Origin of the sequence: Virgibacillus necropolis (assembly GCF_044793635.1) — a bacterium.
Lineage (GTDB): Bacteria > Bacillota > Bacilli > Bacillales > Amphibacillaceae > Virgibacillus_F > Virgibacillus_F necropolis_A.
In genome coordinates, this window is the sequence record NZ_CP084992.1 from 3,572,104 (window position 1) to 3,687,446 (window position 115,343).

At 38.5% G+C, this 115,343-nt stretch carries 107 protein-coding genes, 1 pseudogene, 3 riboswitches and 3 other annotated features (2 of these 114 only partly in view); of the genes and pseudogenes, 74 read left to right on the plus strand and 34 right to left on the minus strand.

The genetic code is table 11. The features are described 5' to 3' along the window. Positions 1-1,567, plus strand: partial view of a peptide ABC transporter substrate-binding protein gene (locus LG329_RS17720; protein WP_404452162.1) — the 3' portion only. 104 nt of this gene lie to the left of the window's left edge; 1,567 of the gene's 1,671 nt are visible here — the last part of the coding sequence; its start codon lies beyond the left edge, outside the window; it ends in the stop codon at positions 1,565-1,567. Between the two features lie 650 nt (positions 1,568-2,217). Beyond that, a riboswitch (purine riboswitch) is annotated at positions 2,218-2,321 on the plus strand. A gap of 200 nt (positions 2,322-2,521) precedes the next feature. Further along, positions 2,522-3,400, plus strand: coding sequence for a 5'-methylthioadenosine/S-adenosylhomocysteine nucleosidase (locus tag LG329_RS17725; RefSeq protein ID WP_404456758.1), 879 nt, complete (start codon positions 2,522-2,524; stop codon positions 3,398-3,400). A gap of 113 nt (positions 3,401-3,513) precedes the next feature. On the opposite strand, the gene LG329_RS17730 is transcribed toward LG329_RS17725, so the two are convergent. Beyond that, entirely contained in the window at positions 3,514-3,747 is a 234-nt protein-coding gene (locus LG329_RS17730; RefSeq protein ID WP_404452163.1) for an SPOR domain-containing protein, read from the minus strand. Positions 3,748-4,057: 310 nt separating this feature from the next. On the opposite strand from LG329_RS17730, the gene LG329_RS17735 reads away from it, so the two are divergent. From LG329_RS17735 to LG329_RS17760, 6 genes are all read left to right on the plus strand, one after another. After that, positions 4,058-4,579 (plus strand): RDD family protein, encoded by a 522-nt coding sequence (locus tag LG329_RS17735; RefSeq protein ID WP_404452164.1) that lies wholly within the window; start codon positions 4,058-4,060, stop codon positions 4,577-4,579. 476 nt (positions 4,580-5,055) lie between these two features. Beyond that, the gene (locus LG329_RS17740) at positions 5,056-5,967 is read left to right on the plus strand and encodes a hypothetical protein (RefSeq protein ID WP_404452165.1); all 912 of its coding nucleotides are present in this window, start codon (positions 5,056-5,058) and stop codon (positions 5,965-5,967) included. 117 nt (positions 5,968-6,084) lie between these two features. Then, positions 6,085-6,726: a DUF4129 domain-containing protein gene (locus LG329_RS17745; RefSeq protein WP_404452166.1), complete on the plus strand. Its 642-nt coding sequence runs from the start codon at positions 6,085-6,087 to the stop codon at positions 6,724-6,726. Between the two features lie 24 nt (positions 6,727-6,750). Continuing rightward, on the plus strand, positions 6,751-7,902 hold the full coding sequence (locus LG329_RS17750; RefSeq protein ID WP_404452167.1) for a DUF4350 domain-containing protein: 1,152 nt from the start codon (positions 6,751-6,753) through the stop codon (positions 7,900-7,902). Continuing rightward, a complete protein-coding gene (locus LG329_RS17755) occupies positions 7,871-8,800 on the plus strand; it encodes an AAA family ATPase (protein ID WP_404452168.1) in 930 nt (309 codons plus the stop codon). Before LG329_RS17750 ends, LG329_RS17755 begins: the two co-directional genes overlap by 32 nt. After that, positions 8,751-10,109, plus strand: coding sequence for a DUF58 domain-containing protein (locus LG329_RS17760; RefSeq protein ID WP_404452169.1), 1,359 nt, complete (start codon positions 8,751-8,753; stop codon positions 10,107-10,109). Before LG329_RS17755 ends, LG329_RS17760 begins: the two co-directional genes overlap by 50 nt. Here LG329_RS17760 and LG329_RS17765 read toward each other — a convergent pair. Further along, complete coding sequence (locus tag LG329_RS17765; protein ID WP_404452170.1) at positions 10,087-11,067, minus strand: stage II sporulation protein M; 981 nt, start codon at positions 11,065-11,067, stop codon at positions 10,087-10,089. The genes LG329_RS17760 and LG329_RS17765 overlap by 23 nt on opposite strands. A gap of 98 nt (positions 11,068-11,165) precedes the next feature. On the opposite strand from LG329_RS17765, the gene LG329_RS17770 reads away from it, so the two are divergent. The 3 genes from LG329_RS17770 to LG329_RS17780 all read left to right on the plus strand — a co-directional run bounded on the left by LG329_RS17770 (position 11,166) and on the right by LG329_RS17780 (position 15,311). Continuing rightward, the gene (locus LG329_RS17770; RefSeq protein WP_404456760.1) at positions 11,166-11,969 is read left to right on the plus strand and encodes an RDD family protein; all 804 of its coding nucleotides are present in this window, start codon (positions 11,166-11,168) and stop codon (positions 11,967-11,969) included. 252 nt (positions 11,970-12,221) lie between these two features. Then, a complete protein-coding gene (locus LG329_RS17775; RefSeq protein WP_404452171.1) occupies positions 12,222-13,853 on the plus strand; it encodes an acetolactate synthase large subunit in 1,632 nt (543 codons plus the stop codon). A gap of 15 nt (positions 13,854-13,868) precedes the next feature. Beyond that, positions 13,869-15,311 (plus strand): aldehyde dehydrogenase family protein, encoded by a 1,443-nt coding sequence (locus LG329_RS17780; RefSeq protein ID WP_404452172.1) that lies wholly within the window; start codon positions 13,869-13,871, stop codon positions 15,309-15,311. A 90-nt stretch (positions 15,312-15,401) separates the two neighbouring features. Here LG329_RS17780 and LG329_RS17785 read toward each other — a convergent pair whose 3' ends face one another. Beyond that, complete coding sequence (locus LG329_RS17785; protein WP_404452173.1) at positions 15,402-16,058, minus strand: pyridoxal 5'-phosphate synthase; 657 nt, start codon at positions 16,056-16,058, stop codon at positions 15,402-15,404. Between the two features lie 211 nt (positions 16,059-16,269). On the opposite strand from LG329_RS17785, the gene LG329_RS17790 reads away from it, so the two are divergent. The 3 genes from LG329_RS17790 to LG329_RS17800 all read left to right on the plus strand — a co-directional run bounded on the left by LG329_RS17790 (position 16,270) and on the right by LG329_RS17800 (position 18,057). Beyond that, entirely contained in the window at positions 16,270-16,890 is a 621-nt protein-coding gene (locus LG329_RS17790; protein WP_404452174.1) for a DedA family protein, read from the plus strand. Between the two features lie 165 nt (positions 16,891-17,055). Next, complete coding sequence (locus tag LG329_RS17795) at positions 17,056-17,544, plus strand: GNAT family N-acetyltransferase (protein WP_404452175.1); 489 nt, start codon at positions 17,056-17,058, stop codon at positions 17,542-17,544. Positions 17,545-17,562: 18 nt separating this feature from the next. Further along, positions 17,563-18,057 (plus strand): dihydrofolate reductase, encoded by a 495-nt coding sequence (locus tag LG329_RS17800; protein ID WP_404452176.1) that lies wholly within the window; start codon positions 17,563-17,565, stop codon positions 18,055-18,057. Between the two features lie 42 nt (positions 18,058-18,099). Here the strand turns inward: LG329_RS17800 and LG329_RS17805 are convergent, their stop codons facing one another. Then, positions 18,100-19,275: a site-2 protease family protein gene (locus LG329_RS17805; RefSeq protein WP_404452177.1), complete on the minus strand. Its 1,176-nt coding sequence runs from the start codon at positions 19,273-19,275 to the stop codon at positions 18,100-18,102. A gap of 122 nt (positions 19,276-19,397) precedes the next feature. Between LG329_RS17805 and LG329_RS17810 the strand changes: the two genes are divergently transcribed. Together LG329_RS17810 and LG329_RS17815 are read left to right on the plus strand one after the other, a co-directional pair. Further along, entirely contained in the window at positions 19,398-20,129 is a 732-nt protein-coding gene (locus LG329_RS17810; RefSeq protein ID WP_404452178.1) for a class I SAM-dependent methyltransferase, read from the plus strand. A gap of 95 nt (positions 20,130-20,224) precedes the next feature. After that, entirely contained in the window at positions 20,225-20,764 is a 540-nt protein-coding gene (locus LG329_RS17815; RefSeq protein WP_404452179.1) for a GNAT family N-acetyltransferase, read from the plus strand. A 47-nt stretch (positions 20,765-20,811) separates the two neighbouring features. Here LG329_RS17815 and LG329_RS17820 read toward each other — a convergent pair whose 3' ends face one another. Both LG329_RS17820 and LG329_RS17825 read right to left on the minus strand, forming a co-directional pair. Beyond that, on the minus strand, positions 20,812-21,324 hold the full coding sequence (locus LG329_RS17820; RefSeq protein ID WP_404452180.1) for a MerR family transcriptional regulator: 513 nt from the start codon (positions 21,322-21,324) through the stop codon (positions 20,812-20,814). A 218-nt stretch (positions 21,325-21,542) separates the two neighbouring features. Further along, entirely contained in the window at positions 21,543-21,920 is a 378-nt protein-coding gene (locus tag LG329_RS17825) for an SLAP domain-containing protein (protein ID WP_404452181.1), read from the minus strand. 164 nt (positions 21,921-22,084) lie between these two features. Here LG329_RS17825 and LG329_RS17830 point away from each other — a divergent pair, with 164 nt between their 5' ends. From LG329_RS17830 to LG329_RS17875, 10 genes and pseudogenes are all read left to right on the plus strand, one after another. Beyond that, a complete protein-coding gene (locus LG329_RS17830; protein ID WP_404452182.1) occupies positions 22,085-22,870 on the plus strand; it encodes a hypothetical protein in 786 nt (261 codons plus the stop codon). A gap of 97 nt (positions 22,871-22,967) precedes the next feature. Next, positions 22,968-23,159 (plus strand): hypothetical protein, encoded by a 192-nt coding sequence (locus tag LG329_RS17835; protein WP_404452183.1) that lies wholly within the window; start codon positions 22,968-22,970, stop codon positions 23,157-23,159. Between the two features lie 45 nt (positions 23,160-23,204). Further along, positions 23,205-23,405 carry an acetyltransferase gene (locus tag LG329_RS17840; RefSeq protein ID WP_404452185.1) on the plus strand — a complete coding sequence of 67 codons (201 nt, stop codon included), beginning with the start codon at positions 23,205-23,207 and terminating at the stop codon, positions 23,403-23,405. Positions 23,406-23,567: 162 nt separating this feature from the next. Continuing rightward, the gene (locus LG329_RS17845) at positions 23,568-25,013 is read left to right on the plus strand and encodes a DEAD/DEAH box helicase (protein ID WP_404452186.1); all 1,446 of its coding nucleotides are present in this window, start codon (positions 23,568-23,570) and stop codon (positions 25,011-25,013) included. 371 nt (positions 25,014-25,384) lie between these two features. Continuing rightward, positions 25,385-25,885, plus strand: a pseudogene (locus LG329_RS17850) (DinB family protein). A gap of 35 nt (positions 25,886-25,920) precedes the next feature. Continuing rightward, the gene (locus tag LG329_RS17855) at positions 25,921-26,430 is read left to right on the plus strand and encodes a YfiT family bacillithiol transferase (protein WP_404452187.1); all 510 of its coding nucleotides are present in this window, start codon (positions 25,921-25,923) and stop codon (positions 26,428-26,430) included. Positions 26,431-26,513: 83 nt separating this feature from the next. Further along, positions 26,514-27,071: an isochorismatase family protein gene (locus LG329_RS17860; protein ID WP_404452188.1), complete on the plus strand. Its 558-nt coding sequence runs from the start codon at positions 26,514-26,516 to the stop codon at positions 27,069-27,071. Between the two features lie 404 nt (positions 27,072-27,475). Continuing rightward, on the plus strand, positions 27,476-28,732 hold the full coding sequence (locus LG329_RS17865; protein WP_404452189.1) for a nitrate/nitrite transporter: 1,257 nt from the start codon (positions 27,476-27,478) through the stop codon (positions 28,730-28,732). 482 nt (positions 28,733-29,214) lie between these two features. Beyond that, positions 29,215-30,621 carry a VWA domain-containing protein gene (locus LG329_RS17870; RefSeq protein WP_404452190.1) on the plus strand — a complete coding sequence of 469 codons (1,407 nt, stop codon included), beginning with the start codon at positions 29,215-29,217 and terminating at the stop codon, positions 30,619-30,621. A gap of 118 nt (positions 30,622-30,739) precedes the next feature. Next, positions 30,740-31,015 carry a hypothetical protein gene (locus LG329_RS17875; protein ID WP_404452191.1) on the plus strand — a complete coding sequence of 92 codons (276 nt, stop codon included), beginning with the start codon at positions 30,740-30,742 and terminating at the stop codon, positions 31,013-31,015. An 835-nt stretch (positions 31,016-31,850) separates the two neighbouring features. Here the strand turns inward: LG329_RS17875 and LG329_RS17880 are convergent. From LG329_RS17880 to qoxA, 5 genes are read right to left on the minus strand one after another with little or no spacing between them, the layout of a single operon-like run. After that, entirely contained in the window at positions 31,851-32,066 is a 216-nt protein-coding gene (locus LG329_RS17880; protein WP_404452192.1) for a hypothetical protein, read from the minus strand. A 21-nt stretch (positions 32,067-32,087) separates the two neighbouring features. Continuing rightward, positions 32,088-32,453, minus strand: coding sequence for a cytochrome aa3 quinol oxidase subunit IV (qoxD, locus tag LG329_RS17885; RefSeq protein ID WP_404452193.1), 366 nt, complete (start codon positions 32,451-32,453; stop codon positions 32,088-32,090). 1 nt (position 32,454) lies between these two features. Next, on the minus strand, positions 32,455-33,060 hold the full coding sequence (qoxC, locus tag LG329_RS17890) for a cytochrome aa3 quinol oxidase subunit III (RefSeq protein ID WP_404452194.1): 606 nt from the start codon (positions 33,058-33,060) through the stop codon (positions 32,455-32,457). After that, complete coding sequence (qoxB, locus tag LG329_RS17895) at positions 33,053-35,002, minus strand: cytochrome aa3 quinol oxidase subunit I (RefSeq protein WP_404452195.1); 1,950 nt, start codon at positions 35,000-35,002, stop codon at positions 33,053-33,055. The genes qoxC and qoxB overlap by 8 nt, the downstream gene beginning before the upstream one ends. A gap of 20 nt (positions 35,003-35,022) precedes the next feature. Beyond that, complete coding sequence (qoxA, locus tag LG329_RS17900; RefSeq protein WP_404452196.1) at positions 35,023-35,958, minus strand: cytochrome aa3 quinol oxidase subunit II; 936 nt, start codon at positions 35,956-35,958, stop codon at positions 35,023-35,025. Between the two features lie 461 nt (positions 35,959-36,419). Here qoxA and LG329_RS17905 point away from each other — a divergent pair, with 461 nt between their 5' ends. From LG329_RS17905 to LG329_RS17960, 12 genes are all read left to right on the plus strand, one after another. Further along, entirely contained in the window at positions 36,420-37,808 is a 1,389-nt protein-coding gene (locus LG329_RS17905) for a bifunctional metallophosphatase/5'-nucleotidase (protein ID WP_404452197.1), read from the plus strand. Between the two features lie 37 nt (positions 37,809-37,845). Continuing rightward, the gene (locus LG329_RS17910; protein ID WP_404452198.1) at positions 37,846-38,241 is read left to right on the plus strand and encodes a nuclear transport factor 2 family protein; all 396 of its coding nucleotides are present in this window, start codon (positions 37,846-37,848) and stop codon (positions 38,239-38,241) included. Positions 38,242-38,438: 197 nt separating this feature from the next. After that, positions 38,439-38,894 carry a GNAT family N-acetyltransferase gene (locus tag LG329_RS17915; protein ID WP_404452199.1) on the plus strand — a complete coding sequence of 152 codons (456 nt, stop codon included), beginning with the start codon at positions 38,439-38,441 and terminating at the stop codon, positions 38,892-38,894. Between the two features lie 57 nt (positions 38,895-38,951). Beyond that, positions 38,952-39,419 carry an 8-oxo-dGTP diphosphatase gene (locus LG329_RS17920; protein WP_404452200.1) on the plus strand — a complete coding sequence of 156 codons (468 nt, stop codon included), beginning with the start codon at positions 38,952-38,954 and terminating at the stop codon, positions 39,417-39,419. Between the two features lie 134 nt (positions 39,420-39,553). Further along, the gene (locus LG329_RS17925) at positions 39,554-40,288 is read left to right on the plus strand and encodes a class I SAM-dependent methyltransferase (protein ID WP_404456762.1); all 735 of its coding nucleotides are present in this window, start codon (positions 39,554-39,556) and stop codon (positions 40,286-40,288) included. A 235-nt stretch (positions 40,289-40,523) separates the two neighbouring features. Beyond that, complete coding sequence (locus LG329_RS17930) at positions 40,524-40,916, plus strand: DoxX family protein (protein WP_404452201.1); 393 nt, start codon at positions 40,524-40,526, stop codon at positions 40,914-40,916. 24 nt (positions 40,917-40,940) lie between these two features. After that, positions 40,941-41,795, plus strand: coding sequence for a VOC family protein (locus LG329_RS17935; protein ID WP_404452203.1), 855 nt, complete (start codon positions 40,941-40,943; stop codon positions 41,793-41,795). 198 nt (positions 41,796-41,993) lie between these two features. Beyond that, the gene (locus tag LG329_RS17940; protein ID WP_404452204.1) at positions 41,994-42,629 is read left to right on the plus strand and encodes a hypothetical protein; all 636 of its coding nucleotides are present in this window, start codon (positions 41,994-41,996) and stop codon (positions 42,627-42,629) included. 276 nt (positions 42,630-42,905) lie between these two features. Next, entirely contained in the window at positions 42,906-43,298 is a 393-nt protein-coding gene (locus tag LG329_RS17945) for a thiol-disulfide oxidoreductase DCC family protein (RefSeq protein WP_404452205.1), read from the plus strand. Between the two features lie 15 nt (positions 43,299-43,313). Next, a complete protein-coding gene (locus tag LG329_RS17950; RefSeq protein ID WP_404452206.1) occupies positions 43,314-44,198 on the plus strand; it encodes a TIGR01777 family oxidoreductase in 885 nt (294 codons plus the stop codon). Positions 44,199-44,447: 249 nt separating this feature from the next. Further along, positions 44,448-45,002 carry a GNAT family N-acetyltransferase gene (locus tag LG329_RS17955; protein WP_404456765.1) on the plus strand — a complete coding sequence of 185 codons (555 nt, stop codon included), beginning with the start codon at positions 44,448-44,450 and terminating at the stop codon, positions 45,000-45,002. A 35-nt stretch (positions 45,003-45,037) separates the two neighbouring features. Continuing rightward, a complete protein-coding gene (locus LG329_RS17960) occupies positions 45,038-45,484 on the plus strand; it encodes a hypothetical protein (protein WP_404452207.1) in 447 nt (148 codons plus the stop codon). Between the two features lie 25 nt (positions 45,485-45,509). On the opposite strand, the gene LG329_RS17965 is transcribed toward LG329_RS17960, so the two are convergent. Both LG329_RS17965 and LG329_RS17970 read right to left on the minus strand, forming a co-directional pair. Continuing rightward, positions 45,510-46,724 carry an MFS transporter gene (locus LG329_RS17965; RefSeq protein WP_404452208.1) on the minus strand — a complete coding sequence of 405 codons (1,215 nt, stop codon included), beginning with the start codon at positions 46,722-46,724 and terminating at the stop codon, positions 45,510-45,512. Continuing rightward, the gene (locus tag LG329_RS17970; RefSeq protein ID WP_404452209.1) at positions 46,724-47,152 is read right to left on the minus strand and encodes a MarR family winged helix-turn-helix transcriptional regulator; all 429 of its coding nucleotides are present in this window, start codon (positions 47,150-47,152) and stop codon (positions 46,724-46,726) included. The genes LG329_RS17965 and LG329_RS17970 overlap by 1 nt, the downstream gene beginning before the upstream one ends. A 222-nt stretch (positions 47,153-47,374) precedes the next feature. Here LG329_RS17970 and LG329_RS17975 point away from each other — a divergent pair, with 222 nt between their 5' ends. From LG329_RS17975 to LG329_RS18010, 8 genes are all read left to right on the plus strand, one after another. Then, a complete protein-coding gene (locus LG329_RS17975; protein WP_404452212.1) occupies positions 47,375-48,139 on the plus strand; it encodes an alpha/beta fold hydrolase in 765 nt (254 codons plus the stop codon). 472 nt (positions 48,140-48,611) lie between these two features. Next, entirely contained in the window at positions 48,612-49,187 is a 576-nt protein-coding gene (locus tag LG329_RS17980) for a class I SAM-dependent methyltransferase (protein WP_404452213.1), read from the plus strand. A 126-nt stretch (positions 49,188-49,313) separates the two neighbouring features. Further along, a complete protein-coding gene (locus LG329_RS17985) occupies positions 49,314-50,366 on the plus strand; it encodes a serine hydrolase domain-containing protein (RefSeq protein ID WP_404452214.1) in 1,053 nt (350 codons plus the stop codon). Positions 50,367-50,464: 98 nt separating this feature from the next. Next, the gene (locus LG329_RS17990) at positions 50,465-52,492 is read left to right on the plus strand and encodes an ABC transporter permease subunit (RefSeq protein ID WP_404452215.1); all 2,028 of its coding nucleotides are present in this window, start codon (positions 50,465-50,467) and stop codon (positions 52,490-52,492) included. Positions 52,493-52,530: 38 nt separating this feature from the next. After that, positions 52,531-53,277 carry a class I SAM-dependent methyltransferase gene (locus LG329_RS17995; protein ID WP_404452217.1) on the plus strand — a complete coding sequence of 249 codons (747 nt, stop codon included), beginning with the start codon at positions 52,531-52,533 and terminating at the stop codon, positions 53,275-53,277. Between the two features lie 202 nt (positions 53,278-53,479). Further along, positions 53,480-53,815 (plus strand): YfzA family protein, encoded by a 336-nt coding sequence (locus LG329_RS18000; protein ID WP_404452218.1) that lies wholly within the window; start codon positions 53,480-53,482, stop codon positions 53,813-53,815. 79 nt (positions 53,816-53,894) lie between these two features. Further along, positions 53,895-54,128, plus strand: coding sequence for a hypothetical protein (locus LG329_RS18005; protein WP_404452219.1), 234 nt, complete (start codon positions 53,895-53,897; stop codon positions 54,126-54,128). Positions 54,129-54,259: 131 nt separating this feature from the next. Then, positions 54,260-54,931: a hypothetical protein gene (locus tag LG329_RS18010; RefSeq protein ID WP_404452220.1), complete on the plus strand. Its 672-nt coding sequence runs from the start codon at positions 54,260-54,262 to the stop codon at positions 54,929-54,931. 127 nt (positions 54,932-55,058) lie between these two features. Here LG329_RS18010 and LG329_RS18015 read toward each other — a convergent pair whose 3' ends face one another. After that, on the minus strand, positions 55,059-56,237 hold the full coding sequence (locus LG329_RS18015) for a M20 family metallopeptidase (protein WP_404456768.1): 1,179 nt from the start codon (positions 56,235-56,237) through the stop codon (positions 55,059-55,061). 288 nt (positions 56,238-56,525) lie between these two features. Here LG329_RS18015 and LG329_RS18020 point away from each other — a divergent pair, with 288 nt between their 5' ends. Together LG329_RS18020 and LG329_RS18025 are read left to right on the plus strand one after the other, a co-directional pair. Further along, positions 56,526-56,885 (plus strand): VOC family protein, encoded by a 360-nt coding sequence (locus tag LG329_RS18020; RefSeq protein ID WP_404452222.1) that lies wholly within the window; start codon positions 56,526-56,528, stop codon positions 56,883-56,885. 20 nt (positions 56,886-56,905) lie between these two features. Then, positions 56,906-57,283, plus strand: coding sequence for a VOC family protein (locus LG329_RS18025; protein ID WP_404452224.1), 378 nt, complete (start codon positions 56,906-56,908; stop codon positions 57,281-57,283). Between the two features lie 130 nt (positions 57,284-57,413). Here the strand turns inward: LG329_RS18025 and LG329_RS18030 are convergent, their stop codons facing one another. From LG329_RS18030 to LG329_RS18060, 7 genes are all read right to left on the minus strand, one after another. After that, on the minus strand, positions 57,414-58,463 hold the full coding sequence (locus LG329_RS18030) for an alanine racemase (RefSeq protein WP_404452225.1): 1,050 nt from the start codon (positions 58,461-58,463) through the stop codon (positions 57,414-57,416). Then, positions 58,460-59,605 (minus strand): M20 family metallopeptidase, encoded by a 1,146-nt coding sequence (locus LG329_RS18035; protein ID WP_404452227.1) that lies wholly within the window; start codon positions 59,603-59,605, stop codon positions 58,460-58,462. The genes LG329_RS18030 and LG329_RS18035 overlap by 4 nt, the downstream gene beginning before the upstream one ends. Before the next feature lie 240 nt (positions 59,606-59,845). Next, positions 59,846-60,562, minus strand: coding sequence for a 2,3,4,5-tetrahydropyridine-2,6-dicarboxylate N-acetyltransferase (dapD, locus tag LG329_RS18040; protein ID WP_404452228.1), 717 nt, complete (start codon positions 60,560-60,562; stop codon positions 59,846-59,848). A 3-nt stretch (positions 60,563-60,565) separates the two neighbouring features. Further along, positions 60,566-61,297, minus strand: coding sequence for a 4-hydroxy-tetrahydrodipicolinate reductase (gene dapB / locus LG329_RS18045; protein ID WP_404452229.1), 732 nt, complete (start codon positions 61,295-61,297; stop codon positions 60,566-60,568). Between the two features lies 1 nt (position 61,298). Further along, positions 61,299-62,180: a 4-hydroxy-tetrahydrodipicolinate synthase gene (gene dapA / locus LG329_RS18050; protein ID WP_404452230.1), complete on the minus strand. Its 882-nt coding sequence runs from the start codon at positions 62,178-62,180 to the stop codon at positions 61,299-61,301. 3 nt (positions 62,181-62,183) lie between these two features. After that, on the minus strand, positions 62,184-63,170 hold the full coding sequence (locus LG329_RS18055; RefSeq protein WP_404452231.1) for an aspartate-semialdehyde dehydrogenase: 987 nt from the start codon (positions 63,168-63,170) through the stop codon (positions 62,184-62,186). A 17-nt stretch (positions 63,171-63,187) separates the two neighbouring features. Beyond that, positions 63,188-64,390 (minus strand): aspartate kinase, encoded by a 1,203-nt coding sequence (locus tag LG329_RS18060; RefSeq protein WP_404452232.1) that lies wholly within the window; start codon positions 64,388-64,390, stop codon positions 63,188-63,190. A 272-nt stretch (positions 64,391-64,662) separates the two neighbouring features. Then, positions 64,663-64,844, minus strand: a riboswitch (Lysine riboswitch). Positions 64,845-65,045: 201 nt separating this feature from the next. On the opposite strand from LG329_RS18060, the gene LG329_RS18065 reads away from it, so the two are divergent. Continuing rightward, the gene (locus tag LG329_RS18065) at positions 65,046-66,212 is read left to right on the plus strand and encodes an LL-diaminopimelate aminotransferase (RefSeq protein ID WP_404452233.1); all 1,167 of its coding nucleotides are present in this window, start codon (positions 65,046-65,048) and stop codon (positions 66,210-66,212) included. A 228-nt stretch (positions 66,213-66,440) separates the two neighbouring features. Continuing rightward, on the plus strand, positions 66,441-68,486 hold the full coding sequence (locus tag LG329_RS18070; RefSeq protein ID WP_404452234.1) for a LuxR C-terminal-related transcriptional regulator: 2,046 nt from the start codon (positions 66,441-66,443) through the stop codon (positions 68,484-68,486). A gap of 41 nt (positions 68,487-68,527) precedes the next feature. On the opposite strand, the gene LG329_RS18075 is transcribed toward LG329_RS18070, so the two are convergent. Further along, complete coding sequence (locus LG329_RS18075; protein WP_404452235.1) at positions 68,528-68,881, minus strand: DUF4870 domain-containing protein; 354 nt, start codon at positions 68,879-68,881, stop codon at positions 68,528-68,530. Positions 68,882-69,172: 291 nt separating this feature from the next. On the opposite strand from LG329_RS18075, the gene pheA reads away from it, so the two are divergent. The 8 genes from pheA (at position 69,173) to LG329_RS18115 (ending at position 77,692) form a co-directional block, all read left to right on the plus strand. Further along, positions 69,173-70,063, plus strand: coding sequence for a prephenate dehydratase (gene pheA / locus LG329_RS18080; RefSeq protein WP_404452236.1), 891 nt, complete (start codon positions 69,173-69,175; stop codon positions 70,061-70,063). Positions 70,064-70,108: 45 nt separating this feature from the next. After that, positions 70,109-70,325 (plus strand) — a binding site (T-box leader). Positions 70,326-70,371: 46 nt separating this feature from the next. Next, positions 70,372-70,588, plus strand: a binding site (T-box leader). A gap of 45 nt (positions 70,589-70,633) precedes the next feature. After that, positions 70,634-70,853, plus strand: a binding site (T-box leader). Positions 70,854-70,960: 107 nt separating this feature from the next. After that, a complete protein-coding gene (locus tag LG329_RS18085) occupies positions 70,961-72,070 on the plus strand; it encodes a bifunctional 3-deoxy-7-phosphoheptulonate synthase/chorismate mutase (protein ID WP_404452237.1) in 1,110 nt (369 codons plus the stop codon). 29 nt (positions 72,071-72,099) lie between these two features. Next, a complete protein-coding gene (gene hisC / locus LG329_RS18090) occupies positions 72,100-73,215 on the plus strand; it encodes a histidinol-phosphate transaminase (protein WP_404452238.1) in 1,116 nt (371 codons plus the stop codon). Between the two features lie 22 nt (positions 73,216-73,237). Next, the gene (locus LG329_RS18095; RefSeq protein ID WP_404452239.1) at positions 73,238-74,341 is read left to right on the plus strand and encodes a prephenate dehydrogenase; all 1,104 of its coding nucleotides are present in this window, start codon (positions 73,238-73,240) and stop codon (positions 74,339-74,341) included. 75 nt (positions 74,342-74,416) lie between these two features. Then, positions 74,417-74,524, plus strand: a riboswitch (SAM riboswitch). A gap of 134 nt (positions 74,525-74,658) precedes the next feature. Continuing rightward, entirely contained in the window at positions 74,659-75,207 is a 549-nt protein-coding gene (gene ssuE, locus LG329_RS18100) for an NADPH-dependent FMN reductase (protein WP_404452240.1), read from the plus strand. A gap of 35 nt (positions 75,208-75,242) precedes the next feature. After that, positions 75,243-76,619 (plus strand): LLM class flavin-dependent oxidoreductase, encoded by a 1,377-nt coding sequence (locus LG329_RS18105; protein WP_404452241.1) that lies wholly within the window; start codon positions 75,243-75,245, stop codon positions 76,617-76,619. Positions 76,620-76,809: 190 nt separating this feature from the next. Next, positions 76,810-77,499, plus strand: a complete 690-nt coding sequence (locus tag LG329_RS18110) for an Rpn family recombination-promoting nuclease/putative transposase (protein WP_404452243.1) — start codon at positions 76,810-76,812, stop codon at positions 77,497-77,499. After that, a complete protein-coding gene (locus LG329_RS18115) occupies positions 77,486-77,692 on the plus strand; it encodes a hypothetical protein (protein WP_404452244.1) in 207 nt (68 codons plus the stop codon). The genes LG329_RS18110 and LG329_RS18115 overlap by 14 nt, the downstream gene beginning before the upstream one ends. A 79-nt stretch (positions 77,693-77,771) precedes the next feature. Here the strand turns inward: LG329_RS18115 and LG329_RS18120 are convergent, their stop codons facing one another. Then, complete coding sequence (locus tag LG329_RS18120) at positions 77,772-78,674, minus strand: LysR family transcriptional regulator (protein WP_404452246.1); 903 nt, start codon at positions 78,672-78,674, stop codon at positions 77,772-77,774. Positions 78,675-78,795: 121 nt separating this feature from the next. On the opposite strand from LG329_RS18120, the gene gltB reads away from it, so the two are divergent. The 6 genes from gltB to LG329_RS18150 all read left to right on the plus strand — a co-directional run bounded on the left by gltB (position 78,796) and on the right by LG329_RS18150 (position 89,706). After that, positions 78,796-83,355 carry a glutamate synthase large subunit gene (gene gltB / locus LG329_RS18125; protein ID WP_404452247.1) on the plus strand — a complete coding sequence of 1,520 codons (4,560 nt, stop codon included), beginning with the start codon at positions 78,796-78,798 and terminating at the stop codon, positions 83,353-83,355. 181 nt (positions 83,356-83,536) lie between these two features. Then, positions 83,537-85,030, plus strand: a complete 1,494-nt coding sequence (gltD, locus tag LG329_RS18130) for a glutamate synthase small subunit (protein WP_404452249.1) — start codon at positions 83,537-83,539, stop codon at positions 85,028-85,030. A gap of 416 nt (positions 85,031-85,446) precedes the next feature. Continuing rightward, a complete protein-coding gene (gene argC / locus LG329_RS18135) occupies positions 85,447-86,484 on the plus strand; it encodes an N-acetyl-gamma-glutamyl-phosphate reductase (RefSeq protein WP_404452250.1) in 1,038 nt (345 codons plus the stop codon). 32 nt (positions 86,485-86,516) lie between these two features. Continuing rightward, entirely contained in the window at positions 86,517-87,743 is a 1,227-nt protein-coding gene (gene argJ, locus LG329_RS18140) for a bifunctional glutamate N-acetyltransferase/amino-acid acetyltransferase ArgJ (RefSeq protein ID WP_404452251.1), read from the plus strand. A 12-nt stretch (positions 87,744-87,755) separates the two neighbouring features. Further along, entirely contained in the window at positions 87,756-88,532 is a 777-nt protein-coding gene (gene argB, locus LG329_RS18145) for an acetylglutamate kinase (protein ID WP_404452252.1), read from the plus strand. A 1-nt stretch (position 88,533) separates the two neighbouring features. Beyond that, positions 88,534-89,706, plus strand: coding sequence for an acetylornithine transaminase (locus LG329_RS18150; protein WP_404452253.1), 1,173 nt, complete (start codon positions 88,534-88,536; stop codon positions 89,704-89,706). A gap of 234 nt (positions 89,707-89,940) precedes the next feature. Here LG329_RS18150 and thrB read toward each other — a convergent pair whose 3' ends face one another. The 3 genes from thrB to LG329_RS18165 are packed head-to-tail and all read right to left on the minus strand — an operon-like array spanning position 89,941 to position 93,220. Beyond that, positions 89,941-90,864: a homoserine kinase gene (gene thrB / locus LG329_RS18155; protein WP_404452254.1), complete on the minus strand. Its 924-nt coding sequence runs from the start codon at positions 90,862-90,864 to the stop codon at positions 89,941-89,943. After that, on the minus strand, positions 90,861-91,922 hold the full coding sequence (gene thrC / locus LG329_RS18160; protein ID WP_404452255.1) for a threonine synthase: 1,062 nt from the start codon (positions 91,920-91,922) through the stop codon (positions 90,861-90,863). Before thrC ends, thrB begins: the two co-directional genes overlap by 4 nt. After that, on the minus strand, positions 91,919-93,220 hold the full coding sequence (locus tag LG329_RS18165; RefSeq protein ID WP_404452256.1) for a homoserine dehydrogenase: 1,302 nt from the start codon (positions 93,218-93,220) through the stop codon (positions 91,919-91,921). The genes thrC and LG329_RS18165 overlap by 4 nt, the downstream gene beginning before the upstream one ends. Before the next feature lie 268 nt (positions 93,221-93,488). Between LG329_RS18165 and LG329_RS18170 the strand changes: the two genes are divergently transcribed. Together LG329_RS18170 and dapG are read left to right on the plus strand one after the other, a co-directional pair. After that, a complete protein-coding gene (locus tag LG329_RS18170; protein WP_404452257.1) occupies positions 93,489-94,535 on the plus strand; it encodes an aspartate-semialdehyde dehydrogenase in 1,047 nt (348 codons plus the stop codon). 16 nt (positions 94,536-94,551) lie between these two features. Next, positions 94,552-95,775 (plus strand): aspartate kinase, encoded by a 1,224-nt coding sequence (gene dapG, locus LG329_RS18175; protein WP_404452258.1) that lies wholly within the window; start codon positions 94,552-94,554, stop codon positions 95,773-95,775. A gap of 538 nt (positions 95,776-96,313) precedes the next feature. On the opposite strand, the gene LG329_RS18180 is transcribed toward dapG, so the two are convergent. Then, on the minus strand, positions 96,314-97,543 hold the full coding sequence (locus LG329_RS18180; RefSeq protein WP_404452259.1) for a dicarboxylate/amino acid:cation symporter: 1,230 nt from the start codon (positions 97,541-97,543) through the stop codon (positions 96,314-96,316). A gap of 279 nt (positions 97,544-97,822) precedes the next feature. Further along, entirely contained in the window at positions 97,823-98,926 is a 1,104-nt protein-coding gene (locus LG329_RS18185) for a M24 family metallopeptidase (RefSeq protein ID WP_404452260.1), read from the minus strand. 162 nt (positions 98,927-99,088) lie between these two features. On the opposite strand from LG329_RS18185, the gene eutH reads away from it, so the two are divergent. Next, positions 99,089-100,174 carry an ethanolamine utilization protein EutH gene (gene eutH, locus LG329_RS18190; RefSeq protein WP_404452261.1) on the plus strand — a complete coding sequence of 362 codons (1,086 nt, stop codon included), beginning with the start codon at positions 99,089-99,091 and terminating at the stop codon, positions 100,172-100,174. A gap of 69 nt (positions 100,175-100,243) precedes the next feature. Here eutH and gntK read toward each other — a convergent pair whose 3' ends face one another. After that, entirely contained in the window at positions 100,244-101,797 is a 1,554-nt protein-coding gene (gene gntK / locus LG329_RS18195) for a gluconokinase (protein ID WP_404452262.1), read from the minus strand. Positions 101,798-101,870: 73 nt separating this feature from the next. Continuing rightward, a complete protein-coding gene (gnd, locus tag LG329_RS18200; RefSeq protein ID WP_404452264.1) occupies positions 101,871-102,758 on the minus strand; it encodes a phosphogluconate dehydrogenase (NAD(+)-dependent, decarboxylating) in 888 nt (295 codons plus the stop codon). A gap of 285 nt (positions 102,759-103,043) precedes the next feature. Between gnd and LG329_RS18205 the strand changes: the two genes are divergently transcribed. From LG329_RS18205 to LG329_RS18225, 5 genes are all read left to right on the plus strand, one after another. Beyond that, entirely contained in the window at positions 103,044-103,901 is an 858-nt protein-coding gene (locus LG329_RS18205) for a MurR/RpiR family transcriptional regulator (protein ID WP_404452265.1), read from the plus strand. 76 nt (positions 103,902-103,977) lie between these two features. Then, positions 103,978-104,931: a sugar kinase gene (locus tag LG329_RS18210; protein WP_404452266.1), complete on the plus strand. Its 954-nt coding sequence runs from the start codon at positions 103,978-103,980 to the stop codon at positions 104,929-104,931. 14 nt (positions 104,932-104,945) lie between these two features. Continuing rightward, positions 104,946-105,581, plus strand: coding sequence for a bifunctional 4-hydroxy-2-oxoglutarate aldolase/2-dehydro-3-deoxy-phosphogluconate aldolase (locus tag LG329_RS18215; protein ID WP_404452267.1), 636 nt, complete (start codon positions 104,946-104,948; stop codon positions 105,579-105,581). Between the two features lie 4 nt (positions 105,582-105,585). Then, entirely contained in the window at positions 105,586-106,734 is a 1,149-nt protein-coding gene (gene dgoD, locus LG329_RS18220; RefSeq protein WP_404452268.1) for a galactonate dehydratase, read from the plus strand. 64 nt (positions 106,735-106,798) lie between these two features. After that, positions 106,799-108,157 carry a GntP family permease gene (locus tag LG329_RS18225; RefSeq protein ID WP_404452269.1) on the plus strand — a complete coding sequence of 453 codons (1,359 nt, stop codon included), beginning with the start codon at positions 106,799-106,801 and terminating at the stop codon, positions 108,155-108,157. A gap of 64 nt (positions 108,158-108,221) precedes the next feature. Here the strand turns inward: LG329_RS18225 and LG329_RS18230 are convergent, their stop codons facing one another. After that, the gene (locus LG329_RS18230) at positions 108,222-110,597 is read right to left on the minus strand and encodes a penicillin acylase family protein (protein ID WP_404452270.1); all 2,376 of its coding nucleotides are present in this window, start codon (positions 110,595-110,597) and stop codon (positions 108,222-108,224) included. A gap of 486 nt (positions 110,598-111,083) precedes the next feature. On the opposite strand from LG329_RS18230, the gene LG329_RS18235 reads away from it, so the two are divergent. After that, positions 111,084-111,260: a sporulation histidine kinase inhibitor Sda gene (locus LG329_RS18235; RefSeq protein WP_404452271.1), complete on the plus strand. Its 177-nt coding sequence runs from the start codon at positions 111,084-111,086 to the stop codon at positions 111,258-111,260. Between the two features lie 203 nt (positions 111,261-111,463). Here the strand turns inward: LG329_RS18235 and LG329_RS18240 are convergent, their stop codons facing one another. Continuing rightward, a complete protein-coding gene (locus LG329_RS18240) occupies positions 111,464-113,143 on the minus strand; it encodes a M4 family metallopeptidase (RefSeq protein ID WP_404452272.1) in 1,680 nt (559 codons plus the stop codon). 328 nt (positions 113,144-113,471) lie between these two features. On the opposite strand from LG329_RS18240, the gene LG329_RS18245 reads away from it, so the two are divergent. After that, complete coding sequence (locus tag LG329_RS18245) at positions 113,472-114,239, plus strand: cytochrome c oxidase assembly protein (RefSeq protein WP_404452273.1); 768 nt, start codon at positions 113,472-113,474, stop codon at positions 114,237-114,239. A gap of 243 nt (positions 114,240-114,482) precedes the next feature. Here LG329_RS18245 and LG329_RS18250 read toward each other — a convergent pair whose 3' ends face one another. Both LG329_RS18250 and LG329_RS18255 read right to left on the minus strand, forming a co-directional pair. Next, a complete protein-coding gene (locus LG329_RS18250; RefSeq protein ID WP_404452274.1) occupies positions 114,483-114,605 on the minus strand; it encodes a hypothetical protein in 123 nt (40 codons plus the stop codon). A 46-nt stretch (positions 114,606-114,651) separates the two neighbouring features. After that, positions 114,652-115,343: the 3' portion of an AimR family lysis-lysogeny pheromone receptor gene (locus LG329_RS18255; RefSeq protein ID WP_404452275.1), read on the minus strand. 337 nt of this gene lie beyond the right edge of the window; 692 of the gene's 1,029 nt are visible here — the last part of the coding sequence; its start codon lies off the right edge, out of view; it ends in the stop codon at positions 114,652-114,654.

A 115,343-nucleotide genomic window follows, 5' to 3' on the forward strand; every position in this document is an offset into this window, starting at 1 on the left:
ATCATCAGCATCATCTGAAGAAGATGGAAAAGTACTTAATTTTACAAGCCCTGTGGCAATCCCATCGATGGATCCTTCTATTGCAACAGATGAAGCTTCATTTATTTATCTGGCGGCAACAACGGAAGGTCTTTACCGATTGGATGAGAACGCACAGACTGTTCCTGGAATTGCAAAAGAACACACAGTAAGTGAAGATGGACTTACATGGACATTTACTTTACGTGAAGATGCAGTTTGGGAAAATGGTGATCCTGTAACCGCTCATGATTTTGTTTATTCATGGCGCCGTGCTGTTAATCCAGAAACAGGTTCTGAATATGGACCGTATATGATGAATGGCGTTATTAAAAATGCTACTGCTGTAAGCGCAGGGGAAGCTCCAGTTGAAGACCTTGGTGTTCGTGCAGAGGGTGATTATACATTTGTTGTGGAGCTTGAAAATCCAACACCATATTTTGAGTCGCTAACTACTTTTGGTACATTCTTTCCATTGAATCAGAAGTTTGTTGAAGAACAAGGAGAAAAATTTGCTACAAGTTCTGATACGTTATTGTCAAATGGACCATATACAATAGAGAATTGGAAAAGTACAAGCAGCTCATGGGATATCGTGAAAAATGAAGACTATTGGGATGCAGACGCGGTGAAAATGGATAAATTGACTTTTGAAGTTGTAAAAGATCCGCAAACTGCAGTCAGTTTATATACATCAGGTGCAGTTGACCGTGTAGATTTAACTGCAGACCTTGTTGATAAATATAAGTCTCATGATGATTACGCCGTTTCAGCAGACACATTTGTTTACTTCATAAAATTCAATCAAAAAGCTAACGAAGCTCTTGCAAACACAAATATACGTGCTGCAATTAGTAGAGCTTTTGACAAACAAGCTTTAGTTGACGAAATCCTTAATAATGGATCCATTGTCGCAAATGGTCTTGTACCAGCTGACTTTACTCCAATGCCTGAATCTGGAAAAGACTTCAGAGAAGTTAGTGGAGATCTTGTAACATACGATTTAGAGGCAGCTAAAGAATACTGGAAAAAAGGGTTAGAAGAAATTGGAAAAGAGTCATTGGAACTTGAGTTACTAACAGGTGATGATGAAACGACTAAAACAATGGTTGAATATATTGCAAATCAACTTACAACAAATCTACCTGGGTTAACGGTTAATTTAAAACAAGTACCAAAAGAACAACGTCTTGATTTGGACACAAGCATGGATTATGAAATGCAAGTTTCCAGATGGGGTCCAGACTTCCTTGATCCATTCACATTTATGAATCTTTGGACAACGAAAAGCGGGAACAACGCGATGGGCTATTCAAATCCTAAATATGATAAGTTAGTTAAAGAAACTGCAACTAAACTAGCTCAAGATAATGTAGCACGCTATCAAAATTTCTTAAAGGCTGAGAAAATTCTATTTGAAGACGCAGCTATCGCGCCTATTTATCAGAGTTCAAGAGCTCAACTGGTTTCTCCAAAAATTGAAGGTGTCCATGTGAACCCGTTTGGAGCAACATATGAATATAAATGGGCAGATGTTAATTCGAAATAATCGAGTATGATGGAAACTATATAACTAGCGATTATATCGCTACATTTGATGAAGGCTCTTGGTAAACAAGGGCCTTCATTTTTGTATTAAAAAAATAAGGCTCTTTTCATAAGCTTTGTTGCGTCACGAAATCAATAAACTACGACATAACTGCTGGTTGATTTCCGCTGCAGACCGTTGCTTTCCGCGGGCACGGCTTCAGCCTCCTCGGACTGCCGTCCTGCGGGGTCTCGCCAATCTCTTGCTTCCCGCAGGAGTCTCCGTATATTCGAAATGCTAAGTTAAGGTGTAAAGTTAAATTTTTAAAATCCACCACTTTTTCAGTGGCCTTCTCCGCACTCCGGGGTCTCACCTATGCCTTTCCTCCCGCAGAAGTCGACTACCCGCAGCTCCAATCACTGAAGTTATGAGCTGACCTAGCGAAGGAAAAACACGGAGACTCCTGCGGGAAAGCGAAGTGATGAGACCCCGCAGTGAGCGTTCTTTGCGATCGAGGAGGCTCAGCGCAAGCCCTAAGGTGCGCGTAGTGATTTTTTCGAAGCGGTCTTTCTTGATTATAACCGCAAAACACGAACGTTAAAATAGTTATTAAAATTAATGTTCAGGTTTTCGTTGATTTTCTATTATAAATTTGCTATATTATCAAGGTAACAATCTAAAATAGCATTACTCGTATATACTCGGTAATATGGTCCGAGTGTTTCTACCAGGTTCCCAATGAAAGAACTGGACTACGAGTTAAAGTATCTGGCCGTTCGGCTTCTTAGCCGCTGCCGTTTAATGATTTAGCATTATCTTATTTTGCTTAATTATCTATACTTTGACTTTCGTAGGTCTGGAAGGTAGAAAACATTCTACATTTTCCGGACCTCTTTCTTTTGACCAAAACTACGAGTATATCAAACAACAAGGAGGAACAACATAGTGGAAGAAACGAAGAAGCAAAGAAAAGGACTGTCAAAAAGGAACGTTTTATTAGCCGTTATTACTGTACTTTTATTATCGGTAGTTGCAGGATGCAGTTCTAATGAACAGCCTCAGTCTGAAACTGTAAAAGAAAATTCTCAAAGGCCTATTATCGTTCAAGGTCCAATGCCAATAGAAGCCGAAGAATTTGCACAAAGGTTAGAGAATGTTGAAAAGGTGAAATCAGGAACAACTTTTGAATTTTATATCGGTACTGTAGACGATTATCCTGTAATAGTTTCAAAAACAGGTAAAGGAATGGAAAATTCGGCAGCTGCTACAGCTATAGCTATTGAAAAATATAACCCTATAGCAATAATCAACCAGGGAACATCAGGCGGCCATGATCCTAATTTACACGTATTCGATATTGTTTTAGGAAAAAGATCTGTAAATATAGGTTCATTAAAAACAGCAGAAAGAGGGGAAAACGAAGGAATTGACCCAACTGAATGGAAACCTATGGACCTAATGGCTTCTGAAGGAAGTGCAGGAGAAGATCCTAATGCTGAAAAAATCCGTTACTACAAGGGAGATAAGGATTTACTTGTAGCTGCTAATGCAGTAAAAGATAAATATACGAAAGGTAAGATTGTCGAGGGTACTATAGGCTCTGCAGATGTATGGAATAATGAAATTGATAGAATAAAATGGTTCCATAATAAGTATGGAACATCTGTAGAGGAAATGGAAACTGCCTCCGCAGCTCAAATTGCTAAAGCTTATGATATACCATTCCTAGGAATTAGAATACTATCTAATAATAAAGTTAATGGTGGGAAGTACAATCCAAACACAGCAGCTGCAAATCAAGAATATGTCTATGAAGTAGTGAAGAAATATATATCTACTTTGCCAAGCGAATAATGCATAGTGAAAATTACTGAATAACAAAAAATCCTAATTGCCCTTTATGAATTAAAGGCGGTTAGGATTTTTTGGTTGAACAACAATAGTGAATTTTAAATGTATAAAGTTCCTTATGCACTTGTAATAAAGGCATTTGTTATTCCCAGGCCTTTAATTTTATCTACGTCTTGAAGAACTTGCTTTCTCCCTGAGTATGGACCAACTTCTACACTATAGAGTTCCCCGTTATCAGTTTTGTAGGTTCTAATGTCAGCATTAATTTTATTTCTAGTTATTAAATTATATTTCTGTTGGGCACTTTTCTTCCTATTAGTAGTTTCAACAACTATTTTATAATTCCCCATAAAAATCCTCCCTAGCTTGTTTATAAGTAGTATATTCGACAGTAAAGCTAAGGATTGGTCATTGAACACGGCTTTTGGCAAATTGATTAAATAATCTAGTCTATTTAGGTAGAAGGTAGTGAAATAGTCTAATATCTTATAAATTTAAAGACAGTAAAACACCATTTCTGATTCATTTCAAACGCGAAGTCCGATATAAATTAAGCAGATTGTGTAACAATTAGTATTCTTGAAGAATAGGAGGCTTATTTAAAGTGTAAGTCGAATAATAATGTATATGTGTGAAATCTAAAATGGGAGAGGTTAACAGATGAACGCTACATTATTGCTCCGTCTCAAAGCTTTTATGATTGATTACGTACTGATTTTTGCTTATTTAGTTGTAATTGTTGTACCGAGTGGATTTCTATTTCCATCTATACAGGAATTGTTTAATGGATCAGTAGTGGTGGCTCAGTTTACAGGGCTTTTGTTGGTGACTTTGCCGGTTTCGCTTTATTTTATCATCAGCGATTCGGTGATTGGTGGACAGTCATTTGGGAAAAAGAAAACGGGAATCCAAGTAGTTGATAAAAATTTAAATGCTTTATCTTTGCGAAGCTCGATTTTTCGAACGGTCCTGAAGTTTTTACCTTGGGAGCTGTCGCATTATCTGATTTTCCGTTTGATTCATGTAGGTGATGGGGAAGTACCGTTCAATTACTATCTTATTGGTGCCTTAATTTATGCGCTAATATTCACTTATATTCTGACTGGGGTTTTCACAAAAAAGAAACGGTCTCTGTACGACATATTAGCAAACACGGTGGTGGTCAAAATATCTTCTAAATAATAAACCGATACTTTTCCAATAATTTTCAATATTTTCCACTATAATACACTAGATTAATGATAGAATTAATTTATGGTAGTTTTCTAAAAAGATTGTTGTTTTTCCACGAAATCAACTGCGACATGCGACAATGTTGATTTCCGCTTCGGGTAGTCGCTTTCCGCCGGCAACACTTCAGCTTCCTGTGGGATCTTCAGCTGTTACTTTTCCCACAGAAGTCGACTGCCCTACGCTCCAATCAAACGCCGTGCTAGCGAAGGAAATATACGAAGACTCCAGCGGGAAAAGCGAAGACGATGAGACCCCACAGTGAGCGTTTTTTGCGAGCGAGGAGGCTCAGCGCAAGCCCGCGGAAAGCGTAGTATATTTCCGGAGCGGTATGTTATGACAAAATTTTTAACAAGGATAAAATAGCAACAAAGCTTACGAAAAGAGCCTAATTTATTGAAACAAAATTAGTACAGGGGGATATTGTAATGAATGAGCAGTTTAGTAAACCAAAAGGGTTTGGAGAGATCCTCGATCATACATTTCGTTTAGTTAAAAACCGATTCTCGGATTTTTTCTTGATCTTGTTGATTCTAATTGGACCGATTTATCTATTGCAGGCACTGACCCAATTAGTATCTGGAAAGAACCTTTTTAGGGAAGTAGGTGCTGGGGGCAATTGGCTAGATCAATTTGTAGCTAGTTTTGACCAAGGGGCAGCTACTACAAGTAGTGTAGGTGCTGATTTAGCATTTATCTTGCTAGGGTTGCCGCACATTATTTTGTTAGCTGTTGCACAGGTAGCTATTTTATATATGGTTAATCATATTAGGAAAAACGAAGATTATACAGTTGGTTCTGTAATTAAAAAGGCCTTCTCCAGATTTTGGGCAATTTTAGGTAGTACTCTCTTAAATTTATTAATCTGGATTAGTATAATTGTTGTACCTCTTATTATATTGATATTTATAGGTGTAGCTGGTTCATTCGTCGATCCAATTGCAGGCATAGGAATTTCTATTATCCTGTTTATAGCTTTAGGATTAGTTATTGCGCTTTTGTTAATCAGATGGAGTTTTTATCTTGGTGTTGTAGCATTTGGAGGAGACGCTCCTGGTTTATCGAGAAGTTGGAATCTTACAAGAAAAAGATCATGGTTTTTATTAGGGCTATATATTATCTTGGGCCTTATTACCGCCATTATTGGTTCAGCTGTGGAAATACCGGTCACACTCCTATTAGGTAATAGCGTGTTATACGGTGTGATTATTAACATTGTTTCCATATTTACCACAATCATCTTTTCTGTAGGGTATGCCATCATGTATTTCGATTTGAGAATAAGGGTGAATGCAGATGATATAAAGGATATGATTGATGACTACACGGAGCACAAGTAGAGAGTTTATCCAGCAGAAAATCGGTTTACCATACCGGATCATGAAAATACCAATAGGTTAATTTATTTGCAATTCAGAAGAAGTTAACTTCTTCCAACGATAGTAGGTGATACTTAGATGTTTGATGAGAGTCGGGCAAAAGAAGAGCTTGGGAATATTTTGAGTCAAAAAGAATATCAGGTTTATTACGAGGACAATAGAAATTTTCTTGAAGTTTGGTGGGATCGTGCGAAAAGTTGGTTAGCAGATTTACTATCTAACATGTTTTCATCATTTGAGCCATCAAGTGGTGCGGCTGAAGGAATATTGATATTGATTATTATCGTGTTAGTTGTATTATTATTAGTGTTTTTGGCTCGACACAATTACCATCGCAAGCAGGCATTACGCGACAACAAACCACTTCAATCCATCAATGAAATGAATTGGTCCTTCCGCAATCATCTGTCAGAAGCTCGAAAACAAGAGGATTTATACCAGTATTCCATTTCTACACGCCATCTTTTTTTAGCGTTGCTTCTTTATTTTCATGAGAAGGAATGGCTGGAGGCTAGAATATGGAAAACAAATTGGGAGTATTATGATGAACTTCGTAACGTTAATCAAGACGGGGCAGAACAATTTTATAATCTGGCCCTGGTATTTGATGAGGTTGCTTATGGAGAACGAACAATTAATCAAACAGAATTTATCCAATATAAAAACAAGGTAATGAACTGGCTGGAGGAGAAAGACAGTAGTAAGCCCTTGGAGGGATAGACAGGAAGGTGGAATGAGCGAGCATTGCAAAAATCAATTTCGAATGGAAAAACATGGCTTTGGCTTGTAAGTATGCTTCTCGTGTTTATAGTCATTAGTTACTTGGTCACTTCACCTGAGCCTAAGGATTATCCGAATTATGTTACAGGTTCTCCTTCTCCAACAGGTGTTAAGGGTCTCTATACTTATTTAGAAGATGCTGACAAGTGGTCTCATCGGCCACAGCTATTGCCAAAGCAGGAAGATAATCAATTACTTATTATGGTAGAACCTTTATTTATACCTAGCGCAAATGAGATGGAAGCCTATAAGGCGTTTATGGAATCAGGTAATACCATTCTCTTATTGCAATCGAATCCTAATGGAATGTTTGATTTGAAAACGACGTACATAAAAGAGGAAGCTCCTAAACATGTTTATGACCAGGCAGGAGAGAAACATCGTGCCAAGGCCCTTTCTTCTGTAAGGTTAAAAACAACTGAACAGGACACGATTTTGCTTTATGATGACTTAGGGACAATTGCTTTCAAACGTGCTTATGGAAAAGGGCAATTAATTGTTGGTAATACACCTGGGTGGATGACCAATGGGACTTTACTAAAGAAAGATCATTTACCCCTTGTCTTGTCACTCATTAATGAAGGAAGTCAGGCGCGGACCAGCATCGTATTTGATGAATATATTCACGGTGAGGAAAATACCGCAACTATTTTAACGGTGTACCCGAAATGGTTGTTAGTTTTTTCGGTTCAATTAATCCTTCTTACAGTTGTTTGGCTATGGTATCAAGGTAAACGATTTGGTCCAATTTTGACTGTAAGAGAAGAAACAGTCAGATTTAGCGATGAACGAATTAAAGCATTAGCAGCCTGGAACCTTAGAAGTCGAAACTATCATGATTCAATCGTTATCCAGGCGGATTATTTAAAGCTTCTCATACAAGAATGCTTAGGAATTCCTTATCATAAAGAATGGCGGGACATAACTGAACAAATGGAGAAGAAACTGCCTCATATACCCAGTAGTGAAATTCGAACGTTTTTAGCTGGATTAACCAGTATTTTAGAGAAAGAAAAAATTAGTAAACAGGAATACATAGTGTGGGCGGAAAAAATAGATAGAATGAGGAAAGAGGTGGATAGGGATGAGGAACGAACTAACATCCTTACTAAATAAGTATGAAGAACGCATTATAGGTCAAAACACGAATCTGAAACTCTTGCTATCTGCTATTTTAGCTGGTGGCCATGTATTAATCGAAGGGGTGCCAGGTACCGGTAAAACACAGATGATACGGACATTGTCAAATTTACTTGGTGGTTCATTTAATCGAATTCAATTCACACCAGATCTACTTCCAAGCGACATTACTGGTAGTACCATTTTCAATATGAAAGATAGTTCATTTCAAATGTTAAAGGGACCTATTTTTACCAATATATTGTTAGCAGATGAGATTAACCGTACTCCTGCCAAGACACAAGCTGCACTACTGGAAGCGATGGAAGAAAAGCAGGTAACTATCCAAGGTGAAACATACCCTTTATCCGAAGTCTTCTTTGTAGTAGCAACTCAAAATCCAATAGAGTTTGAAGGTACCTATCCGTTACCAGAAGCACAACAGGATCGGTTCTTATTCAAACTTCAAATGGATTTCCCGACATTTGATGAAGAAACAATGGTGTTGAAACAGGTATTGGATAAAAGCTATGAAACTACGAATGAAGAGAAAGTTATGGATATCGAACAATTTGTAGCAATTAGAAATGAAATAGAACAAATAACCTTAAACGACGACATTATGGACTACATTATGAAAATAGTTAGGAAAACAAGAGAATCAGAATCGATACGGTTTGGGGCTAGCACGAGAGCCGCGATTTCTATTGGTAAAGCAGCACGAGCTTGGGCATATATTACCGGTAGAGACTATGTAACACCTGATGATATCAAAATGGTAGCACGACCGGGGTTAAGACATCGTATTCAATTATCCCCACATGTAGAATTGGAGGGAGCGACCGTTGACCAAATTATTCAAGAGCTTGTGGGGTCGATTCCTGTTCCAAGGTAGGGGAATTCTGCCAACAAAGCGTTTACTCGTTTTATTTATCATTTTTTCAAGTGGAATTTCGTTGCTTTCGCTTTGGGGGATATCGTGGACTACTATCATTATTGCTAACATTGCTTTCTTTTTCATTAGTTTACTAGATTTAATGCAATCTCCTAGAAAGAATCAGCTGTCCTTCAAACGTTCTATTTCTGATGAGATGGAACGGGGGATTTCCTATCCAGTCACAATTGAAATAAATAACTCTTCTATTCATACAATTAGGGTTCGTTTCGTTGATGACATGCTGCAATCATTTCACAAGGAATTTCCTGTTGATGGAAGGGTTGAAACCCAAGCCATTTCCAACATTACATATCAAACGAAGGCAACTGTACGAGGCAAATATGGGCTTGAGAAACTTTATGTACGCTATAGTAGCTTGATTGGTTTGTGGGAAAAACAAACGACTATTGTACTGAAGGATGTCGTCAAGGTCATTCCTGATTTAACAGATACCAAGTACTATTTAGAGAATGCACAACAATTTTTAACTGCCGACGGGTTAAAGATTCGCAAGCAACAAAGTGGTGCAGGGGAGTTCAACAAGGTAAGAAGCTATGTTGTTGGTGATGATCCTCGAAAAATCAACTGGCGTCAAACTGCTAAATTACAAGAGGTCATGACGAATGAATACGAACCAGAACATGGAAAATACATTACGATTTTAATTGATTGTGGGAGAATCATGGGCGCAGAAATGAAAAAAGGCAACCGTCTGGAAAGAGCGTTAGAAGCAGCGATTACCGTTGCTGCAGCCGCACTAAAAAAAGGGGATTATGTATCGATTATTGCTTTTTCTAAGGATGTAAAAGTATTTGTTCCTGCCGCAAAAGGAACCAATCATCTGCAGAGTATCCTACAATCGATTTATGATATAAAAGTGGATACGAGCGAGCCTGATTATGCAGCCGTTTTCAACTATTTACAAACAGTTCAGAAGAAAAGAAGTCTTTTATTATTATTTAGTGATGTAGGTACACTTCTCCTTGAAGAGAGTGCGCTTGTCCATGTGAAAAGGCTAAGGCAAAAGCATCTGTTTTTAACTATTGGAATAGAAGATGAGATGTTATTTTCCACTGCAAAAGCAGAACCTGTTACTAGACAAAAAGCAATAGTAAAAGGGATTGCTCAGCAGCAAATTAACACGAGAAAAAGAGAAAAAATTAAGTGGGAAAAACAAGGTTTGCAGCTGATAGAGGTAAGAGAGGAACGACTGGCAACTGCAGCCGTTTCCCATTACATTGATATTATGAATCGAGGCCTGCTATAGATTCGTTTTTTCTTAGCATCAAATTACCAACAATCAGGTAGAGAATCAAACCAATTACAGTTATGAAAGCAACGAGATATTTTATTTCCAGGCTCAGGGTTGTTGGAGTAATAAATCCCTCAATAATACCTGCTATGACAAACAATGGGATAGTTCCAAGTAATAGTTGAACAGAGCGCTTTGCTTGCACTTTTAACTGGTATCCTCTTGAAAATTGACCTGGAACAAATAGCTTATAGCCCATGAGTAATCCGGCACCACCTGCAATAAATATGGCTGTAAGCTCAATCATTCCATGTGGCACGATAAAAGCCCAAAATTCATAGGATTTCCCGGACTGCCAAAATAACGCTGCAAGTGCTCCAACCATGATTCCATTGTAGATCAACAAATAAACGGTCAGCAGCCCAAATGTAATTCCACCAGCAAAAGCCATGATAGCGACTTGGATATTATTTGTCATAATATACGCAGACATAAACGGGGAATCAACTGACTCTTGACCAGCACCCACTTTGTCTGGGTCAACTCCTTGAGCCATCTCAGTTGGAATGACAGAATAAAGATTACTAGGATCATTTAGGACAGCAATAAAGCTTGCCAAGCCACCAACTGTAAATAAAAGCATCGCAACAACGATAAACTTCCATTGTTCTAGAATCAATCCAATAAATGTAGTACTAAAGAAGTGTTGAAGTTGTTTCATACTGGAAACCTGATCTTTATACAATAGGTTGTGAGATTTGGAAACAATCCCATTCAAGTATGCTGTAACATCTTCATTTGGAAAATAAGTTTGACTGTAGGACAGATGTTGGGCTGCTTTTTGATAAAGTCGATTAAATTGCCCAATGTCAGCAGCTGTAAGGTTTCTTCTGTTTTTATGTAATTTTGTTACTAATTGTTCAAGCTGCTTCCAATCATCACGGTGCTGCTTAACAAATTGTTTGACATTCATTTTGACACCTCTTTTATATCACTTTATCAATTATAAATAAATTGCAAGAAAATAGAAACAGTTATCGTAATATTTAACAGAGAAAGAAGGTATTTGTTATTAATCAAGAACAAGTCGAAATTAAAACACCTGAATTTGTTTCCTTACAGTTTCAATTAGCAGGCTTAGGAAGTAGGGCTGCTGCACTGATTATTGATCAACTAATTTTAACAGTAGTTAGCGTCTTAGTTATTGTCGGTATGTCTTTTGTTGAATTCGACCAAATGTCTTTGTTGTCCTTGCCGGAATTGTCATCCTTACCCATTGCAATAGCAATAATTCTGATTTTTCTTATCAATTGGGGTTACTTTTTTGTTGTAGAGTACTTTTCAGGAGGAAGAACAATTGGCAAAAAAATGTTGGGAATAAGAGTCATTCAAGATAATGGACATAGTTTGACAGTACTTTCCAGCCTAATTCGAAATCTGCTTCGCATTATTGATTCGTTACCAGCAAGCTATTTGGTTGGGATGACGATGGTTTTCTTCCATCCTAAGCATAAGCGGTTAGGGGATCTTGTTGCTGGTACAATTGTTGTTCATGAAAGAAAGGGAAAACGGAATAAGAAGATGTCTTCCATTGAGAAGGAAATTGAATTTAGAGGGCTTCAGGCAAGTGATTTAAGTATTGATGAGTGGACATTGAAAACGCTTGGAACGAAAGAGTGGAATCTGTTAAAAACGTATAGCAACCGCTTATTACAATTACCATACTCAGAAAGAGGAGAGCTAACGAGAGAAATAGCAACGATTCTGTTTTCAAAAGTTGGATTGGAAACGGAATACAAGACTACTCGTGAATTAGAAAACACCCTTCTAATCCTTTATTTGTTATTAAAAGAAGAATGGGAATTTGAATTATAAGGTCTTTGCTAATCTACTAATAATCAAGAAAAGTCGGGTGCATTCTTTACGAAGAATGTACCTTTTTTTTATGGTATGAAAAAACTTCCCTAATTCAATCTAAGCAGGATAGTACAAAAGGTTCTGGGAACTATAATGATGACATGGACTCATAGAGGGCGTCAATTTTTAGAGGTTTTATAAATAATGTAAATAAAATTAGCTCTTTATACTAAAAATACATAGTACTTAATTTGTGAAGGATGTTGATTTATGAAAGTAGCTGAATTACTCGTCAAATGCTTGGAAAACGAGGGTGTTGAATATATCTTTGGTGTTCCAGGTGAAGAAAATATTGATGTCATGGATGCGCTTCATGGTTCGAGTATTAATTTTATCTTAACAAGACATGAAACAAGTGCGGCTTTTATGGCTGGTACGTATGGAAGATTAACAGGAAAACCAGGTGTGTGTTTAGCTACACTTGGACCTGGTGCAACGAACCTGTTAACTGGTGTTGCAAACGCCAATATGGATTTATGCCCAATTGTTGCCATTACGGGGCAAGCGGGACTTGAGCGTCAGCACAAAATTTCACATCAGTATTATGACATTGTTGACATTTATGAGCCAGTAACGAAGTGGAATGCGCAAGTCAAAAAGGCTGAGATTGTTCCGGAGGTAGTACGGAAAGCGTTTAGTGTTGCCACACATGATAAGCCTGGTGCGACGCACATTGATCTTCCAGAGGATATTGCGGGAATGGAAGTGGCAGAATCCCCGCTTCCTGTAGTTGATCACACGATGAATGAAGCAGATGATCCTGTTATTGAAAAAGCAGTAACATTAATTGATCAAGCCAAACAGCCATTGATTTTAGCTGGCAATGGCATTACAAGAGATCATGCTGCTGAACATTTTCGTTCACTCGTTCAAGAGACGAATATCCCTGTCGTCCATACTTTCATGGGGAAAGGAGCACTACCTTGGACAGATGAACGCAGTATGCTAACGGCTGGTATGGGTGGGAAAGACTATATCACTTGTGGGTTTAATGATGCTGATCTGATTATCGCGATTGGTTTTGATATCGCAGAATACCCACCGAAAAATTGGAACCCAAATGCTACGACACAAGTTTTACACATTGATACAAAGGAAGCGGAAACGGATGCTAACTATCCTGTTGCATTAAATGTGATTGGTGATATCAAAGAAAATATCAAGAAATTAATGCAAGCCATACCGAAAAAAGAAAGAAGCATTGAATGGATTCAATCAGTTCGCAAGCAGGCACTGGATGAACTGGAAAGTTTTCAAAATGACACAAGTTTCCCTGTAAAACCACAAAAAATCATTTCCGATTTACGTGAAGTTTTAGACGAAGAAAGTATTGTTATATCGGATGTGGGTGCGCATAAAATGTGGGTCGGAAGAATGTTTCATTGCTATCAACCCAATACATGCCTGATTTCTAATGGCTTGGCCTCAATGGGGGTTGCTGTTCCCGGTGCGATTGGGGCCAAAATGGTGTACCCTAACAGGAATGTAGTTGCTGTATGTGGTGATGGATCTTTCCAGATGACAAGTGCAGAACTAGAGACGGCGATGCGCCTGAACCTACCGATTGTAATTTTATTATGGAGAGATGAAGGCTATGGACTAATTGAATGGCATCAAATGAAGGCGTTCAAGCGGTCTTCACATATTAGTTTTGGAAATCCAGATTTTATACAATTTGCTAAATCGTATGGGTTTGAAGCGATGAAAGTGGAAAAAACCGAGGATTTAAAAACTACCCTGGAGCAAGCAATTAGCATGAATAAACCTGTACTAATTGATTGTCCTGTTGATTACAGCGAGAACATGAAGCTAACGGAAAAGCTTGATAATATCAATTGCTAAAAGGAGGTATGTAACATGCAGATTGGTTCGATTATAGACGGTAAAGAGCGAAAGGAAGAATCTCGAGAGTCGATGATGGTTGTGAACCCGTATAATCAGGAAAATGTTGCAGAGCTAAAGCTGGCAACGAAAAAAGATCTTGATGATGCTGTAGATTCTTCTTTTAACATTTTTCATTCTACTATGAAAGTCATGCCTGCACACGAACGTGCAGCTATTTTACAGAAAGCAGCTGATTTATTGGAAGAAAAAAAGGAGGACTTTGCGGTAACCATCTGTAAGGAAGCTGGGAAGCCAATCAAAGGTAGTCGCGGAGAGGTGGAACGCTCTGTTCAGGTCATGCGTTTTGCTGCTGAGCTTGCAAAGAACATTACTGGCGAAGTAATTCCAATGGATGCAGCGATTGGTGGTCAAAATCGATTGGGGTTAGTGAAACGAGTTCCTCTGGGCGTAGTTGGAGCTATTACGCCTTTCAATTTTCCTTTAAACTTATCGTTGCATAAACTAGCACCAGCATTAGCGGCTGGTAATACAGTGGTGTTTAAGCCGGCAGAAAAAACTCCTGTTACAGCCTATAAGCTCGTTCAATTATTTCAGGAAGCAGGATTACCTGATGGTGTCATCAATCTCCTTATTGGAACAGGTAAAGATGTTGGAGAACCACTTGTTACTCACGACAAAGTGCATAAAATTAGTTTTACAGGAAGCCTGAAGGTGGGAAAGAGTATTGCGGAATCTGCTGGCTTCAAAAAAGTTACACTTGAACTAGGCTCAAACTCACCAAATATATTGTTTAACGATGCAAACATTGATTATGCTGCTGAAGCATTAGTTAAAGGGGCGTTTGCATTTTCCGGGCAAGTCTGTATCTCCGCCCAACGTGTTTATGTACAGAAGGATATTTACGATACATTTCTTGAAAAGTACATTAAAAATACGGAAGCATTAAAGATTGGTGATCCATCAGACGACTCTACCGATATCGGCCCAATGATTGATGAAGAAGCTGCTAAACGATCAAAAGAATGGATTGATGATGCTGCGGGTAAAGGCGCAAAAATTGCTTCAGGCGGTGAACGAAATGGTACCGTCTTGTCTCCTACAATCATGACAAATGTTGATGAAAACATGAAAGTAATAGCGGATGAAGTGTTTGCACCTATTGTATCTGTCATCCCTTTTGATACTGAAGATGAGGTGGTCGGTTATTCAAACGACTCCGTCTATGGTCTTCAAGCCGGCGTTTTCACAAAAGATATTGACCGGGCATTACGTGTTGCAGATAAACTCGAAATGGGTGGTGTCTGGATTAACGAAATATCAACGTACAGGCAGGATAACCACCCATATGGCGGTGTCAAGCAGAGCGGAATGGGAAAAGAAGGCGTGAAATACGCGATAGAAGATATGACTGAGATGAAATTTATTGGAGTGAAATTGGAAGGTAAGGATAGGTAAAAATAAGGAATTTTGTACATGAAATAAGGAATTTGCAAAGTAAAAGCTATCTCAACTTTTTGAGATAGCTTTTACTAGTAAGTTCGAAAATCATGGCCATAACAAATAACTCTTCCAACTTTCACCATCTCGCTGATACTTTACCCTAGTATGTTTTCGCTCAGGGTCACCTTGCCAAAACTCGACTTCGTCTGCTAGTACTGCATACAATTTCCAGTTAGTACTAACAATTTGCTGATCCTGTTGTAACAGTTTGTTTGCTTCAACTAAAGCCTTATCTAATTCATCCCGCGTTTTCATTTCTTGACTTGGATTTCCAATTAAAGCTAGGGCACGTGAACTAATCGATCTTCCTAAAAAATCCTTTGCACTTGTCGATGGATCCATTTCACAAGCAGTTCCTCGGATGCGAACCTGTCGTCCAATTTCCTTCCAATAAAACGTCAATGCTACTTTTTGATTCGACTCCAATTGTTCTCCCTTTCTACTCGCAGACGACGTCGCAAAATACCAATGATTGGGAGTGACATCTTTAAGAATTAAAACTCTTGCGTCTGGTGCGCCATCATTATCAACAGTTGATAACGTCATCGCATGAGGCTCACGTACACTCTTTTCAATTGCAACCGTTAACCACTGCTGAAACAAATCAGCTGGGTTATTAGGTAAGTGGTTACTATCAAAATCCGGAAACGGTCCTTCTAGCGATTTTAAGTTTCTTAGTACTTTCCTAATTTGCGTCATCATTATTGCATTCCCTTCATTACGAAAAGTTACCTCTACTTACATTTTAACGAAAACAATAACTAAGTAAAGCCGATACTCATTTTTTAGTTATAGGTGGATGGTTAGTAGTTGAACTTTAAGGGAAGGTACGTATTACAGGATGCAACACATTTACATAAGAAAGTTAGAAAGATTAGCTGATGGTCCAAGTTAAAGAAGGTGGTTTTTATTAATGCTGCAGATTGTAGTAGATTTTATACAGGAATATGGGATATGGGGGTTGCTGGCATCTCTTGCCGTTGAAGCCTCATCTGTTCCTTTTCCAGGTGGGTTAGTAACACTGGTTTTCGGTTATATCTTACAACTCTCATTTATAGAAGTTGTATTGTATGGTCTACTAGCAAGTGCGGTATATACAGGTTTCAGCATCATTCCTTATCTAATCGGTTACAAACTTGAAGAGAAGCTAAAAGAAAAAACAAGCCGTAAAAAAATAGAAAAAGCGGAGCGATGGTTTAAGAAGTGTGGTATATGGAGCATAGCTTTTTCTAGGCCACTGGGGCTCGGCAATTATATATCCTACGTTTCCGGAACCCTGAAAGTAAACAAATGGACTTTTTTATCGTTAACATTATTAGGAATTCTCCCGTGGACAATTGGTGTATTGTGGTTAGGAAGTGTAGGTCATCTAAAATCGGTTAAATCGATTATGGAAGAGTTTCAGCTTTACGCCATATTAGTTCTTGTTGTACTAACCGCCATCTATATCTTTTATCGATTAAGAAAAAAGAAAAAAGGTAACAAAATCCCAAAAGACTCAAAAAGAAGTATAAATGATATTAGGTCCACTTAAATTGTGGGCTTTTATTTTACTCTGTTACAGTTTTCCCACTCCACAAACCTGGCATTGTATTGTGGTGGATATAATTCTTCCGGTGATTTTGCAGGGAATATGTATTATTTGTCGAATAATTAAAAGGGGAAATTTATTAGAAAAGAAATAAGGGAGTTTATCAAAATGAATTATATTATTCGGAAGATGAAAAAAGACGATATCCAGCAGGTTCAGGAGGTAGCGAAAATAACCTGGAATGCTACGTATGAAGGGATAATACCACTCGCAATTCAAGAAAACTTTTTGAATGCTTCTTATAATGAAGAAATGCTGAAGAACCGGCTTGAACGGTCATTTATTTTTGTTGCAGAAGAAAATAATCGGGTTTTAGGATATGCCAATTTTTCACCTGTGAAAGATGGAGGAGCAACTGAACTTGGAGCAATTTATTTGTTGCCGGAAACACAAGGAAACGGAATAGGAACAGCTTTGTTGAATGAAGGAATCAAAAACATACAAGATGTAAATGAGATTTATATAAACGTAGAGAAAGAAAATATTACCGGAAAAGGTTTCTATAAAGCGAAGGGATTCGAAACAGTTTCTGAGTTTGATGATAACCTATATGGTCACATTACCAAAATGGTGAGAATGCGCTTAAAAGTATCGTAATAAAGGATGTGTTTCATTATGAAGATTTCTTTGATTGTTGCAATGGACAAGAATAGAGTAATTGGAAAAGATAATGACATCCCTTGGAGCATACCGAATGATTGGCAGTATGTAAAAAATATTACGAGGGGACATGCGATTATTTTAGGTAGGAAAACACTTGATTCACTTGATGGTGCTCTGCCAGACAGAAGAAATATTGTCATAACACGGAATAGGGATTATAGCTGTGCAGATTGTGAGATTGTACATTCCGTTGAAGAGGCTCTTACATTATGTACAGATGAAGAGGAGATTTTCATTTTCGGTGGAGAACATATTTATAAGCTATTTCATCCATACGTAGAAAAGATGTATATTACCAAAGTTGACCACGAATTCAATGGAGACACTTTTTTTCCAGAGGTTGATTATAGTGAGTGGAAAGAAGTATCTGTTGAAAAAGGAATTAAAAATGACCAGAATCCATTTGACTATTATTTTCATGTTTATGAGAAGAAAAGCAAACAATAAAAAACGCGTTTCTACAATGAGTAGAGACGCAATTTTTATTGTTTAGAGGTTTGCTAATGGACTTGTTTCTAACAGATTCATCGCATAAACGAGGATGATTGCAAGTAAAATGGCTAACCCGAGATAGAGGAATAGCGATTTAATTTTTGTCTGTAAAGAAGTCCGATAATATGTTTTAATTCGTTTGACTTCATTATTAATCTTTTTACGTTTGGATTCATTTTTCTCTTGTGTATGCTCAATAATTACGTCAAATTGAGGATCTTCTTCCATATTATACTTTTCCCGGCCCATAATATTTAACGTATTTTTTAATGCTTTTTCTTCTGCATGATGTTTCTTGATCGATAGTCGCTGCTTTTCTTGGAATATAGGGAACTTGAACCCTGAATTGTTTGAAAGAAAACGACTGACCTTGTCCTTTTGTCCGTTGAGTTTGTTATAAAGGGTAGTGAATTCATTTCTTTTGCGTTCATCATCATACTCCTTATCGTAGCTATACATGAAACGTTCAAATTCGTTGTTTATGTTTGTTAAAACCATTGCTTCATGCTCCATAATTACTACGTTTTTACTTTCCTTATACTGTCCCCACCAAGTGAAAAAACCAAAAATAAAGATTAAGAAAAGAATTGGATCTGGTGAGAGAAAGATAATTGGAATCAACACAATCAATCCGATCAACCAAATTTTTGGTGATAAGACACTCACAATACGTCCACCATCAAGCGGTGACACAGGAAATAAATTAAATAGGTTAATTAAGGCCCCCAGTTGCATGACAAGTACCCAATAAGGATCATTGGTTACTGTGTATAAAACAAATGCTGGAATAATAGATAGTAAGCCAGCTAATGGCCCACCATACGCTACAAAAAATTCTGTTTTTGCATCTTTAATTTTTTTCGGATCAATTCCAATTGCCGCGCCTAAAAATGGAATAAAGACTGCAGGGCTAGTCGGGATTTTTTTCAGTTTAGCTGCCACAAGGTGTCCCATTTCATGGATGAAAATTAGGTAGATGATCGCAAATGCGAATTTCCACCCATAAAATAAAGCATATGCCCAAAGTGATACAAACATGGAAGCGAGCGTTGCGAACTTCCCGATCTTTAAGACAACCAATAGCCATTTTGCTTTTGACAATAGGAAGAGTCCAATTACAGCAATCCATCCCCAAGGACTTTTACTCTTTTTTTGTTCAGAAGTTGTTGCCATCAACCATTCTCCTATCAAACTGTTCTTTTAACTAATACTAACATAATTTCCCATAGATAATCAGGTAGTTGTGATAGACTAAAAAAAAGGAATTGTAGGTAAATGCGAGAGGATGTAAATATATGGTATTTAGAGGTTCAGGTGTTTACGATAATAAAGATTTTTTAGCAAACTATATGAGAAGAAGAGACAGGCCAGACAGTCCTAATAATGCTATTGAAGGTCCAATCATGTATGAACTTCTTGGAGATTTTGAAGGGAAAAGTATAGTAGACCTTGGCTGCGGGGATGCATCATTTGGTAAGGAATTGCTAAATCAGGGTGCGAAAGTTTTCACAGGTGTGGAAGGATCAGAACAAATGATTACACTTGCGAATTCTAATTTAGCTGGATTAAATGGATCGATTCATCACGAAACAATGGAGTCCTTTCATTTCCCTGCAAACGAATATGAAGTGGTAACTTCTCGTTTTGCGATACACTATGTTTCCGATATCCATCAGCTTTTTCAAAATGTATATAAATCCTTAACAGAAGATGGTAAATTCATATTCAGTGTCCAACATCCCTTAACTACTTCTTCCTTTATCAGTAAACAATCCGGTGAGAAACGTGAAAATTGGATCGTTGATGATTATTTTCATGAAGGGGAAAGAAAAGAACCATGGATTGATGAGGTAGTTGTAAAATATCATCGCACAATTGAACAGTATTTCAGAACGCTGACTAAAGTAGGGTTTTCTGTAAAAGATTTACGGGAAGGAAAGCCTGAACGGGAACATTTTACTAGTGATGAAGAGTACCAAAGAAGAAAAAGAATACCTGTTGTATTGGCATTTTCTTGTGTGAAATAATTACATCAATTTAAAACGATTTGGACATTCTGAAGATAAATGAGTTTTTATCAAAAAAATGGAGTTGCCGGGTGAAAAAAGTAAGGAGCTATAACATGATATTTCAAAATGATAAATTAGTCGTTCGAAAGCTTAAAGAAACTGATAAGATATTATTGGTTACTTGGTTATCGAATCCTGCAATTTTGGAGTACTATGAAGGACGCGATAAACCGCATGATATGGAGATGGTGACAGAGCATTTTTATAATCGAACTGATGATAGCGTGACTGGCTGTATTATGGAATACGACTCGAATCCGATAGGTTACATCCAATTTTATCAACTTGACGATGCGGAAAAAGAAGAGTATGGATATACCGATCTAACTGAAAAGATATATGGAACTGACCAATTCATTGGAGAAGTTGACTATTGGAATCAAGGTGTTGGAACGCTTCTTGTTCGTTCGATGGTAGATTTTTTGATCAATGAAAAAGGCGCCAACCGAGTTGTGATGGACCCACAAGCATGGAATGAACGCGCCATTTTTTGTTATGAAAAGTGCAACTTTCGTAAGGTGAAATTTTTACCTGAACACGAGCTGCATGAAGGAGAAATGCGGGATTGTTGGCTTGTAGAGTTTAGAAAATAGAGAAATACGAAACAAGACTGTCCAGAGTAAATGGACAGTCTCGTAGCTTAGCTTTGAAACAGTTTTGCAAAAGATTTCTTTTTCATTTCGTATTCTTTTTCTAAGGGAGGTTCTTGTTTTAGCGATTGGATTTCCAGTTTTAAAGCACTTATTTGTTTTTCAGTGGCCTTAATACGCTGTTTTTGTTTAGTTTGGTCTTCTTGTAAAATTTCTATGGATTCATCCTGGTCTGTGACTTTTTCTACTGTTTTTCCGATTGTCTGCATAACCGCTAGTATATTTTCATCGTAATTTTCTGGATCTGGTGACGATTGTATATCTTCTGTTGGAATTTCTACTGCGTTGGAAAAATTTTTATGTGCTAACATTTTCATGATCTGTGACTTATGATAGTTTTTAGCTTTGCATCTTTTGATGAAATTCAATACATTAATTGCTTCTAGATGATAATATTGATCAGTCTCTGGGATATAACAATTATAATCTTCTATCCAATTCTCTACAGTGTTTTGTGGAACACCTACACTATGGCATAAGCTAGTTATACTTATTAGTTCCATTGTTTTTCACCGTCTTTCCTGGTAGATAAGAAACTATAAACTTTCCTATCTGCATAAGTGCAACTTTAACATTCTTCAAAAAGGGCGAATGCCAAGTTTTCTAATCACAGCCAGCAATTAAATTACGATCAGGTACTATAATAAAGATTGAAATTGGAATGAGTATGTTAAAAATGTGGAAAAAGTAAGTAATGCAATTTATGATGTTTTTAATGATACTAAAGTTGCATAATCAGTACGCCATCCTGATACGGTTCGGTATCATTAAAAATACCCGCCGGAAAAATAAACGTCCAAGGTAAACTAGTTTCCTGCTTTAGGGTTACAGGCAAGGTGAAAGTATGCTCAGCTATTTGATTATCATTTATTTTATAAATTAGTGGTTGATTTTTAAATTCCAATTCTTGATGACTTGTATTATGGATCAATACCATAACCAATAAATCTCCACGATGATTTTTTGCTTGTGAAAGGGAAGTGAATTGAACGTTCTTGTCTGGATCTAGACTTGTTGTTTCAAATGACTTCTTAATACGTTCTCGATCCTGATTGGCAATTGTTTTATCCCAAGCAGGGTGAAAAATAAGTTTTTGCATTAGTTGACACCTCTTTAATCATTTTCTTTCATATAATTATAAAGCTTTAGGAATTAGGAATAAAGATGAAACATGGGCAAATACCTGTGATTTTTTTTATTATTACTTTGTTTGGGATTATTTGCTAAACTTAATTTAGCGAATTAAAAGGGAGTGTCATTCAAATGTTTTTTAAAGGGATAATGATGGTATTAGTTGTAATTCCATTAGTGTTATTGATTTGGTCGATGATTGATGTTAAGAAAGGTAAAAGAGAAAAGGTTAATTGGAAATTACCATCAATTATATTTATCGTATTGCTCTTAGGGACACTTATTGGTGATATTTATCTTAGTAATGAATACTCCTTACCAATATTTCCAAACATTCATGACAATATCATTGCTTTAATTGTTATTGGAATTCTGTTTGGGATTATGGCAATTATTAATATTTTTGTATCTATTTCCATGAAGGGAGCTCCTAAAACCGTACATGACGGTAAAAAGATGTGGAAGGTAATTGGGATTGGAGCTGCTTACTTTACAGTGATTTTTTTATGGTTTATTCCACTAGCGGGAAAGACAGCATATGTGGTTGATTTAAATACGGCTGTATCTGCAGAGGACAAAGAAGGAGATAGAGATTTTACGTTAGTATTGGTTAAATCAGAAGGTGATTGCTTAACTGTTCGAAACTGTTCAGATGAAAACTTTAATAACGTATTTTACTTAAAAAATAACACCGATAGTGAAAAAGAGGTTCAGGTAAAAGTCAGAGCTCTGAATGAAGAAAAGCAAGAAATTGAAATAATAGATTCATTAATAATGAAAATTGATAGTGGGAAAATGAAAATGGTGAAAACCGAAGAAACAGACGAGGATACGAGTATATGGGATAGGCATTCCTTTGAAACTGACGTACGAGTGGAATATTTTCAGTATAAAATTAGAATGAGAGAGATAGATTAGAAGAGTTTGTATGATTAATAAGAATTTTAAATAGCATGAAACCCAACTCCATATTCATACGTAAACTTAATATACAATAATACGAGGAGTTGATTTCATGGAAGACCAAGAGTTTATCGATATTGAATTAAATAATAATGAATCATTAGCTGGTATTTTGCAGGAAGTTGTTGAAAAGAAGAGGGAGGAAACGGGTTCCTACAATATTATTGTTCAAAATGTAATACCAGTGGGTGGGAATCAATTCACAATTATTCTACGAGAAGTTGTCTCAATTACTCCAATGTAAAAGATAGCAGAAGGACCAATTTTTTAGATAAGGAGATTGATACAAATGTCTCAGCAAGTTGATTGCCCAAAGTGTGGCAACAAGGAACTGAAGAAAGGTATTATTCGGGCAGCGCTTTCGGTGGTTCATATGTTTCCTGAAAATAATCCTCGAAGTAAATCCTCTCCAATCAGTTCGATATATTGTAAAAGTTGTGGTTACATACTGGAATCCTATATTGATCATCCGGAAAGATTGGAAGATTAATACTTATATGAATAATAAACATAAAAATAATTACTGATTAGACTGAATTCACTATTGTCTATCCAAATACGTTACAATGAACATAGTTAGATTTTGCATATGATATTTCATTTTGAGAATCCTATATACAAGTCGAATAATACAAAAAAACGAGGTTAATACATGATTGATAGTAATTTTGAGAATTATGGTATAAGCGATGAAATAAAAAGGGCGCTTGGTGTGTTGAAATACGAAACGCCAACTGAAGTTCAGCGCGAAGTAATACCAGGAGCAATGGAAAGTCAGGATCTTGTAGTAAAATCCCAAACAGGCAGCGGTAAGACTGCGGCCTTTGGTATACCTATTTGTGAAATGATGGAATGGGAGGAAAAAAAGCCACAAGCTTTGATTCTTACCCCAACCCGGGAGCTTGCTGTTCAAGTTCGGGATGATATAACGAATATCGGAAGGTTTAAACGAATCAAGGCGATGGCTGTTTATGGCAAAGAACCATTTGCTAAACAAAAAGAAGAACTGAAACAAAAAACGCATGTAGTCGTCGGTACACCTGGTCGTGTAATGGACCATATTGAAAGAGAAACCCTTGATTTAAGCCAAATAAAGTATCTGATTATCGATGAAGCGGATGAAATGCTTAATATGGGTTTCATCAATGAAGTAGAAGCAATCATAAAGGAACTTCCTACAGACAGAATAACGATGGTATTTTCTGCAACATTGCCTGATGATGTTGAGAAGCTCTGTCATAAGTATATGGTAGATCCTACTCATATCGAGATTGCTGATACAGGCGTAACAACTGGTACAATTGAACATCGTGTAATCGAAGTGAAGGACGATGAAAAAATATCTCTCCTTAAAGACGTAACGGTCGTTGAAAACCCAGACAGCTGCATCATTTTTTGCAGAACTAAAGAACATGTCGATACAGTGTATACTGAATTGAAAAAAGCGGATTACGCTTGTGAAAAACTTCATGGTGGATTAGAGCAGGAAGATCGTTTTGCAGTGATGGATGGTTTCAAGATGGGGAATTTCCGTTATCTTGTGGCAACCGATGTAGCTGCTAGAGGAATTGACATTGATAATGTGACCATTGTGATTAACTATGACGTTCCAATGGAAAAAGAGAGCTATGTTCACCGTACGGGAAGAACCGGTCGTGCAGGTAACAAAGGAAGAGCGATTACGTTTGCGACACCACATGAAGGTAAATTTCTGAAAGCAGTTGAAAGGTACATTGGCTTTGAGATACCTGCAATGGAAGCTCCTACTCGTCAGGAGGTTGCTGGTGGAAGAGCAGCTTTTGAAGAAAAAAGTAGTGGTCGTCGTATTGTGAAGAACAATAAAACGGCACGGATAAACAAAGATATCACGAAACTCCATTTCAGTGGGGGGAAAAAGAAGAAGATTCGAGCGGTAGATTTTGTTGGAACGATTGCGAAAATCCCTGGAGTTTCGGCAGATGATATTGGCATTATAACCATCCAGGATAATTTTTCCTATGTTGATATTCTTAATGGCAAAGGCTCATTAGTCATACAGGCTATGGAAAAGACACCAGTCAAAGGGAAGAAGCTGAAGGTTAGTAAGGCGATAAAGTAAATACATTAAAGAAGAGGATGGTTATGTTGAGTCATAATTGTCCTTTTTTAATTAGGCTCTTTTTGTTGCTATTTAAACCCTGTAAAAAATTGTGTCATAACAAAATCTAAAAAGTGATAGTTTTCGGAATCAAAAATGTTATTTTTGTTGTACAGATTTGAATAATTTTCAATAAGAGCAGTCTTCCGCAATACGGTAGGGCCATATTGTTTAATAACTTATTGTGTACTTGAGGGGGATATGTAAAAATACTCTATTTCAAAAATTGGGGAAGGTATTTTATTAACAATGTCGAATACTTATTTAGCACGAAGTTGTTTTATTATTAAGGTGTTAATTTTATTCGAAATGAAAAAAGGGAGAGAACTGGCATGATGCATCCTGCATTAAAAATGTACGACTACCACGTATGGGCAAATGGAGTCGTCATGGACCGTTTAAAAGAGCTGCCAGAGGACATTTATAGTAAGGATATTCAGAGTGGTTTTTTCTTCTGTATCAAAGGTATTATCCCACATTTACACCGTGGACTGCGGCTGGTTTGATGTGATCTCAGGTAAAAGCATGCAGGAGGCACTAGCGTCTGCGAATCAGTTAAGCGAACAAGTGGAAGTAGAAAATATTGACAAAATGGAGAAAAGATATTTAGATTTGTCGCAGCGATTTAAAGCACTTCTCAACAACCAGGAGTAAATTGACAAGTTGATAATCCGTATGCTGGGCCACTTGAAACTTCTGTTTCGGAAACGGTGATGCATGTTGTCACACAGTGGTCATACCATCGTGGGAATATAGCCACGATGCTGAGGCAGATGGGGCACAGTTCTGTTATGCAGGACTATGGACTATTTCTGTATTCTAATAAAACTTAGTAAAAATATAACGAATAGGGAAGAGGGGATTGAAAATGGATGTAAGATTTCCAATTGGGAAATTACAAGTTCCTAAAAAAGTAACTTTAGAAAATATTCAAGAATGGCTAAAGGAAATCGAAACTTACACGATTCAACTAAGAGAAACTGTGGACTCATTAAGTGATGAGGAATTAAGCAGAACATATCGTGATGGTAGCTGGACAGTTCGTCAACTTGTTCATCACATTGCAGATTCTCAGTTGAACATGTATCAACGTTTGAAGCTGGCTTTAACAGATGAGAATCCAACAGTACCAGATTTTGATCAAGAAAAGTGGGCTATTCAACCGGATACAAAGCTTCCTATAGAAAGTTCTATTAAAATGCTAGAAGGTATAAATGAGCGTATCGTATCTTTAGGATATAGTTTAACTGAAGAGCAATTAGATCGAGCTTTTACTCACCAGAAAAACGGTAAAATAACAGTTGCAACAAAAGTTGCAAAATTAGCTTGGCACGAAGAGCACCACTTAGCCCATATAAAAATCGCATTATCAAAATAATATATGCGTATTTTGATAAATTATATTCGAATTGAGAAATGGTTGGGAGACGCGGTAAATTAAAATGAAAAGGAGTTTTTTTATTGAATCAAGCTTTGCTAGTAATCGATGCACAACAGGAATTGATTGATGGTAGTGATAAAGAGAGAAGCGTTTTTAATAAGGCGACCTTGCTGGATAATATTAATTCAGTTGTAAAAAAGGCATTAGTCTCGGAAAGTTTAGTCGTTTTCATAAGAGATAAAGATGTGGCTGAAGGTAAAGGTCAAGGATTCGAAGTCCATCAAGATATCGATATCCCCCGGGAATCAAAGGTATTTGATAAACAGGCAACGAATTCGTTTTACGGGACGTCATTATTGGGCTTTTTACAAGATAACAAGGTGGAGCATGTTGTTATTATGGGATGCAAAACAGAGCAATGTGTTGATACAGCGGTCAAAACAGCAACCGTAAGTGGTTTTGATGTAACTCTGGTGGGAGACGGCCATTCAACAACAGATTCTGCAATTTTAACCGCTGAACAGATCATCAGCCATTATAATGACATCCTTCATGCGCATTACAATGTTGATCATTTTTCAATGGTTAGAAATGCAAATGAAGATCTATTTCAACCCATTCATAATGATTATCGTTAAATAAATACACTGGTTTGATCTACAACTATCGAGCGCTATTAGGTTGGTTTATATTGGTAGCAGGTATCATTAGTTTTATAATACCAAAAGAACGGAGTAAGAATTGCATCCTTTCTTGGCTAATAGGGAGAGATAATTGAAGAAGAAAGCAAATAAAGAGGCTAGGACATTAAGTTGAAAATTAATTGATTTTAGATTAAATCATAAAAATAGAACCGCATGAAATCAAGGTTTTTAAAATTGACTTCTTGCGGTTTATTCATTTTACCGATTGGTAATATACCGGGTGAGGACTTATTCCTTTGTCCAGCTCTGTCCTGTATAAAGAAATTTAAAAAACTGGTTTCACCATCATTTGAAATCCGTATATATATAGAAGTAAAAGCTAACAGGAGTAGAAATCATTGGATAAACAAAAAAGTAGATTTAGATGGATTGTACTTGCTTCTGTACTGTTTACTTATTTATTAATGTCGAGCCAACGGACCGCACCGGGATTGATTACTGACCAAGTGATGTTGGATTTAAATGTAACTGCATCGACGGTTGGGTTACTGATAGGCGTACAATTCTTTGTATACACTTGTTTGCAAATTCCGATGGGTATTTTAGCTGATCGTTTTGGACCCAATTTTTTTCTGATTATAGGTGCGATACTTACTGGTTTAGGCACAATCATATATAGTCTCAGTACACATGAATTTATACTATTTTTTTCAAGAATACTAACGGGAATCGGAGATGCGACCATCTGGGTTAATTTGGTGCTAATTTTGAGCCGATGGTTTAACGAGAAGGAATTCACTCGATTAATTGGTGTGGCGGGTATGACAGGAAGCTTTGGTTTCCTTTTAGCAACAGTTCCTTTCTCCGCATTAATTGCCTTACTTGGTTGGCGGGCAGCATTTTTTTCAGCGGGACTACTAATATGTCTATGTGGAATTCTCCTTTATTTTGTGCTCTTAAAAAGGCAAAAACAAATCTTACTTAATGAATCGGTATTCGAAAAAAAAGGGATTCAACATGAAAAAACATTGGTTTTACTACGTAGAATTTTTTCAAGTCGGCAAGCATGGGCCTTATTATTTTGTCACTTTGGGATTGTCGGTGGATATATAGGATTTATCGGTTCGTGGGCAGTTCCCTATGGGATGGATATGTATGGCATGACACGTATAAATGCAAGTCAGCTCATAATGATTAGTCTTATCGGAGCACTAATTGGTGCACCTCTAATTGGTTGGATTTCGAGTCGGTTGGGAGCAATTAAACTGCCCTATGTTTTTTTTCATATAATAATGTTATTGTGTTGGTCAATCTTTCTTATATTTAACGGGCACCCCCCATTTTATTTGCTTACAGTTCTTTTCTTTATCATTGGCTTTGCATTTGGATCAAATTCCTTAACTTTTGCTGTCGTTCGTCAATCTTTTCCTGCAAAAGAATCGGGCATTGTCTCTGGGTTTGCAAATACAGGTGGATTTCTAAGTGCCGTCTTGTTGCCAAGTATTTTTGGAAATGTGTTGGATCATTTTCTGTCTGCTTCAGGTAGTCTAGGTGATGGGTACTACTACGGTTTCATCACTCCAGTTATCTTCTCCATGATTGGCTTAATTGGGGTGATTTTTATTAAGGAAAAGCGTCTGAAAGGAAACCCTTAAAGATGCAGGTGGTGGATAAGAACTTTATTCATTTATGCCCTTTGTATTTAGTGCCTATTTTGTAACTGTGAGTTTGGTTTATTCTCCAACACTAAGATATACGGAATACTTTTTGGCCCTGTTTTGTACCTATGTTGTTCTTAATTTCTGGAATAGTCTGGTCTACTTATAATAATTGTATTAGGAAATAGTGAAAGGCTAGTTTCTCAGTAATACACTGATAAATTAGCCTCTTTTATCTTCCAAAGTCCTTGACGGTTGTGCAATTGGTAAATCGGTGTCAACGAGTGATAAGTGGCAATCGTCCGTAAAAAACATGATCGAAGTGGTACATTCTTATGGCCGTAATCTTTTATTGAATTTGTGGTAAAAACAACAATCTTTTAGAAAACAGCCTTTATTTAAATCTAATCGAGTAACTGGTTTTACAATTAGAAATAATTTGGTAATATTATACTTTAACAAGTTAGGATGGTGATTATTTGAGGAAAACCAGTTTATGTTTATTTGTACTAATTATACTTAGTGTATTGCTGGTGGCTTGTTCGAATGAAGAAGCAAAAGAAACTAATAAAAAAGATGACTCTGAAAGTGTGCAAAAACAGGAAACAAAAAGTCAATCCTCTGCAATACCAGAGGCTCCACGTGGCATAGAAGAAACACTTAAACAGGAACAAGGAATCATGGTAAAAGAACTTTTGCATGAAAAACAATCACTGGATAAGGAAGCCTTTGATAACTATTATGAGGAGACATTTAAACCGAAAATGGAGAAAAAGGTTGCAGCGTATGTGAAAGAACATCCTAAAGTAACAGCTGATGAACTTTATAATTATCTGGTTTATCTGTTGGGGAGTGATGGATATGGCGAGGGAGCAGAAGTTGCTAAAGCTTTCACCCCTAAATTTGAAGAACCTGAATTTCCTTCTGGATCTGATACAGTGACAACAAAGGAAGGAGAGTCGGTTGAGAAAAAGACCAACTCCATTCTGCTGATTGATGCTAGCGGCAGTATGAAAGCCAAAATAGGCGGGGAGACACAAATGGCGTTAGCGAAAGAAGCAATTGGGAGTTTTGCTGGTGGGTTATCTGATGAGGGAAAAGTTGCATTGCTTGTTTATGGACATATTGGTACGGGTAGTGATGCGGACAAAGAAAAGTCCTGCAGCGTAATTGAAACGAAATATGAACTTAATAGCTACAAGGAGAAGAAGTTTTCCAACGCACTGGACAGTTTTTCTGCGAGTGGATGGACACCATTAGCTGGTGCAATCACTAAAGCGAAAGATATGCTGCAGCCATACCTAGGAAAAGAATATAAAAATACCGTCTATATTGTAAGTGACGGGGTGGAAACTTGTGGTGGTAATCCAGTTAAGGCGGCCAAAGAACTAGCAGAATCTGACATTCAGGCAAAGGTAAACATTATTGGATTTGATGTGGATGATAAAGGTCAGCGTCAGTTGAAAGAAGTTGCTGAGGCCGGAAATGGCGCGTATGCTACAGTTCGTTCAAAGGAGGAACTTAACGAACAGATCACTGAAAAGTGGAGCCCTTCCATGATAGATGTAGCATGGATTCATAAGGAGAAGGTTGGCCCGTGGGAGCAAATGGATGAACAGGAACGTTTAGACGAAACTTTGGATGAATTCAGGGATTCGAGTTCAGCAGAGTCGAAACGCATTTCAGATGCAACTCAATCGTTGGTGCTCGCAGAATTTTCCGACTCAGATAGACTTGATAAAGTGACGGAATTAAGTGACAAAATGTACGAAATGCGTCAAAAATACATCGATCAACTACACGAGAAAAAGCAGGCTGAAATCGAAGCAGAAATGGATAGAATAGGTAAAATTGTTGATGAGTGGAAGGCACAGTGGGAGGATTAATGTCCGGTGTAAAAATATAATTTGTGAATTTTTTGTGTCTATTTTAGTGATTATCTGTTATACTAAAGATATAGAAACCGTTTACATGAATTAATTTTACATTCGGAGATGATTGCAAATGGGTATTATAGTGATCTTTATGCTATTGGCAACACTAACCCCGTTCCTATTCATTCAATCGAACAAGAAAACGCTTGCGGTTGTACAGACAGTTTTGCTTGTAGGAATGTGGCTATACTATATTGAAGCGCAGTTTCAGACAGCTCCAGCAGCGTTCTCTGTTACGTGGTTTATGTTTTATTTAAGTCTCATTCTTTCTGAAGTAGCATGGATTATGTTTATTATAAACATGTTTACCAAGACAGAAACTAAAACGAAAACGAACTATCAATAATAAAACCCTCTTTTCCTTGCATTGGAAAAGGGGATTTTTTTACATAGAAGCCCATAAGGTTATGCTCGGGTTTCAATCGGTCGGTATATTTGCAAATTAACTGATATATTTTAATAATGGCGGTTACTTTTTAAGGCTCTTTTCGTACGCATTGTTGCTTTTTCATTTTCATAGTTGATATAAACTGCGAAGTAAATTTTATCCATGTTAAATCTGTAGTACTTATAATGGAAACAAGTTACTTAGGCAGCCACAGCCGGTATACACTTCGCGCAACTTAGGGCGGCTGGTGAGCCTCCTTGTGCTAACGTACTGCGTAGTCTCATCGATACCTTTCCTCCCGCAGGAGTCTACGTGTATACGGGCTGCTGGCATAATAGTTGCCAATAACTGAATTCATTAGTTGAAAGAAATGACAAGGAATTCCTTACGTAAATAGCTTACCAGTCCAGGTGAGTGGAGGGCGGTGACTCCTGCGGGAACAGCACGTGTCCGAAGACCCCGCAGAGTGGTCTTCTCGAGGAGGCCTGAGGCCGTGCCCGCGGAAAGCATCCGCCCGGAGCGATCCTGGACGGCAGCATTAGCACATGTCTTTGGAAATAAACTTAAAGTTACGTCGTAGAGTATATCTATTCACTCAAAAACAACAATCTTTACGAAAACAGCCTTTTTTAATATCGAATGAGATTTTTTAAAAACAGCTGATATCCTGGCAGATTGGCGGATATTCAGTTGCAACGGTGGTTAAACATTCAAGTTCCTGATTACCGTCATCCCGCGAGAATTGCAATCTAAAAAACACGCCCTTTTCCACGATTGGAAAAGGGCGCTTTTCTTAATTAACCTGCGTCTGGACTTGTAGTAACTGTTGTACCGCCTGTGTGAAGGAAAGCACGGAAACTGCCATAAAAAGTAATTTTGGCGAATAGCCGGAATAAAATGCTCCCCATAGCGAAACAGCTGTGATCATGATACAAAGGACAAACCCGATGATAGGTTTCCATTGTAATCCGATTTCTTGTTGATCGTTTTCGTGCTTGTTTAGTTCCAAAACGGACACCTACCTATCATTTTATTCGTGGTTCATATTCTCATGGTGTTGTTCCTGAGATTTCGGTTCATCATGATTGTCACCATGATAATGGCCAAATGACATCGTGAAAAGGGAACCTGCAACAACAATTGCAGCTATGACGAATCCATGAAACATCATATTCCAAGGTGCGTGGCCACCACCACTTGCTGCTTCTGTCATATGCATGAACATGAATAATTGGATTGCGGCTTGAATGACAGCTAGGACCATAATGCCAATGATAATCCATGTGACTGGCAAATCCGATTTTAATGCTGCCCAAGCGGCGATTACAGTCAGTGTAAGAGACAAAATAAAGCCTATTATATGCTGAAATGGAATTTTTTTAGATTGTTTTTGCATATTACATCACCATCCCGATTAAATAAACACCGGTAAAAATGAAAATCCAAACGACGTCTAAGAAGTGCCAGTACAGGCCGACGATAAATACTTTCCGGCTTGTGACTGGTGTAAGTCCGCGCTTCATAACTTGAATGAGCAAAAGAATTGCCCAACCGATGCCTAGTGTTACGTGTAATCCATGTGTTCCAGCAAGTACGAAGAAGGCTGACCAGTATGCACTAGACTGCATAGTAGCTCCCTCGTGGGCATAATGGATGAATTCATAAATCTCAAAGCCGAGGAATCCTAGGCCCAGCACCAGCGTGATAATAAGCCAGGTGATGAGGCCCTTTTTTGAACCACGGCGCATTTCATGAATGGCAATACCACAGGTAAAACTACTTGTTAGCAAAAGGAATGTCATGATAAGTGTACCTGTTGGTTCAAATAGTTCTCCCGGTAATGGTGCGTCAGCTGTGCGGCCATACAATACTGCATAAGTCGCAAACAGGGTAGAGAATAAAGCGATTTCTGCTGCTAGAAAAATCCAGAAGCCAAGAATTGATAATCGTCCATTTTCTGTTCGATATTCCAATGGGCCGGTCTTAATATCTTGTTCACTCATCATTTAACCCCCTTGCTGCACGTTCGGTACGTTTTATTTCATCTATTTCAACATAGTAACCATCATCATAATCGAAGGATCTGATGATCATCATGATAATTGTCCCAATCAGACCAATTGCAGCGAGTGTAACCCACTCGAATACAAGCGCAAAACTTGCGAAGGCCAGGATTCCCATCATGATTATCGGTTTTCCTGTATTGTTCGGCATATGGATTGGTTCAACCTTACTCTCATCAAAGGTTGTTTCTCCTTTTTCCTTCATATCTAGAAAGGCGTCATATCCAACGTTATCCGGAAGTGTTGCGAAATTGTAATGCGGTACCGGAGTAGCAGTTGCCCACTCAAGTGTTCTGCCATTGCCATTCCAAGCATCGCCAGTTGTTTCTCGCTCACTGTAACGGAAGCTGTAATAGATGTTATAAACAAAGATCGCAAATCCTACACCCATACCAAATGCACCAATTGTCGAGATGAAATTTAATGTAAACCATTCTGGTGCGATATAGAAGATTCTCCGTGGCATTCCATCTAACCCGATAAAGAATTGTGGGAAGAAACAAACATGGAATCCGATCAGGAAGAACCAGAAGCTCCATTTTCCAATTCGTTCATTCAATTTATGTCCAAACATTTTTGGATACCAGTAAATGAGTCCTGCGAAACAGGCAAATACGGTACCTGCTATTAATACGTAATGGAAGTGGGCAACTAAGAAATAGGAATTATGGAACTGGAAGTCGGCTGCCGCCATTCCTAACATAACTCCTGTCACACCACCGATTACAAAGCTTGGAATAAATGCAAGCGACCACAACATTGGCGTTGTGAACTCAATCCTCGATTTATACAGGGTTCCGAGCCAGTTGAATATTTTTACCCCGGTCGGAACAGCGATTAGCATTGTCGAAATAGAGAATACAGAATTGACAAATGCGCCTGCTCCCATCGTAAAGAAATGGTGTACCCAAACTAGGAAACTTAGTCCTGCAATTATGATAATGGACCACACCATTGCGTTGTATCCAAATAAACGCTTTTTCGCGAACGTAGCGATAATTTCTGAAAAGATACCAAACGCTGGGATAATAACAATGTATACCTCTGGATGTCCCCACATCCAAAATAGATTCGTCCACATCATTGGGAGACCTTCACCTGTGAGGGTAAAGAACTGCGAACCGAAGACCCGGTCAATCGTCATGAGTGCTAAAGCAACTGTTAAAATTGGAAAAGCAAAAATGATAATAAAACATGTTATGAAGCTAGACCAAGTGAAAATTGGCATGTGAAACATCTTCATGCCTGGTGCTCTCATTTTTAAAATAGTAACCATCAAGTTAATCCCCGTTGCTAGGGTACCAATACCTGCAAGCTGTAGACCGAGTAAGTAAAAGTTCTGTCCTGGTCCAGGGCTCATGGCAGCACCAGCGAGTGGAGTGTAACTAGTCCAGCCCGCATCTGGTGATCCACCAATAACAAATGAAATATTAAATAACATTGCTCCGAAGAAAAACGACCAGAAGCTAAGCGCGTTTACATATGGAAAAGCAAAATCTCGTGCTCCTATTTGTAATGGAACAATAATGTTCATCAGTCCGATTAAGAAAGGCATCGCCATAAAGATAATCATAACTGTACCATGTGTGGTGAAAACTTCATCATAGTGCTGTGCGCTCAGAAAATTCATACCTGGGAATGCTAATTGGATCCGCATCATCATGGCATCCATTCCGCCACGGAAGAGCATGGCAAGCGCGCTCAGGATATACATAATTCCAATTTTTTTATGATCAACGGTCGTTAGCCATTCACGCCATAACCAGTTCCATTTCTTGAAATAGGTAAGGATGAAGAGGATTGCTGATGTTACAAGAACGATAGCAACCATTCCACCGTATATCAGCGGTTCACCTGTGACAAAAAATTCATCCAGTTGCATAGTTCCACCTGCTTTCTTTGTTAATTTTCATTGTTGTTTTGTTCGCCGTCATTTTCTAGATGCATCTGTGTCTTATACTCTTCTCTGAAACGTTCGATGGCATAGTCCATATCATCCATTGTCCCATGCTTCACCCACTGGCGATGGGTTGATGAAAAGGTATATCTGTCAACTAGACCAGGCTCTAGAAGTTTATTGTACTGATCTTGGGTTAACTTAGGTGCATTTTTTTGTTGTTTATTTACCCATTCCTTAAATTTGTCTCCACTTTCGGCATATACCTCAAAAGTATGTTCTGTGAAGCCCTCTCCATTAAAGTTGGAGTTCATGCCATCATAAACACCAGGCTCATCAGCTTGTAAGTAAAGAATGGTTTGCATACCAGCCATGTTGTACTTTTGGCCACCAAGTGCCGGGATCCAAAGCGCTGCCATGGAACCAGCTGAAGCTAACCGAAATTCAATTGCCCGGTCTGTAGGAATATGCAAATAATTGACTGTTTCAATATCCTGCTCTGGATAGCTGAAGAACCATTTCCAGTTAGCTGCCGTTGCATAAACAACTAGCGGTTCTTTTTCACTGGAGGATTCAGGTGGTTTTTCCAAATCAAACAATGTATTAACCGTTGGGATTGATAATAATGTAACAATTATTATCGGGATAATTATCCAAACAGCTTCAATCGCCTTGTTACCATGTTGGTTAGGTTTGTAGCTGCTTTCCTTTCGTTTTGAGTGGTCACGGTATTTGATGACAATAACAGTAAACGCTACGTAAACAACTACGATTATCCCAGCCATGTACATAAGCGAATACAAAATCAGATCTTTTTGGCTCTCTGCTACCGGTCCTTTTGGGTCAAACACGACCATTTGTTCACAGCCGCTCAGCAGGAAAACCATGCTTAGTAGCAAAAATATAAAACCTTTTTTGCAATGAAGTTTTTTACAATTCATGAGGAAACACTCCCACCGATAGTTAAATAGATAAATCCTTATATTCACATTGTAGCAATTGAGCAGAACTTCTTATAGGCAATAAATGGTCATAAACCAAAAGTTCGTTTTTTTGTTGAAATTCTGCTACAAAATGTTCGAGGTTTTAAACAATTACAAATCCATCAGCTGGTTTTAGGTAGCCAATGTTGTCTACTTCTGTACTGTCGCCGGTGAATTTTCAGGATTCACCGGGGAAAATTCATGTTGCACCGGTTAAATTTGAGGTTTCATCGGCGAAAATTCATGTGACTCCGGCGAAATTTGGTATTCTACCGGCGAAGTTTAGTGTTTCACCGGTATTTCAAACTATTCAGTGGGGCATTCTTTTCACCCTCCCAAATGAAATCTCCTACTATATTAATAATTCAAACTTTTGTGTTACTATATTTAAAGATGTATTTATGTAAAAGGGGGATAACATGAAACTAAAACTTATACATACCAATGATGTACATAGTAATTTTGAAAATTTTTCAAAGGCAGCTTCACTGATTAGACAACATAAAGATGATGATACGCTTATATTTGATGGGGGAGACTTTGCTGATTTTAAAAGTATTGAACTCCAGGGGACGAAAGGAATGGCAGCAATCGAAATGCTGGAGTATGTTGGTTATGACGCTTTGACAATAGGTAATAATGAAATGTTTAATGGCGTTGATACACTTGAACACATGGCCAGCAACAGTTCCTTTCCTTTTATCAGCAACAACTTGCTTAAGAAGGGTAAAAGTAAAATAACCGGTGTTTTTTCCAGCACGATCATTGAAAAAAATGGGCTTCGAATCCTGATTACCGGATCGTCACCGGACTTAGAAGAATTCAATGATGGGCTTGGTGTACATATTAGCTCTTATAAAGAAGCGATTGCTGAAGAGATAAAACGGAATCAGGGTAAATACGATATATGTATCCTTCTGAATCACGTTGGGACATTTGTTGATGACGAGCTTGTCAAAGAAATGAATGGTATTGATGTCATTATTTCAGCACACGACCATAAGCTTTACTCTGAAGCGAAGATAGTTAATGGAACGGTTATGAACAGTGCTGGAAATTATGGTGAGCACATCGGTATCTTAGAGCTTGCAGTAACCGATGGAAAAGTGGAATTACTTCATTCTATGAACCTTTCCACTGTTTCTATTGAAATGGATCAAGAGATTGTAGCCATTTTAAAACGAAATAAAGAGAAAGCAATTGAAGTTTTAAGTCAGCCGCTTTACACTATTGGCCAGCCACTTTGGCATGACGTGATTGAGGAAAATCCAATTACTAACTTAATTGCTGATGGATTGAAGGATATGCTGAATTGTGACATAGGCTTAATCAACAGTGGGATTGTTAATGCAGGAGTTTTCAACTATTTATCTAATAAAAAATTAATTGAAATATGTCCTTCACCATTGAATCCTACTTCTTTTGAAGTGAAGGGAAAACACCTCATAAATGCAATAGAACAATCACTGGATGCACAGATTTGTATGGCAGATGGCAGAGGTCCAGGTTTTAGAGGGAAATATGCAGGCAGGTTGCATGTCTCAGGCGCGACAATTAAACATGATGGCAAAAAAGTCACTGAAATGATTATTGGGGATAACCCTGTAGAAAATGAAGCATGGTACACGGTAGCGAGCTCCGATTATTTACATCGCGGTTCTGGGTATGAATCACTCGCTAACAATAGAAACGAAAAATATCGAGCAGAGGAAATTCGTGACGTAATCAGACTATATGCGAATCGCCCTGAGTTTCTTGAAAAGGCATTTATCACTAGATGGAAAGAGAGCAGTGAGATTACTGTATAACCTATCAAGATTATAGTTCGGGGGAGTGATTAATAAATTGGAACATCAATTAAATAACTTTACCAAAATACACGATGAATTCATCGCTGATTGGAACGAAGCATTGAATTCAGGCGATACATCTTCATTAGAAAGAATGACTGAGGATTATTACGTTGTATTTTTTAAAGCTGTAAATAAAAAGCCGATTATATTTAACAGGCAAGAGGCACTAGCTGGAATGCAACAATCTGTTATGCAGTTTTTAGGGGCTAATAAAAAGTTTGAAAATAGGATCATTCGTCTAAAGGACGAGAAGAGTGCAGTGGTGTTTTACGAACAATTGATCGAAAGAAATGCAAAAGTTTTAGCAAGATTTTTTACCATTGAAAATTGGCAACTTACTAATGGAAAATGGATGATTGTGAGGGAAACGGAAGAACCGATTAATTAGTGTCGGTTTTTACAACTGCAATATGGTATAATTGGGTAGTCTGAAAATTCATTCAATAAAATTTGTAGGCAATATTTGTTAAAGGAGGTGTTCATTATGACAATCAAAATAATTTGTATCGTTAATGACTATAAGGGGATAACGCCTAAATAACAAAGTTGCTTAGCGTTTCCCCGAATTTTGAAAGGGGAAAATTTATGAGTACAGAAAATGTGAAACTTGTAGAAATAAATGCAGAAAACTGGTATGAATGCTGTGAATTAGAGGTATCAACAGAACAAGCAGAATACATTGAACCGAATGCTATATCAATAGCTCAATCAAAATTTAAACCTACATTAAAGCCATATGCTATTTATTTTGAAGAAAAGGTAGTTGGCTTTTTAATGTACAATTCGGTTCGAGAAGAACTTGATGGTTATTGGGTCTATAGAATAATGGTGGATAAGGAATTCCAAGGCAAGGGTATAGGTAAAGCGGCAACTAATTTAATGATTTCAGAAATGTCCAAACTGCCAAATGTGAAAAAAATTGTAGTAGGTTATCACCCGGAAAATTTGGGAGCACATAATTTATACTCAAGTTTAGGATTTATTTATAATGGTGATCGGTTTGGTAAGGAAATGGCAGTTATTAAATATATAAACGAGTGATTAGAGAAAAGGACCAATTTTTTGGTCCTCTTCTTATTAAAATCAGGGGGCTATAAAATGAGTGTCAATTATAAATTTTGGACTGTATGTATGATACAAGATAATGATAAAGTTCTATTATTAGATAGACAACACGATAATTTTAAAGGGTTTATCCCTCCTGGTGGAAAAGTAGAGTTCCCGGAAAGTTTTGTAGAGGGAGCCATTAGAGAAGTAAAGGAAGAAACGGGTCTTGAAGTTAGTAATCTTGTCTACAAAGGGATTTATGAGTATGTAAATCCTGACAAAAATGACAGATACATAATTTTCAATTATATAACCAAGGAGTTCAGTGGGACGTTACTTCAGAAACCTCATGAAGGAAAACCAGTCTGGGTGAACATTGGAGACGTAAAGGATTTGCCTATGCAAAAATCTATTCGTCGTAGGTTTCCACTGTTTTTTGATGAGGGTACGTTTGAAGTTCAGGTTAAATGGGACAACGAAAAAGATGCTGAAGGAGAAGTAATGATAAGAAAAACATAATTCTTATATAAAAATGACGAACGAGTTTAGGGATAGTGAGGTGAAAGTATGTTAAGGATCAGAGAAATAGCCTTCTAAGATAGGCATGGTAGTATTTTAGGAGGCTATTTTGATATATAGGAGATGTATGAATGATGAAACAAAACAAATATGATGATGCGGATTTCTTTTCTACGTATGAGCAAATGCCAAGATCAGTCAAAGGGCTTGAAGGTGCGGGAGAATGGCCAGTTTTAAAATCGTTAATGCCAGAGCTGCGAAATAAGGGTGTTCTTGACTTAGGATGCGGTTACGGTTGGCATTGCCGATTTGCTCGTGAGCAACATGCAAGTTCTGTAGTAGGCGTAGATATATCCGAAAAAATGCTTCAGAAAGCTCGTGAAAAAACAGATGATCCATTAATTTCGTATTTAAAAATGCCAATTGAAGACATCAATTTTTCAGATTCTCAATTTGATGTGGTTATCAGTTCATTGGCTTTTCACTATATAAAGTCGTTCGAAACAATCTGCAAAAAAGTCTATGCTAATCTAAAGCCTGGGGGTACTTTTGTTTTTTCAGTTGAACATCCAATCTTTACTTCTCGAAATGAACAAGATTGGTATTTCGATGACCAAGGCAATCGTTTGCATTGGCCAGTTGACAACTATCAATCAGAAGGAGTGCGTGAAACAACATTCTTAACCGAGAACGTTGTAAAATATCATCGTACGATTTCAACATATATAAATGACTTAATCGGTGCAGGTTTTAGCATAAGAGCAGTTAAGGAACCAACGCCTACTCATGAAATGTTAAAGAATCTACCTGAAATGAAGCATGAAAATAGAAGGCCAATGTTTTTAATACTTTCAGCAGAAAAACTCTAGTTGAAGTATGATCGTTAAATTACAGAATGAAAATAATCATCCTAAATTGCTTTTTAAAGCTTATAGGGTGGTTTTTTTATTCTTAAAAAGTTACTGCAATCAAACTTTTGAAGTTTTTATTCTAAACCTACTTGACACCACCTAATTACTAATGTATATTTACTTACATAAAGTAAGTACACTTTAAAAATAGTACTATTAACGAAATACATCATAGAAAAGGAGTGTCATGCAAATGATAAACAAAAATGAAATAGGTGCAATTATTCTAAGGATCTTTTTAGGTTTAACGTTTTTCATACATGGTCTAGATAAGTTTCAGGCAGGCATTGGGAATACAGTCGGTTTTTTTGAAAGCATAGGGATCCCAGGTTTTGCTGCTTATGTAGTAGCTTCCATCGAGTTGATCGGTGGTATTGCGATGGTATTAGGTATCGGAACAAGAATTATATCTACCTTATTTGTACTAATTATGGTTGGAGCAATCATTAAGGCGAAGTTTGCGGCAGGATTTTTGGGAGGATATGAACTTGACTTAGCTTTATTGGTTATTTCTATTTTCCTTGCTATTTCAAATCGAAACCTTTTTTCATTAGATAATGCGTTATCTTCCTCGAAACAGGGTTAATTTTACACAAAGGGGGCAATAAACGTGGAACAGAAATTTTTTCAGGAACCGAATTCGTTTGTAGGACATGTTAATTTAAAAGTACAAAATTTAGCACGCTCTGTTGAATTTTATCAAGAAATAATAGGCTTTCAAATACTCGAAAAGACAGAAAGAAAAGCTGTACTATCTGCGGATGGTAAAACAACGTTGTTAACAATTGAACAGCCTGATAATGTGAAACCGAAACAGGCCAATACATCGGGGTTATATCATTATGCGATATTGTTACCTAGCAGATTAGATTTGGCAAAAATCTTAAAGCACTTCATTCAACTTAACGTACGATTAGGATCATCTGACCATCTTGTGAGTGAGGCTCTTTATTTAAATGATCCCGACGGAAATGGAATTGAAATTTATATTGATCGACCATCTTCCACATGGGTTTGGGATAACGATGAGGTGGCAATGGCCGTAGATCCGTTAGACGCTCAGGGTATTCTTGCGGAACTTGATGATGAAAGTTGGGACGGTCTTCCGGCAGATACAGTTATGGGGCATATTCATTTGCATGTGTCAGAATTGCAAAAAACGGAAGAATTCTATAGCAAGGGGCTTGGTTTTAATGTTGTAAACCGATTTGGCTCGCAAGCACTATTTATTTCAACTGGTAGTTATCATCACCATATTGGTTTAAATACGTGGGCAGGGGTTGGTGCACCCGCAGCCTCAGAAGAAAGTGTTGGATTGAAATCATTCTCACTTGTATATCCAGGCGAACAAGCTAGAAAAAAAGTAGTGGAACAGTTACAGCATTTAGGCTATGAAGTACATCAAGAGAATGATGTTTTCGTTACGAAGGATCCTTCTGAGAATTGTATTGAACTAGCAATTTAATTATTCTATGAGCTGGGCGTAATCCGAATAAAGGATTACGTCCAGCTTTCGTTTTCGGTATTTTTGTTTAAAAATGAAGAATTATTTAGATTGATAACAAAATTGTTTGTCATGAATTTGTAAGCAATTTTTAATAAATTTCATATTCTTTTCCTACAATTGACCCTTATGATAAAAGGTGAAGGAGAGGAAAAAGTTATGAAAACACTCGTTTTAACTACAGCAGGGGCCTTTTTGGTAGCAGGTGGCGTAATCGGAACGAGCAACAATACGCAGGCAGATAGAACAAATCAGGTGACTGCAAAAGTGGAAATGACTCAGACATATCATAAATCTTCAGAGGATATTAGTAATCTCCCTGAATCTGACGCTTTAAATGACCAAGTAGAATTAGCTGATTATGAGACACAAGTTGTTGGAGATAACGCACATAATCGGGTTATTCTTTTAATAGATGAAAATGGACAGGCACAATATAAAAGTATTCTTGTAAAAGACGCGAATAGACTTAAAATAATAGACTTTGATAAGGGATTGGTTTTCAATCGTATTTTGATTGACGATCAGAAAGATGAAACTGAACAAGAGGAAGAAAATTACAGTGAAACAACTGAAACTGAGGGCGACTTTCTAGAATTTGATATTTTAGATGAACACGTAGGTGCTGATGGTTATCAAACAAAGATTGTAGTAAACAATTCCCAAAAACGTATTATCATTTTAAATGATGAAAATGGCCAGCCGCAATATAAAAGTATTTTTGTGAAAGAGACAAAATCACTTGAAATCATCGACCTTGATCAAGGGATGGTTTTCAAAGGGGCTATTGGATAGACAGGTTACTGAAGTACAATTCATACCTCTTTTATGGAAGAACAAAATCCGGTTGACCTTGAAAACGCTTCAAAATGAAGCGTTTTTTGGTTTGGTCTATATTTTTATAAAAAATCCATTGCTTTCGTTTTACACTATAACATTAAAAGTGAACCTAAAAGCTCGGGTTATCGGTTCACGTCCATTTTGTATTAATGAATAGTAATCTGAATATTTATGTTAAAATGTATGTAATCAACTGGCATGTTTATTAAGATGATGAGGAGGAATGCTGGCATGAATAACGTCATCTTATTTGATGGAGAATGTAATTTTTGTGACCATAGCGTCCAATTCATAATTAAAAGAGATAAGAAGGCTATATATAAATTTGCATCAATTCAGAGTGATATTGGGCAAAAGATATTAAAAAACTTTAATGTTCCTGAAAATATAGACAGCCTTATTCTTGTTGAAGGTAATAAATGTTACTTTAAATCTTCAGCGGCTCTACGGATTTGTAAGAACTTGAAAGGTGGATGGAAGTTACTCTATTGCTTCCTGAGTATACCAAAATTGGTACGCGATTATTTTTACGACATCATCGCAAAGAACAGGTATAAATGGTTCGGGAAGAAAGATGCTTGTATGCTACCATCTCCTGAAATGCGAAATAGATTTTTAAAATAGATTGGGGGTTCTACTATGAAAAAGGTAGTTTTAGCAGGGGGAACGGGCTTCATCGGTGAATATTTTGAGAATAAATTTAATGAACTTGACTATGAGGTGAAAATCATATCAAGAAGATCTCCGAATATTTCCTGGGATGATACATCTGGAATAATAGAAGCATTAGAGGGTGCTGAACTTCTGGTGAATCTTGCTGGAAAATCAGTAAATTGTCGATATAATGAAGAAAATAAGAATGAAATCATGAATTCAAGGATAAAGACAACTAACATACTTGGAAAGTCTATTTTGGCTTGCAAAAATCCACCTAAGGTTTGGATGAATTCCAGCACGGCAACTATTTATCGGCACGCGGAAGATCGTCCAATGACAGAGGAAAATGGAGATATTGGTTCAGGGTTTTCCGTTGATGTTGCTACTAACTGGGAGAAAACCTTCTTTTCTTTTGATCTACCAAAAACAAGGAAAGCCGCACTCCGCACAGCCATCGTACTAGGTAAAGATGGTGGGGTAATGACACCATACCGAAACTTAGTGAAGTTTGGGTTAGGCGGTGTACAGGGATCAGGAAAACAAAAATTTAGCTGGATCCATATTGAAGATATGTTTCAAATTGTTCTTTTTATAAAGGAAAGAGATGATCTTAGCGGTGTATTTAATTGTTCGGCTCCGAATCCTGTAAGTAACAAAGAACTTATGAGTTTATTTCGGACTGAAATGAATGTGCCGTTTGGTTTACCTTCTCCTAAATGGATATTAGAAATGGGATCAGTGATGATTAGGACGGAAACGGAATTGGTGTTGAAAAGCCGCTGGGTTATTCCAGAACGATTGGAAAGAGAAGGTTACAGGTTCACTTTCGACACACTTAATAAGACTTTGCGAGACATTCTACAATAAATCATTACATTGGAATAAAAGTTAGGGAGGAAATAATATGTTAACTAATATCGGACTTCCTGGCTTGATACTACTCTTGATGATCTTAGCGGTGTTTGTCGGAATAGGAATGCTTTTATTTAAATGGATTAAAAAGTAATTTTCTTCAAGAAACAGTTGTGAGCATTGCCTTTGCTTATAATAGCGATGTCCCTTGTATACAAGTAAGGCAGAAAACATTAAGAAAATGAACACTATAGGGAGAGGTTTATTGTGGTAGAAGTAAGTGCATTTCCTATACTTAAAACGGATAGATTGATTTTAAGACAAGTAACAAAAGATGATGCTAGCAGCCTTTTAAAGTATTTGTCCAATAAAGACGTAATGAAGTACGTTGGGTTAGAACCATTTAAGTCCATTGATGACGCATTGGATGAAATTTCGTGGTATCAATCAATATTCGAAAAGAGAACAGGAATAAGATGGGGGATTACGTTGAAAGATCAAGGGGAGGTAATTGGTAGTTGTGGTTTTCTTAACTTGGTTTCACGCCATTATCGTTCTGAAATTGGTGTTGAGTTAAGTTACGAACACTCGGGGAAAGGTATAGCAAGTGAGGCTTTTGAAGCCGTTATTAGATATGGATTTGAACAGATGAGTTTACAACGAATAGAAGCGTTAATAGAACCACCTAATATTCCGTCCCAAAAATTAGCAGAAAAACAGGGGTTTATTAGAGAAGGGCTGTTGAGAAACTATGAATTTACTTGCGGAAAATTTGATGATTTATATATGTATTCATTGTTAAAACAAGACTTCAAATAAAACAAAAAGAAGAGTGCAATAACGGGGGAGTTAATTTGAATTATAAATTATTAATATTGTTAATAGGCTCATACTTGTTGGCATTTTCAATAAATCTTATGCCGGCAATAAAGCATCCTGACTTAAATGTGGATATTTTCAACACAATTGTAACCATCATATTTATGTTCTTATTACTAATGTACGCTAAAAAAAGAAGCAGGATATTGAAGCTATTTTCAATATTCGGAGTTATATCAGGTGTAATTGTATTTGTCATCACCACATTTGAGCACGCTATGTTTGGTAATGTTATTTTAGATGCAATTGCATCAATACAGTATCCCCTATACTTAATCTTTATCACGCCTTTATTTGGAGGTAATATACTATTTGACCTAAGCTATGGATCATACTCGTTGTTGATGTCACTGTTTTATGGAATTGTTTTTGTACTTACTGTAAATTTTAATAAGAAAGATCAACCAGTAAATTCTGGTTGACCTTATATTGATAGGGAGCTAGTAATTAGGAATTACTGCCAAGCTCCTGATAAGCTTCCTTTTTCGCATGTTTAGGTCTTGATTGATGTAGATTAAAGATCACCATCACTACTAATACTAATAAAGCGCATAAAATATAGAGTTGTTGAAAGCCGAAAGCAGCTACAACAACACCCCACACAAATGAACCAACAGCAATACCGGAATCATAGAGCATAAAGAATGTTGCTGTTGCATGACCACTTCTAGATCTAGGTGCAGCCTGTATTGCCATTGATTGGAAACTAGGTAATAATGAGCCATAACCCAAACCAATGAGTCCAGCTGAAACCAGTAGCATCCAAGGCGTGCTCGTAAAGCTTAGAAGGACAAGCCCGATTGCAAATATGAATAAGCATGGTAATATGACAAATTTAGGACCACGAGTATCGAACGCTTTTCCAAGAGATGGTCTTGATACGAGCATAACGATAGCAAAGACTAAAAAGAAATAGCTTGCAGTAGTCGCTAATCCAATCGAATTGGAGTATACAGAGATAAAAGATATAATACTAGCGTATGCTAAGGAGACTAAGCTACTTATTAATGCAACTGGTAATGCCTTCATTTCGATTAAATCGCTAAACGAGAACTTGAACTTAACCGATTTATTAATAATCACAGTATTTTTAGGAACATGAACTACTATAGAACTGATAACCCCAGCTACCATGATAATGCTCAAAACGATAAAGAGTGTTTTAAATGATGCAAATTGTAATAAAGTTAAACCGATAAACGGTCCTACGACAACAGCTAGGTTCATTGACATTGCAAAGTATCCTAATCCAGCTCCACGTCGTGCAGCTGGAATGATATCTGCTGCAATAGCACCAGTTGCGGTAGTAATTACCCCAAAGGATAACCCGTGAAAGAACCGTAACAGTAACAATGGTGTAAATTCATCAATCCAAATATAAAGAAAGGACGTTGCTGTAAATATGGCTACACTGAGAACGAGTCCTTTTTTCTTGCCGATATAATCTAGTAAATTACCGGAAAATGGTCGTGCAATGATAGCGGCTATTAACATAACCGTTACGACCAAACCAGCCTCTGTTTGGGAACCCCCAAGATTATTAATCACATAAATTGGGAGCGTAGTTAATAATGTATAAAAAGCAATAAAGACCAGGAATTGTGTTAAGGAAATACCAATAAAGCTTTTGGTCCATATTGCTTGTTGATTGTTCTCTTTCATTATGCATTCTCTCCTGATGGTCCAAGTTTGTGTAATAAGATTTGTAATTGTTCTTTTTCATCTGAAGACAGACCCTCCAACATTTCTGCATCAAATTCATCCATTGTTTGCTGGACAATCTTAAATTTTTGCTTTGCCTCTTTGGTTAATTCAATGACACGTTCTCTTTTGTCATTTCCATGTTTTCGCACAATCCAGCCGCTTTTTTCCATACGGGACAATGTGCGGGTAACCGTTGGAGCCTCCACGTTCAGGTATTTCCAAATTGCGGTTTGTGTCATTGGTCCAAACCGCTCGATACAAAAAATAATAGACCACTGGGAAGCATACAACCCATGGTCACTAAGACGATTATTCACTTCTTTTGCAAATAAACGAGTCCGTTGGTTTAACAAGTGAATTAAGTTTCTATTGGTTATTTCATCCATTTCTTTCACCTCAATATTTACCTAGGTAAGTAATTAACTTAACCTATACTACACGTTTTGAGTGATTTTGTAAACCACATCAGCTTATACATCTATTATGGAAATGCAAAAATGGCACTTATATTTTGAAATCGCAGTAGGTTGTTATTACTAAGAATATTTTCGGGAGTTTGTTACATGATATGTTGAAAAAGCAGTAAATTAAGGGAAGGGAAGGATACCGTGCCAATTGTAGAAATATCACCGTCTTTGTCAACGTATTACGAGTCATCAGGAACAGGCTACCCTGTTATATTCATTCATCCTCCTCATATGGGGCAAACCGTCTTCAAGTACCAGCATGAACTCTCCAATCATTTTCGGGTAATCACATACGATATCCGTGGGCATGGAAAAAGTGGAAGTAGTGATGAGGATGTGACTATTCCTCTTCTCGCCGCCGATTTGTCGGCTTTTCTAGATGCGTTAGGGATTGATCAAGCTATCATTGTAGGTTATTCAGCAGGCGGTTCGATTGCTCAAGAGTTTGTACTTACTTATCCAGATCGTGTCAAGGCACTCGTGCTTTCAGGAGGATTTTCTGAAGTTAGTACATTTACATTAAAGCGGCAATTCCAATTTGGTATAGCACTCGTACGTACTGGACAAAGCGAGCTTTTGAGTAAACTATTGACTATGTCACATAAAGTGACGAAGGAAGATCAACCTGAACTTCTTCATGAGTGTTTACAGGCGCACCCCCAAAGTGCGTACGGTTTTTATAAAAAAAGCATGGATTATACGTGTACGGATCTTCTCCACAACCTTCGTTGTCCAGTCTTTCTACTGTATGGTAGATTCAGCCACATTCGCCCTTATCAAAAGATTTACAAACGGGAAGTCCCGCAAATGAAAAGCGTATTGGTCAGCAAATCTCTTCATCAAGTACCGATTAAAAATTATCGTTCTTTTAATCAAGCACTTTCGAGTTTTTTACAGAACTTATAATCTTGGTTTAAGGCTCTTTTCGTACGCATTGTTGCATTTTCAGCTTCATAGTTGATATAAACTGCGACATAACTACTGGTTGATTTCCGCTTCGGACCGTTGCTTTCCGCGGGCACGGCTTCAGCCTCCTCACGGAAGACCACCGCTGCGGGGTCTTCAGACTCGTGCTGTTCCCGCAGGAGTCAACGGTCCTTCGCTCCAATCAACTGCTATAATAGTGAATGAGCTATATAGGACTGTTTCCAGACATCATGTTAGCGTAGTGTATTTCCGGAGCGGTGAAGCAGTTTATATCTATTCTCTCAAAAGCAACTATCTTTACGAAAACAGCCTAGTTTAAAAAAGGGTCCGAGTGGTATCCCTTTTTCTAATGGGTATAGATAACCCCTCTATTGGTAGCTTCTAAAAAATTCACTCCATTTGCAAGGTTATTTGGAATTTTGTGTTATATTAAGTGAAAGAAGATAACACGGTGGATAAGTTAGAGGTGAAGCTATTGGAGAATGAAACGAAGATTGTTATTGGAGCAGGGGAATATAATAACAACCCAGGTTGGAGGCATACCCAAGAAGAGGAACTTAACTTAGTAGATGAGAGGACTTGGTGTCAGAAGTTTACTAGTGAATCTTTAACAGCTATTTTAGCTGAACATGTATGGGAGCACCTTACCTATGAAGAAGGAGTAAAAGCTGCACGAATCTGTTATAACTATCTAAAGACTTCAGGATATATTCGTTGTGCGGTTCCAGATGGTAATTTTCCAGATGAAACATATCAGAAAATCGTTCAAGTAGGCGGACCCGGGCCTAATGATCACCCCGCAGCAAGTCATAAAATTGTATATAATTATAAAACTCTATCAGAAATGTTCGAGCTTGCTGGATTTGAAGTGAAGTTACTTGAATACTGTGATAAAAATGGTGAATTCCATTCCAATGAATGGAGTGGGGAAGATGGTGTTATTTTTCGTTCAATGAAGTTCGATCCAAGAAATCAAGGTGGAAAAATACTAGTTCCTTCTTTGATTATTGACGCTGTTAAGCGGTAGGTCATTTGATTATTATACTAAAATCATTTTAGATATGAATTATTGCTATGTTTGCCTATCGATTAGAGAATAAAAGTAGATTATAAGAAATCAATAACGGTATTACCTAAAAAGGAGGTCACTGGAATGGTTGGTCTGAATGTTAAATTTGAACAAAATATTAAAGAGCGATTAAAGCATCATAACGTTTCTGGCTTAAGCATTGCCCTAATTAATAATGGCAAAATCAGTAAGACTGAAGAATTTGGTATTCTTGAAGCTGGAACCACTAACGAGGTAGACAACAATTCTATTTTCAATGCTTGTTCAATTAGTAAATTTCTAACCTCGGTGCTAGTTTTGAAGTTAACTGAACTAGGAATCTTAGATTTAGATGAAAATGTAAATGATAAACTTACCTCTTGGAAGGTTCCTGAAAATGAATTTACCCGAAGAGAAAAAGTTACGCTCCGAACATTACTTAGTCATCAATCCGGGATAATTGATCCTGAAGGGAGCTTTGCCGAGCTTGATTCCAATCAAAGTATTCCCGTGATTGTGGATCTATTGGAAGGAAAAACCCCTTATTGTAAAAATCCCATAGATGTTAACTATGAACCTGGGAGTGACTTTCACTATTCGGATGCGGGGTTTTGCATCATACAACAATTGATAGAGGACGTTTCCCAAAAGTCTTTTGAAGAAGTAATGATCGAACATATATTTAACCCATTGGATATGAAAAACAGCACATTATCACAAGTGATACCGAAAGCAGGAAGAGGAATATTTTCTAGTGGTCATAATAAAAATGGTACTGTTGTTAATGGCAGATATCCAATCTACCCATATCCAGCAGCTTCTGGACTTTGGACCACACCAACTGATCTAGCGGTTTTAGTAACAGAATTGATGAATTCACTCAATGGTAAAAGTAAATTGGGATTTTCTCATGATATGGTTAAAGAAATGATTTCTCCACAAGGTGGTAAGGAATGGGTCGGGCTAGGGGTTTTTCTGGACGGTTCAGGAAAAGGCATTGACATTTCCTCCCTCGGTTGGGGTGTAGGATTTCAATGTATGATGGTAGCAAATCCATATCTTGCGACTGGTGCAGTCATTATGACAAATACGGATTTAGGTGTTCATCAAATGGAAGGCATTATTGGGGAGGTATATAATTCGATGTTGAAATCATGAATTGTAAAACACCATGGTTAACTTTTCCATTTAATAGTAGACTTGACTTATTCAATGTTTTAATAAAAAGGATAGTTTTGTTAGGGCGGTTGTAATTTATGAAGTTTCTTAAAATGGGTCTTTTTTATTTAATTGGTATTTTCGGAATTATTTGTATAAGTGTATTCCCGCATTTTTTTGCAACTGCGGGTTTGTCAAATCCATTTGAATATGTGAAGGACTTAGGCTCTTTCTTTTTGGGGCTTTTTCAAACTGAGTCGTGGATGTTTCAAGCAGCCCATTCCCCGGGGGATTATTCCCTGCTAGGAACATTGTGGGAGCCATACGTCTACTCGATGCAGCTTTTTTTTGGTGCCATTTTACTAGGATTTTCTTTGGCTTTTATTCTTGCTTTTGCTGCAAACTTCCTTCCACGAAAAGTAATGCAGTGGGTTAAACGGACATTGGACCTGTTGGAATCGGTGCCAGATGTGGTCATTGCTGTTTCGTTACAAGCACTCAGTATCTATATTTATAAAAGTAGTGGAGTAGACTTATTTCGTGTAGCTGGATATATGGATGAAAATGTCTATTTTGCGCCAATCGTCACCTTGGCGATTATGCCTATGATTTCTTTATTTAAGATTTTACTTTTTAGGATAGAAGAAGAGTTCTTGAAGGATTATGTCGTGTTCTTGAAAAGTAAAGGGATTCATAAAACAGGTATCCTTGTTCGGCATGTCTTGAAAAACGTATTACCTACGACATTCCAACATTCAAAGGTAATCATTTGGGCAACGTTGTCCAGTCAATTTATTATCGAATATTTATTTAATACGCATGGTGTAACTTTTTTCATTTTAGATAGTTTTAACTCCATGACGATTGCTGTAACGCTAGTGTTAATATTTACGCCATTTTTTGTCTTTTTTCAATTAGTTGATTTGTACTTATACGAGGATCCATTACATAGCCAGAATATAATGGTAAACAACAATCAGCCATTTAATCCAGTCCAATCGATTAAGAATTTGGTCAACGCGGTATCGCGTATCAGGCTGAATGACGTTAAACCTTGGAAACCTTTCGTTTATGTCGGTGGGCTATTCTTCAGGCATATGAAAAACTATAAATTTGCGATAGGTAGTTTGTTTTTTATAGTGGTAATTGGTGTAAGTGTCATCTATTCCACCACAACAAATGATCACGTTGATCAGGTACGGATCATATATGAAGCAGATGGTCTGACTATAAAGAGTATACCGCCACACCCGCCAGGAATGCCCTTTTTACTTGGGTCTGATAATGTTGGATTCGATTATCTGGATCGACTCATTATCGGAGCAAAGTATACGTTAATATTTGGTTTGCTGATAGCCGGGCTTAGGGTTTTGTTGGGCTTGTTAGGTGGTATTCTGTTTGCCTTCTTTTTAAAAGGTAAGAAACAAGGTTGGATTGAAAGGTTAGTAGATTCGATACATTTTCTGCCTTTAACGGTCATTGCTTATGTACTTCTCCAGCCAATCCTGTCTGTTCGACCTGGCATGGTAACATACAGTCTAACCGAGCGTATTATTCTGGAGATAATTATTTTAACCGCTATTGTAATACCACTGACTACAGTGTTAATTGGAAATAATGTAAAAGATGTCCTCCAAAGTGAATTTATTATGAGTGCCAAGGTTCTGGGTGGAAGCAAGTTCTACATTTTAGTGCGACATGTGCTACCCCATGTTGGTCCAAGAGTAGCAATTCTTTTTGGTCAACAATTTATTCAAGTCTTACTTGTCTTTATCCATTTAGGAGTATTCTCCTTCTTTTTTGGTGGAACAGTTTTTAGAAGAGGTTCTCCTCCAATGTCGGTAACAAATGAATGGTCTGGTTTAATTGGTGCAGCAAAAAATGAAATAGGAAGTGGAAATACGCAAATATGGTTGATTCTGTGCCCATTAGTAGCCTTCATGTTAAGCATTTTTGCCATGCAATTTATCATAAAAGGTGTGAAAGAGGTACAACAAGCTAAGCTCGGGGGAGTGTATAAATTCCGAAGAGGTAAAAAGAAACGAAATGCTACGAGTAGCAATGAAATTCCGGAACATAAATTTACTAAGGAAAGCTTTCGGCGAGTTGGAAATGGTAGAAGGTAATGTCAATAATAGTTTTATAATATTTGGAGGTTTAGAAGATGAATGTTGAGTCACTTAAAGTAAATAAGCAAAGTTGGGATGAGGTTGCACAGCGATTTTATGGGAGAAATCCTCTTCCAGAATATGGGCCACTTGCGCCGCGTGAGGATGAATTAAATTTATTTGGCAATGTAAGCAATCTGAAAGTCTTGGATATTGGTTGTGGCAGTGGGCATTCTTTACAATACATGAGCAAGCGGAATGCCGGTGAACTCTGGGGAATAGACTTGTCAAAGAAACAAATTGATGCAGCAAAACTATTACCAGAAAACTGTAGTTCTACTGTCAATTTGTTTGAATCACCAATGGAAGAGAATCCTGGTATACCAGAAAACCATTTTGATATCGTTTATTCCATTTACGCATTAGGTTGGACAACTAATCTGGATAAAACCCTAGCAAACATTCATAAATATCTCAAAAAAGGTGGAGTGTTTATCTTTAGTTGGGAACACCCATTACACAGTCGTGTAAGTAATAAAGATGACGTTCTATCTTTTGCCAAATCCTATCACGAAGAAGGTCCATACGATCATGAGGCATGGGACAAACCTGCAATTATGCAACAACATAGAGTCAGTAAATATGTCAACACATTAATCAACCATGGGTTTAGAATTGAAAAAATGATTGAGGATGTTCGCCTAACGGAAGAAGATGTTCATCGGCACGCAAATAGATGGTATTCTTTTGAAAAAGCAAAGTCTATCCCTACTACTCTAATTATTAAAAGTCAGAAGTTGTAGTATGAAAAATGAAAAGAACATTTGGGAGAAACTAAAAGAATCCGGATTCTGGAGTTCTGTATTTGTATTGCTTACGACAGTCCTATGTTTAATTTATGTATTAAATAATTGATGCCTTTCATGAAACTAACGGGATGAAGACTCCATGTAATAAAATTTCAAATTATATAATATACAGGTTTGGCTAAGGAGAGATAATCAGATGATCGGGAACAAGATTAAAAAGAAGTATGGTCGTGCTCATGCAAGGAAAAAAAGACGTGGTTGGTATATTCATCTTTTGATTTTTGTAATTGTACAGCTTGTTTTTTCTACTTTTGATGGTTTTTCAGATTGGCCAATATTCAACCTGAATCCTTATGGGGAATGGTTTGTATATGATCTAAATCCTCTTGGAGAATGGTTTCAGATCTACAAAAGCCAAGAGATTAATCTGTTGAATTTTATATGGGTAATTACTTTGATAATACATGGTCTCGGTTCACTTTCTTACACAATTTGGCCAAGGAAGGATAAGACCTCTACTAGTTCATATTAAAACATTTTTACTTTCGTAATTAGAATTGAAAATTACAGTGCGGGTAATAGACTGAATTACAGATGGAGGATTCAAGGGTATGCACATGAAAAATTTCATACTTCATGGAAATATATTGATAGTCGAAGTGAAACTGAATGACACCGACTACATTATTGATGTTCAGTGGAAAGAGCCAAGAGAGCCATATGAGGAAACCTGGGAACTAAAGTCTTATTCCAACAAGTCAACAGGTGCGAAAGATTTACCCAAGGAAAAAATTGATGAATTCTTGGAAGCAATTAATGCGAAATGGAATTGGCATATTGAGTAATAACAACTTGCAGCATAAAAAAAACCCTTTCTTGAATAGGGAGGTAGAATAAGCTCAATTGAATGAACGTACTAAGTTCCAGCTAAGTTTTAACGTCAGCCAGTGATTGAAAATGGGGGAGGGGAATAAACTTGAATTCTAGGGTAGATCATGCAGTTTTAAACAATGTAGCATGGTGTGGAATCGTATGTGGAACTCACGGAATAAAACACACTATAAAAGGCAATCTATGGGGCTTGCATAGGAAAGCGCCGACTTTCTATCCGGAAATAATTACGGTTAGCAGGAATGCAATGAGCGAAGAGGTAAGGTACTTTATTGAAAACGGAGATGTTTCCAGTATTAAAGATAGTTACACAAATCTTGATCTGCTACCTTATGGATTTACCATACTGTTTGAGGCAGAATGGATTTATCACGCATCCGTATCTATTGTGAATTCTATTCAATCGACTTGGCGAGTAATTACTACCGAAAAGGATTTAGCTGAATGGACTTCCGCAAGTGATCTCGAAAATGTAATTAAACCTAATCTATTAAAATTTAGTGATGTTAAAATTTTTATGAATGAGAAAAACGGTGAATTATCCGGATTTATAGCTAACTTGAGTGCTAATGTTGTGGGAGTTTCCAATGTTTTTTCAACAAGTAATGAAAGTGTGTGGGAAGATATCCCTGGCCAGGTTTCAACTGAATTTCCAGGAGTGTCCATGGTAGGTTATGAGCACAACAATGATCTTAAAGCAGCCCAATTATCTGGTTGGACTTCGATAGGACCGCTCCGTGTGTGGGGTAAACAGTAGTCACCAGTGAAAATAATTGCCCTAATACCAAAAGCGTTATTCAATAAAAGAAATAGAATGCCGCATCAAGGAAGTCCTTAATGCGGCATTCTTAATGTGCAGTTATCAATCGCTGGTTTTGTTCTGATCATTGTTCAGAATAACTGCAAACAACTTGTCCCACCGATTTTGCAGCAATGAGAAGTGCGTCTTCATCAATATCAAATTTTGGATGATGATTGAAATACGCTTTATTTACTCCTTTTGGTTTGCAGCCAATATAGAAGAAACAAGCAGGTATTTTTTCAGCATAATATGAAAAATCTTCTGATCCGGAGAACATAGGAAATTCTGCAACATTATCGAGATCGTCCATGCTTTCTAGACTTGTTTTAACAGCTGCTGTAATTTTTGGATCATTATACAAAGGCGGGTAATCTTTTGTGTACGTAAGCTCGCAGTTAACATCAAATTCTGCTTCAATCCCTTTTACTATTCGATGGATTTCTTTATCTATTAACTGTCGTGTTTCCTCAGTCATATAGCGTACATCCCCTTCAAGTTCTACATTATCTTTGATAACATTGAAAGAGCCTTTTCCATCAAATGAACCAATTGTAACAACACCCATTTCAAACGGATCTAATCTACGGCTGATAATAGTTTGAGCGGCTGTTACAAAGTGGGAAGCAGCCACAATCGCATCATTTGCCATATGAGGTGAAGAACCATGCCCACCTACACCTTGAAGATTCAGTTTGAAATAGGTTCTGCCAGCCATTGCATAACCGCTACGATACCCCACATCACCTGCTGGATTTGTCGGGAATAAGTGAATACCAAAAATAGCATCCAAATCGTCTAACACCCCAGAGTCAACAATACTTTTTGCTCCGCCTGGCGGTACCTCTTCCGCATGCTGATGAATAATTTTTATTGTACCAGCAATTTCAGATTTTAATTGAATAAGACAATCAGCGAGAACTAATAAGTATGCTGTATGTCCATCATGTCCGCACGCATGCATAACTCCCGTATTCTTTGATCTAAATGGAACATCGGTTTCTTCAACAATTGGTAACGCATCAAAGTCTGCCCGAAGACCTATCGTTTTCCCAGGCTTTCCTCCTTTAATGGTCACTATAATCCCATAGCCATTTCCAACATCCGTTTGTACTTCTACGTCTTTTCCTTTATAAAAATCTGCGATATACTGTGCTGTTTTCTCTTCTTTAAAAGACAACTCCGGATTTTCATGTAAATAACGACGAATTTGAATCATTTCCTCTTTACGGGATTCTAACATTTCCATTAATTGATTTCGCATCATGTTATGTCTCCTTTGTTTTCCAGTATCGTAAATAAGTCTTCCGATTCCTATTTCTCTATTGTAAAACATGATTGAATATTATGCCGTAATTTCGATTTCTTCTATTTCATCTGCGATTGTCAAAGTGGCAATCACCGACAATAAATCTCCAAGTTGATTTTCTTAGTATAAATTCCTGTTTAATGTTTAAAAGTTTTTGCAGGAATATGAATTGTTATCTTGAATTTATTTAAAGTAATGAAGTTAATCAAGGCTTGAAAAATTTATTGGAGAGAAGGGGAAAGAATGGGAAGAGTTATTGGATTCGAATTAAGTAGCCAGGAGCCTGAAAAGGCGGCTAAATTTTATGCAGAAGTTTTTGGGTGGAAAGTGGCTGAACCGCATTGGGACTACTGTGCTGTCGCAACCGGAAATGAAGAAAAACCTGGAATAAATGGAGGCATTGGAAAAGGCCCACAGGATCACCCGCATGGCACGCGCATACAACTTGAAGTTGATTCAATTGAGGAGATGATTACAAAAGCAAAGGATAACGGTGCCATGATTGTAAGAGATAAAATGGAGTTTGACGATTTTTATCTTGCATACTTAGTGGATCCTACCGGAATTGGTTTTGGTCTTATTCAAAAAAAGAATGATAGATAGGCGAAAGGAAGGAGAATTGCATGTCACAACCAATATTAAAAGGGATGGAAGGTGTATTAATACCTGTAAAGGATCCAAAAATATCAGCTGAATGGTATGAAGAAGTATTAGGATTCAAACCTATCGATATTGAAAAAGAAGCCATTGTTATGAAGATTGCAGAAGAGTCACAAACCGTAGTATGTCTTGTAAGAACCGCTAATCATCAACCCATGAAATTTCCTGATAATAACTTTGAAGTTGGACAATATTATAACTTCATCCCTAAAGATCTTGATGAGACTTATCGACAGTTGACAGAGCACGGTGTAAAAGTGAATCCAATTGGTGGAGAAGGAACTTTTCGATACTTCTCATTTTACGATCCCGACGGAAATCCTTTGGGTGTCTGTCAATGAAATTACATATGTAAAAGGGCATATTTTAAGATGAATAAATCTTCATTGGGTGTCGTCTATTTTAATACATGAAAAAGAAGCTGCAGGGAGTTGATGCTACAGCTTCTTAATAGCATATTATATTTCATAATCACCCAATAATTTCTTTAACCAGCGAATTATGGTTCAGTGCACTCATCTGTTCGGAGTTAGCGCCGACGCCGAGATGTGTGTATTCATCTACTCGTAAACTATCATTATAAAGGTGAACAGTATCACCGGATTTTACGTCCTGATCAACGGTGATAAGCATATGGCTCATCATTAGGGCGCCGATTGGATAGCGCTTGCCATTGATCATGGCGTCATGTTTTGCACGTGTTCTGAGGACACCGTCGCCGTAACCAATATCACATATTGCTACACGGCAATCGGTTTCTGCTTTGAAAGCACTTGAGTAACCTGAGCTTTCGCCTTTTTTTAGATCCAATGTCTGGATAACGTTTGTACTAAGGGTTATAACAGAAGGCGCTGTGTTTGTATCAAGTTCATGGTAAGGTCTTGATCCGTATAACAGGATGCCGAGCCGTGCATGTGTGTGGTCAGGAAAAAGTTCGTCTCGCATGTAAGATGCGCTATTTTGAGCGTGAATGAAACGGAATCCACGTTCTGATGCTCTAATTTCATCTAGAAGTGTCAGCCAGTTTTGTTTTTCTAGCTCGTATTCTGGTGAATCGATTTCATCAGCAAACGCGAAATGCGTCCAAATACCAGTGACATTAACAACAGTTTTGTCGAGCACTATCCGCATGTCTTCAGCATCATCAAATCCAGATCGTCGTAAAAGGTTTTTGTACTCCAGATGTACTTCAATTCCTTCAAGTTCGTCCTTGTATTTTTGGTAAAAGGTCAGCGAAGGAAGCGTCATTGCGATGTTGTAGGTCCTTAGCGTTTCGAATTCGACCGATGGATTCATTAGGAAAATATAAATATTCTCACTCATCTTTCGGAGTTCAATCGCTTCAATTAATGATGTGGTTGCAAAGGCACGAATACCAGCTTGATAGAAGGTCTCGAATGCTAGATTGAGTCCAATATTATAGGCATTATTTTTCACAACCGCAAGCACGTTAGTGTTGGCTTGGATGCGTTTCGCCTGTTGATATAAGCGTTTCCGATTGATTTGTAGTGTTGCTGTCATTGCTGTTCACCAAACTTCTCAAGGATTTTTTCAAAGTAGCGGACTCCGGCAAGTAGGCTATTCTCATCAAAGTTAAACGATGATGTATGGAGGCCACTTGTATGGTTTTCATTCTGTACACCTAAAAAGGCGAAGTTTGTTGTTGCGACTTGGCTGTAAAACGAAAAATCTTCTCCAAATAGATACGGCTTTTCTTTGATGATTAACTCAAGCTCTAATTCTTTGGCACATGTTGAAACAAGCGGGAGGTGTGTTTCATCGTTCACCACAGGCGGATAGCCTTCAGCGAATTCAACGCGGGACTGCGTACTGAACAGCAAATCACTGCTTTTTACGATCTTTTCAAGTTTCTCTTTAATAATAGCTAAATCATTCATATCATATGTTCGAATTGTACCTTCCAGATAGCCGGAAGAGGCGACTGTATTGATTGCTTCACCTGATTGCATTTTTCCGATATGAATAATGTTCTGATTCAAGCCACTCAGATGAAAATTCTGAAGCTGCTGTATTTGTGTTACCGTATGATGCAATGAACCGAGTGCACTTGCACCAGTTTCCTTATTCGCAACGTGGGCAGATGTGCCTTCAATATAGATCCGGTATTCCGTTGCACTTGCAGTAAGTGGCCCACCTTTTGTTAAAAGTGTGCCTTCAGGATTGTCGGGCATAAGATGCAGGCCGAAAATTGCTTCAAGAGCATACTCGTCAAACGGGAATGCTTTAACCAGATGGTTGGCACCGCCCATTGATTCTTCAGATGGCTGGAAGATTAATAGTACATTGTGTTTTAGCTTACTAGAATCCTGCATTTCCTTGCATCGTTCTGCAAAAGCGAGAAGCATCGCAGTATGGCCGTCATGACCACACGCATGCATAACGCCTTTATGCTGGGACTTAAATGGGATGTCGTTTGATTCTTCAATCGGAAGTCCGTCAATGTCCGCCCGGAAGCCAATCGTCGTATCTGAATTGCCCTCGAGGTAAACAATGGTTGCTGTCTCAAGTGGGGTCAGGTAGGAAATACCATGCTGTTCCAACGTTTCCCTGATATAAGCAACTGTTTTGAACTCTTGAAAGCCGAGTTCAGGTATTTGATGAAGCTGTCTTCTATGTTTTGTTAACGTTTGTTGTAACTCCATGTTTTTCACTCCAAAATGTATTGAAAATGTAGCAGTCATTGTTAAAAGTTAAGGTCATTGTTAATCAAGAGCCAGCTAATGTTGATCGAAACACAGACAAACTCGGGAGACACGCACCCAAACCCGGGAGGCGCGCATTCAACTCGGGAGACGCGCACCTAACTCGGGAGACGCGCACCCAAACCCGGGAGGCGCGCATTCAAACTCGGGCCACACGCACCGCCCCTAGCAAGCTATCAATTACTGATTCAACTTTCTCAACGCTTGAACAATCTCCCTTTTTCCACCTTGTACTTCGCTTGCCTGTTTGATGACGCGTGCGGGAACGCCAGCGACAACTGCGCCTGCTGGGACGTCTTCTGTGACTATACTTCCTGCTGCTACAATCGCACCAGCTCCGACTGTTACACCTTCGAGTATGACTGCATTAGCGCCGATCAATACATCATCTTCCACGACAACTGGACTTGCGCTTGGTGGCTCGATTACGCCTGCTAATACTGCGCCTGCTCCAACGTGTACATTTTTTCCTGTCGTCGCACGTCCGCCAAGTACTGCGTTCATATCAATCATTGTACCTTCACCGACAATTGCTCCAATGTTGATGGTAGCGCCCATCATGATAACTGCATTTTTCTCGATAACAGCATGTTCACGGATAAATGCACCAGGTTCAATACGCGCATTGATTTCTGTTGCATCGAGCAATGGAATAGCGCTATTCCGGCGGTCTTGTTCGATGGCAAGATCGGTGAGTTTATCTTCGTTTGCTTCATAAAATGGTTTCCATTCGTTCAGGTCAACGAAAATCGTATAAGATCCATCATTACCAAACACCTTAAAGTTGTCAGGGAAATCCGTTTTTTCAAGGTCCGTGTTTACGTAAATCTTTAGTGGTGTTTTCTTTTCTGAGTTACTGATATATTGGATAATTTCTTCTGCTGTAAATTCTTTCATTTTCTATTCATCTCCTAAGTTTGAGTAAGTATAGTAACCATTTTCTTTGTTTATAAGTTTTTCCGCGACATCAATCGCACCGTTTGCGAAAATGTCCTTTGATTGCGCTTTATGCTGGATTGTGATTACTTCGTCATGGCCGGCATAAAGGACTTCGTGTTCACCAACGATTGTCCCGCCGCGAACAGAATGAATGCCGATTTCATTTTTCGTACGTTTTATATCCGTTGTAGATCGATCATTCACTGGCTCCGCGTCATCTCGGGAATCTTTGATTGCATCATACAGTTTTACTAGTGTACCGCTCGGAGCATCCACTTTTTGGTTGTGATGCTTCTCCGTTAGTTCAATGTCATATCCTTCAAGTAGGGGAGTCGCAAATTCTATCATTTTCTTTAGCATATGTACGCCGTAGCTCATGTTAGCACTATAAAAAATCGGCAGATAATCCGCTTTTTCTTTCATCATACCGACGAGTACTTCTTTTTCTCCTGTTGTTGCAATCACGTGTGGAATGTTCACACCGGATTCAAGTAGCGGTTTTGTAAGGTCCGGATGCGAAAAATCAATGAGTGCATCAGCATCCGGAAGTCCGATAAATTCGGTGAAAACGGGGTATGGAATATTCTCTCTTTCTGCTTGCAATACGACCCCTGTGATTTCATGCCCGCGTTCTTCCGCGAGCTTTGCGACGCGCTTATTCATAGCCCCATATCCGATAAGGATTAGTTTCATGTTACACACCTGCTTTCAATGAATCGAATTCATGAATTAGTTTTTGCTGCTCAATTTCTTCTAATGGCACAAGCGGCAAACGAAGTTCATAGTTGCCAAAACCAAGATGGGCAGTTAGTGCTTTAATCGGAATAGGGTTTACGTCGACATTTAGCGCAGTAAGAAGCGGATAAAGTCGGTAGTGAATTGCCCTTGCTTCTTCAAAATTGTCTAATGAATGCTCATACATTGTTTGATATTCGTTTGGCAGTGCATTTGCAGCAACCGAAATTAATCCGTCACCGCCGAGCGCTAAAAATGGAAGGGCGGCATCATCGTTCCCGCTGTAGAATGCAAACGACTCATCTGCCAGCAATTTCACTTCTGAAAAATAATTGAAGTCGCCTGTTGCATCTTTCAGCCCTACGATGTTCTTGTGTGTGCTCAGCGTTTGTACTGTTTCTGGCGCAATTGTCATGCCAGTTCTTGCTGGGACGTTATAAAGAATTGCTGGCAGATCAACAGCGTCCACGATTGTTGTGAAGTGCTGAATAAGACCACGCTGGCTCGTTTTGTTATAGTACGGGGTGATGAGCATCAGCCCGTCTACACCAATAGCTTTTGCATCCTTAGAAGCTTCAATGGATGCTTCTGTTGAGTTGGAGCCAGTGCCTGCGATAACAGGCACTCTTCCTGCAGCTGTTTCCACCGCAATTTCAAGAAGATGGTTTTTCTCCTCTCGTGAAAGGGTAGAAGCTTCCCCGGTTGTGCCATTAATTACGAGGCACTGAATGTTGTTTTCAATCAGAAATTCTAGATGTCGCTTGAAGCTGTCGTAATCCACTTTGTTATTGTAAAAAGGTGTTGCGACCGCTGTACCAATTCCTGTGAATAAATGTGCCATATATTATCCCTCTTTCGTATTCATAAGTTGTTGTAAAATCTGTACGGCGTTCAAAGCTGCCCCTTTTAATAAATTGTCACTTGTCACCCATAAATGGTAGGTGTTTTCGAAACTATCATCTTTTCGAATACGCCCGATGAACACTTCTTCTTTACCTGATGAAGTCAGCTGCATTGGGTATAGATTGTTTTTTGGATCATCCTGTAAGACGACATGTTCGTTTTGGTCGAATAAATGCTTTAATTCCGCAACAGTCGGTGCACTATTCAACGTGATGTTAATCGCTACAGCGTGGCTGTTTTCAACAGGTACACGTACACAAGTGGCAGTGACTTTTAATTCCGGAAGCCCAAGAATTTTTCTCGTTTCCTCGATCATTTTCACTTCTTCTTTCGTGTAACCGTCTTCCCCGAACACATCGATGTGCGGAAGGGCGTTGTTGTAAATTGGGTGGGGGTAGTTTACCGGTTCTTCGCCATTTTCTCCACGTTTCAAGTCTTCAATACCTTTTACACCTGATCCTGAGACGGCCTGATAAGTTGTGTAACTTGCACGCGAGATACCATATGCATCTTCCAATATTTTTAAGGGAATAACTGACTGGATCGTCGAGCAATTTGGATTGGCGATGATTTTGCGGTTCAACGTTGGCTTATTAACTTCCGGTACAATAAGATCGATAGATGGATCCACTCGGAAAGCGCTTGAGTTATCAATGACGATTGCTCCGTTTTGTTCAAATAGGGGAGAGAACTTCAGGCTCGTGCTACCACCAGCTGACATGAGCACATAATCAAAGCCTCCATCCGTTTTTTCTTCTGTCAATTCCTCGACAAGATAAGTTTCATTTTTGAATGACAACGCAGTGCCTGCAGATCGTTTGGATGAAAAAAGTACGAGTTCATCAATACGAATATCTTTTTTCTCCAGCAATTCCATCATTTTGCGGCCCACAAGTCCTGTGGCGCCTACTACAGCTATTTTTACCATTTAAAAACCCTCCAAAATTATAATTCAAAGCGTTCGCACAATTGGTGTGCAGCTTTTTCACCGTTATGTGCATCTACTACATAGGATATGCTGATTTCGGACGTTGTGACCTGGTAAAAGGGAATATCCGCTTCAATGAGCGTCCGGAAAACTTTCGAAGCGACACCAGTCATATCACGCATCCCTGAACCAATCACAGACACTTTAACAAAGTGGTTTTCAATTTTGAAATACAGTTCCGGATAGTCCTTCTTCAGACGAAAAAAGATCTTTTGTATCTGTTGTTCCTCCGTATCTTTCATTGTGAAAGATATCTGGAGCCCCTCATTGTTGGCGATTTGGGAAATCATATCGACGTTAATTTCTTCCTGTTCCAGATTGATGAACGCTTCTTCCATTAGACGCATATCATGTTGCGGATAGTTCAGGGTCACATGAATCATATCTTTATCGAGTGCGACGCCTGTGACTGCTTTCTTCTCAAGCATTTCAGTTTTGGACATTACCCAAGTTCCTTTCTCGTCCGATAGTGTTTTGCCTAAATAGATCGGAATGTTGTAGTTATTTGCTATTTCGACGCTTCTGGCAACGAGAACTCCCGATCCAAGCGCACTCATTTCCATCATTTCTTCATAAGACACTTTATCGAGCCGTTTTGCCTGTGGATATATTCTGGGATCAGTGCTGTAGACACCTGCAACGTCTGTATAAATTTCACAAGGGCATTCCTGTGCCGCCGCAAGGGCTACAGCTGTTGTATCAGAACCGCCACGTCCGAGCGTCGTGACTTCATTGTCCGTATTAAAGCCTTGGAAACCAGCAACGATCAATATGCTGTATGTATCAAAGAGTTGCTCGACCAGCTTAGTGTTGACCTTAGAAATTTTGCTTTTCAAGTGATGGCCAACAGTCTCAATACCAGCTTGGTATCCAGTAAGTGGCTTTGATTTAATACCAATATCATTCAGGATAATGGACAGATAAGAGATTGTCTGTTGTTCGCCGGTCGTCAAAAGAAGGGCTAAATCCTGCTCGTTCGGCGAATTGGTGATGGAACTCACCTGTGCCATAAGATCATCTGTTGTTTTGCCCATTGCACTGACAACGATAACCAGCTGTTCACCCTGTTCCACACGACCTTTTAGGTAGTCTGCGATATTCTTGATTTTCTCGAGACTGCTGACACTCGTTCCACCAAATTTAAGTACATTTCTATTCATGAAACTGCCTTCTTTCTTAGAACAAAGGCGCAAGCGCCCGTTTATTGGCGTATGTCCTGGAAAGCTCCATATGAGATAAAGGAAACACGAAGAGCGAATGCGATTCGATGTTGACTTATCGTAAGGAGGAGCCTGAAGGACACTAGCCAATGGGCGCTGGAGCTGGACGTGGCTGATTATGTAGCTCAGCTTTCCTCATTGTTCTAGTTCTATAGTTTATAAGTAAAAAAAACAAGCCGGCAAATGCCGACTTGTTTATAAACGTCCTATATACAAGTGGAAGCACCCCATTATTACAAAGAATAATGACAGCCTGCATACTATTAATATACAGTCCAACTTAGTCCCATCTGCAAACAGAACACCGTTTCGGCAAATCTCCCTTTCACTTATTACAACTTGCAGTAGTTTTACGTAATAAGATACTGATGATCTTTGCTCCTCATCCATTTCATATTCAATTATGTTTCAAAGTTGTTATTGATTATACGAAAGTTTCAAAGAATTGTAAACCCTAAGATAATAAATTTTTAAAAAAGGGGTTATTTTATCGGAACTGCACCTCAAGAATTAATCCTGGATGCAAACAAAACTTCTTGACGAATAAAAAACCAATTAGTATGATGGTGAAAATAAAAATTGAGGGGGTTAATCCATGAAATTCAAGTCAAAAAGGCTTTCTAACATACCTCCTTATAAATTTGCAGAAGTACAGAAAATGAAACAGGAAGCATTGGAAGCGGGAGTAGATGTGATTGATTTAGGGGTGGGCGATCCTGATCTTCCTACACCAAAGCATATCGTAAATAAGCTTGCGGAAGAATTACAGAATCCTGCTAATTTAAAGTACCCAAGATTTACAGGAGCTCCAGAATTTAGAGAAGCGGTTGCTGATTTTTATAAGAAAACGTACAATGTAGAGCTTGACCCGGAGACGGAAGTTCTTGCGCTGATCGGGTCTAAAGAAGGGATTGGCCATTTATTACCAGCAATCATTGATTATGGTGATTACGTTTTAGGACCTGATCCAGGCTATCCAGTTTACCGGATGACAACACTTTTAGCTGATGGTCAGTATTATAATATGCCTGTAGATGTGACGAATGACTTTAAACCAAATTTTGACAGCATTCCGAAAGATATCTTGGAAAAAGCTAAAGTAATGTTTTTAAACTATCCTAGCAATCCAACGGGTGCTACGGTAGAAATTGATTTTTATGAGCAAGCAATTGAATTTGCCAAAAGTCATGAAATTGTAGTAATCAGTGATTCAGCGTATAACGCGGTAACCTATAACAATTATAAAGCGCCAAGTATTTTGCAAGTAAAGGGAGCAAAAGAGTTAGCTGTTGAGTTTGGTTCTTTATCAAAAGCCTATAGTATGACGGGATTTCGGATTGGATATGTTGTCGGAAATAAAGAAGCTATTAAATCATTATCCATATATAAAAGTAACGTTGATACTGGGGTATTCACACCAATTCAGAAAGCGGCTGCACATGCTTTAACGACTGATCAAAGCAGTGTTACCGAATACAATCTGATCTATAAAAAACGAATGGATACAATGGTGGCGGCACTTCAATCAATTGGAATCGATGCAAAGCCGATCAATGGAGGGTTTTTCATATGGTCTCCAGTACCTGAAGGATATACGTCTGAACAATTTGTTGCTACTGTGTTGGAAAAAACGGGCGTTATTTTCACCCCTGGGAATATTTTCGGACCAGGAGGAGAGGGATACTTTCGGGTATCGTTTTCCGTTCCAAATGAAAGAATCCAAGAAGCCGTGGAGAGGATTCGAGAGAAGCTGGATTTTTAGCTGTAGATTTACGTAGGAGCTAGTTTTGTTGGATAAGTAGATAAATAGTGTACTTGATATTATAGAAAGGCTGGACTCTAAACTTTAAGTGAGAGTTCAGCCTTTTTAGCACTTTATCGCTATAAAGCGTATATAACAACTACAAAGTGAATATTAATCTACTTAGATAGTACTATGAACATAGTGCTTATTAACCATTAAAAAGATTCGAATTTGGAGGTTTTTTTATTGGTATTAAATAAAAAGGCTATAGAAACTGGGTTGAGTATGGATGACATGATCAAGGAAGTTGAAGCAGATTTTTTTGTAGGTAGGAAAAAAGAAATTGAATTATTTAAGCGTCATATTGGTCCGGATAATCAGTACGAAAAAGTGTTATTTATTTATGGAACGGGCGGGATAGGCAAAACATATTTGCTGTCCGAATTTGCTCGAATCTCCGAACAAAAGCAATTATTATTTATAAAGATGGATAGCGAAGATTTTCTCCACACACCCTCAGATTTTGCGACATATCTACTAACACTAGTAGAACTGAAAAATACTGTTCAATCCCGCAACAGCAATGTCCTGAAAAATTGCTTACAAACCCTAACAGATATAGCCTTGAAACAAAGAATTATTATTACTATTGACTCCTATGAAAAGATGGATGATCTTGATAGATGGTTTCAGCAGGTATTTATTCGCCACGTTAGCCCAAACGTATTGTTTGTAATGGCAGGACGAAATCCACTAAAGGGTGAATGGGAAGAATCTCCTGCATGGCGAAAGGTAACGAAACAAATTGAACTAAAGGAATTCAATTTAACGCAAACACACACCTATTTAAGTCATTATGATATTGGAAGCGACAACCTTGTTAAGACAATGTGGCACTATACAAATGGGCATCCGCTAACACTTTCCTTGGCTGCACTCACGAATAAAAATGAAAATATCGACAATTCTACAAAACTGCTAAAAGAACAAATGCCACAAGTACTTAGAAATCTAACCCAGAGATGGCTTCACGAGAAAGAAGCAAATGAAGTACACAGTTTAATAGAAGTTGCGGCTGTCTTACACAGTTTTGACCAAACAAGCCTATCTTTTGTTTTGGGGCAAAAGGTTACTATAATCGAGTTTAATAAACTAACTGCTTTGTCCTTTATCAAATCTACGAGGACTGGTTGGGCAATGCATGATTTAGTCAGGGATGCAATCAGAACGGAATTAAAACATCGTAATGTTGAACATTTTAATACGCTGAGTGAGCGCTGTGCGGCATTTTATTATCGTAGAACCATTGCAACACGGTCCTTGTATGATATTGCTCAGTTTTTTTATCATCTTGATAACGAATTTATTCAATCTGTCCTTTTTAAAGATACAATTGATGCATCTATCTATTTTGAGCCTGTCGCCGCGCATAACATCCATGAAGTTATAGCGTTTTTTGAACACAAAAAGAATCATTTAACGAAAAGCGATGCCGAGTTTTACAACAGAGGTTCCAGTAATTCCTTCCATTTCCATGCTTCTTTACAGCATAATAAAAAAGAATCGGAATTGATGCAAACAGAATATATACAAAAAATGGGATATGATATAGCTCGTTTATTAAAAAATGAAGCCGGAAAAACAATCGGGCTATCCGTTATTGTGCCTATAAATAAAAACACGTTAAAGCATTTATCTGTAGAACCAGTCTCAAGAGCTTACTTTGAAAAGTTAAATGATGAACAACTGAAAGGGTATAGTGTTTCAGATGACAGGAAAGCGGGTTATTTTATACGAATGCTGGACTACACCGATCCAAAAGACACATCCGCTCGTTCTTTTTCTCTATATAGTTTATTTCCGTTACTGCTTTCAGGTGGGGAAATTATTGTATCAACACCATTATCTTTTTTTCAGGATTTACTTAAAAGCTTTGGATTTCAGGAAGTACCGGGAACGACGCATTACGATTACGGGGAAAACTACCCCTCACCGACATATCTTTTAGATGTTAGTGGACCAAAATTAGCTGTGTACCTAAAACAATTTACTAAAAGTACTTACGGCGTTTATGAAAATAACCAAATGAAGACTATTACAGAAACTTTTTCTTTTACAGACAGGGAAGAGGATATTGTTAAACGTATAGTTGATGAAAAAGGAAACGCAGCTATAGCAAAGGAATTATATATAGCTGAAATAACTGTTAAAAAGCATATTTCCCGGATTCTTTCAAAGGTGGGTGTCAAGAACAGAACACAGTTAATAAAACGAATCATGGAACTGATTTAGGTATAAGGGGGACAGAACTTATCGACTGTCTCCCTGATGCTCTACTTTAAAAGCTTATATTTCCCAATAATAGGTAGTGGCTTTTTTGTCCCGTTTGCTGCATTAATAATCCCAAGTATCAATAATACGATTAAAAACAAACTTCCTAATGGCAAGATTAATAGCCAACCGATTACTGGTATTATTGTTCCAACGATGGATACGACTAGCCAACTAAGAAATAATAGTAACCCTTGATTGGCATGGTACATAGCAAACTTTGAATCTTTTGCTGCAAGAAGCGGTATAAAGAAAATGATATATGCCAAAATAGCCATCCCTTTATTTTCTTTTATATCTGCTGATTCATCTGGGTCATCAATTATTGTTGCTTCTGGTTCCATTTCTTCAGTCATAAAAAACACCTCCTTACATGCAAAATTTAACTAGATATTGATTTCTATTTGAAGCGTTAACTTTCCTTTCGCGTTTTTTAAACCTTAGCATGAAAGTTGACATTTAATAAGTATACCTGGGTATACAAATGGCTTGAATAAAATAAAATTGTCCCTGTAAGTAGAGGGATTTCTACGCAAGCGCTTCCATGAAAAAAGTTATTAAAAAAGTGCCCTTTTTCTGAATAACTATTGATAAATAATCTGAAATTGCATAAGATGGTAAGATATATTCTTTGGAGGGAAGCCAAATTGGAAAAAACTAAAATAGGATACTTAGGCCCTGTAGGCACATTTACTGAAGTAGCGACGAAAACCGCTTTTCCAAAGGATGATCTATATCCGTGCAAAACAATTCCTGACTGTATGGAGGGTGTACTTGAAGGTGAAATCGATTATTGTGTTGTTCCAATTGAAAATGCAATTGAAGGCTCTGTAAACCTAACAGTCGACTATATATTTCATGAGCGCGCACTACCAATTGTAGCCGAGGTAGTAGTTCCAATTAAGCAGCATCTAATGGTGCATCCGCAGCAAATTGACGAATGGCAGAACATCAAAAAAGTGCATTCACATCCACAAGCGATTTCGCAGTGTCATCATTTTTTAAAAGATACACTTCCGGATGCAGAACGTGTTTTTGAAAATTCAACCGCTTCAGCTGCAAAATGGATTAAGGACCATCCAGAGGAATGTTTAGGGGCAATCGGTAATGAATCAGCCGCAGCGTTATATGGTCTGAAGATTATCAACTGGGATGTTCACGATTATGAAAATAATCATACACGATTTGTTGTTTTGAGTTGCAAACATGCACAGCTGGCACTGGATCACACAGCTGTTCTCAAAGATAAAACGACAATGACAATTACGTTACCGTCCAACTTACCAGGGGCGCTTCACCAAGTGTTATCTGCATTTGTGTGGCGACAAATTAATTTATCAAAAGTTGAATCACGTCCAACCAAAACGGGCTTAGGGAATTATTTTTTTATTATTGATGCCGACATGAAGATGGACGAAATTTTAATCCCCGGCGTCAAGGCCGAATTAGAGGCACTTGGATGTAAGGTAAACATCATTGGAACTTATCCGTGTTATGGTGCAAAAAATAAATTGAAAAAAGTGTTGACAACTGATTAAAAGTCAATCATAATAAGTGGAATTACAAAAATAACAATAATTTAGAAATCGGCAATGAAAGGCAATAGTAGTGTTTTATCTTCCTGTTTAAGAGAGCTGATGGCCGCTGAGAATCAGTACAAAGATAAGCATGAATTACCACCTGGAGCTTCTTTTTCTTCATAAATTGAAGAAAAGGACGGTCATTTGATCGTTAACAAAATGAAGTGGTGAACATGTTGTTCACAACTAGGGTGGTACCGCGATTATAATCGTCCCTACTGTTAATTCAGTAGGGACTTTTTTAGTACCAAAAAAAATTGAATAAAGTAAATGCAATGAAGGGCAATAGTAGTGTTTTATCTTCCTGTTTAAGAGAGCTGATGGTCGCTGAGAATCAGTACAAAGATAAGCATGAATTACCACCTGGAGCTTCTTTTTCTTCATAAATTGAAGAAAAGGACGGTCATTTGATCGTTAACAAAATGAAGTGGTGAACATGTTGTTCATAACTAGGGTGGTACCGCGATTTCAATCGTCCCTACTGATTATTTCAGTAGGGATTTTTTTGTACCCAAAAAATTAAATAAAGTAAATGCAATGAGAGGAACCGAGTAGTGTCTTATCTCCCTGTAGCAGAGAGCTGATGGTTGGTGTAAATCAGTCAAAGATAAGCATGAATTTTCTATCCTGGAGTTTCTTTTCCTTCGTAAAGTGAGGGGGAAGACGGTCATCTGATCGTTACCAATTTCAAGAGGTGAACAGTTTCGTTCACAATAAGGGTGGTACCGCGTTGAAAATCGTCCCTGTCGTCTAAATGACAGGACGTTTTTTTATTACTTATAGGAGGTGATGCCGAATCTTTTTAAGGATAGGCAATTGTAACTATAAAAAACTAAAATCAGGAGGAATAAACCTATGACTATAAACGAATTAACACAATTACGTAACAAGATTGATGAGATTAACCTGGAAATTTTGACATTACTAAACGAACGAGCGGAGGTAGTTCAGGAAATTGGAACGCACAAGGGTAAACAAGGGGTAAACCGATTTGATCCGGTTCGTGAACGTCAGGCGCTTGATTTAATTATGGAGAATCATGCCGGACCGTTTGAGGCTTCAACCATTCAACATATTTTTAAAGAGATCTTTAAAGCGAGCCTGGAGCTTCAAGAAGATAATCATCGCAAGGCATTATTAGTTTCGCGAAAAGCACGTCCTGAAAATACGATTGTTGATGTAAATGGTGCAAAAATTGGTGATGGAGAGCAACGATTCATTATGGGGCCATGCGCAGTTGAAGGTTATGATCAGGTGAAAGAGGTTGCTTTAGCAATGAAAGAGCAAGGACTGACTTTAATGCGAGGTGGAGCATTCAAGCCTAGAACTTCTCCATACGACTTCCAGGGCTTGGGGATAGAAGGTCTACAAATTTTAAGAGAAGTTGCGGATGAAGTAGGGATGTCGGTTATCAGTGAAATTCTCACTCCACACGATGTAGAGAAAGCATTAGACTACGTTGATGTTATTCAAGTGGGTGCCCGTAACATGCAAAACTTCGAATTGCTTAAAGCGGTCGGTAGAGTGAAGAAGCCAGTTTTACTGAAACGCGGTCTTTCCGCAACCATTGAAGAATTCATTAATGCGGCAGAATATATCATTTCACAAGGAAACGACCAAATCATTTTATGTGAGCGGGGTATTCGCACATACGAAAAAGCGACAAGAAACACATTAGATATTTCAGCTGTACCAATTTTGAAGAAAGAAACACATTTACCGGTTGTTGTTGATGTAACACATTCTACAGGAAGAAAAGATTTGCTTCTTCCAACTTCAAAAGCAGCATTAGCGATAGGGGCGGATGCAATCATGGCAGAAGTTCATCCAGATCCTGCTGTTGCGTTATCCGATTCAGCTCAGCAAATGAATATTCCGCAATTCAATGAGTATATGGGTGAATTAAAAGATTTTAAAGAAAAGCTAGCAACACCAAGCCGTGAAAAAACGCTGTCAGGCAAGTAGGGCCATAATGCAGATAAGGAGGAAATGTAATGAAGTGGAAAAAGCAAATTCTTGATTTACAAGCTTATCAGCCAGGAAAATCGATTGATGAAGTGAAGAAACAGTATCAACTAGATTCAATCGTCAAACTAGCTTCAAATGAAAACCCATTTGGCTATCCATCAGCAGTAGATCAGGCTTTAAAGGAATTCCATTCGTCATTCATGCTTTACCCGGACGGAGGTGCTATAAAATTACGAGAAGCAACTGCATCATTATTAGGTGTAGACAACAATCAATTAATTTTTACAAATGGCACGGATGAACTTGTGCAAATTATATCAAGAGCCTTACTTGAACCAGGGAAAAATACTGTAATGGCTACGCCGACTTTTCCACAATATAAGCATAATGCTGTTATTGAAGGCGCTAAAATCCGTGAAGTGGAATTAGTAAATGGTAGTCATGATTTGAATGAAATGATTTCTGTGATTGATGAAAATACTGCAGTTGTATGGGTTTGCAGTCCTAACAATCCAACAGGGAGTTATATCGCTGTAAATGAACTTCGATACTTTTTAGAGCGAGTTCCAAAAGATGTGTTGGTAGTTCTTGACGAGGCTTATTATGAATATGTAACGAATTCCTATCATTCTCTTGACTTTATAAATGAATTTCCTAATTTAATTATCATGAGAACTTTTTCAAAAATGTATGGTCTTGCTAGTTTTCGTGTGGGTTATGGGATTTCGTCCGTATCGAATATTCAACAGTTAGAACCAGCACGTCCTCCATTCAATACGAATGTACTTGGACAAATAACAGCATCTGTTGCGATTTCAGATCAGGACTTTGTGGAAAAATGCCGGGTAAGGAATGCTATAGAAAGGGAAAGATATTATACGTTTTGTCAGGAAAATAACCTCCATTATTACCCTTCACAGGGCAATTTTATCTTAATCGATTTACAACGTGATGGTGACGAAGTATCTCAATTCTTATTATCAAAAGGACTAATCGTTCGTTCTGGAAAATTATTAGGTTTTCCAACATCCGTTCGCATTACGATCGGTTTGGAAGAACAAAATGAACGAGTAAGAATTGCATTAAAGGACTTTATAGAAGATGTAAGTGGGCGTGTGAAAATAAGTCACCAACATAATTAATGCGGCAACGGGAGGATTTTTCATGGATGGAAATGTATTTATTGTTGGACTAGGATTAATTGGAGGTTCTTTAGCCCTCACAATTAAAAATCAACATCCAAATGCGAAGATTTATGGTTATGACATTAAGCAAAGTGAAATAGAAAAAGCCAATGCACTCCAAATAATAGACGAAAAAGTAGATTCAATTCGTCAGGGGGCAGAATCAGCAGATTTAATCATTCTGTCAGCACCGGTACTCGAGACGGAAAAATTAATGAAACAGTTGGTAAACATGACATTAAAGGAAAACGTTATTATTACAGACACCGGAAGTACAAAAGGTGGGATTATGGACTTAGCTAATAATTTGTGGGAAAAAGAGGTATCGTTCATTGGTGGACACCCGATGGCAGGTTCACATAAAGCGGGAGTGGAAAGTGCGAAAGCTCATTTATTTGAAAATGCTTTTTACGTACTAACTCCACGCGCCGATACCTCTTTGGAAAAAGTAGACGAATTGAAACAATGGCTAAATGGAGCAAATCCGCATTTTCTAGTACTCGATCCAGAAGAACATGATAACGTAACAGGTGTGATCAGTCACTTTCCACATATTATAGCGGCCGGTTTAGTCAACCAAACGAAAAAGTATGCCGATAAAAATTCCCTCGTCAGTTTGTTAGCGGCAGGGGGATTTCGGGATATAACTCGGATTGCGTCCAGTAGCCCCAGTATGTGGAAAGATATCGTAAAACAAAATCGCAGCAACTTATTAGACTTGTTCGATGATTGGATTGCGGAAATGAATAACATAAAAGGTGTTTTATTGGACGACAATGAACAAACAATTGCCCATTTCTTTGAAGAAGCCAAAGCATACCGTGATTCTTTACCTGTCCGTTCCAAAGGAGCTATTCCAGCTTACTATGATCTGTATGTGGATGTGAAGGATTCACCTGGAGCAATATCAAGTATAACTTCTATATTAGCGGAACAAGCAATTAGTATAACCAATCTGCATATTATTGAATCCAGAGAAGGCTTATTGGGGGTGCTGCGAATTAGTTTCCAAAAAGATGAAGACCGCAGCCGAGCTCAAACTTTGCTGAAAACAAATGATTATAAAACATATGAAGCAGCTTAAAAGAGTTAACAGAAATTTGTAATTCCTACTTGATTTATCGGATTAATTGGAATACACTATATATTAAATTAAATATTCTTATCAAGAGAAGCTGAGGGATCTGGCCCTGTGAAGCTTCAGCAACCTCTGACATTTGTCAGAAAGGTGCTAATTCCAGCGGGAGTGATTCTTGGGAGATAAGAGCGGAAGTAGCGATGGTAATAAGCCCTCTTTTCTCATTAAAAGAAAAGGGGGCTTTTGTAATGAAAAAGTGCGCAGATACATAGCTGAAGGGTTATTTTTCATATAAATATTTTATTTAAGAAAGGTTGATTAATTTGAGTGAAATAGTTATTTTGTCGGGAAGTCCTTCTGAATATTCCAGGTCTGATCAAGTGTTGAAGTATTTAGGAACATTGCTCAAACAGGAAAATTTTTCTGTGACCCATATTTCTATTAAAGATGTACCACATGAGGATTTATTTCTCGGGAAATATGATAGTCCAGTTTTCAAGGATATTGCGACATTAATTCAAGGCGCAAAGGGTGTCATTGTTGGGTCACCGGTATATAAAGGTGCCTATTCAGGGGTGTTGAAAGCATTGCTTGATGTTTTACCACAGGATGTACTCCAGCATACCCCTGTTCTGCCGATAATGACGGGTGGAAGCATGTCTCATCTACTTGCACTTGAATATACATTGAAACCGGTGTTGGCAACATTGAAGGGGCACAACTTAAAAGGACTCTATCTACTGGATAGTCAAATTGATAAGCAAAAAGAAAATCCAATTATTGATGAGAGTATTTTAGAACGTACGAATAAGCAACTGTATTACTTTATCGAATTAGTAAACAATCAAGGGGCATTAGTTTCGACAGTCTGAAAACCTGAAAAATAAAATGAAGGAGGAAGAAATAGATGACAAAAGAAAGAATTTATCTGAATGCATTTGATATGAATTGTGCTGGTCATCAGTCTCCTGGGTTATGGACACACCCGGAAGATGAATCACACCGTTATAAAGATAGCGAGTATTGGATAGAGCTTGCCAAGCTTTTAGAAAAAGGCCGATTTGATGCTGTATTTATAGCGGATGTGTTAGGTACCTATGATGTCTATAAGGGATCAAGGGATGCGGCTGTAAGGCAAGGGGCGCAGTCTCCGGTAAATGATCCGTTATTGGTTGTTCCTTTAATGTCCGCCGTAACAAAACATCTTGGGTTTGGCGTTACGGCTTCTGTTACACATGAGCACCCGTATCCATTTGCCCGTCGGATGACAACGCTCGATCATTTAACAAAAGGTCGTGTGGGGTGGAACATTGTTACATCCTATCTCAAAAGCGCATCGGTAAATATAGGACTTGATGATCAATTGAAACATGATGAGCGGTATGATTTAGCAGCCGAGTATTTGGATGTTTGCTATAAGCTTTGGGAAGAAAGTTGGGAAGGCGATGCTATTAAGTTAGATAAAGAAAATGGTATTTATACCGACCCAACCAAAGTTCATGATATCCAACATGAAGGAAAATATTTTAAAGTACCAGGCGCTCATCTGAGCGAACCTTCGCCCCAACGGACACCTGTTATTTATCAAGCGGGTGCTTCAACCAAAGGACGTGCTTTTGCAGCGAAAAATGCGGAATGTGTGTTCATTGGGTCACCGACGATAAACGTCGCCAAGGAGACAGTTAGAAGACTGCGAGCTGATATCGAAAAAACGGGAAGATCGCAGGATGAAGTGAAAATTCTTACTATGTTTACCCCGATTGTTGGCAAAACCGAAGAAGATGCCAACGCTAAATTTGAAGATTATAAGAAACATATAAGCGACGAAGGAGCGCTAGCTTTATTTGGAGGTTGGACCGGTATTGACTTATCTGATTATGACGCAGACCAAGTTATAAGTTATATCGAGAATGACTCGATACGGTCAGCGCTAGAAGGTTTCACAAAAATAGACCCGGATAAACAATGGACAGTTGAAGAAATTAAGAACTTTGTAGGAATTGGCGGTATGAGTGCCTATGCAGTTGGATCCCCAGAACAAATTGCGGATACGATGGAAGAGTGGGTAAATGAAGCAGGAGTTGATGGCTTCAATATTGCTTATGCCATTACTCCTGGGACGTTTAGGGACTTCATAGAATATGTCGTTCCAATTCTACAAGAAAGAGGATTGGTTCGAAAGGAATATGAAGGAAGCACGCTTCGGGATAATTTGTTTGGTCAAGGAGATCAGTTGCCGGTGTATCACCCCGGTAAACAGACGAATGGTTTGCTTGTGAAATAAGTTTTGGATTTACTTAGTGCAAAGGCCCTTTAAGGGTCTTTGTATTTTTGATGTGTTCATTATTATTACTTTTTTAATTTTGAAAAATAGTTTGAAACGAAACATTTGTTCTTGTTTGATTTATCTGATATTATATATTTAGAAAAACACCCCGGTTTTATCCTCATATTATCCGGAAGGATGTGTTAACATGTCACCAGCATTGTTAGTACGTGAAGACCGCATCAAATATACCCACCACGATCAATTATTTAAAGAATTAATTCACACATTTTTTTCCGATTTTCTCGAATTATTTTTTCCGGAAGTCCATCTTCACATAGATTTCAGCTCTATCAAGCCATTATCAAATGAAATGTTCACCGATATGATTGAAGGGGAAAGTCGAAAAGCAGATATTGTCATTGAAACGAAGCTAAAAGGTCAAGATACACTTATTATTATTCATGTGGAACCCCAAAGCTATAGTCAAGAAAATTTCAACGAACGAATGTATCAATATTTCAGTCTGCTTTATAATAAGTATAGGAAGCCAATTTTACCTATTGCGATTTTTAGTTATAATGAACATAGATACGAACAAAATGAATTTATGATAAAATTCCCATTCTTTCACGTGTTAACTTTTAATTTCTTAATGCTAGAATTGAAAAAAATGAATTGGCGTGACTATATTCAATCGAATAATCCAGTTGCAGCAGCTTTATTAAGTAAAATGGGATATACCGAAAAAGAAAGGGTTCAGGTTAAAAAAGAGTTTTTACAAATGCTAGTAAAAATGGAAATGAATCCAGCCAAAACAAGTTTAATAAATGGCTTTTTTGAATCTTATTTGCGATTGAATAAATGGGAGGAGGAAGGAATTAATGGAGGAAATTAAACAATTGGATGATGCCAAAGATATCTTAAAGCTACCGAACTCTTGGGAAGAAAAAGGAATAGAAAAGGGGAGGACGGAAGAAAAAAGAGAGATTGCTCTTGAAATGTTAAAAGAAGGGTCTTCTGTAGAATTTATTGTAAAAGTCACCCAACTTGATAAAGAAGAAGTTGAAAGCATAAAAGAGAAGCTTTAACTATTGAGTCAACAACTATAGCGCCATAGCATACACAGGAAACAATCTATCTATGCTATGGCGCGTGCTTTAATTCAATTTACTTAAAACCCTGTAACCTTGAGAAAAACTCTTTCACGAACGCATAAAATATTTTTTCGGATGGTGCTAGACTTTTCTCCTTCTGTTTAATCACTCCCACCGTTCTTCTAACTTCGGGAATATTAATTGGAATTTTAACGGTCAGTCTTGGTGTGGACTCGTGAAATGTACTTTCAGGTAAGAGTGTTACGCCAATTCCAGCAGAGACAAGACCTTTGATAGCGTCTAAATCTTCTCCCTCTGATGAAATCTTTGGCGCGAATCCTGCTTGTCTGCATGCATCTACAATTACTTTTTCTAATACAAACCCTTTGGGAAAGCTAACAAATTCATCATTTTTCAAGTCAGTAAGGTACAGGCTGTCCCTATCTGCTAAAGGATGACTCAATGGTAATAAAGCTAAAATACTTTCAGTGAATAATATATGGCTTTCGATATCAGGGTCATCTTTAGGGACAGGACCAAGAAAGGCCACGTCTATCTCGTCTTTTTTTACAGAATCGATTAAAAATCTATAAGAACCTTGCCTTAAATGAAACGCAACATTCGGATATTCGTCTTTGAAGGCAGAAATGACACTTGGTAATAGATGACTAGATAAACTCGTCGGAAAACCGATCTTAATTGTTCCACGTTCAGGATCTAAATATTCATCGATTTGTTTTTTAGCGTTATCAATTGCCTTCATTGCGATCTTTGTGTGCGTATAAAAAGTCTTTCCTATTTGTGTTAACTTAATATTTCTGCCTTCACGTTCAAATAAAGAGACGCCAAGTTCTCCCTCTAAGTTGGCGATTTGCCTGCTGACTGCCGATTGCGCAACATGCAAGTTTACCGCTGCCTCTGATACGTGTTCACGCTCTGCAACTTCCATAAAATAACGTAATTGACGTAGTTCCATAACTTATTCCCACCATTCATATCAAAAGTAGATTGTTTTAATCTAAATTATATATTGTTTAGATTAATTTGAAAACCTATAATTGATATAAGGCACCACATACGGAATGGAGGTATTAATGATGAGTTATAACCAAATACCAAAAGCTCAAGGTCTTTATCGCCCTGAATTTGAACATGATGCATGTGGAATTGGGTTGTATGCACACATGAATGGAGTTCCTACTCATGATATTGTGAAAAAAGGACTAAGAATGCTTTGTCAGCTTGACCATCGCGGAGGGCAAGGAAGTGATCCGTTGACAGGTGATGGATCAGGATTAATGGTTCAAATTCCTGATCGTTTTTTCAGGAAAGTTTGTCCGGAAATGAACTTGCCTGAAAAAGAGCGTTACGGTGTTGGGATGGTTTTTTTCTCAAATGATGATGAAAATCGGGAGGAAGCGGAATCTCACATTAATTCATTTATAAAAAAAGAGGGGCAAACCGTTCTTGGGTGGAGAACTGTACCCACAAATATCAGAAAAATCGGAAATAAAGCAAAAGAAAGCTGTCCAATAATTCGTCAAGTATTTATTGGGGCAGATCCTACTATTAAAGAAGATGTAGGATTTGAACGAAAGTTATACATGATTCGTAAACAAGCGGAAAAAGTAGCTGCGGAACGCGGGGAGCGTTTTTATTTTACCAGCCTTTCAAGTCAAACGATTGTATATAAAGGGTTACTAGCACCGGAACAAATGGATGCTTTCTATATTGATTTACAAGATACGGATTTTGTTTCTGCTTTTTCGATGGTGCATAATCGTTTTAGCACAAATACATTTCCAAGTTGGGAACGGGCTCATCCAAATCGTTATTTAATGCATAATGGAGAAATCAATACGTTAAGAGGTAATGTCAACTGGATGAGAGCGCGGGAGGAGCAGTTTGTTTCGGATGCTTTCGGTGATGACTTGGAAAAGGTACTTCCAATCCTGGATGCGGATGGGAGCGACTCATCTATATTAGATAACGCACTGGAATTTTTTGTTTTGGCCGGCAGAAAACCCGCACACGCTGCCATGATGTTGATCCCAGAGCCATGGGTCAACAATCCGCATATGTCGAAAGAAAAGAAAGCTTTCTACGAGTATCATAGTTCATTAATGGAGCCATGGGATGGTCCAACGACTATTTCATTTACGGATGGAAAGCAAATCGGGGCAATCCTGGACAGAAACGGTTTGCGTCCAGCGAGATATTATGTGACTAAAGATGACTATCTTATCTTTTCTTCAGAGGTAGGAGTCATCGACGTGGAAGAAGACAATATTTTGTATAAAGACAGATTGAGTCCTGGAAAAATGCTTTTGCTAGATTTAGAGGAAGGGCGGATCATTTCTGATGATGAGATTAAAACAGAAATGGCTGAAGCGGAGCCTTATCGCAAATGGTTGGATGGGCAACTCGTTAAACTGAAGAATAAAGTGGAGGCACTTGATGAAATGCCGTTTGAAAATTTAGTGACGAGACAAAAAGCGTTTGGATATACGTATGAAGATATTCAGAAATACTTGGTTCCTTTAGTTGCTGAAGAAAAAGATCCAATTGGTGCCATGGGTAATGATGTACCGCTAGCGGTATTATCCGACCATCCACAATCCTTATTTTCCTATTTCAAGCAATTATTTGCTCAGGTAACGAACCCACCGATTGATGCGTATCGTGAGCAACTAGTTACCTCCACTACAAGCTTGTTAGGACCTGAAGGGGATATCTTACATCCGAGTGAAAAGAATTGCCATAGACTTCAAGTAGACACACCCATCCTGTCTAATCGACAGCTTCGATTATTAAAAGCTGATAGTTATCCGGGGTTTTCCAGTATGACGTTAGACGCGTTGTTTTACGAAAATCTAGAAGGTGCACTTGATCAGATTTGTAAAAATGCTGACAAGGCAATTGCAGAAGGTATTAGTATTCTTGTTTTGTCGGATCGGAATATGGATGAACAGTCCGTTGCAATTCCATCACTCCTCGCAGTAAGTGCATTGCATCAGCACCTGGTTCGCCAAGGTACCCGTACGAAAGTGAGTATCATTGCTGAAACTGGTGAGGCAAGAGAGGTTCATCATTTTGCAGCCCTGATCGGTTATGGCGCAAACGCGATAACTCCGTATCTTGCATACGCGACATTGAGTCAAACAATCAATGAAAATAATTTAACGTACAGCTATAAAGATGCAGTTAGTAAATATATTCGGGGAATTACCGAAGGCGTTGTAAAAGTGATGTCCAAGATGGGAATTTCAACGATTCAAAGTTATCGCGGTGCACAAATATTTGAGGCAGTTGGAATCAGCAAAACTGTCATCGATCGTTATTTTACAGGAACTGCTTCCCAGCTCGGTGGAATTGAATTAGATACGATTGCGGAAGAAGCAGTGAATCGGCATAAACGTGCTTATGCAGATCATGTTGATAGTACCCTGGAATCAGGAACTGACTTTCAATGGAGAAAAACTGGTGAACACCATGCGTTTAATCCGAAAACTATTCATACCCTGCAATGGGCTTGTCGAAGAGGAGATTATAATCTTTTCAAGCAATATTCAGAAGCGGCAAATGAAGAAAGAATTAATTTTCTGCGTAATCTATTTACGTTTAAGAAAACGAATTCTATACCAATAGAAGAAGTTGAACCTGCCGACACGATTGTGAAACGGTTTAAAACAGGGGCGATGTCATTTGGTTCGTTAAGTCAAGAAGCCCATGAATCTTTAGCTATTGCGATGAACAGAATTGGTGGAAAAAGTAACAGTGGTGAAGGTGGAGAAGATCCGAAGCGTTTTGTCGCAAATGAAAATGGCGACTCGCCTAGAAGTGCTATTAAACAAATCGCATCTGGACGCTTTGGTGTAAAAAGTCATTATTTAGTTAATGCTGACGAACTACAAATTAAAATGGCCCAAGGAGCGAAACCAGGGGAGGGTGGACAACTGCCAGGAAAAAAAGTCTATCCATGGGTAGCTAACGTACGTGGATCTACTCCTGGTGTTGGCCTGATATCGCCTCCTCCGCACCATGACATTTATTCTATTGAAGATATGGCACAACTGATTCACGATTTGAAAAACGCTAATCGTGATGCTCGCATCAGTGTAAAACTTGTTGCAAAAGCAGGGATTGGAACGATTGCCTCTGGTGTTGCAAAAGGTAAAGCAGATGTTATTTCAGTTAGTGGATATGATGGTGGTACTGGTGCTTCACCAAAAACAAGTATTAAGCATACAGGACTTCCTTGGGAGCTTGGGCTAGCTGAAACACACCAATCCTTGATGTTAAATGGCCTTCGAGATCGCGTTGTTTTGGAGACAGATGGAAAGCTGATGACCGGAAAGGATGTCGTACTGGCCGCATTACTCGGCGCAGAAGAGTATGGTTTTGCAACAGCACCACTTGTAGTTCTTGGTTGTGTCATGATGCGCGTATGTCATGTGGATACATGTCCAGTAGGCATTGCCACTCAAAACCCAGAACTTAGAAAAAAATTCATGGGTGATCCAGATCATGTCGTTAATTTTATGTACTATATTGCCGAGGAAGTTAGGGAAATTATGGCAGAGTTAGGTTTTAAGACCGTTGAAGAAATGGTTGGACGGACAGATGTATTAGATGTAAGTGATCGGGCTAAAGCACACTGGAAAGCGAAGTATTTGGATTTGACTACATTACTCTACCAGGCAGATGGACCAAGAACCTGCCAAACAAACCAGAATCATCATCTTGATGAGTCACTGGATTTATCGAAAATTTTACCTGCAGTAGAACCTGCTATCGAACGGAAGGAACAAGTCGATCTATCATATTCTATCAAAAATACAGATCGTGTAGTTGGAACGATAGTAGGTAGCGAGATATCGAAGCGCTATGGGGAAGTTGGGTTGCCGGAGGACTCAGTAACGTTAAGATTCACTGGGTCTGCAGGACAGAGTTTTGGTGCCTTTATACCAAGGGGCATGTCGATGTGGCTAAGTGGTGACGCGAATGACTATGTAGGAAAAGGATTATCGGGTGGGAAAGTGGTCGTCGCATCTCCTATTGAAGCAAAACCTTATGAATCTAATAATGTTATTGCCGGAAACGTTGCTTTTTACGGTGCAACGAGTGGAGAGGCATATATTAATGGTTATGCTGGTGAACGATTTGCTGTCCGGAATAGTGGTGCAAATGTTGTTGTAGAAGGAATTGGTGACCACGGATGCGAATATATGACTGGAGGACGTGTAGTCATTTTAGGTGAAGTAGGTAAAAACTTCGCAGCCGGAATGTCAGGTGGTAACGCCTACGTTCTTGCGGAAGATCTATCCGCATTTAAACATTTATGTAACAAAGAAATGATAGAGTTTGAACCTCTCGCAGATTGTAATGAGGTGGAGGAAGTTAAACAAATGGTCAAAAACCATTATCGTTATACCGGGAGTCAAAAGGGAGCTTATGTGCTAAATAACTGGAACGAGAGTGTGGGGAAATTCGTAAAAGTTATTCCAAAAGATTATAAATTAATGCTCGAAAAAATTCAAAGCTACAAGAATGATGGTTTTACAGACGAAGAAGCTGTTATGAATGCTTTTCAATCGAAAGATCAAAACAAAATCATCGATACAGAACCAGAAAAACCTGAAGTAGTATCATTATAGTGTGTGTTCAAAAAGGAGGATAAAAAGGACCGAGAAGTTCGAGGCAGCTTAGCTTTAAGTACCGGAACGTATGGTATTAATACGTGAGGAACGGAAAAGCAAGCTAACGAAGAAATTCGAAGTGTCATTTTTACCGGACTTTTTGAACAACCTCTTATAGGGAAGAAAGGAGTGCGTAAATATGGGAAAAACAACAGGATTTATGGATTATAAGCGCGAAGAGGCCGAAGAACGTAATCCTCACACGCGAATTAAGGATTGGAAAGAATACGATGCTCCTTTCTCTGATGAAGTATTAAGCAGGCAAGGGGCGCGGTGTATGGACTGTGGGACTCCTTTTTGCCAAATAGGTGAAGAAATAAATGGAGCCACTACTGGATGTCCAATCTATAACTTAATTCCTGAGTGGAATGACTTAGCATATAGGGGACAATGGGAAGAAGCATTGAAGCGGTTGTTAAAAACAAACAATTTTCCAGAATTCACCGGAAGAGTTTGTCCGGCTCCTTGTGAAGGGTCTTGTACAGTCGCTATTTCTGACCCTGCTGTCGCAATTAAAAGTATTGAACGTGCGATCATCGATAAAGGATTTGAAAACGGTTGGATGACACCGCGGGTTCCGCAAAAAAGAACGGCAAAGTCAGTTGCTGTTATAGGATCCGGCCCAGCAGGATTAGCGAGTGCTGACCAATTGAACCAGGCAGGGCACACCGTAACAGTCTATGAGCGGGCAGATCGAGCTGGTGGATTGTTAACGTATGGTATCCCTAATATGAAGCTGGAAAAAGATGTTGTGGAACGAAGAATTAAATTGCTAGAGCAGGAAGGCATTAATTTTCTGGTGAATATGGAAGTAGGAAAAGATATTACAGCCGAAGAATTAAAAGAGCAGCATGATGCAGTAATCCTATGTACTGGTTCTCAAAAACAACGGGATTTGGTTATTGAAGGAAGGGAAGCAAATGGGGTTCATTTTGCCATGGATTATCTAACAGCTTCCACTAAAAATTTACTAGGTTCCGATATGCAAGAGAACGAATTCATTGATGCAAAAGGTAAAGATGTGATCGTAATTGGTGGCGGGGATACGGGCGCCGATTGTATCGCAACAGCGCTTCGTCACAATTGCAATAGTGTTGTACAGTTTGGTAAGCATCCAAAGCTCCCACTATCAAGAACAGAAGGCAATATGTGGCCCGAATATCCGAATTTGTTTACGGTTGACTATGCACACAAGGAAGCAACAGCCAAATTCGGCGATGATCCACGTACCTACTCGATTCAAACGAAGCGGTTTATTTCAGATGATAATGGAGATTTAAAAGAAGTTCATACTGTCGAAATGGAAAAAGTCAGGGGTGAAGATGGAAAGTTTATCTTTAATGAAATTCCTGGTACTGAAAAAGTTTGGCCAGCACAACTTGTTTTTATCGCGATTGGGTTTGAAGGACCCGAGTCACAATTGCTGCAACAGTTCGATGTAAACACCAGCAACCGAAAAGTTGATGCGAAATACGGTGATTTTACTACAAACGTAGATAAGGTATTTGCAGCTGGTGATGCGAGGCGTGGACAAAGTTTAATCGTTTGGGCGATTAATGAAGGCCGTGAAGTAGCCCACAAAGTTGATCACTATTTAATGGGGAGTACAGTGCTACCGTCTTATTTACACTAGGGAAAGCATAAACGTTTTGAGGAAACGCCGGTATAAGTAAAACTTCGGCATTCGCTATTAAGGATTAGGCGAATGCCAAGTTTTTCTAAGAAGGAAAGAAAGTATTAAACTTTGGCGTTAATCTGTCTAGCGCAAGCGCCTAGCCCCTCGAGGTTTTAAGTCAAATCTCTTTGTGATAAAAATCATCACTAAGAGATTCGTCTTAAACTTGTCGGGGCTGACCAAGGCACTTGCGCTTTTCTTAGAAGTGTAGTGTTTAGACAAGGAGTCATTTTCAGCTTGTAGAGGGAATAGATGTTTTTCTCTACAGGTTTTTTATTTTATATTAATTTAGAAAAATCTATAAATCAAAATTGACTTTATTTTCATACAACTTATAATGGTGGGATACCGTTAATTAGAGAGGAGTAAAAATAATGAAAGTAGCAATTATTGGAGCAACTGGATATGGTGGGGCTGAATTAATCCGAATTCTTAAAAATCACCCGGAAGTATCCATACATTCTATTCACTCCTCGAGTCAACAAGGGAAGTCAATTCATGAAAGCTATCCGCACCTTCAGACAGTAGTAGGTCATACACTCGAGGATATAGATGTAAATAAAATTGCAAACGAAGTTGATCTTGTCTTTACCGCAACACCTTCAGGAATTTCATCAAAACTTGTTCCTGAATTGTTGAACAAAGGCTTGAAGGTCATCGATTTATCAGGTGATTATCGTTTGAAAGATACTACAGTCTATAAAGAGTGGTACAAAAAAGATGCTGGTGATGAGCATTGGCTGAGTGGAGCGGTGTATGGTTTGACAGAGTGGTTAGAAGAAGATATATCAGATACGAAATTGATTTCAAATCCCGGCTGTTTTGCTACAGCAACTTTGCTCGGTCTTGCACCACTCGTAAAAAATAAGGTGATTGACAATCACTCCATTATTATTGATGCAAAAACAGGTGTAACAGGGGCAGGAAGAAATGCTTCAGCGATGACCCATTTTTCCGAAACGAACGATAACCTTAAAATTTATAAAGTCAATGAGCATCAGCATACCCCTGAAATTGAACAAGTACTTTCCAATTGGAATACTGAGGTTTCTCCAGTTACATTTAGCACACATTTAATTCCAATGACAAGGGGCATTATGTCGACCATGTATGCGGACGTTACCAAGGAAACGAATATAGATCAGCTTTTCGAGTTGTATCAGGAAAGTTATCAGGACAATTACTTTGTCAGAATAAAAGAACAAGGAATATTCCCAAGTACAAAAGAAGTGCTTGGTACAAATTTTTGCGATATCTCACTTGCATACGACGAGCGGACGAATCGAGTTACGGTCGTTTCGGTTATTGATAACCTTATGAAGGGTGCAGCAGGTCAGGCTGTTCAAAATATGAATAAAATACTCGGAATAGATGAAAAAAGTGGATTAGAATTTGTACCGGTCTACCCATAACATGAATTTACCATTCGAAAGGGGAATTAAATTTGCTCACTATTGATAAAAAAATCACAAAAATAGAAAAAGGAACACTCGTAACACCATCTGGTTTTCAAGCTACTGGACTACATACAGGTGTGAAAAGAAAACGAAATGATTTGGGAATAATTATGTGTGATACCCCAGCAAATGTTGCTGCTGTTTATACAACGAATGTTATTCAAGCAGCACCATTACAGGTAACGAAGGACAGCATTGCTAAAGAAGGCAAGCTTCAGGCAGTAATTGTAAACAGTGGGAATGCGAATGCATGTACAGGAAAACAAGGTGAAAGAGATGCGTATGAAATGAGAAGGGTTACTGCGGAGCAATTCCTGCTGCCAGAAAATTATGTCGCAGTGGCGTCGACAGGCATTATTGGTTTGGATATGCCAATGGACAAAATTATTCCATCCATTAAACAACTAAAACCAGATGCCACCGAAGCCAGCGCTGCTCAATTCAATGAGTCTATTTTAACGACTGACGTTTATACAAAATCAACATGCTATCAAACAACGATTAATGGTAAAACGGTGTCGATGGCGGGATCAGCGAAAGGTTCTGGCATGATTAATCCGAATATGGCAACGATGTTTTCGTTTGTTACAACAGATGCAGTAATTGAATCGGATATGCTTCAGTTAGCATTAAAAGAGGTAACGGACAAAACATTTAATTGCATAACGATTGACGGCGATACATCAACAAATGATATGGTCCTTACTTTGGCAAGTGAACAGGCGGGAAATGAGACACTCACACCTGAACACGATGAATGGCATTTATTTGTAGAACTATTACGTAAAACATGCGAAGATCTAGCAAAACTGATTGCTCGCGATGGGGAAGGTGCGACAACATTAATCGAAGTTGAAGTTAATGGAGCGTATAATGAAAGTCAAGCGAATCAAGTGGCAAAATCTGTTGTCGGTTCGTCGCTTGTTAAAACGGCAGTGTTTGGGGCTGATGCAAATTGGGGGCGGATTATTGCGGCTGTCGGATACAGTAACGCGGTCATTAACGTGGATACAATTGATATAGCAATCGGACCGGTTCAGCTATTAAAAGATAGTCAACCTTTAGCCTTTTCCGAGGATGAAGTATCCGAAATACTAAAAAATGAAACGGTAAAAATTGCAATTGATTTGAAAGTAGGCGATGGAACAGGTAAGGCATGGGGATGTGACCTTACATATGATTACGTTCGTATTAATGCCAGTTACAGGTCATAAGGGGGGAATATGATGCACGGTATAATTGTACTGAAATGTGGCGGAAGTACGGTCGACGGATTGTCAGATCGTTTTTTTGCTAATATTTTATCCTTGAAAAAAGCTGGTTTACAGCCAGTCCTTGTACATGGAGGAGGACCAGCGATAAAGGAAATGCTTACCATGCTGGAAATGGAATCCGAATTTGTTGATGGGCTTCGCAAAACAACAAAACCGACGATGGATGTCGTTGAAATGGTCCTTACAGGGCAGGTCAATAATGCACTAACTAGAAAACTTAATCGCGCTGGTATTCCATCTGTTGGTCTTTCTGGGTCAGATGCTGGGCTTTTGACGGCGAAAGCAAAAGATTTCAATCGATATGGCTATGTTGGAGAAGTTGAAGGTGTGAATGTTTCTTTTCTAATGGATTTGATTAATCTCGGGACTGTTCCAATTATAGCACCAATCGCACTTGATGAAGATGGTGCGAGGTACAACATTAATGCAGATACTGCAGCAGGAGCTGTAGCTAAAGCATTAGCTGCGGAACAATTGATTTTTGTAACAGACGTTCCTGGTGTTATGCAAGATGACCATTTGCTCGAATCCATAACAGAAATAGAGATTGAAAACTTAATTGCTGAGGGAACAATCTATGGTGGAATGATCCCGAAAGTTCGAGCTGCAGTTGCTAGTCTAACTGATGAATTGGAAGAGGTCATGATTGTTGATGGTAGACAATCAAAACTTTCCGAGGACACAAAATTAGTCGGAACAATCATTAAAAAAGCAGTAGGAGTTGTATAATATGACAGCGTTATTACCAACATACAAACGGTTTGATTTATCAGTCGCAAAAGCAAATGGAACAACAATAGAGGATACAAATGGGAAAAGATATCTGGATTTTGGTTCGGGAATTGGTGTTTGTAATTTGGGACATCGACATCCGGGAGTACAAAAAGCAATTGAAGCACAGTTACAGAACTACTGGCATACATCAAACCTTTATCATAATCCAATCCAGGAAGAGGTTGCTGAGCTGCTTGTTCAAAACAGTTCTGGTGATCATGTCTTTTTTTGTAATAGTGGGGCGGAAGCGAATGAAGCTGCTATTAAATTTGCACGTAAAGCAACTGGAAAGACTAAGATAATTACATTTAATCAATCCTTTCACGGGCGAACATTTGCCACAATGTCAGCAACAGGTCAGGCGAAGATTCAACAAGGATACGGACCAATGCTTGGGACATTTGAATATGTGCCATTTAATGATTTAGAAGCAGTTAAACAGGCTATTGACGAGAATACTGCAGCAGTCATGGTTGAAATGATTCAAGGAGAAGGGGGAGTCATCCCTGCAGAAGCATTGTTTATTTCAGGGCTAGAACAAGTATGTAAAAACAATCATGTCCTACTGATTGTTGATGAAATACAGACTGGTATTGGCCGAACAGGAAAGTCCTTTGCTTATGAGCATTACGGTATTTCACCAGATATTATTTCTGTAGCCAAAGGGCTGGGGAATGGGCTTCCAGTCGGAGCAATGATTGCAAAAGGTAAGTATTATAATGTTTTTGGACCAGGAACGCACGGCTCAACGTTTGGTGGAAACCCAGTCTCCATGGCAGCTGCAAAGGCAGTCTTGCAGTATGTGTTTCAAGCTGACTTTTTGCAAGAGGTTGAAGAAAAAGGAAGATATCTGCAAGAAAGGTTAACAGAAAAGCTTAGTGAACTATCATTTGTTTCAGATATTCGTGGAAGAGGGCTTATGATTGGCATTGAATGCACGGCTGATGTTTCTCCAGTCATAGCACGTTCCATGCAAGAAGGATTGCTTATTTTAAGTGCTGGTCAGCAAGTCATTCGTTTGCTGCCGCCACTGACGGTTACAGAGGAAGAAATCGATACAGCTGTGGATCTAATCTATGAAACACTTAACAATGTTGTTCTCGAGGATGTTCAAAAAGTTACTCAATGATAAACTATGAATTTCTTCGTTGGCGTGTCTTTCCGGTCCTCATGTAGCAGCAACGCAGAGGAACTTCTACTAAAACCGCCCACGTCCTGTGGGCAACGTAGAAGTCAGCACATCCTGTGCAAGTCCGGTCCTCAAGACTTCGCCGCCTCGAACTTCTTGTTTCTAATTTGGCACCTTTTTGAACACGTACTTCCAGTATAGAAATTAGTTCAACCTAATAAATACAGCTACGGATTATTCCGTAGCTGTATTTATTGATTCTGGGTTTTGCATAACCTCAAGACCTTTATTATCAATTTCTAATGCTTCCACCTGATGATTAGGTAATAGATTTCCCATTTGTGTGGCAACATCATTTCCTTCTCCTTGAGGTACAAAGGAAATCATTGTGGGGCCTGCTCCGCTAATAACCGTTCCATAGGCGCCAAGTTGTTTTGCATCCCGTTTAATGTCGTCATAATTTGGTATAAGTTTTGCTCGATATGGTTCATGAAATAGATCACGTTCCATCATCTTTCCAGCTAATTCATAGTCGCCTGATAGAAGTGAAGCTATCATAAGGTTACTTGTCCCACTAGCAATAGTAGCGTCTTTTCGTGAAAAGTTAGCCGGAAGTACGCTTCTTGCTTCTTCCGTTTTTAATTCAACTTTTGGAATATAAACAACAATATCTAAATCGAGTGCTGGTATTTGGAAATAGTTAATCTCATTATCTAGTGTTGTCCCGGTAATAACAAAACCTCCAAATAAAACGGCTGCCACATTGTCCGGATGCCCTTCGAAGTCTGATCCGTATTGTAGCTTTTGTTCGGTAGATAGAGAAAGGTTACATAACTGATTGGCTAATTCAATACCAGCGATGACTGCTGAAGCGCTACTGCCGAGGCCGCGTGCTAATGGGATCGCGCTTCCAATTTTGATTTTGCACATTGGCAGTGATTGGTTATGCCGTTTGGCGATCTGCTTAGCAATTTGATAAATAAAATGATCTTCATAGTTTGTGAAGGATGGCAGAAAAGGGGAGTGGTGTTGAATCTCCCATTTTTCATGCTCTTCCACTTGTAATGTTAAGTAACGATTTAATGCCAAACCTGTTGAATCAAAGCCCGGTCCAATGTTTGCGGAGCTGGCTGGAATGGAAAGACGGAACCTGTTCATACCTTCATCACATCTTCTATATAGGCTGTAACAGCTTCTTCATCATTTGGTAGTGATATGGGATTTACATTCAGTTCTTCAATTGCCGTTTGTGGATCCTTTAAACCGTTTCCTGTTAAGACTGCAACAATTTTACTGCCAGGTTTAATAAATCCGTTTTCACATTGCTGAATGATACCTGCTATCGAAGCACATGAACCGGGTTCTGCAAAAACTCCTTCTTTTCGTGCCAAAAGTTTAAATGCAGCGATAATTTCCGTGTCCGAAACAGCATTTATCATTCCGTTTGATTCATCTCTTGCATTTACGGCAAGATTCCAACTTGCAGGGTTACCGATACGAATAGCTGTGGCAATCGTTTCGGGTTCTGATATGACTTTGTTTTGAACAATTGCTGAGGCTCCCTCTGCTTCAAAGCCGAGTAACTTTGGAAGTCCAGTTTGCTTTCTTTCGTGATATTCCTTAAAACCTTTCCAATATGCACTGATATTTCCTGCATTACCTACTGGGATTGCCAGAATATCTGGGGCTCCTCCAAGCTGTTCACAAACTTCAAATGCCGCTGTTTTTTGTCCCTCTAACCGATATGGATTTACTGAATTGACAAGGGTAACGGCTGCCTTTTCGCTTACTCGTTGCACCATTTTTAATGCATCATCAAAGTTCCCATCAATTTCTACAATCTCAGCACCATACATCATTGCTTGGGCAAGCTTACCTAAAGCTACTTTTCCTTTTGGAATTACAATAATTGCCCTCATCCCAGCCTTCGCTGCATATGCTGCAGCTGAAGCGGATGTATTACCGGTCGATGCACAAATGACTGATGTACTTCCTTCCTCAGCTGCCTTGGCAACAGCCATTACCATTCCTCTATCTTTAAAAGAACCAGTTGGATTGGCACCTTCAACTTTTCCATGTATCTCTACACCCAATTGCTTTGATAGATGTGGAAAATGGATAAGTGGTGTATTACCTTCTTGTAGCGTTAGATCGGGTGTTTCTGCTGTTGTTGGTAGAAATTCTTCATAATGCTTCAGTAATCCCGGCCAATTCATTCATTACCATCTCCTTCGACTCGATAAGAGCTTTCCACACTTTCTACTACACTTAGATTTTCAAGCTTTACTTTGGATTCCTCAAATTTCTTAAGTGTCGTTTTATGGGTTACAAGAATAACTTCTGCTTGTTCATATTTACTACTTGGTATTTGCAGGATTCGTTCAAAACTTATATCCATCTGGTTAAATAGTTCTGAAATTGTGGCGAAAGCACCAACTTCATCTTTTACATTTAAGCGTATATAATATTGACCAAAACGTTGATCGGGTGGTGCTAATTTTCCATCGACACATGGTTTAACAAATCCTTTGCCGTTTACCCCCAACTGCATGTTTTTAATCACAGCAATAACATCGGACATCACAGCTGTTGCAGTTGCCATACTACCTGCTCCTGGCCCATAAAACATGGTAGATCCAACAGCTTCCCCATCAACAAAAACGGCATTGTATTCGTTTTTAACGGCCGCTAAAGGATGATTTACAGATATGAATGTAGGTTGTACACTTACCTCGACATGTTGGTCATGGTATTTGGCAAAACCAATCAACTTCATGGTGTAATCAAGTTTTTTTGCATATTCAAAATCATTTAAAGCTATATTTGTAATTCCAGTTACTTCTACATCCTCTAATTCAATATTTGTTGAAAATGCGAGTCGTGCCAAGATAACCATTTTTCTAGCAGCATCTAAACCTTCAACATCTGCAGTAGGATCCGCTTCAGCAAATCCCAGGTCTTGCGCATCCTTTAGTGCACTTTCATACGTTACGCCATCTTCATCCATTTTCGTTAATATGTAATTTGTTGTACCATTTACAATCCCCATGACTTGTTGAATTCGATCCGATATAAGGCCGTCAGATAAACCTCTTAATATTGGTGTTCCACCAGCAACACTTGCTTCATAAAATAAATCGCATTGATTTCTATTGGCTGCATCCTGAAGTTCTGGACCGTGTAAAGCAATCAAGTCTTTATTAGCGGTTACAACATGTTTTTTGGTAGCAAACGCTTCTAAAATATGCTGGCGAGCTTCTTCTATACCGCCCATCACCTCGACAATGACATCGATATCTGGATCATGTAATACATCATTCGGGTCAGTGGTAAGAGCTGTTTGAGCCAGTTGAACATCGCGCTCTTTCTCTAGATCACGAACTAACACACGTTTTACGTTTACCCCAAATCCCAGCTGATTCACCAGCTCTTCCTGACGATTTTCAATAAGCTTTACCACTCCAGAACCAACTACTCCTAAACCTAATAGACCGATAGATACATTGTTTTTCATATTCTCACCTCATATTGTATTTTGATAGATACACTTGTTTTTATATTATACAACAGTGTAAACGTCACATCGTTTTATAGCAAGGTTTTTTACATGATTTTTCGGAAAATTTAGAGGAAAGCGCTTTCGTATAAAGAAAATTATAAAATTGTATAATTTATCTGACATTTCATATGAAATTCATGCTATAATCATTAGAAAATTAAAATAAAGCTTTGGTAAAAATCGGATGAAATAGGCGGTTTGAAATTTTGGGAGGTGACGGTATATGGATGTGAAAACTAAATATAATGTAGCTATCGTCGGTGCGACAGGAGCTGTCGGTCAGAAAATAATTGAATTATTAGAAGTTGAGAAATTCCCTGTTGATACACTTAAATTATTGTCGTCGGAACGTTCTGCAGGAAAAAAGGTTTTATTCCGTAACACAGAGCTAGTCGTGGAAAGAGCCACACCTGAAAGTTTTAATAACGTGGATATTGCTTTATTTTCTGCTGGCGGTTCTGTATCAAAGCAATTTGCGCATGAAGCGGTTAAACGCGGGGCGGTTGTTGTGGATAATACAAGTGCATTTCGCATGGATCCATCTGTACCGTTAGTCGTACCAGAAGTAAATGAATCAGATTTGAAGTGGCATAACGGCATTATTGCAAATCCAAACTGTTCTACTATTCAGTTGGTCGCTGCATTAAAGCCTTTACAACAAAAATTTGGGGTAAAGCGTGTTATTGTATCCACCTATCAATCTGTTTCCGGTGCAGGAACAAGCGCTGTTCAAGAACTAGAAGACCAATCAAAAGCGGTATTGGAGGGGAAAGAAACGACGCCTGAGATTTTGCCCGTTAAAAATGGGGCGAAACATTACCCAATTGCGTTTAATGCATTGCCACAAATTGATGTGTTTCAGGATAACGGGTTCACTTTCGAGGAAATGAAAATGATAAACGAGTCCAAAAAAATTCTACATGACTTAGATCTTTCTGTCGCAGCGACGTGCGTTCGTTTGCCATTTTTTACATCCCATGCGGAAAGTGTGTATATCGAAACAGAAGGTACGAACGTAACGGTGGATGACGTACAGAAAACATTTCAACATGCAGAAGGTGTTGTGCTTGAAGATGATCCAGCTACACAAACGTACCCGACACCGGTAAGCGCGGTAAATAAAAAAGAGGTATTCATCGGAAGGGTTCGTAAAGATTTAGATGTCCCTACCGGATTTCACTTTTGGATTGTTTCCGATAATTTATTGAAAGGTGCGGCATGGAATTCCATACAAATCGCACAACGATTAATAGAAAATAAATGGTTATAAATAGGAGGGGATATTAATGGCGGTTTTAGTACAAAAATTTGGAGGTACATCATTACAATCACCGGATAGCATTTCGAAGGTGGTTTCCCACATTAAGCAGGCAGTCGAAAAGAACTATAAATTGGTAGTGGTTGTTTCAGCGTTAGGGCGTATGCCTGATCCTTATGCTACAGATACGTTACTGGCTCTTATTAATAGGTCAATGCTATCCCCTTCGAAACGGGAAACTGATTTACTAGTGTCCTGTGGGGAAACAATTGCTAGTGTAGTTTTATCAAATGAGTTACAGAATAATCATCTGAAATCTATTGCACTGACAGGTGCCCAAGCAGGGATTATGACAACCTCAGAGTTTACCCAAGCGAAAATTAAAAGTGTTAATACCTCCCGATTATTAACTGAGATGGATAACCATGATGTGGTGGTAGTTGCAGGATTCCAAGGGCAAACACCTGAGGGAGAGATAACTACAATCGGGAGGGGAGGTAGCGACACAACCGCAGCCGCTCTTGGAGTCGCACTGAACGCCGAAAAAGTTGAGATTTTTTCAGATGTTAATGGGATCATGACGGCGGATCCACGGGTGGTTAAATCTGCCAGGCAATTAAAAATCGTAACGTATTCGGAGATTTGCAATTTAGCTTATCAAGGGGCTAAAGTAATTCATCCTAGAGCTGTTGAACTTGTTATGGAAGCAAATATACCTTTACACGTACGCTCCACCTATTCAACAGAAGATGGAACTATGGTGACAAATTCAAACATCAAAGAAATACCCGATCAACTAATTACAGGTATTGCTCATGTGGTATCTATTACGCAGATTAAAATTACGAATAATGAGGGAATGAATCGTTTCCATTCGAAAGTTTTCAAGGTAATGGCAGATGCGGGAATATCAGTTGATTTTATTAATATAACACCGACTGGAATGCAATTTACTATTCAAGAAGATTCTACTGAAAAAGCAGTTGACCATCTGACAAAATTAGGCTTTAAACCGGAAGTTGTTGAGAGGTGTGGAAAAGTATCAATAGTTGGAGATGAGGCGATGGGGGTCCCTGGTATTGCTTCTAAAATCGTGGAGGCATTAACTGAAAAGGGAATTCAAATCCTACAATCGTCTGACAGTCATACAACCATTTGGGTGCTAGTTCTTGAGAAGGATATAATGGATGCAGTAAATGCCTTACACGATACGCTACATTTGGGTCAAGTGCTTGAACCCGTTAATAAATAGAGGTTGTTTTCGTAAAGATTGTCGCTTTTGAGGGGAATAGATATATACTGCGACGTAACTGCTGGTTGATTTCCGCTGCGGACCGTTGCTTTCCGCGGGCACGGCTTCAGCCTCCTCGCGGAAGCCCACCGCTGCGGGGTCTTCAGACTCGTGCTGTTCCCGCAGGAGTCAACTGTCCGCAGCTCCAATCAACTGCCAAAATAGTGGAAACTCATGCTCTAATCAATAAAGTGATTACTATCATTCCATTATTGGACACCACCCTAGCGAAGGAAAAACACGGAGACTCCTGCGGAAACAGCGAAGACGATGAGACCCCGCAGTGAGCGTTCTTTGCGATCGAGGAGGCTCAGCGCAAGCCCGCGGAAAGCGTAGTGATTTTTCCGTAGCGGTCGCAGGGCACTGAACATGACTTTTGGTTACGTCGCAGTATATATCAACTATGAAGGTAAGAAAAGCAACAATGCGTACGAAAAGAGCCTAAATAGAGGTTGATAAATGGGGTGATGCGCATGAATTATTCATGCGCATCTGTTTTTCACCCGGCTAAAGCACCTGATTCACCCTCATCATTATCCTCTTCGGATTTGTCGATAATAACAGCTCCCGAAGCGTCACCCGTGATATTAACTGACGTTCGGAACATATCCATGAAACGATCTACCCCTGCAATTAGTGCAATCGCTTCCAGAGGTAAATTCAATGTAGTTAGAACTAGTGTTAACATGACTAACCCTGCTCCCGGTACTCCGGCTGCTCCAATTGAACCTAAAGTTGCAATTAAAACAAGCATCATGATTTGAGCAAAGGTTAATTCAATTCCGTAGGCTTGTGCTGCGAACAGAGCAGCGACACTCAAATAGAGTGACGTTCCATCCATATTAATGGTCGCACCTAAGGGTAAAACGAAGCTCGATATTTTTTTCGTTACCCCTAAATTATCTTCCGAACATTTAATTGTGACTGGTAAAGTTCCTGAACTACTTTGTGTGCTGAATGCCACGAGACTGGCTGGTGCAATTCCTTTAAAAAACTGTAATGGGTTCATTTTTCCAAGTGTTTTGACAGCAATGGAATAGGTGACCGCTGCGTGTACAATACAGGCGATTGCGACGACCAGGATCAACTTAATCAAAGGAAGCAAAACGGAAAGTCCGTACTCTCCAATGATTGGTGCTAATAAGCCGAAAATTCCGATTGGAATAAGCTTCATGATAATCCAGGTGATTTTATACATGATTTCTGCTAGTCCATCAAAGAAGCGGAATACAGGATCTGCCTTTTTTCCTACCATAGTAATGCCTATTCCTAGGAAAATTGAAAAGAAAATAATTTGCAGGATATTGCCACCTGATAGGCTCTCAACTGGATTGGTCGGGATGATGTTTAACAATACATTGATGAAACCGCCAGTTTCGGTTGCTTCTGGTACCGCTCCAGCAGAGGAGATATCGACACCAGCCCCAGGTTTAAACATTAATGCAGCAATTAGACCAATACTAACAGCAATAAGGGTGGTGGTTAAATAATAAATTATCGTTTTTCCACCGATTCTGCCAAGGGTTTGCATGCTTCCAGTACTAGCAACACCTACGATGAGTGAGGATGTGATCAAGGGAACGATAATGAATTGAATAAGACGTAAAAATAAATCCCCTAAGGGCTGAACAACGTCAATGCTCGGGCCAAAAATAATTCCAGCAATAATAGCAAGTACAAATGCAATTAAAATTTGTGTGAGTAAGCCTATTTTTCTGATTTTGTCCATTCCAAACTGCCTCCTTTAAGAATAGTGATTTGGAAATGTTTCTTGATTTACGATAAAGGCTTTAAAGTGAACACCTCTTTTCCACTTTTTGATTATAGTAGAGTGAATATTGAAAAAATAAATTACGAATTACATTAATAAGTATGTTGTACAAGTCGAATTAGAACTTTTTACGGTTGTTGACTAGGGGGTAAAATTAAAAATCACCTCCTAGTTTTTAAAGGAGGTGATTGCAGCCGTTTAGTTATCAAATTTTTTCCCTTTTGTACATAAATATTTCTAGATTACCTGCAGCTTTTTAGGAAACGATGTCAATACTTCAACATTCCCTTCCTCGTTTATATAAACTTCATCCTCGATTCGAACTCCGCCATAATCAGGTATATAAATACCAGGCTCTATTGTAAATAACAATCCTGTTTCAGCGAGCTGGTCATTGTTTTCGTGAATGGATGGTTCTTCATGTACTTCAATTCCAATTCCATGTCCGACACGATTGTTGAAGTAGTCTTCATAACCATGTTTATTAATAACGTTTCTAGCTTCAACGTCGAACGTTTTGATAGGTACACCCGTTTTCACAGAATTAATTCCAGCTTCATTCGCTTGCAATACGATATCATAAATTTCTTTCTGTTTTTCAGTTGCTTCACCAATAATAAATGTTCTAGTGGTATCAGAGCAGTAACCATCTTTTATAACGCCCATATCAATTAAAAGAAAATCACCATTCTTAAACGCTCGATCACCAGGAACGCCATGTGGCAAGGCTGCTTTTTCACCAGCTAATACAATTGTGGAAAAGGAAGGGCCATCCGCGCCAAACTTCCGCATTAGATATTCTAGTTCAGCTGTTAGCTCTAGTTCCGTCATACCAACCTTTACCTTTTTAATTCCTTCAGCCAACACTTTTTCAATAACTTCAACTGCTTTTCTTGAAAATGCTACTTCAGATTTAGACTTTTTCATACGTTGTATATTGATAAATTGCTGGATATCTTCATAAGACGTATTAGGGAAGACGGTTACCAAATGATTGTGTTGGAACATACTAATTTCTTTCATTTCAAGTCCAAAGTTCGAGATATTTTCTCCAAGCTTAGCTTTGAGTTTCGTAAATGGATTCTCATTATCGGAAATCGGGATGATCGTTTCAACGAATGACTCGCTAGCGGCTATTTCTTCATCTAAGGCAGGAACAAATAGAGTGATTTCCTGTGAACGATTGTCTACAATTAAAGCCATAAACCGTTCATGTGGATCTGAATTAAAACCAGTGTAATAAAATACATTTGCAGGTGATGTAATCATTGCTACATCAATGTTTTCTTCTATTAAGTAACCTTGTAGTGTTTTTAGTCTAGTATGATAATCAATATGCATAGAACAAACCTCCATTTTCTAATTCCATTATAGTAGTAAGCAAGGTTTGAGCCAAAGATATTGTTTGGATTATAATTGAAATGCCATATCAAAAGACATGTATGTCATAATAGAGCCAGAAATAATTATACTTTTAAAGTTTTATAAGAATGGAGATAAGCTATGGGTATTAATGACGTTATTGTCCTAATTGTAGTCGGTTTTCTTTGTTTAGGGGCACTTGATAAATGTTTCGGAAATAAACTAGGTTTTGGCGATCGGTTTACAGATGGTTTTAATACGATGGGTTCACTCACTTTGGCAATGGTTGGAATAATAGCATTGGCTCCTGTTATTGCTAGTTTTCTAACCCCAGTAATAGCTCCCATATATGGCTTAATCGGAGCAGATCCGGCAGCTTTTGCGAATACAATTTTAGCAATAGATATGGGTGGGCAGGCATTAGCAGTAGAGATGGCTCAAAGTCCTGATGCGGCATTGTTCTCATGGGTGTTTTTAGGAACTATGATGGGTCCCACAATAGTATTTACAATTCCAGTGGCACTTGGGATTATTGAAAAAAAGGATCATGCGTATTTTGCGAAAGGTGTGCTATTGGGGTTAATCACTATACCGATAGGTTGTTTAGTGGGTGGCTTGGTTGCGAATTTGGACATCGTAATGATCCTTAGAAATCTCGCGCCTACTATTCTGTTTTCTATCCTTATTTCAATAGGGTTGTGGAAAAAGCCACATAAAATGATTATTGGGTTTTCGATTTTTGGAAAGTTTATTGAAATATTAGCTATAATTGGTTTAACAGCAATCATTATTGAAACATTAACTGGCATAACAGTGATACCTAACTTGACACCACTAAGCGAGGGAATTCAAATTGTTGGAATGATAGCTGTCTTTCTAGCGGGTGCATTTCCAATGGTATTGTTTATCTCTAAGGTGTTTAAAAAACCTTTGGCTAAAATGGGTTCCATGCTTGGGATTAGTGATACGTCATCTACAGGTTTAGTAGCATCACTTGCACATAATATTCCAATGCTAACCATACTGAAAGATATGGAGCCAAGGGGAAAAGTTATTAATGTAGCTTTTGCAGTAAGTGGAGCTTTTGTATTTGGGAGTCATTTAGGGTTTGTAGCAGGAATTAACAAAGAAGTAGTATTTGCTATGATTGTAGGGAAGCTAGTCGGGGGAATTAGTGCTGTAATTTTAGCTGTGATAATGTTACCCAGGTCTGCAAATTTGGATTGATTCACTAATTTAACTTTAAGGATAAAAAGTCACAGCTCAACGGCTGTGACTTTTTACAATATAAAAGACTTATTCGTTTCCTTCACCTATATATTTTCTTTGAAATGCCGCAATGCTTTCATATTCATCATTAAGCATTCGTGACAACCGAATGTAAATTGGCAAAATTTCACGGTAAACAGCCGTTGTTTCTTCAACAGGTTGATGCGTATTTGTATTTCCAACCATTTCTGATACAATGCTAAAATCGTCTATTTCTCCCGTTGCATACATGCCAAGCACAACAGCTCCCAGGCATGAGCTTTCAAAGCTTTCTGGGACAATCACAGGTTTATCAAAAATATCTGCCATTAACTGACGCCACACTTCAGAGCGGGCAAAACCACCAGTTGCTTGTATGCGTGTTGGTTCGCCTGTTAATTCCTCAAGTGCTAACAGTACAGTATATAGGTTATAAATGGTTCCTTCTAGAACTGCTCGAATCATATGTTGTTTTTTATGATGTATACTTAGGCCGAAAAATGACCCACGTGCATTTGCGTTCCATAATGGAGCACGTTCCCCAGTCATATATGGATGGAAAATCAAGCCATCGGAGCCTGGTTTTACACCATCTGCTATTTTTGTCAAAACGTCATACGGATCAATATCTAACAGTTTGGCAGTTTCAACTTCAGCAGCAGCAAATTCATCACGAAGCCAACGTAAAATAATCCCGCCATTATTCACGGGTCCACCAATGACCCAATGATTTTCAGTAAGGGCATAGCAAAATATTCGCCCCTTTGGATCTGTTTTTGGTTCATTGTAAACGGTTCGAATGGCTCCGCTAGTCCCGATTGTTACAGCTACTACACCTGGGTCAATTGCGTTAACACCCAAATTAGAAAGGACACCGTCACTAGCACCAATAATAAACGGTACATTTCCATCAATTCCCATAGACGTTTGGTATTCTTTTTTAACCCCAGTCATTTTATAGGTAGTCGGAACTATTTCCGATAACTGTTTTGGAGTTACCCCAGCAAGTTGTAGTGCTTCTGCGTCCCAATCAAGCGATTGCAAATTAAACAACCCAGTTGCGGAAGCGATTGAATAATCAACTACGTACTTATCGAAAAGCTTGTAAAAAACGTACTCTTTGATCGAAATGAACTTAGCTGCTTTTTCAAAGATTACCGGTTTTTCAGCCTTTAACCAAACCAATTTAGCTAATGGTGACATGGCGTGTATTGGCGTGCCTGTTCGTAAATATATCGCGTGACCATTATGGTTTTCTTTAATTTCCTTAGCGTACTCTGCACTTCTTGTGTCGGCCCATGTAATACTGTTGGTTAATAATGCACCCTCATTGTCAACTGCGATTAAGCTGTGCATGGCAGAGCTAAATGAAATAAAGTTTAGCTGATCTTTGGATATGTCGCTTTTTCGAATGGTTTCCCTTATCGATCCAAGGACTGCATCAACTATTTCATCCGGATTTTGTTCCGCGATTAATGGGTTTGGAGTATGTAATGGATAGTTTATTGTGTGAGACGTAACAACCTCACCCTGTTTTGTATATAGAAGTGCTTTCGTACTCGTTGTTCCAATGTCTACCCCTAAATAGAAAGATTGTTTCATGGTTGCTGTTCCCCCTTTACTTGCAGTAGAAAAAGAAAAAGGACAGTTAAAGCTTCCTTTTTCCTACTATACGTTATTTATTAATTACTTCATGTCCACCGAATTCATTTCGTAACGCTGCGACAACTTTACCAGAGAATGTATCGTCTTCTTGAGAACGATAACGCATCATTAATGATAACGCGATAACTGGTGCAGCAACTTGAAAGTCGAGTGCCGATTCAACTGTCCATTTTCCTTCTCCAGACGAATTCATTACACCACGTAATTGATCAAGGTTAGCATCTTTTGAAAAAGCATTTTCAACTAATTCCATCAACCAGGAACGTATAACAGATCCGTTATTCCACACTTTAGAGACTTTTTCATAGTCGTAATCAAAATCACTTTTGTTTAGAATTTCAAATCCTTCTGCGATAGATTGCATCATGCCATACTCAACACCATTATGGACCATTTTCAAAAAGTGTCCACTACCTGACTTTCCTGTGTATAGATAGCCATCCTCGACGGATAGATCATTAAAGAGGGGTTCTATTTCCTTAAATTTCTCTGGGTCTCCGCCAATCATCGTACAAGCACCGTGTCTTGCTCCGTCAGTACCACCGCTTGTTCCGCAATCGAAGAAATAAATTCCTTTTTCCAGAAGAGATTCGGAACGTCTTACCGTGTCTTTATAATTGGAATTTCCACCATCAATTACCAGATCACCTTCTGTTAAATGTGGTGTTAGCTCGTTGATAACTGATTCTGTAATCTCACCAGCTGGAACCATTAGCCATATCTTTCTTGGCGTTGGGAGTTCCTGTACAAGATCTGCTATTGATGTTTTTATTTGTAGTTTCTTATTATCAACATTAACTGAATTATTATCGTGACCTACAATTTCATGATCGTGATCAATTAAGTTTAATGCCAAATTCAGACCCATTTTGCCTAGGCCAATAATACCTATTTTCATAGTGTCCACCTCATTGAAAAAATTTTTAAAAAAATAAAGTAAAATTAAACATTGATTATATTTGTCTAGCTCAAGCGCCTACCCCTTGAGTTCTTAAGTCAAATCACTTTGTGTGGTAAAAACCCATCACATATAGGTTCGTCTTAAGCTTTTCGGGGTGACCAAGGCACTTGCACTTTTCTCGTTCTAATGTAAGTATATCAAATTTTTTTCCGTACGCAACGTTGATAAAAGAATTTTTTTCTTGTATAATCATTTTTAATAATTAAGATAAGGAGAGGGCCAATGAATAATGCGCAAAATCATCATGGTTTAGCGAGTATACGTGGAAATTATGGAAGGTTTAGTGATAAAGAAAAGAAAATTGCGGACTATATTTTACATAATCCCCAAAATATTATTCACCATACAATTAATCAGGTAGCAGACGAGTTAAATGTAGCAGAATCAACGGTGTTTCGTTTTTGTAAGCGGATTGGTTTTAAGGGATATCAGGCGTTTAAAATCGCACTAGCGGCTGAAATTGTAACGCCAATGAATGATATTCATGAAAAAATAAGCGAAGGCGATAACATTGGAACCGTTTCGGAAAAAGTATTCCGTTCTAATATTAAGACACTCGAAGATACCATGCATATTATTGATGGGAAAATTTTTGAACGAGCTGTTGAAATGATTTTAGAAGCGGAGCGGGTGGAGTTCTTTGGTAATGGTGGATCAGCGCTAGTAGCACTGGATGCATATCACAAATTTATCCGCAGTGGCTTACAGGTCAGCTCCAACCTCGAATCGCACATGCAGCGAATGTCAGCATCACAATTAACGGACAAGGATGTTGCGGTATTAATATCACATTCGGGTTCTACAAAGGATTTGCTTGATGTTTTACAAACTTTAAAGGGAAAGGGAGTCAAAACTATTAGCATAACCAATTTTGCTAAGTCTCCTTTAACAAAAGAAGTGGAACTTTCACTATATACGGTTGCAGAAGAAATTGATTACCGTTCCGAAGCAATGTCATCAAGGATAGCACAACTCAGCATTATTGATGCATTGTATACGAATGTGATGATTGCGAAAAAAGAGAAAGGGCGAGAAGCTTTACAAAATATGCGTGAGGCAATGTCCTTGAAACGGCTATAATGAATTAAAATTATGTGTTTTTTTCCATTAATGTAAACGTTTTATTGTACTGGATATAAAAAGGGGGCTACTAAAAATGGATGTTGTAACACTAGGCGAGACGATGGTGTTGTTTACCCCGAAATCGACCGGACTTATGCGTTATGCCGGTGACTTTTCAACAAAGGTTGCTGGTGCTGAGTCGAATGTAGCAATCGGACTGACAAGGCTTGGGTATAAGACAGGTTGGATCAGCAAACTTGGGGATGATGAGCTCGGCGAGCGAATTCTTTCGTTTATTCGTGGAGAAGGCGTTGATGTTAGCCAGGTAAAGTTTGATGATAGTGCATCGTCGGGTCTCTTTTTTAAAGAAAAATTGTCTTCTAATGAAGTAAGGGTGAAGTATTATCGGAATGATTCGGCGGCGAGCCGGATGTCGGCCCTTGAACTAGATGAAGCTTATATTTCCGGTGCAAAATATCTACATGTTACTGGTATCACTCCCGCACTAAGTGAGGACTGTTATGAATCCGCTTTAACTGCGATTAACTATGCAAAAAAGAATGGTGTAACCGTGGTTTTTGACCCTAATCTCAGGCGCAAGTTATGGGAGGAGGATAAGGCAAGAAAAGTTCTTACGGAATTGTCCTCAATGGCTGACATTGTTTTACCTGGGGTAGATGAGGCAGAATTTTTATTCGGTAAATCAGATCCCGAATCATTGGCACAAGCATTTTATGATAACGGTGCTTCTACGGTGATTATGAAACTTGGCAAGAAGGGTGCCTATGTTTTATCCAACAAGACAGCAGGATTTGTGGAAGGGTTTCCGGTAGAACAAGTAGTGGATCCAGTCGGTGCTGGTGATGGTTTTGCGGCTGGCTGTTTGTCTGGTTTTATTGACGAACTTGATTTGAAGGAAGCTGTCAGACGTGGCAATGCTGTTGGGGCAATGGTAACGATGGCTGATGGTGATGTGGAAGGATTACCTGATAAGAAAAGACTTACTAGTTTTATAAATAAATCCCATCAGGATGATGTTGAAAGATAAGGAGGTTTCCAGATATGGTAGATACATTTCAGCAAATAAAGGATCACAAGTTGGTCGCTGTCATACGTGGTGCGAAAGGTGATGATGTTTTATCCATCGCTCGTGCTCTTCATGCGGGCGGTGTTCATATTTTAGAAATTACGGCGGATACACCGCAAGTAGATACGTTAATTAGAAGCGTGAATCAAGAGTTCGGCGATCAAATGATTGTTGGTGCTGGTACTGTTCTTGATCCTGAAACAGCAAGAACAGCAATTATGGCAGGTGCGCGCTTCATATTTTCGCCAACGGTTAATGTGGAGACGATTCGATTGACGAAACGCTATGGTGTTGTAAGCATTCCAGGTGCATTAACTCCAACAGAAATTTTAACAGCATATGAACATGGTGCGGACCTGATTAAGGTATTTCCTGCAGGTACGATGGGCCCGAGTTATATAAAAGATATCCATGGACCTTTACCTCACATTCCGTTAATGCCTACCGGTGGCGTCGATTTGTCCAATGTAAGGCAGTATTTTGAAAATGGTTCTGTTGCGGCAGGTCTTGGTAGTGCGTTAGTTAACACAAAACAACCGATTAATCCAGATACATTAAAGGGTATCACTGAAAAAGCACAACAATTTGTAGAATCAATAAAGGATGTGTAAGGATATGAAAATTACTGGTTTTGAACTTTATCAAGTACCACCACGTTGGTTATTCTTGAAAATTGAAACAGACGAAGGAATCAGCGGTTGGGGTGAGCCGGTTGTCGAAGGGCGTTCCCAAACAGTGGAAGCCGCTGTACGAGAATTAATGGACTACTTAATCGGCAAGGACCCACGTAATATTGAAGATCATTTTCAAGTCTTGTATCGCGGGGGATTTTATCGTGGCGGCCCAATCCTTATGAGCGCAATTTCCGGAATTGAGCAAGCGCTATGGGACCTCAAAGGAAAATATTACAATATGCCCGTCTACGAAATGCTAGGCGGAGCGGTTCGCGATAACATTCAGGTTTATTCGTGGATTGGCGGGGATCGTCCACAAGATGTTGGTGCTGCCGCAAAGGAGAAAGCCGATGCAGGATTTACAGCAATCAAGATGAACGGGACCGAAGAAATGAATTATATTGACAGCTACTCAAAAGTGGATGCAGCTGTTAATCGGGTAGCAGCTATTCGCGACGCTGTTGGTAATGACTTTGGTATAGGAATTGACTTCCATGGCCGGGTACACAAAGCAATGGCCAAAATTCTTGTGAAGGAGCTTGAGCCTTATCGACCAATGTTTATCGAAGAGCCTGTACTTGCTGAAAATATCGAGGCTTTCAGGGACATTGCGAATCATACGACCACACCAATTGCTACAGGTGAACGTAACTATACGCGCTGGGGATTCAAGCAAATGTTGATGGACGGTGTCGTGGATATTATACAACCCGATTTGTCACATGCCGGAGGGATTCTCGAGGTGAAAAAAATTGCGACAATGGCTGAAACGTTTGATGTAGCGGTTGCACCACACGCACCACTTGGACCTATCAATTTAGCAGCATCGCTCCAGGTTGATGCATGTACGCCGAACTGTATTATTCAGGAACAAAGTCTTGGAATTCATTACAACAAGGGTAGTGACCTTTTGGATTACCTTGTTGATCCAACGGTATTTGAATACGAATCTGGTTCAGTTAGTATGCCAAAGGGAGCCGGACTCGGCATCGAGATCAACGAAGAACGTGTCAAGGAAGCATCAAAGGTTGGTCACCAATGGAAAAATCCAATCTGGCGTCACAAGGATGGCACAGTTGCGGAATGGTAGGGGACTTTTAGTAATAGATATTGGAAATATTATTGTTACAAACAACAAAAAGGGGAGCGTTTAAATGTCTACATTAGGGTTAATTTTACTTGCCGTTTTCGGCGTAGGGTTATTATTATTTCTTGTCATTCGTATTAATCTTCAAGCATTTCTTGCACTAATTGTCGTTAGTTATATTGTTGGTCTTATAGCAGGTATGAGCCCATCAGAGATTTTCGCAGCCGTACAGGCCGGAATGGGCGGAACCGTTGGGGAGATTGCTGTTATTATCGGGGTCGGTGCCATGTTTGGTGAGATTCTAAAAGTATCAGGTGGTGCAGAACGTTTGGCACTAACACTGATGGATAAGTTTGGTGAAAAACGTATTAACTGGGCGCTTATGCTTACCGGTTTTATTATTTCTATTCCAGTGTTTCTAGACGTAGCATTTGTTATTTTAGTGCCAATTTTATATAGCTTGGCGAAAAAAACAGGGAAATCATTGCTTTTTTATGGTATCCCACTATTAGCTGGTTTGGCGGTAACACACAGTTTCGTACCACCAACTCCAGGTCCGATTGCAGTAGCTTCCTTATTAGGGGCTAATATCGGTTGGGTTATCCTATTTGGTTTGATGGCAGGTATTCCAGCAGCGATTATCGCAGGTCCAATTTTCGGTACCTATATTTCTAAAAAGATTCACGTTGAAGTGCCAAAATTGATGATGCAAAACATGGCGGAAGAAGCTAGAGGCAAGCAATATGATAAAGAACTTCCAAGCTTTGGCATGATTGCAACACTTATTTTACTACCACTTTTTCTTATTTTATTAAACACATTTGCAAGTGTAGCACTACCAGAGGAAAGCACAATGCGAACAGTTGTTACGTTTATTGGTAATCCAGGGGTTGCATTAACAATCACAGCTTTATTAACCTTCTACCTACTTGGTACACGACGTGGATACTCTAGAGCAGAGATTCAGGAAATAGCAACGAAGTCTCTTGAGCCTGCAGGTATCATCATTTTGATTACAGGTGCAGGTGGTATCTTTGGCCAAGTGCTGGTTGAAACTGGAATTGGAGATGTACTTGCTGATTCAATGAGCACTCTAAATATACCGGTTCTAGTGTTTGCATTCATAGTAGCTGCAGCAATTCGTATTGCACAAGGTTCAGCTACAGTTGCAATGGTTACTGCAGCTAGTTTAATCACACCTGTAATTGGTACTCTTGGAATTGAAGGACCGATGCTCGCCTTGCTTGTTATCGCAATTGCTTCAGGTGCAACCATTGCATCCCATGTTAATGATTCAGGTTTCTGGATGGTTAACCGTTTCTTCGGTATGTCCGAGAAAGATACATTGAAATCCTGGACAGTGATGGAAACAATCATTGCTTTAGTAGGTTTCGGTATGACGCTAATAATTAGTATGTTTATCTAATGTATATTAAATATAACAGCTATCCTTTTAAACGAAAGGATAGCTGTTTTTAATAAGTTTAACTCTATGGTTCCAATGTCAATTCCGTTCCCTTGCTTCCATTCATATTCGTCAAATGATATTTTCCGTCAACCCAATCGTTCATTTGGTCATGGTACCAGTCACTCTTAAAGTGACCTGCTTGCCCTGGGCCAACTATATGATAGCCTTTCTTCATGTCACTCGTATCAATAACAAATCGCCAGGATGCTCCGTGATCAACGATTCCCGTTTTAGTATCATAGCTAGCCGCCATTGGGGTGACGCTACTTCCACCGACTGGAATTGGGTCTTCATTATTGAAAAAGAATGCCAATACTGGACTTATATCTGACAATGGATGAGGAAACTGTACTCTATGGTAATCCCCCCATTGCCAAGCAGTCAGGTCACTACCGTATTCTTCAGTCAAATGGGTCAACGTATTTTTCAATGCAGTATGAAGCACGGTTTGAAATCCGCCATTTTCCTGAATCCAAATCGAGTCATTACCACTTCGTAATATTTCGTCGGTTGTTTGTCCTTTACTGCCAAATAAATCCATCACGTCTTCAGGTATCGCATCTTCATACAAAATGGTTTCGATTTCATCTAGCCAATAATGAAATATCAGAGGCTGCGAGGCGTTAACTTTATCCTCATAATTCCAATTCGATAGCAATTTCAATGCTTTTTCCTCAACCGTGGACAGATTCGCATCCTCCAATGCCTCAGCAAACATCGGAACAAATTCGCGAGCTTGCAAATTCATTTGATCCATTTGCAAGTCTTCCATATCTTCTACAGTAAAATCATCGCCTGCTGCAAGAACCTCAGCGATACGTTCATAACGATATGGCTGTGCCCAAACATTACTAATGTGATAAGGGTAATCATCCCCGACTATTTTGTTGTTTGCCGTTGCAATAAACCCTTTTTCAGGGTTAACAACTGTTGGCAATTCATCAAATGGGATGTATCCCTTCCAATCATTTTCTTTTTCCCAGCCCTCTAGCGGCAATAGTGCATCCTCACCGTCTTCATAAATAGGGATATTTCCATTCGCTTTATAAGCAATCGTTCCATCTTTTGAAGCAAATACAAAATTTTGGGGAGGGGATAGGAATTTTTCCAAACCTTTTTCAAATTCATCCCAATTCGAAGCTTTATTTATTTCTAAAATGGCCGCAAGTTCTGTTGTTGGTTCGAGTGCCGTCCATCTCAATGACATGACCGTATTCTTTACGCTGTCGTTTGCAAAATTGGATATTATTGGGCCATGGCGGGTCTCGATAACTTGATAATCAATTGTTTCGCCATCTTTCACTTTAATTGGCTCATCCATTACTTGAGCTTGTTCCCATTCACCTTCATATAAAAATTCATGCGGGTTATCTGGATTTCTTTTTTCCAAATAAAGCTGTTGCACATCTGGTCCCGTATTTGTAACTCCCCATGCGATATCCTCGTTATGACCGAGAATAATTCCAGGAACACCAGCAAAAATAACACCACTAACATTTACTTCTGGAGTCTCTAAATGCATCTGGTACCAAATGGACGGGGTAGCAAGTCCTAAGTGTGGATCATTTGCCAAAAGTGGCATACCGGATTCTGATTTTTCACCACTAACAACCCAGTTATTGCTTCCATTAAAAGTATGAGGAATAACAGCTTGATCAAAACTAGCCGCAACATCCAGCTCATTTTCACCTATTATAGTAGGCTTATTATCCGGATATTTCGGAAACAGTTCATATGCCTTTTCTTCAGTAAAATTATTCAGCGCATAATAATTAAAAGCTTGTTGCTCCCAGTGTCCACCTAAGTCAAACGCCATATATTTTCCAATTGTCAACGAGTCGATAGGAGTCCATTCGGCTGGCTCAGACCCCATCAACGTGAACTCAATTGGCAAACTATTCTCTGCCTTCGCTTGATGAATGTAGGCATTTACACCATCAGCAAACCACTGTAATACCTGCTTTGATTCATCAGAATAAATTTTATATGATTCTTCCGCTGCACGCCTCAAACCAAGGGTACGAAAATATTTATCATGATCAATTGCAACTTCACCAACAACTTCGCTCAACGTACCTGATGCCTGTCTGCGTGACATTTCCATTTGGAACATTCGGCTTTGAGCCTGAATATATCCTTGGGCGATATAAAGATCATGAGCATTTTCAGCCTTAATATGCGGTACACCATTTTCATCAGTTATCACGGTCACTTCATTCTCGAGCGCTGATAGTTCAATAGTCCCTTCAACCTGTGCAAGTGACTTATTTATGTAGGCGTTCGCAAAAACAAATAAGATAACACCAACCGCAACTAGTACTCCGAAAGTAATGAGTAGGATTTTCTTTTTATTACGCTTTTTCTTTTGCGGCTCTACAAAAACCTCCTGTGTTTGCAATAAAATATCCCCCTGTGTTTTATTTATCGCAGGTTGACGGGCACTAAATTCCCTTGATCAAAAGTGGAGGTAAGCCAAAAATTATAGTTGTGGGATAATTGCCCGTACAAGCCCAATCGTACAACCAACATTAGCGGGAGAAAAGACCCCTTAATGAAGTTGTACTTTATATAATAATTATTCGACATAGATTGGTAGATTCCTTTTTAAAACCTAATTAAGAATAATATATGTTGAATTGACAACTGTCTAGGAAATGATTAATTTAATTTATCAACAGGTTTAAACTTAAGCAATTCGGGGAAATAGACCTATAAGTCGACACAGCAAAACACTATTTTCTGCTGAAAATAGTGTTTGATAAATGCATTAATTTACCTGGATTTTTATGGTGAATTTCCGTAAATGGAAAAGGTTTAAAGGTAGGTATTTAGGACTATAAAAAAGTGAATTGGCTAGTAGAGGATATTTTAAAAGGAAGTGAATATGATGCAGTGCTTAAGTGATAATACATTAATAGATACATATAACAAAGCATTAGAACTGAACTTGAACGAAGCTTATATAGAATTATTAATGAATGAAATAAATAGAAGAGGTATCGATCATACCAGATTACTAAATAACAATGATAGTAGTTATGTTAATAAGGTGGAAGTTTAGTATAGATGATGAAAGGGGCCAGGATATAGGTGATGAAGTAATTGAAGAATATGGTGCACGTGTAAGTTGCACGCTTCGCGATAGGGGTTTTGTGGCCGCACTGGTCCCGGTGGCGATGATTTTGTAATCCCTTATTTATCTTTATAAAAAATAAAACCAGCTGGTGAGGGGGAATTCACCAGCTGGTTTTATCAAGAATAAGGTTATTCCATAATCCCGACTTCATCAAAACCATTTGCCGAGGCTTGTGCTTCTTCGCTGCCATCACCGTATAGATCTACTGCTGATTGTACGACAGCATCACGGGCGTCTTTGAAATCAGAGTTTGGTGTTAAGTAATGAACCAATGCGCGATAGTATATATGACCGAGCTTGTCCTTGCCGATTTGGGTTCCGATAAGGTAAGCGGCATGGTTGAAGATTGAAGAGTTAATATGAACGCCACCGTTATCCAAACTTAAAGGCAAATCATAATATTGATCCATATGGGATGGATATGTGCCACTTCCATCTCCATATTCCCAAAAGTCTTCTGAAACCAAGTATTTACTTGGAGTGTCTAAACTACGAAGAGACGTTCTTCCCGAAGCAACGGCTTCATCTCCCATAATATCCTCACCGAGCTCCCAATCCTCCTCATCGACTAATGCACCGAATATATCGGAAAATGATTCGTTTAGAGATCCGGATTGGTTTCGGTATCTTAATCCCGCGGTATGAGTTGTCACACCGTGCGTCATTTCATGAGCGGCCACATCAAGACCAGCTGAAAGCGAGATGAAAAAATCACCATCTCCGTCACCATAAGTCATTTGTTCGCCGTTCCAGAAGGCGTTGTTATAATTTTTTCCAAAGTGGACGGATGAGATAATTGCCATGCCTTCACCATCAATGGAATTTCGATCATGTTCTTCAAGATAATACTCGTACACTTTTTCCGAGTTGTAATGGGCATCTACAGCAGCCCGGTCGTATTTGTCATGAAAAGCAGCATCCTGATTCGAGAATAATTCACCAGGAAATGGTGCGTTCCATTGATTGTTGAGGTCGTAAGTACGAATGCCTTCTAAGTTTTCATGTGAAATATCATTTAGGAAAAACATTGTTCCTTTATTATCTCCAGGAGTGTTTTTGTGGGAAATATGCAAATTACGTTTATCACCCAATACTCCAATACCTGATCCCTTTGAAGCTTTATATTGACCGACATCCATCAGTGTATTAATTTTGTCAATTACTTCACCACTGTGCGCATCAACATATACATACCAGTTTCCAGGCTCTTTGCCAAGAAAGTTTACATTTGTTTTGTAAGCTAAATGATTCTCGCCATTAAAAGGGTAGATGACTAATTCTGCAGTCGGCTCATATGGTAATACATCTGGAGCAGAGACTTTATCTTTAGCAGTTTCCAAAGCCTTTTGTTTAGAAATTGAAGCTTTCGTTGACAGATCAGTTTCTTCAAGTGCTCTGTTGTAATACCCGTTTACGCTTTGAACACTACCACTTTTACCATAGTGAACGATTACTTCACTGCCTTCAACTGGAACCCCGTTTACCGTTTGCTCCATACTGACATGCTTCATTCCGATTTTGTCCTTTTTAGTTTTCTTTACTTTAAATTGGCTCTTTCCATTTTTCATGTTGAAAAGTCCCTTGTTCTTATTGAGAAATTGCTTGGCATCTTTTGTTGTAATGTGTTCCAACTTTTTTTCTTTAACAAAGATCGGAACATTTAACTGTTTGGCATTGGGCTTTTGTTTATGTATCTCATGTTGGACTAAATTTGTGTCTTTTACTGTTATGGTTTGTCCACTTGATACCATTGGAGTGGTGACCATTGCTGCGGACAAAACCATCGGTACAATCCATTTCTTATTCATCAACAAATCCCTCCTCAAATAGTGTAATTAAATTATATACGAGGGATGTCGACTTTTGTAAGTACAATTCGGACTATTTATTATTTTAAGAAAAACGGGAGATAAGTACGGAAAATGACAAAATATGGGACATTCTACCTTATCATGGCACATTTAATAGGATTCCTTATCTAGGTGAACTTTTTGAGTACGAGTTTCCAGCCGGTTCAGTTGATCCAATGATTATTATGGTATACATATCGGAACTTTCAATTGAATAATAATATATGGTGCTTCTTAGTAAAATTAATGAAGGTTCTTTTTCCGTTAGACATGAGGGAGGTAGAGGATGCCTACATATTTATTAATGGAAATAAGTAGCTGGTGGAACATACCATTACTTGCGTTGGTTTTAGGGTGCGGTGTCTTATATTTGTTAGTGGCGTACCAATATTCTGCAGGTAAAAAAAGATTTCTCCTTGGTTTGTTCCTCCTTTATATATGTCTTGGAAGTCCAATTTATGGTATTGGTCACCTTTTTTTTAGTGTACATATGATTCAGATGGCAATACTCTACTTTTTTGTGCCCCCGCTACTTTTAATTGGAGTTCCAAGAGAACTAATTGAGCATTTGCGTGAATTTTTTGGCAATAAAGCCGTAACTTTGACTGTTAATAGGCCGATGGTTTATATGTTTGTTTTTTGTGGATTATTTGCTCTTTATCATATTCCGATGATCTTTGATGCTGTGATGACAAATTGGTGGTTACATAAAGCCTTTCATTCAATCCTATTGATAACAGCCTTAGGAATGTGGAGTCCCGTGATAATGAAATGGCCACTTCATCAAAAAAAACGATACATGCGGTGGAGTGGTGTGATAATAATGCCCGCCTGTTTATTGTTAGTTTTTGCTGATGCACCGTTATACAAAACGTATCAGGACCCTGCTACATGGGCAACAGCATTACATGTATGCTTTGGGATCCAACAAGTTGAAAATCTACGAAGTGCGATGGGACTGTTATCATCCATGACAGACCAGCGTTTAGCTGGAGTCTCTATGTTGGTTTTACACCAACTTAGTCATTTCAATATGATTGGAAAACGAAAATGAATAGTTGTAAAATCGCAGAATGCGTAAAGTGAGGAGGGGATTTGGAATATTCTATTTGATCAAATGGTTGGATAATTAACAACTAATTTCTATATCAAAAGCCGGCTTTCCCGCAGGAATACCGGCTTTTGATGGATATATAGTAAGCGTAGTGGGTTTATAATATATGCATTATAAAGTTGCTTTTTTACTAATGTTTATTATACTAAATCAGGTCAAAAGACAAAATGCTCTCTTTATGAATTAATCAAGATCTCCATAACCAGGGTCATTGTGAAATAGCGGACCCGTTGAAGCACTTACTGGAGCACTAACAAAAAATATTGTCAAAGCTATAACTGAAAAAAGCATTCCGATTTTTTTCATATCGACACCCCCTTTCAATTTGGAGAAAATAATTTAAGGCTTTGTATCAAGCACCCATTTCCTGTAAGGCTAGAATTGGTAATCTGCCAAAGAAGTGATCACTACGCTTGTTAATAAAGTTGTTATGCGATTGGTGCAATAAATCTTTGTCATTCGTGGCTAGTCCTAAATAATATTGTTGAAATGGTGAATCGAACGATAATTTTCTTAAGATGTCTTCAGCTTTTTTATGATTTCCTTTCGCAATTTCAATATGTGCTAGTTCACTTGGATCACTAGTTGAAACTCCTTCTACTCGTCCATGATGAGCTGAAATAAATGGTATGTTATTATTTTGGATCTTGTAAATGATATCCATGAGTCCATGCTTTTTTGCAACTTTTGTCGCTTCTTGTAGATGATACATTCCTTGTTTGTACGTATCAAAAGTGTAGGTCAGTGCTAAATTTATATTTATAGCAGCTTTTGTTCTCGGATTTTGTGTTAAGTTTAAAACCCGGAAAGCATATTTTCTAGCCATAATAAGTTCGTTTCGTACCCAATAATAGGTGAATAAAATCTCACACAATCGTATATTAAAAAAAGATAATAGAAACGGATCGTCAACTGCAGCAAAAAGATATGGCTGTTTATCTAGGAAGTCTCCCAATTTTCCAAAATTACGCATGTCGTAATGGGTCGAAATCTTAAGAAATTCTATCAAACAAATAATTCCTGGTTCTTCACTTTGGAGTGTTG

Excerpts from the sequence above, each read along its gene's own strand:
- LG329_RS18205 (WP_404452265.1), top strand. The coding sequence starts at position 103,044 with ATGAATAATGCGCAAAATCATCATGGTTTAGCGAGTATACGTGGAAAT.
- LG329_RS17745 (WP_404452166.1), top strand. The coding sequence starts at position 6,085 with ATGTTTGATGAGAGTCGGGCAAAAGAAGAGCTTGGGAATATTTTGAGT.
- LG329_RS18235 (WP_404452271.1), top strand. The coding sequence starts at position 111,084 with ATGATGCAGTGCTTAAGTGATAATACATTAATAGATACATATAACAAA.
- LG329_RS18180 (WP_404452259.1), bottom strand. The coding sequence starts at position 97,543 with ATGGACAAAATCAGAAAAATAGGCTTACTCACACAAATTTTAATTGCA.
- LG329_RS18150 (WP_404452253.1), top strand. The coding sequence starts at position 88,534 with ATGACAGCGTTATTACCAACATACAAACGGTTTGATTTATCAGTCGCA.
- LG329_RS18245 (WP_404452273.1), top strand. The coding sequence starts at position 113,472 with ATGCCTACATATTTATTAATGGAAATAAGTAGCTGGTGGAACATACCA.
- LG329_RS17925 (WP_404456762.1), top strand. The coding sequence starts at position 39,554 with ATGAAACAAAACAAATATGATGATGCGGATTTCTTTTCTACGTATGAG.
- LG329_RS17825 (WP_404452181.1), bottom strand. The coding sequence starts at position 21,920 with ATGCAAAAACTTATTTTTCACCCTGCTTGGGATAAAACAATTGCCAAT.
- eutH (WP_404452261.1), top strand. The coding sequence starts at position 99,089 with ATGGGTATTAATGACGTTATTGTCCTAATTGTAGTCGGTTTTCTTTGT.
- LG329_RS18020 (WP_404452222.1), top strand. The coding sequence starts at position 56,526 with ATGGGAAGAGTTATTGGATTCGAATTAAGTAGCCAGGAGCCTGAAAAG.
- qoxD (WP_404452193.1), bottom strand. The coding sequence starts at position 32,453 with ATGCAAAAACAATCTAAAAAAATTCCATTTCAGCATATAATAGGCTTT.
- dapD (WP_404452228.1), bottom strand. The coding sequence starts at position 60,562 with ATGAAAGAATTTACAGCAGAAGAAATTATCCAATATATCAGTAACTCA.
- LG329_RS17965 (WP_404452208.1), bottom strand. The coding sequence starts at position 46,724 with ATGAAAGAGAACAATCAACAAGCAATATGGACCAAAAGCTTTATTGGT.
- qoxB (WP_404452195.1), bottom strand. The coding sequence starts at position 35,002 with ATGCAACTGGATGAATTTTTTGTCACAGGTGAACCGCTGATATACGGT.
- LG329_RS18185 (WP_404452260.1), bottom strand. The coding sequence starts at position 98,926 with ATGCATATTGATTATCATACTAGACTAAAAACACTACAAGGTTACTTA.
- dapA (WP_404452230.1), bottom strand. The coding sequence starts at position 62,180 with ATGGCACATTTATTCACAGGAATTGGTACAGCGGTCGCAACACCTTTT.
- LG329_RS17945 (WP_404452205.1), top strand. The coding sequence starts at position 42,906 with ATGAATAACGTCATCTTATTTGATGGAGAATGTAATTTTTGTGACCAT.
- gltB (WP_404452247.1), top strand. The coding sequence starts at position 78,796 with ATGAGTTATAACCAAATACCAAAAGCTCAAGGTCTTTATCGCCCTGAA.
- LG329_RS18240 (WP_404452272.1), bottom strand. The coding sequence starts at position 113,143 with ATGAATAAGAAATGGATTGTACCGATGGTTTTGTCCGCAGCAATGGTC.
- LG329_RS17990 (WP_404452215.1), top strand. The coding sequence starts at position 50,465 with ATGAAGTTTCTTAAAATGGGTCTTTTTTATTTAATTGGTATTTTCGGA.
- LG329_RS17780 (WP_404452172.1), top strand. The coding sequence starts at position 13,869 with ATGCAGATTGGTTCGATTATAGACGGTAAAGAGCGAAAGGAAGAATCT.
- LG329_RS17740 (WP_404452165.1), top strand. The coding sequence starts at position 5,056 with ATGAATGAGCAGTTTAGTAAACCAAAAGGGTTTGGAGAGATCCTCGAT.
- dapB (WP_404452229.1), bottom strand. The coding sequence starts at position 61,297 with ATGAAACTAATCCTTATCGGATATGGGGCTATGAATAAGCGCGTCGCA.
- thrB (WP_404452254.1), bottom strand. The coding sequence starts at position 90,864 with ATGAACAGGTTCCGTCTTTCCATTCCAGCCAGCTCCGCAAACATTGGA.
- LG329_RS18225 (WP_404452269.1), top strand. The coding sequence starts at position 106,799 with ATGTCTACATTAGGGTTAATTTTACTTGCCGTTTTCGGCGTAGGGTTA.
- LG329_RS18210 (WP_404452266.1), top strand. The coding sequence starts at position 103,978 with ATGGATGTTGTAACACTAGGCGAGACGATGGTGTTGTTTACCCCGAAA.
- LG329_RS17920 (WP_404452200.1), top strand. The coding sequence starts at position 38,952 with ATGAGTGTCAATTATAAATTTTGGACTGTATGTATGATACAAGATAAT.
- LG329_RS17950 (WP_404452206.1), top strand. The coding sequence starts at position 43,314 with ATGAAAAAGGTAGTTTTAGCAGGGGGAACGGGCTTCATCGGTGAATAT.
- LG329_RS18060 (WP_404452232.1), bottom strand. The coding sequence starts at position 64,390 with ATGAATAGAAATGTACTTAAATTTGGTGGAACGAGTGTCAGCAGTCTC.
- dgoD (WP_404452268.1), top strand. The coding sequence starts at position 105,586 with ATGAAAATTACTGGTTTTGAACTTTATCAAGTACCACCACGTTGGTTA.
- gntK (WP_404452262.1), bottom strand. The coding sequence starts at position 101,797 with ATGAAACAATCTTTCTATTTAGGGGTAGACATTGGAACAACGAGTACG.
- LG329_RS17940 (WP_404452204.1), top strand. The coding sequence starts at position 41,994 with ATGAAAACACTCGTTTTAACTACAGCAGGGGCCTTTTTGGTAGCAGGT.
- thrC (WP_404452255.1), bottom strand. The coding sequence starts at position 91,922 with ATGAATTGGCCGGGATTACTGAAGCATTATGAAGAATTTCTACCAACA.
- LG329_RS17735 (WP_404452164.1), top strand. The coding sequence starts at position 4,058 with ATGAACGCTACATTATTGCTCCGTCTCAAAGCTTTTATGATTGATTAC.
- LG329_RS18000 (WP_404452218.1), top strand. The coding sequence starts at position 53,480 with ATGATCGGGAACAAGATTAAAAAGAAGTATGGTCGTGCTCATGCAAGG.
- LG329_RS17970 (WP_404452209.1), bottom strand. The coding sequence starts at position 47,152 with ATGGATGAAATAACCAATAGAAACTTAATTCACTTGTTAAACCAACGG.
- LG329_RS17815 (WP_404452179.1), top strand. The coding sequence starts at position 20,225 with ATGATATTTCAAAATGATAAATTAGTCGTTCGAAAGCTTAAAGAAACT.
- LG329_RS18165 (WP_404452256.1), bottom strand. The coding sequence starts at position 93,220 with ATGAAAAACAATGTATCTATCGGTCTATTAGGTTTAGGAGTAGTTGGT.
- LG329_RS18170 (WP_404452257.1), top strand. The coding sequence starts at position 93,489 with ATGGATGTGAAAACTAAATATAATGTAGCTATCGTCGGTGCGACAGGA.
- LG329_RS18035 (WP_404452227.1), bottom strand. The coding sequence starts at position 59,605 with ATGGAGTTACAACAAACGTTAACAAAACATAGAAGACAGCTTCATCAA.
- gnd (WP_404452264.1), bottom strand. The coding sequence starts at position 102,758 with ATGAAAATAGGTATTATTGGCCTAGGCAAAATGGGTCTGAATTTGGCA.
- LG329_RS17930 (WP_404452201.1), top strand. The coding sequence starts at position 40,524 with ATGATAAACAAAAATGAAATAGGTGCAATTATTCTAAGGATCTTTTTA.
- LG329_RS18065 (WP_404452233.1), top strand. The coding sequence starts at position 65,046 with ATGAAATTCAAGTCAAAAAGGCTTTCTAACATACCTCCTTATAAATTT.
- hisC (WP_404452238.1), top strand. The coding sequence starts at position 72,100 with ATGAAGTGGAAAAAGCAAATTCTTGATTTACAAGCTTATCAGCCAGGA.
- LG329_RS17730 (WP_404452163.1), bottom strand. The coding sequence starts at position 3,747 with ATGGGGAATTATAAAATAGTTGTTGAAACTACTAATAGGAAGAAAAGT.
- LG329_RS17855 (WP_404452187.1), top strand. The coding sequence starts at position 25,921 with ATGGATGTAAGATTTCCAATTGGGAAATTACAAGTTCCTAAAAAAGTA.
- LG329_RS18105 (WP_404452241.1), top strand. The coding sequence starts at position 75,243 with ATGACAAAAGAAAGAATTTATCTGAATGCATTTGATATGAATTGTGCT.
- LG329_RS18110 (WP_404452243.1), top strand. The coding sequence starts at position 76,810 with ATGTCACCAGCATTGTTAGTACGTGAAGACCGCATCAAATATACCCAC.
- LG329_RS17875 (WP_404452191.1), top strand. The coding sequence starts at position 30,740 with ATGGGTATTATAGTGATCTTTATGCTATTGGCAACACTAACCCCGTTC.
- LG329_RS18215 (WP_404452267.1), top strand. The coding sequence starts at position 104,946 with ATGGTAGATACATTTCAGCAAATAAAGGATCACAAGTTGGTCGCTGTC.
- LG329_RS17755 (WP_404452168.1), top strand. The coding sequence starts at position 7,871 with ATGAGGAACGAACTAACATCCTTACTAAATAAGTATGAAGAACGCATT.
- argC (WP_404452250.1), top strand. The coding sequence starts at position 85,447 with ATGAAAGTAGCAATTATTGGAGCAACTGGATATGGTGGGGCTGAATTA.
- LG329_RS17810 (WP_404452178.1), top strand. The coding sequence starts at position 19,398 with ATGGTATTTAGAGGTTCAGGTGTTTACGATAATAAAGATTTTTTAGCA.
- LG329_RS17995 (WP_404452217.1), top strand. The coding sequence starts at position 52,531 with ATGAATGTTGAGTCACTTAAAGTAAATAAGCAAAGTTGGGATGAGGTT.
- LG329_RS18250 (WP_404452274.1), bottom strand. The coding sequence starts at position 114,605 with ATGAAAAAAATCGGAATGCTTTTTTCAGTTATAGCTTTGACAATATTT.
- LG329_RS17805 (WP_404452177.1), bottom strand. The coding sequence starts at position 19,275 with ATGGCAACAACTTCTGAACAAAAAAAGAGTAAAAGTCCTTGGGGATGG.
- LG329_RS17905 (WP_404452197.1), top strand. The coding sequence starts at position 36,420 with ATGAAACTAAAACTTATACATACCAATGATGTACATAGTAATTTTGAA.
- LG329_RS17795 (WP_404452175.1), top strand. The coding sequence starts at position 17,056 with ATGAATTATATTATTCGGAAGATGAAAAAAGACGATATCCAGCAGGTT.
- dapG (WP_404452258.1), top strand. The coding sequence starts at position 94,552 with ATGGCGGTTTTAGTACAAAAATTTGGAGGTACATCATTACAATCACCG.
- LG329_RS17915 (WP_404452199.1), top strand. The coding sequence starts at position 38,439 with ATGAGTACAGAAAATGTGAAACTTGTAGAAATAAATGCAGAAAACTGG.
- LG329_RS18055 (WP_404452231.1), bottom strand. The coding sequence starts at position 63,170 with ATGGTAAAAATAGCTGTAGTAGGCGCCACAGGACTTGTGGGCCGCAAA.
- LG329_RS17820 (WP_404452180.1), bottom strand. The coding sequence starts at position 21,324 with ATGGAACTAATAAGTATAACTAGCTTATGCCATAGTGTAGGTGTTCCA.
- qoxC (WP_404452194.1), bottom strand. The coding sequence starts at position 33,060 with ATGAGTGAACAAGATATTAAGACCGGCCCATTGGAATATCGAACAGAA.
- LG329_RS17800 (WP_404452176.1), top strand. The coding sequence starts at position 17,563 with ATGAAGATTTCTTTGATTGTTGCAATGGACAAGAATAGAGTAATTGGA.
- LG329_RS17985 (WP_404452214.1), top strand. The coding sequence starts at position 49,314 with ATGGTTGGTCTGAATGTTAAATTTGAACAAAATATTAAAGAGCGATTA.
- LG329_RS17845 (WP_404452186.1), top strand. The coding sequence starts at position 23,568 with ATGATTGATAGTAATTTTGAGAATTATGGTATAAGCGATGAAATAAAA.
- LG329_RS18015 (WP_404456768.1), bottom strand. The coding sequence starts at position 56,237 with ATGCGAAATCAATTAATGGAAATGTTAGAATCCCGTAAAGAGGAAATG.
- gltD (WP_404452249.1), top strand. The coding sequence starts at position 83,537 with ATGGGAAAAACAACAGGATTTATGGATTATAAGCGCGAAGAGGCCGAA.
- LG329_RS18095 (WP_404452239.1), top strand. The coding sequence starts at position 73,238 with ATGGATGGAAATGTATTTATTGTTGGACTAGGATTAATTGGAGGTTCT.
- LG329_RS17830 (WP_404452182.1), top strand. The coding sequence starts at position 22,085 with ATGTTTTTTAAAGGGATAATGATGGTATTAGTTGTAATTCCATTAGTG.
- LG329_RS17835 (WP_404452183.1), top strand. The coding sequence starts at position 22,968 with ATGGAAGACCAAGAGTTTATCGATATTGAATTAAATAATAATGAATCA.
- LG329_RS17840 (WP_404452185.1), top strand. The coding sequence starts at position 23,205 with ATGTCTCAGCAAGTTGATTGCCCAAAGTGTGGCAACAAGGAACTGAAG.
- LG329_RS18025 (WP_404452224.1), top strand. The coding sequence starts at position 56,906 with ATGTCACAACCAATATTAAAAGGGATGGAAGGTGTATTAATACCTGTA.
- LG329_RS18120 (WP_404452246.1), bottom strand. The coding sequence starts at position 78,674 with ATGGAACTACGTCAATTACGTTATTTTATGGAAGTTGCAGAGCGTGAA.
- LG329_RS18005 (WP_404452219.1), top strand. The coding sequence starts at position 53,895 with ATGCACATGAAAAATTTCATACTTCATGGAAATATATTGATAGTCGAA.
- LG329_RS18030 (WP_404452225.1), bottom strand. The coding sequence starts at position 58,463 with ATGACAGCAACACTACAAATCAATCGGAAACGCTTATATCAACAGGCG.
- LG329_RS17765 (WP_404452170.1), bottom strand. The coding sequence starts at position 11,067 with ATGAATGTCAAACAATTTGTTAAGCAGCACCGTGATGATTGGAAGCAG.
- LG329_RS17790 (WP_404452174.1), top strand. The coding sequence starts at position 16,270 with ATGCTGCAGATTGTAGTAGATTTTATACAGGAATATGGGATATGGGGG.
- LG329_RS18115 (WP_404452244.1), top strand. The coding sequence starts at position 77,486 with ATGGAGGAAATTAAACAATTGGATGATGCCAAAGATATCTTAAAGCTA.
- LG329_RS18075 (WP_404452235.1), bottom strand. The coding sequence starts at position 68,881 with ATGACTGAAGAAATGGAACCAGAAGCAACAATAATTGATGACCCAGAT.
- LG329_RS17785 (WP_404452173.1), bottom strand. The coding sequence starts at position 16,058 with ATGATGACGCAAATTAGGAAAGTACTAAGAAACTTAAAATCGCTAGAA.
- argB (WP_404452252.1), top strand. The coding sequence starts at position 87,756 with ATGCACGGTATAATTGTACTGAAATGTGGCGGAAGTACGGTCGACGGA.
- LG329_RS18085 (WP_404452237.1), top strand. The coding sequence starts at position 70,961 with ATGACTATAAACGAATTAACACAATTACGTAACAAGATTGATGAGATT.
- qoxA (WP_404452196.1), bottom strand. The coding sequence starts at position 35,958 with ATGAATTGTAAAAAACTTCATTGCAAAAAAGGTTTTATATTTTTGCTA.
- LG329_RS17775 (WP_404452171.1), top strand. The coding sequence starts at position 12,222 with ATGAAAGTAGCTGAATTACTCGTCAAATGCTTGGAAAACGAGGGTGTT.